This is a genomic window from Thermostichus sp. MS-CIW-40 (genome assembly GCF_054058315.1).
In genome coordinates this window covers 1-111319 of record NZ_JBSSAC010000002.1, presented here as the reverse complement: position 1 = coordinate 111319, position 111319 = coordinate 1, and the positions used below count along the sequence as shown (strand labels likewise).

At 57.6% G+C, this 111319-nt stretch carries 113 protein-coding genes, 2 tRNA genes and 1 pseudogene (1 of these 116 cut by a window edge); 52 read left to right on the top strand and 64 right to left on the bottom strand.

What is annotated here, in order from left to right; genetic code table 11:
- From ACVWXF_RS01645 to pflB, 6 genes are all read right to left on the bottom strand, one after another.
- Nucleotides 1-407, bottom strand: the 5' end (the start) of a protein-coding gene (locus ACVWXF_RS01645; RefSeq protein ID WP_457473460.1) for a bifunctional acetate--CoA ligase family protein/GNAT family N-acetyltransferase. The gene continues 2380 nt to the left of window position 1, outside the view; the window shows 407 of its 2787 coding nt (coding positions 1-407); the start codon lies at nucleotides 405-407; the stop codon falls past the left edge of the window.
- A 10-nt stretch (nucleotides 408-417) separates the two neighbouring features.
- Nucleotides 418-3048: a bifunctional acetaldehyde-CoA/alcohol dehydrogenase gene (adhE, locus tag ACVWXF_RS01640; RefSeq protein ID WP_457473459.1), complete on the bottom strand. Its 2631-nt coding sequence runs from the start codon at nucleotides 3046-3048 to the stop codon at nucleotides 418-420.
- A 92-nt stretch (nucleotides 3049-3140) separates the two neighbouring features.
- Nucleotides 3141-3551 (bottom strand): OsmC family protein, encoded by a 411-nt coding sequence (locus tag ACVWXF_RS01635; protein WP_414343934.1) that lies wholly within the window; start codon nucleotides 3549-3551, stop codon nucleotides 3141-3143.
- Nucleotides 3552-3733: 182 nt separating this feature from the next.
- A complete protein-coding gene (gene pflA / locus ACVWXF_RS01630) occupies nucleotides 3734-4483 on the bottom strand; it encodes a pyruvate formate-lyase-activating protein (protein ID WP_457473458.1) in 750 nt (249 codons plus the stop codon).
- 225 nt (nucleotides 4484-4708) lie between these two features.
- Nucleotides 4709-5119 carry a pentapeptide repeat-containing protein gene (locus tag ACVWXF_RS01625; protein ID WP_457473457.1) on the bottom strand — a complete coding sequence of 137 codons (411 nt, stop codon included), beginning with the start codon at nucleotides 5117-5119 and terminating at the stop codon, nucleotides 4709-4711.
- Between the two features lie 81 nt (nucleotides 5120-5200).
- On the bottom strand, nucleotides 5201-7507 hold the full coding sequence (pflB, locus tag ACVWXF_RS01620; protein ID WP_457473456.1) for a formate C-acetyltransferase: 2307 nt from the start codon (nucleotides 7505-7507) through the stop codon (nucleotides 5201-5203).
- A 434-nt stretch (nucleotides 7508-7941) separates the two neighbouring features.
- On the opposite strand from pflB, the gene ACVWXF_RS01615 reads away from it, so the two are divergent.
- Nucleotides 7942-9018, top strand: a complete 1077-nt coding sequence (locus tag ACVWXF_RS01615; protein WP_457473455.1) for a VOC family protein — start codon at nucleotides 7942-7944, stop codon at nucleotides 9016-9018.
- 91 nt (nucleotides 9019-9109) lie between these two features.
- Here the strand turns inward: ACVWXF_RS01615 and sufU are convergent, their stop codons facing one another.
- The 9 genes from sufU to ACVWXF_RS01570 form a co-directional block, all read right to left on the bottom strand.
- Nucleotides 9110-9592 carry a Fe-S cluster assembly sulfur transfer protein SufU gene (gene sufU, locus ACVWXF_RS01610; protein ID WP_011434254.1) on the bottom strand — a complete coding sequence of 161 codons (483 nt, stop codon included), beginning with the start codon at nucleotides 9590-9592 and terminating at the stop codon, nucleotides 9110-9112.
- A 167-nt stretch (nucleotides 9593-9759) separates the two neighbouring features.
- Complete coding sequence (locus tag ACVWXF_RS01605; RefSeq protein WP_457473454.1) at nucleotides 9760-10938, bottom strand: NAD(P)/FAD-dependent oxidoreductase; 1179 nt, start codon at nucleotides 10936-10938, stop codon at nucleotides 9760-9762.
- Nucleotides 10935-11762, bottom strand: a complete 828-nt coding sequence (locus ACVWXF_RS01600; RefSeq protein WP_457473453.1) for a sulfurtransferase — start codon at nucleotides 11760-11762, stop codon at nucleotides 10935-10937. Before ACVWXF_RS01600 ends, ACVWXF_RS01605 begins: the two co-directional genes overlap by 4 nt.
- Before the next feature lie 38 nt (nucleotides 11763-11800).
- Entirely contained in the window at nucleotides 11801-13885 is a 2085-nt protein-coding gene (locus tag ACVWXF_RS01595; RefSeq protein ID WP_457473452.1) for a tetratricopeptide repeat protein, read from the bottom strand.
- A gap of 188 nt (nucleotides 13886-14073) precedes the next feature.
- A complete protein-coding gene (gene cobM / locus ACVWXF_RS01590; RefSeq protein WP_011434250.1) occupies nucleotides 14074-14874 on the bottom strand; it encodes a precorrin-4 C(11)-methyltransferase in 801 nt (266 codons plus the stop codon).
- 850 nt (nucleotides 14875-15724) lie between these two features.
- The gene (ispD, locus tag ACVWXF_RS01585) at nucleotides 15725-16432 is read right to left on the bottom strand and encodes a 2-C-methyl-D-erythritol 4-phosphate cytidylyltransferase (RefSeq protein ID WP_414381026.1); all 708 of its coding nucleotides are present in this window, start codon (nucleotides 16430-16432) and stop codon (nucleotides 15725-15727) included.
- 149 nt (nucleotides 16433-16581) lie between these two features.
- Nucleotides 16582-17988 carry an ammonium transporter gene (locus ACVWXF_RS01580; RefSeq protein WP_457473451.1) on the bottom strand — a complete coding sequence of 469 codons (1407 nt, stop codon included), beginning with the start codon at nucleotides 17986-17988 and terminating at the stop codon, nucleotides 16582-16584.
- A gap of 154 nt (nucleotides 17989-18142) precedes the next feature.
- Entirely contained in the window at nucleotides 18143-18481 is a 339-nt protein-coding gene (locus ACVWXF_RS01575) for a P-II family nitrogen regulator (protein WP_011430352.1), read from the bottom strand.
- Between the two features lie 151 nt (nucleotides 18482-18632).
- Nucleotides 18633-20048, bottom strand: a complete 1416-nt coding sequence (locus ACVWXF_RS01570; RefSeq protein ID WP_457473450.1) for an IctB family putative bicarbonate transporter — start codon at nucleotides 20046-20048, stop codon at nucleotides 18633-18635.
- 935 nt (nucleotides 20049-20983) lie between these two features.
- Here ACVWXF_RS01570 and holA point away from each other — a divergent pair.
- Nucleotides 20984-21976, top strand: a complete 993-nt coding sequence (holA, locus tag ACVWXF_RS01565; protein WP_414341931.1) for a DNA polymerase III subunit delta — start codon at nucleotides 20984-20986, stop codon at nucleotides 21974-21976.
- Here the strand turns inward: holA and ACVWXF_RS01560 are convergent.
- The 3 genes from ACVWXF_RS01560 to ACVWXF_RS01550 form a co-directional block, all read right to left on the bottom strand.
- Nucleotides 21964-22575 carry a cytochrome c oxidase subunit 3 gene (locus tag ACVWXF_RS01560; protein ID WP_414341934.1) on the bottom strand — a complete coding sequence of 204 codons (612 nt, stop codon included), beginning with the start codon at nucleotides 22573-22575 and terminating at the stop codon, nucleotides 21964-21966. The two genes, holA and ACVWXF_RS01560, sit on opposite strands and share 13 nt — an antisense overlap.
- 118 nt (nucleotides 22576-22693) lie before the next feature.
- Nucleotides 22694-24400 carry a cytochrome c oxidase subunit I gene (ctaD, locus tag ACVWXF_RS01555; RefSeq protein ID WP_457473449.1) on the bottom strand — a complete coding sequence of 569 codons (1707 nt, stop codon included), beginning with the start codon at nucleotides 24398-24400 and terminating at the stop codon, nucleotides 22694-22696.
- Nucleotides 24401-24477: 77 nt separating this feature from the next.
- Nucleotides 24478-25482: a cytochrome c oxidase subunit II gene (locus ACVWXF_RS01550; RefSeq protein WP_457473448.1), complete on the bottom strand. Its 1005-nt coding sequence runs from the start codon at nucleotides 25480-25482 to the stop codon at nucleotides 24478-24480.
- Nucleotides 25483-26003: 521 nt separating this feature from the next.
- On the opposite strand from ACVWXF_RS01550, the gene ACVWXF_RS01545 reads away from it, so the two are divergent.
- The 4 genes from ACVWXF_RS01545 (at nucleotide 26004) to ACVWXF_RS01530 (ending at nucleotide 30031) form a co-directional block, all read left to right on the top strand.
- Complete coding sequence (locus ACVWXF_RS01545) at nucleotides 26004-27131, top strand: FAD-binding oxidoreductase (protein ID WP_457473447.1); 1128 nt, start codon at nucleotides 26004-26006, stop codon at nucleotides 27129-27131.
- Nucleotides 27132-27274: 143 nt separating this feature from the next.
- The gene (locus ACVWXF_RS01540; RefSeq protein WP_083757667.1) at nucleotides 27275-28087 is read left to right on the top strand and encodes a TPM domain-containing protein; all 813 of its coding nucleotides are present in this window, start codon (nucleotides 27275-27277) and stop codon (nucleotides 28085-28087) included.
- 83 nt (nucleotides 28088-28170) lie between these two features.
- Nucleotides 28171-28243: transfer RNA gene (locus ACVWXF_RS01535), tRNA-Thr, on the top strand.
- 189 nt (nucleotides 28244-28432) lie between these two features.
- Nucleotides 28433-30031, top strand: coding sequence for a DUF6930 domain-containing protein (locus tag ACVWXF_RS01530; protein WP_457473446.1), 1599 nt, complete (start codon nucleotides 28433-28435; stop codon nucleotides 30029-30031).
- Between the two features lie 284 nt (nucleotides 30032-30315).
- Here the strand turns inward: ACVWXF_RS01530 and fni are convergent, their stop codons facing one another.
- Nucleotides 30316-31374, bottom strand: a complete 1059-nt coding sequence (gene fni, locus ACVWXF_RS01525) for a type 2 isopentenyl-diphosphate Delta-isomerase (RefSeq protein WP_457473470.1) — start codon at nucleotides 31372-31374, stop codon at nucleotides 30316-30318.
- A gap of 278 nt (nucleotides 31375-31652) precedes the next feature.
- Between fni and ACVWXF_RS01520 the strand changes: the two genes are divergently transcribed.
- Nucleotides 31653-32462: a response regulator transcription factor gene (locus tag ACVWXF_RS01520; RefSeq protein WP_457473445.1), complete on the top strand. Its 810-nt coding sequence runs from the start codon at nucleotides 31653-31655 to the stop codon at nucleotides 32460-32462.
- Here ACVWXF_RS01520 and ACVWXF_RS01515 read toward each other — a convergent pair.
- Nucleotides 32459-33520, bottom strand: a complete 1062-nt coding sequence (locus tag ACVWXF_RS01515; RefSeq protein WP_457473444.1) for a tetratricopeptide repeat protein — start codon at nucleotides 33518-33520, stop codon at nucleotides 32459-32461. The genes ACVWXF_RS01520 and ACVWXF_RS01515 overlap by 4 nt on opposite strands.
- 715 nt (nucleotides 33521-34235) lie before the next feature.
- Entirely contained in the window at nucleotides 34236-36836 is a 2601-nt protein-coding gene (gene glgP / locus ACVWXF_RS01510; protein WP_457473443.1) for an alpha-glucan family phosphorylase, read from the bottom strand.
- Between the two features lie 150 nt (nucleotides 36837-36986).
- On the opposite strand from glgP, the gene mnmE reads away from it, so the two are divergent.
- The 4 genes from mnmE to gpmI all read left to right on the top strand — a co-directional run bounded on the left by mnmE (nucleotide 36987) and on the right by gpmI (nucleotide 41332).
- Entirely contained in the window at nucleotides 36987-38366 is a 1380-nt protein-coding gene (gene mnmE, locus ACVWXF_RS01505; protein WP_457473442.1) for a tRNA uridine-5-carboxymethylaminomethyl(34) synthesis GTPase MnmE, read from the top strand.
- Nucleotides 38367-38465: 99 nt separating this feature from the next.
- Nucleotides 38466-38966: a DNA starvation/stationary phase protection protein Dps gene (gene dps / locus ACVWXF_RS01500; protein WP_414416568.1), complete on the top strand. Its 501-nt coding sequence runs from the start codon at nucleotides 38466-38468 to the stop codon at nucleotides 38964-38966.
- Nucleotides 38967-39005: 39 nt separating this feature from the next.
- The gene (locus ACVWXF_RS01495; protein ID WP_011434229.1) at nucleotides 39006-39524 is read left to right on the top strand and encodes a tetratricopeptide repeat protein; all 519 of its coding nucleotides are present in this window, start codon (nucleotides 39006-39008) and stop codon (nucleotides 39522-39524) included.
- 215 nt (nucleotides 39525-39739) lie between these two features.
- A complete protein-coding gene (gene gpmI / locus ACVWXF_RS01490) occupies nucleotides 39740-41332 on the top strand; it encodes a 2,3-bisphosphoglycerate-independent phosphoglycerate mutase (protein WP_457473441.1) in 1593 nt (530 codons plus the stop codon).
- A gap of 14 nt (nucleotides 41333-41346) precedes the next feature.
- Here the strand turns inward: gpmI and ACVWXF_RS01485 are convergent, their stop codons facing one another.
- Entirely contained in the window at nucleotides 41347-41661 is a 315-nt protein-coding gene (locus ACVWXF_RS01485) for a DUF7734 family protein (protein WP_414330481.1), read from the bottom strand.
- Nucleotides 41658-42245 (bottom strand): DUF3177 family protein, encoded by a 588-nt coding sequence (locus ACVWXF_RS01480; RefSeq protein ID WP_457439747.1) that lies wholly within the window; start codon nucleotides 42243-42245, stop codon nucleotides 41658-41660. Before ACVWXF_RS01480 ends, ACVWXF_RS01485 begins: the two co-directional genes overlap by 4 nt.
- 820 nt (nucleotides 42246-43065) lie before the next feature.
- On the opposite strand from ACVWXF_RS01480, the gene ACVWXF_RS01475 reads away from it, so the two are divergent.
- The 8 genes from ACVWXF_RS01475 to ACVWXF_RS01440 all read left to right on the top strand — a co-directional run bounded on the left by ACVWXF_RS01475 (nucleotide 43066) and on the right by ACVWXF_RS01440 (nucleotide 49004).
- Nucleotides 43066-43470 carry a hypothetical protein gene (locus ACVWXF_RS01475; RefSeq protein WP_238376806.1) on the top strand — a complete coding sequence of 135 codons (405 nt, stop codon included), beginning with the start codon at nucleotides 43066-43068 and terminating at the stop codon, nucleotides 43468-43470.
- Nucleotides 43471-43475: 5 nt separating this feature from the next.
- Nucleotides 43476-44222 (top strand): F0F1 ATP synthase subunit A, encoded by a 747-nt coding sequence (gene atpB, locus ACVWXF_RS01470; RefSeq protein ID WP_414349847.1) that lies wholly within the window; start codon nucleotides 43476-43478, stop codon nucleotides 44220-44222.
- A 221-nt stretch (nucleotides 44223-44443) separates the two neighbouring features.
- A complete protein-coding gene (atpE, locus tag ACVWXF_RS01465) occupies nucleotides 44444-44689 on the top strand; it encodes an ATP synthase F0 subunit C (protein WP_235280127.1) in 246 nt (81 codons plus the stop codon).
- Nucleotides 44690-44791: 102 nt separating this feature from the next.
- Entirely contained in the window at nucleotides 44792-45265 is a 474-nt protein-coding gene (locus tag ACVWXF_RS01460) for a F0F1 ATP synthase subunit B' (protein WP_414349846.1), read from the top strand.
- 35 nt (nucleotides 45266-45300) lie between these two features.
- On the top strand, nucleotides 45301-45864 hold the full coding sequence (locus tag ACVWXF_RS01455) for a F0F1 ATP synthase subunit B (protein WP_457473440.1): 564 nt from the start codon (nucleotides 45301-45303) through the stop codon (nucleotides 45862-45864).
- 20 nt (nucleotides 45865-45884) lie between these two features.
- Nucleotides 45885-46433, top strand: a complete 549-nt coding sequence (gene atpH / locus ACVWXF_RS01450) for an ATP synthase F1 subunit delta (RefSeq protein WP_414330491.1) — start codon at nucleotides 45885-45887, stop codon at nucleotides 46431-46433.
- A gap of 44 nt (nucleotides 46434-46477) precedes the next feature.
- Complete coding sequence (atpA, locus tag ACVWXF_RS01445; protein ID WP_414357040.1) at nucleotides 46478-47998, top strand: F0F1 ATP synthase subunit alpha; 1521 nt, start codon at nucleotides 46478-46480, stop codon at nucleotides 47996-47998.
- 61 nt (nucleotides 47999-48059) lie between these two features.
- Nucleotides 48060-49004 (top strand): F0F1 ATP synthase subunit gamma, encoded by a 945-nt coding sequence (locus ACVWXF_RS01440; protein WP_414330493.1) that lies wholly within the window; start codon nucleotides 48060-48062, stop codon nucleotides 49002-49004.
- Between the two features lie 5 nt (nucleotides 49005-49009).
- Here ACVWXF_RS01440 and ACVWXF_RS01435 read toward each other — a convergent pair whose 3' ends face one another.
- From ACVWXF_RS01435 to ACVWXF_RS01425, 3 genes are all read right to left on the bottom strand, one after another.
- Nucleotides 49010-50710, bottom strand: a complete 1701-nt coding sequence (locus ACVWXF_RS01435; protein WP_457384611.1) for an ABC transporter permease — start codon at nucleotides 50708-50710, stop codon at nucleotides 49010-49012.
- 93 nt (nucleotides 50711-50803) lie between these two features.
- The gene (locus tag ACVWXF_RS01430) at nucleotides 50804-51169 is read right to left on the bottom strand and encodes a hypothetical protein (protein ID WP_457473439.1); all 366 of its coding nucleotides are present in this window, start codon (nucleotides 51167-51169) and stop codon (nucleotides 50804-50806) included.
- A gap of 173 nt (nucleotides 51170-51342) precedes the next feature.
- Nucleotides 51343-52389 carry a Fe(3+) ABC transporter substrate-binding protein gene (locus tag ACVWXF_RS01425; RefSeq protein ID WP_457443894.1) on the bottom strand — a complete coding sequence of 349 codons (1047 nt, stop codon included), beginning with the start codon at nucleotides 52387-52389 and terminating at the stop codon, nucleotides 51343-51345.
- Nucleotides 52390-53248: 859 nt separating this feature from the next.
- Here ACVWXF_RS01425 and ACVWXF_RS01420 point away from each other — a divergent pair.
- The gene (locus ACVWXF_RS01420) at nucleotides 53249-53719 is read left to right on the top strand and encodes a hypothetical protein (RefSeq protein ID WP_457473438.1); all 471 of its coding nucleotides are present in this window, start codon (nucleotides 53249-53251) and stop codon (nucleotides 53717-53719) included.
- Nucleotides 53720-53794: 75 nt separating this feature from the next.
- Here the strand turns inward: ACVWXF_RS01420 and ACVWXF_RS01415 are convergent, their stop codons facing one another.
- The 3 genes from ACVWXF_RS01415 to accD form a co-directional block, all read right to left on the bottom strand.
- Nucleotides 53795-54499, bottom strand: coding sequence for a class I SAM-dependent methyltransferase (locus ACVWXF_RS01415; RefSeq protein ID WP_457473437.1), 705 nt, complete (start codon nucleotides 54497-54499; stop codon nucleotides 53795-53797).
- A 101-nt stretch (nucleotides 54500-54600) separates the two neighbouring features.
- The gene (locus ACVWXF_RS01410) at nucleotides 54601-54996 is read right to left on the bottom strand and encodes an STAS domain-containing protein (protein ID WP_414374470.1); all 396 of its coding nucleotides are present in this window, start codon (nucleotides 54994-54996) and stop codon (nucleotides 54601-54603) included.
- 239 nt (nucleotides 54997-55235) lie between these two features.
- Nucleotides 55236-56180 (bottom strand): acetyl-CoA carboxylase, carboxyltransferase subunit beta, encoded by a 945-nt coding sequence (accD, locus tag ACVWXF_RS01405; protein WP_414344447.1) that lies wholly within the window; start codon nucleotides 56178-56180, stop codon nucleotides 55236-55238.
- 124 nt (nucleotides 56181-56304) lie between these two features.
- On the opposite strand from accD, the gene ACVWXF_RS01400 reads away from it, so the two are divergent.
- The 17 genes from ACVWXF_RS01400 (at nucleotide 56305) to ACVWXF_RS01320 (ending at nucleotide 71611) form a co-directional block, all read left to right on the top strand.
- Nucleotides 56305-57171 carry a tRNA (5-methylaminomethyl-2-thiouridine)(34)-methyltransferase MnmD gene (locus ACVWXF_RS01400; RefSeq protein WP_457473436.1) on the top strand — a complete coding sequence of 289 codons (867 nt, stop codon included), beginning with the start codon at nucleotides 56305-56307 and terminating at the stop codon, nucleotides 57169-57171.
- A gap of 153 nt (nucleotides 57172-57324) precedes the next feature.
- Entirely contained in the window at nucleotides 57325-57957 is a 633-nt protein-coding gene (locus ACVWXF_RS01395; protein ID WP_457473435.1) for a hemerythrin domain-containing protein, read from the top strand.
- Between the two features lie 71 nt (nucleotides 57958-58028).
- Nucleotides 58029-58217 (top strand): DUF4089 domain-containing protein, encoded by a 189-nt coding sequence (locus tag ACVWXF_RS01390; protein WP_011430915.1) that lies wholly within the window; start codon nucleotides 58029-58031, stop codon nucleotides 58215-58217.
- Complete coding sequence (locus ACVWXF_RS01385; RefSeq protein ID WP_414383519.1) at nucleotides 58214-59614, top strand: AtzE family amidohydrolase; 1401 nt, start codon at nucleotides 58214-58216, stop codon at nucleotides 59612-59614. Before ACVWXF_RS01390 ends, ACVWXF_RS01385 begins: the two co-directional genes overlap by 4 nt.
- Before the next feature lie 338 nt (nucleotides 59615-59952).
- Complete coding sequence (locus ACVWXF_RS01380; RefSeq protein ID WP_457473434.1) at nucleotides 59953-60867, top strand: hypothetical protein; 915 nt, start codon at nucleotides 59953-59955, stop codon at nucleotides 60865-60867.
- A gap of 144 nt (nucleotides 60868-61011) precedes the next feature.
- Nucleotides 61012-62205 carry an RNA-guided endonuclease InsQ/TnpB family protein gene (locus ACVWXF_RS01375; RefSeq protein WP_457473433.1) on the top strand — a complete coding sequence of 398 codons (1194 nt, stop codon included), beginning with the start codon at nucleotides 61012-61014 and terminating at the stop codon, nucleotides 62203-62205.
- Between the two features lie 349 nt (nucleotides 62206-62554).
- Entirely contained in the window at nucleotides 62555-63556 is a 1002-nt protein-coding gene (locus ACVWXF_RS01370; RefSeq protein WP_457473432.1) for a zinc-dependent alcohol dehydrogenase family protein, read from the top strand.
- 33 nt (nucleotides 63557-63589) lie between these two features.
- Nucleotides 63590-64159, top strand: a complete 570-nt coding sequence (locus ACVWXF_RS01365; protein ID WP_414332236.1) for a hypothetical protein — start codon at nucleotides 63590-63592, stop codon at nucleotides 64157-64159.
- A 75-nt stretch (nucleotides 64160-64234) separates the two neighbouring features.
- Nucleotides 64235-65830 (top strand): bifunctional aminoglycoside phosphotransferase/ATP-binding protein, encoded by a 1596-nt coding sequence (locus ACVWXF_RS01360; RefSeq protein ID WP_457473469.1) that lies wholly within the window; start codon nucleotides 64235-64237, stop codon nucleotides 65828-65830.
- A 318-nt stretch (nucleotides 65831-66148) separates the two neighbouring features.
- Entirely contained in the window at nucleotides 66149-66802 is a 654-nt protein-coding gene (locus tag ACVWXF_RS01355) for a Crp/Fnr family transcriptional regulator (protein WP_011434200.1), read from the top strand.
- A 59-nt stretch (nucleotides 66803-66861) separates the two neighbouring features.
- A tRNA-Phe gene (locus tag ACVWXF_RS01350) sits at nucleotides 66862-66934 on the top strand.
- A 204-nt stretch (nucleotides 66935-67138) separates the two neighbouring features.
- Nucleotides 67139-69673: a dynamin family protein gene (locus ACVWXF_RS01345; RefSeq protein WP_457384601.1), complete on the top strand. Its 2535-nt coding sequence runs from the start codon at nucleotides 67139-67141 to the stop codon at nucleotides 69671-69673.
- A 47-nt stretch (nucleotides 69674-69720) separates the two neighbouring features.
- A complete protein-coding gene (locus ACVWXF_RS01340; protein WP_414332234.1) occupies nucleotides 69721-70131 on the top strand; it encodes a KGK domain-containing protein in 411 nt (136 codons plus the stop codon).
- On the top strand, nucleotides 70106-70534 hold the full coding sequence (locus ACVWXF_RS01335) for a KGK domain-containing protein (RefSeq protein WP_041436828.1): 429 nt from the start codon (nucleotides 70106-70108) through the stop codon (nucleotides 70532-70534). The genes ACVWXF_RS01340 and ACVWXF_RS01335 overlap by 26 nt, the downstream gene beginning before the upstream one ends.
- A 27-nt stretch (nucleotides 70535-70561) precedes the next feature.
- On the top strand, nucleotides 70562-70927 hold the full coding sequence (locus ACVWXF_RS01330) for a KGK domain-containing protein (RefSeq protein ID WP_457473431.1): 366 nt from the start codon (nucleotides 70562-70564) through the stop codon (nucleotides 70925-70927).
- Nucleotides 70928-70937: 10 nt separating this feature from the next.
- A complete protein-coding gene (locus tag ACVWXF_RS01325) occupies nucleotides 70938-71354 on the top strand; it encodes a KGK domain-containing protein (RefSeq protein ID WP_457473430.1) in 417 nt (138 codons plus the stop codon).
- 2 nt (nucleotides 71355-71356) lie between these two features.
- Nucleotides 71357-71611: an HNH endonuclease gene (locus ACVWXF_RS01320; RefSeq protein ID WP_011430012.1), complete on the top strand. Its 255-nt coding sequence runs from the start codon at nucleotides 71357-71359 to the stop codon at nucleotides 71609-71611.
- Nucleotides 71612-71676: 65 nt separating this feature from the next.
- On the opposite strand, the gene ygfZ is transcribed toward ACVWXF_RS01320, so the two are convergent.
- Nucleotides 71677-72669, bottom strand: coding sequence for a CAF17-like 4Fe-4S cluster assembly/insertion protein YgfZ (gene ygfZ / locus ACVWXF_RS01315; protein ID WP_457473429.1), 993 nt, complete (start codon nucleotides 72667-72669; stop codon nucleotides 71677-71679).
- 94 nt (nucleotides 72670-72763) lie between these two features.
- On the opposite strand from ygfZ, the gene ACVWXF_RS01310 reads away from it, so the two are divergent.
- Both ACVWXF_RS01310 and ACVWXF_RS01305 read left to right on the top strand, forming a co-directional pair.
- Nucleotides 72764-74299: a hypothetical protein gene (locus ACVWXF_RS01310; protein WP_457473428.1), complete on the top strand. Its 1536-nt coding sequence runs from the start codon at nucleotides 72764-72766 to the stop codon at nucleotides 74297-74299.
- A gap of 301 nt (nucleotides 74300-74600) precedes the next feature.
- Nucleotides 74601-74795, top strand: coding sequence for a hypothetical protein (locus ACVWXF_RS01305; RefSeq protein ID WP_457473427.1), 195 nt, complete (start codon nucleotides 74601-74603; stop codon nucleotides 74793-74795).
- Here the strand turns inward: ACVWXF_RS01305 and ACVWXF_RS01300 are convergent.
- The 7 genes and pseudogenes from ACVWXF_RS01300 to glmU all read right to left on the bottom strand — a co-directional run.
- A complete protein-coding gene (locus ACVWXF_RS01300) occupies nucleotides 74792-75724 on the bottom strand; it encodes an AEC family transporter (protein ID WP_457393326.1) in 933 nt (310 codons plus the stop codon). The two genes, ACVWXF_RS01305 and ACVWXF_RS01300, sit on opposite strands and share 4 nt — an antisense overlap.
- Before the next feature lie 26 nt (nucleotides 75725-75750).
- Nucleotides 75751-77010: a 4-hydroxy-3-methylbut-2-enyl diphosphate reductase gene (locus tag ACVWXF_RS01295; protein ID WP_414388748.1), complete on the bottom strand. Its 1260-nt coding sequence runs from the start codon at nucleotides 77008-77010 to the stop codon at nucleotides 75751-75753.
- A gap of 217 nt (nucleotides 77011-77227) precedes the next feature.
- Nucleotides 77228-77503, bottom strand: coding sequence for a lipopolysaccharide assembly protein LapA domain-containing protein (locus tag ACVWXF_RS01290; RefSeq protein WP_011434193.1), 276 nt, complete (start codon nucleotides 77501-77503; stop codon nucleotides 77228-77230).
- Between the two features lie 51 nt (nucleotides 77504-77554).
- Nucleotides 77555-78001: a pentapeptide repeat-containing protein gene (locus ACVWXF_RS01285; RefSeq protein ID WP_457473426.1), complete on the bottom strand. Its 447-nt coding sequence runs from the start codon at nucleotides 77999-78001 to the stop codon at nucleotides 77555-77557.
- Nucleotides 78002-78090: 89 nt separating this feature from the next.
- Nucleotides 78091-79344, bottom strand: a complete 1254-nt coding sequence (locus ACVWXF_RS01280) for an RNA-guided endonuclease InsQ/TnpB family protein (protein ID WP_457473425.1) — start codon at nucleotides 79342-79344, stop codon at nucleotides 78091-78093.
- Between the two features lie 90 nt (nucleotides 79345-79434).
- Entirely contained in the window at nucleotides 79435-79941 is a 507-nt protein-coding gene (locus ACVWXF_RS01275) for a PPC domain-containing DNA-binding protein (protein ID WP_414328979.1), read from the bottom strand.
- 39 nt (nucleotides 79942-79980) lie between these two features.
- Nucleotides 79981-81333 (bottom strand): annotated as a pseudogene (gene glmU, locus ACVWXF_RS01270) (bifunctional UDP-N-acetylglucosamine diphosphorylase/glucosamine-1-phosphate N-acetyltransferase GlmU); the annotation flags it as partial.
- Nucleotides 81334-81471: 138 nt separating this feature from the next.
- On the opposite strand from glmU, the gene ACVWXF_RS01265 reads away from it, so the two are divergent.
- Entirely contained in the window at nucleotides 81472-81900 is a 429-nt protein-coding gene (locus tag ACVWXF_RS01265) for an SHOCT domain-containing protein (protein ID WP_414384099.1), read from the top strand.
- A gap of 18 nt (nucleotides 81901-81918) precedes the next feature.
- Here ACVWXF_RS01265 and ACVWXF_RS01260 read toward each other — a convergent pair whose 3' ends face one another.
- Nucleotides 81919-83112: an RNA-guided endonuclease InsQ/TnpB family protein gene (locus ACVWXF_RS01260; protein WP_457473424.1), complete on the bottom strand. Its 1194-nt coding sequence runs from the start codon at nucleotides 83110-83112 to the stop codon at nucleotides 81919-81921.
- Between the two features lie 218 nt (nucleotides 83113-83330).
- Between ACVWXF_RS01260 and ACVWXF_RS01255 the strand changes: the two genes are divergently transcribed.
- The 4 genes from ACVWXF_RS01255 to ACVWXF_RS01240 all read left to right on the top strand — a co-directional run bounded on the left by ACVWXF_RS01255 (nucleotide 83331) and on the right by ACVWXF_RS01240 (nucleotide 85397).
- Entirely contained in the window at nucleotides 83331-83789 is a 459-nt protein-coding gene (locus ACVWXF_RS01255) for an MAPEG family protein (protein WP_011434188.1), read from the top strand.
- Between the two features lie 151 nt (nucleotides 83790-83940).
- The gene (locus tag ACVWXF_RS01250; protein ID WP_414399798.1) at nucleotides 83941-84210 is read left to right on the top strand and encodes a hypothetical protein; all 270 of its coding nucleotides are present in this window, start codon (nucleotides 83941-83943) and stop codon (nucleotides 84208-84210) included.
- Between the two features lie 36 nt (nucleotides 84211-84246).
- Nucleotides 84247-84927: an energy-coupling factor ABC transporter ATP-binding protein gene (locus ACVWXF_RS01245; RefSeq protein ID WP_414417384.1), complete on the top strand. Its 681-nt coding sequence runs from the start codon at nucleotides 84247-84249 to the stop codon at nucleotides 84925-84927.
- A 257-nt stretch (nucleotides 84928-85184) separates the two neighbouring features.
- Nucleotides 85185-85397, top strand: coding sequence for a CP12 domain-containing protein (locus ACVWXF_RS01240; protein WP_457384595.1), 213 nt, complete (start codon nucleotides 85185-85187; stop codon nucleotides 85395-85397).
- Nucleotides 85398-85795: 398 nt separating this feature from the next.
- Here the strand turns inward: ACVWXF_RS01240 and ACVWXF_RS01235 are convergent, their stop codons facing one another.
- Nucleotides 85796-86599, bottom strand: a complete 804-nt coding sequence (locus ACVWXF_RS01235) for an FTR1 family iron permease (protein ID WP_414413170.1) — start codon at nucleotides 86597-86599, stop codon at nucleotides 85796-85798.
- 49 nt (nucleotides 86600-86648) lie between these two features.
- Nucleotides 86649-87140 carry a peptide-methionine (R)-S-oxide reductase MsrB gene (msrB, locus tag ACVWXF_RS01230; protein WP_457403004.1) on the bottom strand — a complete coding sequence of 164 codons (492 nt, stop codon included), beginning with the start codon at nucleotides 87138-87140 and terminating at the stop codon, nucleotides 86649-86651.
- Nucleotides 87141-87415: 275 nt separating this feature from the next.
- On the opposite strand from msrB, the gene ndhN reads away from it, so the two are divergent.
- The 7 genes from ndhN to ACVWXF_RS01195 all read left to right on the top strand — a co-directional run bounded on the left by ndhN (nucleotide 87416) and on the right by ACVWXF_RS01195 (nucleotide 94607).
- Nucleotides 87416-87859 (top strand): NAD(P)H-quinone oxidoreductase subunit N, encoded by a 444-nt coding sequence (ndhN, locus tag ACVWXF_RS01225; RefSeq protein WP_414344253.1) that lies wholly within the window; start codon nucleotides 87416-87418, stop codon nucleotides 87857-87859.
- Nucleotides 87860-87947: 88 nt separating this feature from the next.
- Nucleotides 87948-88988: a Light dependent period protein LdpA domain-containing protein gene (locus ACVWXF_RS01220; protein WP_457473423.1), complete on the top strand. Its 1041-nt coding sequence runs from the start codon at nucleotides 87948-87950 to the stop codon at nucleotides 88986-88988.
- 54 nt (nucleotides 88989-89042) lie between these two features.
- Nucleotides 89043-90926: a R3H domain-containing nucleic acid-binding protein gene (locus ACVWXF_RS01215; RefSeq protein ID WP_457473468.1), complete on the top strand. Its 1884-nt coding sequence runs from the start codon at nucleotides 89043-89045 to the stop codon at nucleotides 90924-90926.
- Nucleotides 90927-91163: 237 nt separating this feature from the next.
- Entirely contained in the window at nucleotides 91164-91733 is a 570-nt protein-coding gene (locus ACVWXF_RS01210) for a Uma2 family endonuclease (protein WP_457473422.1), read from the top strand.
- A gap of 213 nt (nucleotides 91734-91946) precedes the next feature.
- Nucleotides 91947-92399 carry a QcrA and Rieske domain-containing protein gene (locus tag ACVWXF_RS01205; RefSeq protein ID WP_414330183.1) on the top strand — a complete coding sequence of 151 codons (453 nt, stop codon included), beginning with the start codon at nucleotides 91947-91949 and terminating at the stop codon, nucleotides 92397-92399.
- 93 nt (nucleotides 92400-92492) lie between these two features.
- Nucleotides 92493-93641, top strand: coding sequence for a glycosyltransferase (locus ACVWXF_RS01200; protein ID WP_457473421.1), 1149 nt, complete (start codon nucleotides 92493-92495; stop codon nucleotides 93639-93641).
- A 108-nt stretch (nucleotides 93642-93749) separates the two neighbouring features.
- The gene (locus ACVWXF_RS01195; protein WP_238376801.1) at nucleotides 93750-94607 is read left to right on the top strand and encodes a PRC-barrel domain-containing protein; all 858 of its coding nucleotides are present in this window, start codon (nucleotides 93750-93752) and stop codon (nucleotides 94605-94607) included.
- A 157-nt stretch (nucleotides 94608-94764) separates the two neighbouring features.
- On the opposite strand, the gene ACVWXF_RS01190 is transcribed toward ACVWXF_RS01195, so the two are convergent.
- The 24 genes from ACVWXF_RS01190 to rplC form a co-directional block, all read right to left on the bottom strand.
- Nucleotides 94765-95073, bottom strand: a complete 309-nt coding sequence (locus ACVWXF_RS01190; protein WP_457473420.1) for an alpha/beta fold hydrolase — start codon at nucleotides 95071-95073, stop codon at nucleotides 94765-94767.
- Nucleotides 95074-95379: 306 nt separating this feature from the next.
- Nucleotides 95380-96024 (bottom strand): alpha/beta fold hydrolase, encoded by a 645-nt coding sequence (locus ACVWXF_RS01185; RefSeq protein WP_457473419.1) that lies wholly within the window; start codon nucleotides 96022-96024, stop codon nucleotides 95380-95382.
- Nucleotides 96025-96047: 23 nt separating this feature from the next.
- Nucleotides 96048-96272, bottom strand: a complete 225-nt coding sequence (gene infA / locus ACVWXF_RS01180; protein WP_011434173.1) for a translation initiation factor IF-1 — start codon at nucleotides 96270-96272, stop codon at nucleotides 96048-96050.
- A gap of 130 nt (nucleotides 96273-96402) precedes the next feature.
- Complete coding sequence (gene map / locus ACVWXF_RS01175) at nucleotides 96403-97176, bottom strand: type I methionyl aminopeptidase (RefSeq protein WP_457473467.1); 774 nt, start codon at nucleotides 97174-97176, stop codon at nucleotides 96403-96405.
- A gap of 38 nt (nucleotides 97177-97214) precedes the next feature.
- Nucleotides 97215-97796, bottom strand: a complete 582-nt coding sequence (locus tag ACVWXF_RS01170; protein ID WP_011434171.1) for an adenylate kinase — start codon at nucleotides 97794-97796, stop codon at nucleotides 97215-97217.
- Nucleotides 97796-99094 (bottom strand): preprotein translocase subunit SecY, encoded by a 1299-nt coding sequence (gene secY, locus ACVWXF_RS01165; RefSeq protein ID WP_457473418.1) that lies wholly within the window; start codon nucleotides 99092-99094, stop codon nucleotides 97796-97798. Before secY ends, ACVWXF_RS01170 begins: the two co-directional genes overlap by 1 nt.
- A 153-nt stretch (nucleotides 99095-99247) precedes the next feature.
- Nucleotides 99248-99700, bottom strand: coding sequence for a 50S ribosomal protein L15 (gene rplO, locus ACVWXF_RS01160; protein WP_414349592.1), 453 nt, complete (start codon nucleotides 99698-99700; stop codon nucleotides 99248-99250).
- Between the two features lie 38 nt (nucleotides 99701-99738).
- On the bottom strand, nucleotides 99739-100275 hold the full coding sequence (gene rpsE, locus ACVWXF_RS01155; protein WP_011434168.1) for a 30S ribosomal protein S5: 537 nt from the start codon (nucleotides 100273-100275) through the stop codon (nucleotides 99739-99741).
- 18 nt (nucleotides 100276-100293) lie between these two features.
- Nucleotides 100294-100662, bottom strand: coding sequence for a 50S ribosomal protein L18 (gene rplR, locus ACVWXF_RS01150; RefSeq protein WP_414349593.1), 369 nt, complete (start codon nucleotides 100660-100662; stop codon nucleotides 100294-100296).
- A 31-nt stretch (nucleotides 100663-100693) separates the two neighbouring features.
- Nucleotides 100694-101239: a 50S ribosomal protein L6 gene (gene rplF / locus ACVWXF_RS01145; protein ID WP_414355944.1), complete on the bottom strand. Its 546-nt coding sequence runs from the start codon at nucleotides 101237-101239 to the stop codon at nucleotides 100694-100696.
- Nucleotides 101240-101272: 33 nt separating this feature from the next.
- A complete protein-coding gene (gene rpsH / locus ACVWXF_RS01140; protein ID WP_011434165.1) occupies nucleotides 101273-101683 on the bottom strand; it encodes a 30S ribosomal protein S8 in 411 nt (136 codons plus the stop codon).
- A 46-nt stretch (nucleotides 101684-101729) separates the two neighbouring features.
- Nucleotides 101730-102272: a 50S ribosomal protein L5 gene (gene rplE, locus ACVWXF_RS01135; protein WP_414355946.1), complete on the bottom strand. Its 543-nt coding sequence runs from the start codon at nucleotides 102270-102272 to the stop codon at nucleotides 101730-101732.
- Nucleotides 102273-102340: 68 nt separating this feature from the next.
- On the bottom strand, nucleotides 102341-102739 hold the full coding sequence (rplX, locus tag ACVWXF_RS01130) for a 50S ribosomal protein L24 (RefSeq protein WP_414389715.1): 399 nt from the start codon (nucleotides 102737-102739) through the stop codon (nucleotides 102341-102343).
- Nucleotides 102739-103107 (bottom strand): 50S ribosomal protein L14, encoded by a 369-nt coding sequence (gene rplN, locus ACVWXF_RS01125; protein ID WP_011434162.1) that lies wholly within the window; start codon nucleotides 103105-103107, stop codon nucleotides 102739-102741. The genes rplX and rplN overlap by 1 nt, the downstream gene beginning before the upstream one ends.
- Entirely contained in the window at nucleotides 103104-103355 is a 252-nt protein-coding gene (rpsQ, locus tag ACVWXF_RS01120; protein ID WP_011434161.1) for a 30S ribosomal protein S17, read from the bottom strand. The genes rplN and rpsQ overlap by 4 nt, the downstream gene beginning before the upstream one ends.
- Nucleotides 103355-103576, bottom strand: a complete 222-nt coding sequence (gene rpmC / locus ACVWXF_RS01115) for a 50S ribosomal protein L29 (RefSeq protein ID WP_011434160.1) — start codon at nucleotides 103574-103576, stop codon at nucleotides 103355-103357. Before rpmC ends, rpsQ begins: the two co-directional genes overlap by 1 nt.
- 13 nt (nucleotides 103577-103589) lie before the next feature.
- Nucleotides 103590-104057: a 50S ribosomal protein L16 gene (gene rplP / locus ACVWXF_RS01110; protein WP_457473417.1), complete on the bottom strand. Its 468-nt coding sequence runs from the start codon at nucleotides 104055-104057 to the stop codon at nucleotides 103590-103592.
- 55 nt (nucleotides 104058-104112) lie between these two features.
- Entirely contained in the window at nucleotides 104113-104883 is a 771-nt protein-coding gene (rpsC, locus tag ACVWXF_RS01105) for a 30S ribosomal protein S3 (protein WP_011434158.1), read from the bottom strand.
- Nucleotides 104884-104925: 42 nt separating this feature from the next.
- Nucleotides 104926-105300: a 50S ribosomal protein L22 gene (gene rplV, locus ACVWXF_RS01100; protein ID WP_011434157.1), complete on the bottom strand. Its 375-nt coding sequence runs from the start codon at nucleotides 105298-105300 to the stop codon at nucleotides 104926-104928.
- A 44-nt stretch (nucleotides 105301-105344) separates the two neighbouring features.
- Nucleotides 105345-105626 carry a 30S ribosomal protein S19 gene (rpsS, locus tag ACVWXF_RS01095; protein WP_414331934.1) on the bottom strand — a complete coding sequence of 94 codons (282 nt, stop codon included), beginning with the start codon at nucleotides 105624-105626 and terminating at the stop codon, nucleotides 105345-105347.
- Between the two features lie 66 nt (nucleotides 105627-105692).
- Nucleotides 105693-106577: a 50S ribosomal protein L2 gene (gene rplB / locus ACVWXF_RS01090; protein WP_414389721.1), complete on the bottom strand. Its 885-nt coding sequence runs from the start codon at nucleotides 106575-106577 to the stop codon at nucleotides 105693-105695.
- Between the two features lie 49 nt (nucleotides 106578-106626).
- Nucleotides 106627-106926, bottom strand: a complete 300-nt coding sequence (locus tag ACVWXF_RS01085) for a 50S ribosomal protein L23 (protein ID WP_011434154.1) — start codon at nucleotides 106924-106926, stop codon at nucleotides 106627-106629.
- Nucleotides 106919-107911, bottom strand: a complete 993-nt coding sequence (rplD, locus tag ACVWXF_RS01080; protein WP_457473416.1) for a 50S ribosomal protein L4 — start codon at nucleotides 107909-107911, stop codon at nucleotides 106919-106921. The genes ACVWXF_RS01085 and rplD overlap by 8 nt, the downstream gene beginning before the upstream one ends.
- Before the next feature lie 15 nt (nucleotides 107912-107926).
- A complete protein-coding gene (gene rplC / locus ACVWXF_RS01075; protein ID WP_011434152.1) occupies nucleotides 107927-108571 on the bottom strand; it encodes a 50S ribosomal protein L3 in 645 nt (214 codons plus the stop codon).
- Between the two features lie 470 nt (nucleotides 108572-109041).
- Between rplC and ACVWXF_RS01070 the strand changes: the two genes are divergently transcribed.
- Entirely contained in the window at nucleotides 109042-111054 is a 2013-nt protein-coding gene (locus ACVWXF_RS01070) for a hypothetical protein (protein ID WP_457473415.1), read from the top strand.
- Nucleotides 111055-111319: the final 265 nt, after the last annotated feature.

Here is a 111319-nt window from a genome sequence, read left to right as displayed (position 1 = left end):
TGGATAGTCTGCTGAATTTGCTTCTCCAGCTCCCAGCCAGCAGGGCCCGTTTCCTTGAAGCCTGCTGAAAGAACAATGGCGCCCTTGACCCCGGCTTCTACGCACTCCTGCACCACCTTGGGCACCCCCGCTGCCGGAATGGCGATAATGGCCAGATCCACCGGCTCCGGCAGAGCGGACAGCCGCTCGTAGGCCCGGATCCCCAACACCTGGTGCCGCTTGGGATTGACCGGGTAAACCGTGCCGCCAAAGGGGTGGCTAATGAGGTTCCACAACACCGTCCGCCCCACGCTGCCCTCCCGCTCCGTGGCCCCCACCACCGCCACCGAACGGGGCAGAAAAATGGGATTCAGGGGATGGGATCGGGCCCTCCAGATATCCACACTGGGATCCAGTCGTTGCCACATACCCTACTCCTTAGGCCAACACTGGTTCCGGCTGGTGGTAGAGAGCAGAATCCACCCGGCAGCCCCGATAGGCCAAAACGTACAGCTCCTTCATGTCTTGAATGAGGGGATAGCGGGGGTTGGCGCCGGTGCATTGGTCGTCAAAGGCTTGCTCCGCCATGGTCTCCAGACGGTCGTAAAACTCCCGCTCTTTCTCCCCCAGGGCCTCGCGAATGGTGGCCGGGATCCCCAGTTTCCGCTTGAGTTCTTCGATGGCCTCGATGAGGCGCATGACCTTTTCATCGTCATCCGCCCCGCCCAACTGCAGGTAATCGGCAATTTCCGCGTAGCGGTGTTTGGCGTTGGGATAGCGGTATTGGGGAAAAATGGCCTGCTTAAAGGGGGCGTCGGTGGCGTTGTAGCGGATGACGTGGGTAATCATCAGGGCATTGGCCAGGCCGTGGGGCAGATGGAAGGTGGATCCCAGCTTGTGGGCCAGGGAGTGGCACACCCCCAAAAAGGCGTTGGCAAAGGCCATGCCGGCAATGGTGGCGGCGTAGTGGACTTTTTCCCGCGCTTCGGGATCCTCGGCGCCCTTCTCGTAGGCCCGCGGCAGGTAGGTCATCAGGAGCTTGATGGCCTGCAGGGCAAGCCCATCGGTAAAGTCGCTGGCCATCACCGACACATAGGCTTCCAGAGCATGGGTGAGGGCATCGATGCCGCCGTAAGCCGTTAGCTTCTTGGGCATCTTTAAGGTGAGATCCGGATCCACAATGGCCATGGTGGGGGTGAGGGCGTAGTCCGCCAGGGGGTATTTGATCCCCACCCGGTCATCGGTCACTACGGCAAAGGGCGTCACCTCGGATCCCGTGCCGGAAGTGGTGGGGATGCAGATGAGCTGAGCTTTTTGTCCCAGTGGGGGCAGCTCGTAAACCCGCTTGCGGATGTCCATAAAGCGCATCGCCAAGCCTTCAAACTCCACCTGGGGCTGCTCGTACATCAGCCACATCACCTTGGCCGCATCCATCGGGGATCCCCCACCGACCGCGATGATCACATCCGGTTGAAACTGGCGCAACTGCTCCAGACCGCGATTGACGTTGCTGAGGGTGGGATCCGGCTCTACATCGTGGTACACATCCCAGCTCACGCGAATCTCATCCAAAACCTGGGTGATGGGATGCAATATGCCCAACTCAAAGAGCGGCTTATCGGTCACCAAAAAGGCGCGTTTTTTGCCGGCCAATTCCCGCAGAGCAATGGGTAGACATCCGGGCTTGAAGTAAACCTTGGGCGGGATCCGAAACCAGAGCATGTTTTCCCGACGTTGGGTTACCGTTTTAATGTTGAGCAGGTGGCGCGGCCCCACATTCTCGGAGATCGAATTGCCTCCCCAAGTGCCACAGCCCAAAGTCAGAGAGGGATCCAGCTTGAAGTTGTAGAGATCCCCAATGGCCCCTTGTGAAGAGGGAGTGTTGATCAACACTCGCGCCGTTTGCAGGGCATTTTCAAAGTAGGCAATATCGTCCCGATTGGCGGGATCTGTATACAAAACAGAGGTGTGTCCCCGCCCGCCGAAATTGACCAGTTGGACAGCAACATCTACGGCGCTGTGAAAATCGTTGGCGCGGTAGAGGGCCAAGATGGGGGCCAATTTTTCGTAGGAGAAGGGCTCCTCCGGCCCCACCTTCTCCACTTCCCCAATCAGCAGTTTGGTGCCTTCGGGTACCTGGATACCGGCCAGGGCAGCGATGGTCTGCACCGACTGGCCCACAATGGCCGGATTTAGGCGACCGTCTTTGAGAAGGATGCGGCGCACTGCTTCGGTTTGTTCCAGATCCAAAATGTAGGCCCCCCGATGGCCGAACTCGGCCTTGACCTGCTCGTAGATGGCATCCACCACCACCACTGCCTGTTCTGAGGCACAGATCATGCCGTTGTCGAAGGTCTTGCTCAACAAAATCGAGCTGACAGCCATGGGAATATCGGCACTGGCATCGATCACTGCCGGGGTATTGCCCGCTCCCACCCCCAAAGACGGGTGGCCCGAAGAATAGGCCGCTTTAACCATGCCAGGCCCGCCGGTAGCCAAGATCAGCTTCACCTCAGGATGCTGCATCAAAGCCTGGGACAGCTCGATGGTGGGCTCGTCGATCCAGCCGATCAACCCCACAGGAGCGCCCGCTGCCTCGGCAGCTTCCTTAACCACTTTGGCTGCGGCAATAGTACATTTTTTGGCGCGGGGATGAGGGGAAAAGATAATGCCGTTGCGGGTTTTGAGGGTGATCAGAGCCTTGAAAATTGTCGTCGAGGTAGGGTTGGTTACCGGCACAATACCTGCCAAAAGCCCTACTGGTTCAGCAATGCGCTCGTAGCCAAAGCTCTCATCCCGCTCGATAACCCCGCAGGTTTTCTCGTGTTTGTATTTGTTGTAAATGTATTCCGAGGCAAAGTGATTTTTGATCACCTTGTCCTCCACAATACCCATGCCGGTTTCCTGTACCGCCAGCTTGGCCAACGGGATCCGTTCGTTGTTGGCAGCCAGAGCGGCTTTGTGAAAAATCCGGTCTACTTGTTCTTGGGTGAAAGTTGCATATTCAGCTTGGGCAGCCTTCACCTGCTGGATCAAGGTTTCCAGCTCGGCTAGATTGGTTACTGGCATCGGTGGATCCCTCCAAAACTCATCAAGACTTAGACGATAGGAACAATTGACAATCGGATAGTTGGAAATAGTCGAATAACCCGAATGGCAATCTAGGCGCCAACAGGAGCAGGAACTTGGATTTCGGTGGTCAGGGTGGGAGGATGGGTGAGCGTATTGTGAATGATGCAGGCATCAACTGCTTTTTCCAGCCCCTTTTGATGCCTTCCGTCCAGCGGGATCCCAGTTTTTACACGAATGTGAATGTTGTCTAGGCGAGCCGGATGCTCAACTTTCTCCGCCGTGACCACCACCTCTAGTCCACTGGGATCCAACTGCCGAGCTTCCAGATATTTGACGGCATAAAAACCAACACAGGCGCCCAGAGAAGCCAGAAACCATTCCGGCGGCGTCATTCCCTGATCTCGACCGTGATTGTCCAAAGGCTGGTCGCTGAGAATGCGGTGCCCTCGGCTTTCCGCTTGGAACTGAACACCATCGCGGTAGGTGACGCAAACTTCCATTGGGGATCCCTCCTCTTGGGGTATTCTTCAGTTCACATAGAGTCCGTAAAGTTAGCCTGGGGATCAACTTGGATTCCAGTCAGCTCAGGGCCAATCTGGAGACGGTGCAGAGATTAACTGTGAATCACTTCGGATCTAAGCGTGACCTGGCTATGCTGACCCAAGCCGCAACTGCAGAATTGTCAAATAGCCACCAGTCCTTGATCCCGAAAGATTTGTAAGGCGTGATTCACCTGTTCGGGTGTGGGTGGATCGACATCGGCAAGGGTGTAAGGCAATCCCAATTGCTGCCATTTGTATTCCCCCATCTTGTGAAAGGGCAAAACTTCCACTCGCTCCACGTTGGATAAGGTGGCCACAAACTCGGCCAGGCCCTTAATGTTTTCCTCGGGATCCGTCAAGCCGGGAACCAGCACAAAACGAATCCAGGTAGGCTTGTGGATCTGGTCTAAATAGCGGGCCAGATTAAGAGTGGGTTCTAGCGAAACGCCGGTAACCTTTCGATACAGCTCCGGCAGATAAGACTTGATATCCAGCAACACCAAATCTGTATGCTCCAACACAGGCTTGGCTGCTTCCAGTTGCCCATAGCCAGAAGTATCCAAAGCCGTGTGCAAGCCCAACTGATGACAGCGACGGAAGATCTCAGCTACAAAGGTGGGTTGCATTAAAGGCTCTCCCCCGGTAGCCGTAACTCCCCCCCCTCGCAAGTAATTCTTGTAACGTTGGATCTCGGCAATCAAAGACTCAACCGTAACAAGCTGTCCCGCCTGCGGATCCCGACAGTCAGGGTTGTGGCAATACAAACAGCGAAGTGGACAACCCTGTGTAAAAATTACGAAGCGGATTCCTGGCCCATCGACGGTGCCACAGGTTTCCACCGAGTGAATGCGCCCAGCAATTGGTGTCAGGGGGTTCATAACGGTATCCATACTTTTATCCTGGATGACTTTTGCAAAATATCAATCAATCTTGAGGTTTTCTTCCAGATTGCTAACTCAGGTTAAATAGAACACAGTTTCCATTTCTCTTTGGATTAGGTTGGGACTAGATTTTTTTAGATCCCTAGGGTCTTTTAGCTAGACCGCTGCTATCCTGGCTGGAAGGGAGAAAGGGGGATAAAAAGCCGAAAGGGCAGCTTGGGGATCCCACCCAGCTCAGACCGATGGGTCGTGTGGGCTAGGCACGGAGGTATCCACCGTGATGCCGTGCAGGCGGTGGGCCTTGGGATCGAAATCCTTCGGGAAATGGGTATAGGCATCGAAATCTGCGTGATCCAACAAGGCTCCTTCTAAGAGCGCCCCTCGAAAATCGCTGCCAAAGAGGAGACATCCCCGCAAATCGGCTCCCGATAGGTTAGCTCCGCTGAAGTCGGCAAAACTGAGATCGCACCCCCGCAAATTGGCCCCCGCCAAGTTGGCCCCACTGAAATCGGCATAGCTGAGATCGGCGCCAGCCAAATGGATCCCCTGCAGGTTAGCCCCCTGCAAATCGATCTCCCGAAAATCGCGCCGTCCTGAGGCATACTGGCTGACCAGATCCGCAGCGCTACAAACAGTCATGATCATCGGGCCTCCTCGGTTATCGATGGGGGATCCCTTCCATCGACCCCGGTATGGGCGGACTTCAGGGATCCCCAGGCTGGTCTTTTAGCAGTGTTGATGGAACGTGCGGTTAATGACATCCAGTTGCTGCTCGCGGGTGAGCTTGATGAAGTTCACCGCATAGCCGGAAACCCGGATGGTGAGCTGTGGGTAGAGCTCCGGGTGCTCCATGGCATGCAGCAGGGTCTCGCGGTTGAGAACATTGACGTTGAGGTGGAAACCGCCATCCCGCATGTAGCCATCCAGCAGCCCCACTAGATTGGCAACCCGCTCCTCCGCTGTGCGACCTAGGGCCGCCGGCACAATCGAGAAGGTGTTGGAGATCCCATCCAGAGCGTCGTCGTAGGGCAGCTTGGCCACCGAAGCCAGCGACGCCACCGCCCCCTTGGTGTCCCGGCCGTGCATGGGGTTGGCCCCTGGGGCAAAGGGTTCGCCCGCTCGCCGCCCATCGGGAGTATTGCCGGTTTTCTTGCCGTAGACCACGTTGGAGGTGATGGTGAGGATGGACTGGGTGGGGATGGCATTGCGGTAGGTCTTGTGCTTGCGCAGCTCGGCCATGAAGGTCTGCACCAGTTGCACCGCAATGGAGTCAACTCGGTCGTCGTTGTTGCCGTATTTGGGGAAGTCGCCCTCCACCGCGTAATCCACCACTAGGCCCCGCTCATCCCGGATGGCCCGTACCCGCGCGTATTTGATGGCGGATAGGGAGTCGGCTGTTACCGACAGGCCGGCCAACCCAAAGGCCATGGTGCGCAGCACGTCCCGGTCGTGGAGGGCCATCTCCAGGCGCTCGTAGCAGTACTTGTCGTGCATGTAGTGGATGATGTTCATGGTGTTGACGTAGGTTTTGGCCAGCCAGGCCATCATCTGCGCCATGCGCGGCCACACCTCGTCGTAGTCCAGGACATCGGCGGTGATGGGGGCGAAAGCAGGAGCCACCTGCTCGCCGGAGATCTCATCCCGACCGCCGTTGATGGCATAGAGCAGGCACTTGGCCAAGTTCACCCGCGCTCCAAAAAACTGCATCTGCTTGCCGATGCGCATGGCCGACACACAGCAGGCGATGCCGTAGTCATCCCCCCAGTAGGGGCGCATCAAGTCGTCGTTTTCGTACTGGATGGAGCTGGTTTCAATGGAGACCTTGGCGCAGTAGCGCTTGAAGGCTTCCGGCAGCCGCTCCGACCAGAGCACGGTCAAGTTGGGCTCGGGCGCTGGGCCAAGGTTGTAGAGGGTATGCAGCATGCGGAAGCTGGTTTTGGTAACCAAAGGCCGCCCATCCAGGCCCATGCCGCCGATGCACTCGGTAACCCAGGTGGGATCCCCGCTGAATAGCTCGTTGTACTCGGGCGTGCGCAAAAACCTGACCATGCGCAGCTTCATAACAAAGTGGTCAATGAGCTCCTGGGCCTCTTCCTCGGTGAGGATCCCGGCCTGCAGATCCCGCTCGATGTAGATGTCCAGGAAGGTGGACACCCGCCCCAAGGACATGGCCGCCCCGTTTTGCTCCTTGACGGCTGCCAGGTAGGCCAGGTACAGCCATTGGATGGCTTCGCGGGCGTTGGCTGCCGGACGGCCCAGGTCAAACCCGTAGCGGGATCCCATCTCTTTCAGCTCTTGTAGGGCCTTAATCTGCTCGGAGAGCTCCTCCCGCAGGCGGATGGTCTCTTCGTCCATCGTGTCCAGGTCTAGACTGGCTTTTTGGGCCTGCTTGTCTTCGATGAGCCGATCCACCCCGTAGAGGGCCACCCGCCGGTAGTCCCCAATGATGCGACCCCGACCGTAGGCATCGGGCAGGCCGGTGATGATCCCGGAGCGGCGGCAGCGGCGCATCTCTTCGGTATAGGCGTCAAAAACGCCGTCGTTGTGGGTTTTGCGGTACTGGGTAAAAATTTCCTTGGTGCGGGGATCCAGCTCGTAGCCATAGGCTTTGAGGGAAGACTCCACCACGCGGATGCCGCCAAAGGGCATGATGGCCCGCTTCAGGGGTTTGTCCGTCTGCAGCCCCACAATTTGTTCCAGCTCTGGGTCGATATAGCCAGGGGCGTGGCTGGTGATGGTAGAGGGAACAGCGGTATCGGCATCTAGGATCCCTCGCTCTCGCTCCAGAGCCATCAAATCCTTGACCTTGGCCCACAGCCGCTGGGTGCGCTCGGTGGCTGCAGCTAAGAAGGTTTCATCACCGGTGTAGGGGGTGTAATTGCGCTGAATAAAGTCTCTGACGTCGATGGAGCGCTGCCAGGCTCCCGGCGCAAAATCGCTCAAAACTTTTTGACCGGCTGCGTTGGATCCTGTCCTTGGTTCCGCCTTCAATTCTGTAGGTGATGCTACAGAACGCTGCACACTGGCAACCATAACAATCCTCCCGGCTATTACGCCTGATAATCTATCGACAGGGCGAGGCAGCACCCCGGCCTTTGCCCCACGCAGGCTCTAAAAGAGAGCTAAAGAACCAATAGATCTCTGCAAGTAGATCTCTGCAAGGCTTATAGAGATCCAGAGATCCTACGAAGGGCTTTTAGCAACTCTTCTGTTTCTTTTTTAGGCGTTCTAAATACACCTCGCCTGATTTAATTTTAGTCCCTTGCGCTCTGGGATATTTTCGGTTGCGTGATTTTTTAATCTTATTTTCATCCTATTTTTTAATGCTGTTTTAATATCTTCTTAACGTTGTTTTACGCTTTTCCATCGGCAAATGGCGGGCCTATGCTGAGGTAGGACGGCCCAGGTCGTCTGTTGCCGTGAGAACGTCAGGATACTCGGCCTTTGCCTTAGCAGTGCCTTGCTCTATGAACCAGTCCAATCGAATCGTCCAAGGGATCCATCACCTGCACTTCTATCTTTGGGATCTGCCCCGTTGGCAGGAACACTTTTGTCAAGTTTGGGGCTTCCGAATGGAAGGACAGCTCGGCAGTACCCTCTGTCTGCGTCAGGGATCCCTGCGCTTGCGCCTGTCTCAGCCTGCTTGCCCTGGGGATGAGGTGGATCGCTATTTGCAGCAACATTCGCCTGGGGTGGTGGATGTGGCCTTGGCGGTGGAGGAGCAAGAGCTGTTGGGCTTGGCAGAGCTTTTGCAGAGGCGAGGAGCCCAAGTGGAGTGGATCCCGGCAGAAGACGAAGGCTGCCCTGCTCTGTGCCTGCGCACTCCTTATGGACTCAGGCATTCTTTGATCCCCAGCTCAGGGATCCCCGATTCAGCCCCTGCTGAGGAGAACCTGTTTTCCCACTGGGATCATGTGGTGTTGAATGTGGAGCGGGGATCCCTGCAGGCAGCGGCGGATTGGTATGAGCAGGTGCTGGGTTGGCGGTCTCTGTATCGCTATAGCATCCGCACCAACACCTCTGGCCTAGAAAGTGTGGTGGTGGGAGATCCTGAAGCCGGGATCCAGTTGGCCATCAACGAGCCCACCTGTGCCGCTTCCCAGATCCAGGAGTTTTTGGATGCCCATCATGGCCCTGGCCTGCAACATGCGGCGTTGCACAGCTCAGATGTCTTCGCCAGTGTGCGCCGGCTGCGACAGGGAGGCGTAAACTTTCTGCAGGTGCCACCGGAGTACTACACAAACCTGGCAAGGGAGCTGGCCTCTGGAGCAGTACTCCCTTCTGGTGGGTTGCCCACCATCTCCTGGCACGACTTGGTGGAGCAGCAGCTCCTTTTGGATACCACCTTGCCTGCCTCTGATTCCCGACACCCCCCCCTGTTGTTGCAAACCTTCACTCAGCCTCTGTTTGGCCGGCCCACGTTTTTTTTCGAGGTCATCCAACGGTTGGGTGGAGCCACAGGCTTTGGCGAAGCCAACTTTCAAGCCCTGTTTGAAGCTCTAGAACGCCAACAGCGACAACGGCAGCAAGCCCTGGTCTGCTAACACCCTTGAGCACCAGGGGAATGTCTCCAGTTAATCAACACGATTGATTGCCCCTGAGTTTCCAGCCGATATTCGGGTATGCGGAAGGCGGTCAGTCGGTGTTTTCGTTGCTCACAAAGGCCGACCCATTGGCCTGGGGTTCGGGCGATTCCAGCGCGTATTTGAGCGCATGCCAGGCCAGGTTGGCGCATTTGATGCGCACTGGAAATTGGGCTACCCCTTTCATGGCGTTCAAAGCCCGTTGCTCCCGCGGGAACTCTTCGCCACCGCGCATCATGGCTTGGAAGCGCTCCACCAACTGCAGAGCTTCGGGGATGGTGCGCCCCCGCACCGCATCCGCCATGAGATCGGCAGAAGCCAGGGCAATGGCACAGCCTGCCCCCTCGAATTTGATATCGACAATCCGCTCCTGGCTGGGATCCAGTTGTAAGGTGAGGTCGATGGTGTCGCCACAGGAGGGGTTGTGGCCACGTTGGTGGCGGTGGACGGGATCCACTCTGCCGAAGTTGTGGGGCTTTTTGTACCGCTCCAGAATGACTTGCTGATAGAGTCCGCGCAGGTTATCTAGAGGCATTGTTGCTCCTGGTTGGTCGCTGCTCTGGCCGGTCGGCAAAAGTCGATCCGCTCATAGCCCATTGCCGCCGGGAATAGCCATAGTTCTCAGATATTCAGGATTTGGGAAGCGAGCCCGACCTGGCCCATCTGGTTTTGATCTTAACCCCGTTCTTGGTAGAGCTTGAGTCAGTAGAAAAACTCCTGCCAGCGCAGGGGCTTAAGTTTGCGCATGTACAGCCAATCAAAAAAGTTCTTCAGCACCGTGGCTGAATAGCCGCGCCAGACCAGCCTGCCTTTCTCGGCAACGGCAACGCGGTTCCCCACCGTTACACAAACAAAAACCGTGGCCTGCGGTCGGTAGGGGATCAGAGGTTGGCCGCGGATGAGCCGCAGCAGGTTTTGGGCTGCAATTGGCCCCTGGCGCACCGCGTACACGCCGATCTTGGGCAAGAGGCGGGATCCCCAAACAAAGTCAGCGCAGTCCCCCACCGCCAAGATGTGCTCTGAGCCTTGCACCCGCAGGTATTTGTCCACGAGCAGGGCTCCCGTCGGCCCTGTTGGCAAGCCGCAGGTGCTCAACCAGCTCGGCACCTGGAAGCCACCTGCCCACAGGCGGGTCTGAGCTATCAACTCGGTGCCATCCGAGAGCCACACCTGCTCCGGCCCAAAGGCTTTCACCTGACATTCGGCCCAGATTTCCACCCCCAGATGGCGGATTTCCCTTTCCACCGCCCGGCGGAAGGGTTCCGAGAAGCCCTCGACCAGATGGGCCTGGCGATGGATCAAGATCAGCCGGGCTTGAGCCAAGGGGATCCCTGTTTTTGCGCTCATCTGCCGGCAAAGATCGTAGAGTTCCCCCATCAGCTCTGTGCCGGTACAGCCTCCTCCCGCCACCACAAAGGTCAGCAGGCCCGGCGTCCGATCCCCCTGGGCAGCCCGTTGCCAGCACTGCCGGATCCAAGTTCGGGCGGCCACCAATTGTTCTGCCGGTCGAATGGTGAAGGCATGTTGGATCCCATCAATGGTGCGCAACTCCCGGCCCACATTCACCAACAGATAGTCGTAGGCCAGAGTTTGCATCCCGGCTTCGCTCTCCAGGGTCAGGGTTCGGGCTTCGGGTTGGATGTGGGTGACTCGCCCCGGCAAAAACTGGGCGCCGTTGGCTTGAATATGCTCCAGCAAAGGGATCCGCACCAGCTCTAGAGAAAACCGACCGCTCAGCAGCCGTGTGGACATGCCCGAATTGACACTGTAGGGATAGGGGTTGATGGCGATCACCCGTGCCTGCCCTTGGAGGGCCCGCAAGGCGTCGATGGCTCCATAGCCACATCCGGCCAAGATCACAGTGGGCAGGGATCCCCTCATGGCTGGAGCGGGAACTCCTGGGGATCCCCGGCCGCCCATTCCAGGATGGAACCGGAATAGCTTTTGGCCTGCCGGCCCACGTGGGTTAAAACCACCGTGACCCAAGCGGAGCGAACCCCAGCTGTGCAGTAGGCAATGATCTCGGCTTCCGGAGGGATCCCGGCTTTTTGCAGGCGGGCGTGAATTGCAGCGGGCGGCAACAGGGATCCCGCCGCATCCATCAGCTCTTTGTAGTAGAGATGCACAGCGCCGGGGATGTGTCCGCCACGTGCCTCACCATAGGGGGTGGCTCCCTCGTATTCTTGGGCTTCGCGACTGTCGAGGATGGCCACACGGTCGGAGCCAAGGCTGGCCCGCAGAGTGTCCCGGTCGATCTCCCACCGGTCGGTTCGCTGCACTACAAAGTCGCCCCGTTGCGGTTCGTCGGCGCTTTGTCGGGTTGTGGTCAGCACTCCCTCCTTCACCAGGGCCGGATAGCCCCCGTCCACCATGACTGCCTGGGGATGACCCAAGCTGCGCAACATCCAAACGATCCAGCCATCTTCTCCCCAGCCCCGCAGCGGATCGGCCACCACCACCACCGGACGCTCCCGAAACACGCCAATGCCCTGTAGCTTTTCGGTGAGAAGGGCATCATCTGCCAACAGCTTGCCGCTGTTTGCAGCCTCTGGTTGAGTAAACTCCGTCCAGTTCACCGGAATTGAACCCTTCAGGATCCCGTCGGCTTGCAATTCCGCACTGCGTGCATCCAGAAGCGTTGCCCCTTGTTGGATGAGCTGGATGGCGGTTGCAGGGCTGGCCACCCAACCTGGCGTTGGTGTCATGGGTTGAGAGAACCTTAACTGGAAGATCCTATCCCACCTTACGGGACGAGTAGGCCGGTATGGGCCTCTTCCATCTGTTTGGAGAGAAGCCGTTGCAGGCTCACTCTGGCTTCGGAGAAGTTGGGAGCGATTTCCAAAGCCGAGCGAAAGTGTTCAATGGCCTGCTCCAGCTTGCCTTGGCGGGCAAGGATGGATCCCAGACGATAGTGAGCTGCTCCATAGCTGCCATTGCTGCGAATGGCCCGTCGATAGCTGGCCTCCGCCGAGGTTAGATCCCCCTTGATGCGCGACGCCTCGCCCAGGCCAAAGTGAGCTTCCGGCAACTCTGAATCTCCTTGGAGGGCCTGTTCAAACTGCTGCATAGCCTGCTGCAACTGTTGGGGCTGGATGAACTTGCGCCCAGAGGCATCCCGTTGTTTGGGCCCCAAGTAGGCTAGGCCAGTGGCGGCCATCGCTGCGTGCAGATCGGGGGCCAGCTCCAAAGCCCGCCGGTAGTTCTTGATGGCTTCGCTGTATTGCTCTTGGCCTGCCAACACCAGACCCAAACCGTAGTAGGCGCGAGCCTGCTGTCTTTTGAACTGGCCATTGAAGATCACCTGGCTGAACTCCTGGCTGGCTTGAGCCAGATGGCCTGCATGTACCATTGCCAAACCCAGATCCACCCGCACAGCGGCTGCCAACTCAGGAGCGAGATCCAGGTTGAGAGCAGTTCGGAAGGCTGCGATTGCCGCTTTTAGCTGTCCTTTGCGCATCAGCGCTTGTCCCATCACAGCGTGGGCCAGGCCCAGGCGATCATTCAACTCCAAAGCAGCCCAGCAGGAGTCGATGGCCTCGTCCCATTGCCCCAGCTTGAGGCGAACTTGAGCAATGCAGAGATGAGCCTCGCTGAAGTGGGGATCCAACCCCAGGGCCTTTTGTTGCTGGGCCAACGCTTCTGCCCAGTTGCCCTTCTCTGCCCAGGCTTGGCCGAGCAGGCTATAGATCTCAGCTTGGGCGGATCCCTGGGTGAGGGGGAATGCTTCGGGTAAGTGGGCCAGAACTTCATCCGGCTGATGCTGGGCCAGCCACTGCCGCGCCAGGGCCTTCAGGGTTTCCACCAGGTGGGTGTTGATGCCGCTCAAGTTCGGGTTCAGGCGTTTGGCCTGTTGGTAGTGGCTCAATGCCTCCTGCAGTCGGTTGGTTTTCGCCAACAGATGGGCCAGCTCAACGTGGGCCTCGACATGATTCGGCTGTTGCCGCACGGCCTCCTGAAACCGCTCCACTGCCTCAGGAATTGGATTGGCCTGTAAAAAGGACAGCCCTTCTGTAAAGGGATCCTGGGATCCCTCTTCTCGCTCAAGGGTGTCATCGACACGCCGACCTTTCCACCCCAGCCAGCCCCCCCCTGCGGCCAAGATCAACAGCGGGATCCCCAGCCCCAGCGATCTGGCTCGGGCAGGAACATCGGCTTGCCCAAAAGAGCGCACCACCAACCCAGCCCCCAGCAGGAGAGACAAAGCCAGAGCTCCCCCCAAGAAGGGCCTTAGAGCAGGCCTGTGCAACCATTGATCAAGTGTCGGAAAGTTGGCCAGAACGTCGATAGGAGAACTGGGGCGAGCAGTTGTAGGCAGAGGGGTCGGGATCCCGTCTTGGGAAGGGGCATGGCCAACCGAGGCCTGGCTTGGAGCCGCTTCTGGCCAGCGCTCTTTCTGAATTTTGGGAACCGGTGCCCCCAGAGTTTTAACTTTGCGAAAATCGGAGTTGTGGTCGGGATCCACAACAGGTTTTTGGGCCTCCAGCACCTTGATCTCAGAAATCTTGGTGCCCGGTAATACAATCTGCGTGGCATCGGCACTGCTTTCCCCAGAGGACAAGTAGAAGACTTTTTTCCACTGCGGCTGTGTTTCCCCCTGAAGCCGACCGTACACCACCAGTTGGCTAACTCCCTGCACAGGCAAGCCCCCCAATTGGCTGGCAACTCGATGCAACACCATAGAGCGGCTAAACATCCCCTGCCGTGGGAGATCCACCATGAGGTAAAGGACATCTTGCTTCAGGGCCGAACGGGTTGGCAGGGGGGCCAGGGACTTCTGCAGAGCCTTGATCAGGGTTTCCACGCTGCGAGCAGCAGATGAGCCAGCCATAAAGTTAGAGTTCGCAAAGTTAAGTTAGAGAGTGAAAAAATGGTCTTGTAACAACTCCAATCCAAGAGGGATCCACTTCTCTCGGCAAAAACGAGTACCCCCTCGCCAGAAGTCAAGGCCTCTGACCTCATCTTGCTGCCTCATTGTGCTCAATCTGCCGGAGTCCGTCAATATACTGAAAGAGCCTGTTACAAACGGGGCTGCCGGCCCATTCTGGGACGGAAGAGGTGGGTGTGGTCAGGGCTGTAGAGCCGCGAGCGGGCAGATCTGGAGCTTGACAAGCCTTTCAAGGCAGGGCTGACGAGATAGAGCACTGTGCGTTCTAAGCCGGCTTGCCGGGTGAGGGCGGCCATCTCGGCCAGGGATCCCAGCCAGATCTGTTCGTCCGGCCAACCCAAGCGATAACAAACGGCAACCGGGGTATCGGCGGGGTAGTGAGCCAGCAGATCTGCCTGCGCTTGTTCTACGTGGCGGGCGCTCAGATATAGACACAAAGAGGCGCGGTGGGCTGCCAGACTGGCCAGGGCTTCTGCTTCTGGTACCTGGGTGCGACCGCTGGCGCGGGTGAGGATAATCGTCTGTACCAACTTGGGTATGGTCAACTCCACCTGCAAACGGGCGGCTGCCAATTGAAAGGCGCTTACTCCCGGCACGATCTCAAAAGGGATCCCTGCCTCCGCCAGCCGGATCAGCAGCTCGTGCAGAGCGCCGTAAAGGCAGGGATCCCCATCCTGCAGCCGCACCACCCGCCGCCCCGCCTTGACCCGTTCCACAATTTGCGGCAGCAGCGTTTCCAGCGTGAAGGAACGGGTGTCAATGGCCTCAACCCCAGGGCGACAATGGGCCAGCACTCCCTCTGGCACCAAAGAACCTGTGTAGAACACTACATCGGCTTCCGCCAGCAGTCTTTGCCCCCGCAGGGTAATCAGCTCCGGATCCCCGGGGCCAGCCCCGACAATGTAGACAGGCCACGACGTCGGTTCGCGCATTTGCTTGCTTCCTACCCCTTCAAGGGCCTCTTTGAAGATCCCTTTTCCAAAGTCTTTTCAAACTGGATTCCAAGGGAACTTATCTGGAGGCTCAAGCATGCAAGATCACGACAGGCACTCGCATCCCATCTTAAGGTACGTTCGGGAAGACTATTATCCCTACGTTGTTTTACCCCAGCCGATTGCTCTCCTCTTGAGGGGGCCAGATCTCCCACCTTGCCCGCCGGAGCCTGAGCCGCCACAGATGCCTGCCCGTCCGCTGGAGCCGGAGCTGCCACAGATGCCGGAGCGCCCAACGGAACCTGAACTACCTCGAATGCCGGAACGCCCTGTTAGGCCAAATCTACCCGAGCTACCCCAGCCTTTGATGGGCAAGCTGCAATCGGCATGGGCAACTGGTGCTGGTGCATAGAGCAGTCTAGTGTCCGGTGCTATACCCCTGATATCGCAATGCAGGTATCTAGAGATGGAAAAAGATCACTCGTTTTACTCATTGACATTGAAATTGATGAGCCATGGTTTCTTGAAGGTAATCTGTGTAGGCCAGCCCGTACTGTGAATGATCCTAAGCAAAGTAAGCGTGATGCTTATCTAGCGGATAGAGGCTGGGTTGTAGTTCGGTTCTCAGAACGGCAAGTTTATGAAGAAAGTGAAAAGTGCATTAATCTCATCTTTTGCTTGGTTTCAGGTGTCTTGGGTGCATTAGATTCTAAACAGCCAGACTTATCATTTTCATTTCCAACGGACCACAAGAGATGGGGTGATCAAAGTGCTCTTAGTGAACCTAGATTTCCTCCTTCCTACTTTTAATTCCCAAGGTTGAGACTGGCCCTACCGGGATTGAATTGAGCTAACGCGCTGGTCCGAGGCGCTGCTGCAAGATTTGTGCGGCCAGCAACACATCCAGGGGGGTGGTTAGCTTCAGATTGGATTCCTCCCCTTCGACGATGTAGACTGGCCAACCCAGCTTCTCGAATAGGGCTGCATCATCGGTTACCTGCCAACCCTGGGCCAGAGCCTCCCGATGGGCTTGCCATAGCATCGACAGGCGAAACCCCTGCGGCGTTTGCGCTGCCCACAGCCGGCTGCGTTCTGGGGTTGACTGAATTTGGATCCCTTTTGGGCCTGCCTCAGCGACTTTAATCGTGTCCTTGACAGGGATCCCCGCGATGAGACCATCCACCTGCTGCAAAGCAGCACTACAGCGATCGAACAACTTAGGGGTAGCTAGGCAGCGGGCCCCATCGTGGATCAACACCCGCTCTACTGTTCCCAGGTTATAGAGATACTCAACCCCCCTGTAAACCGACTCCTGCCGCGTCGCCCCCCCTTGTAAAAGCTGCACCGGCGTGGACAGATCCATTGCCGCCAGGATCTGCTCGATGGCTGGCCAATCGCCGGGTTGGGAGAGAATGCCGATCCACTCGATGGAGCTGGCTCGATCCGCAGCCTGCAACGTCCAAGCCAAAATCGGCTGACCCAAGAGCGGCAGCAACAGCTTATTGACAGCAGCTCCCATTCGCTTGCCGCTGCCAGCCGCCGGGATCAGAAGGTGCATGGGATCCAAAAGTGCATCCAACCGGATCCCAGTGTACTGCTTGAGGTCAACAAGCCACAAAAGAGAGGGCCAGACCTGACCCCCTCTCTTGATTTTCAGTCCCGTGTCGCTCAGATCCGACAGCCTCCCGTCGAACCGAGCGCAACAGCTCAAGCTCCCTCCACCTCGGTGGCAGCAGTAACGAAGTCAGGGTAGGCTATGTTGCCGTGCTCGCCCACATCCAAACCGGCAATCTCTTCCTCGGCGCTGACGCGCAAGCCAACAGTTACCTTGAGGATTAAAAACAGGATTAGACAGGTGATGAAGGGCCAGAAGAAGAGAGCGAGAGCGCCTACCACCTGCACGCCGAACTGTGCCCAGGTAACCTCTGAATTGGCGTGAGCAAACCAAGGGATCCCTGCTGCCAACACCCCCCAGATACCACAGGTGCCATGCACGGAAACCGCGCCCACTGGGTCATCAATTTTCAGCGCCGTATCCAAAATCACCGCGGAGAGCACCACGAGGATTCCGGCCACCGAGCCAATGATCAAGGCCCCCAGCGGATGAACTGTATTGCAAGGGGCAGTGATGCCCACCAAGCCCGCCAGCACCCCGTTGGCGGCAAAGGTCATATCCGGCTTGCCAAAATGAACCCAAGAGGTGAACATCGCCCCAATTGCTCCAGCCGAAGCTGCCAGCAGCGTATTCATGGCAATCCAGCCAATATCGACAGAGGCTGCAGTGGTGGAACCGGCATTAAACCCGATCCAGCCCAAGGCGAGGATAAACACCCCCAACATCCCCAGCGGCAGGTTGTGGCCAGGGATCGCCCGCGGCTCTCCATTAGGGCCGTACTTGCCAATGCGAGGGCCAAGCGCGATCGCACCTGCCAAGGCCGCAGCGCCCCCTACCAAATGCACCACCCCCGATCCAGCGAAATCAATGTAGCCCAGATTTTCCAGCCAGCCGGCTGTGCCGCCGTTGTAGTCGCCGAACAGCCCGTTCCAGGCCCAACCCCCAGAGATGGGGTAGATTAGCCCAGAAATAACGATGGAGTAGATCAAGTAGGCCAAGAACTTAGTGCGCTCTGCCATCGCTCCGGAAACAATGGTGGCGGCGGTAGCGGCAAACACCATCTGGAAGACAAAGAAAGTAAAGGGCCAGCCATCTGCCTCGTAAGCCTGCTGCCAGCCAAAAGCAAACCAGTCAGTGCCGAAGAAGCCAGCACTTTTGCCGAACATGAGGCCAAACCCGATGAACCAGAAGGCGCAACAGCCCATGCAGAAGTCCATCAAGTTCTTCATCATGATGTTGGCGGCATTCTTGGCGCGGGTAAAGCCCGTCTCCACCATGGCGAACCCTGCCTGCATGAAGAACACCAAGGCCGCCGACACGATCGTCCAAACAACGTCAGCGTGTTTCTGAACTTCCTCGGCCTCTTGAGCAAAGGCAGTTCCCTGGCCGAATAGAAAAACCAGCGCAGCCATTAGAGCGGCAGTCAGACTCCACTTGGCCGGTCGCCAAAGCCACTGGGGCACCTGGCTCTTGAGCTTTTGGATCATTGTCGTACTCATGCTTTTCGACTCACCTAAAGTGACAGTACTTCTCGCAACACATTACCCGAAAAGTAGGGCAAGAACACCTCATCAGATATACAGCAAAAGAGACATGAAGCAAACTCACACGAGGCTCAGGCCGGGCAACCCAAACCCTGAACGTGATCCCTTCTCATAGGGCATCTTGGTTGAGCTCGCCAGTTCGGATGCGGATGGTTTTTTCGACGGGGCTGATGAAAATCTTGCCGTCCCCAATTTCGCCGGTGCGAGCCGCTGCAATCAGCTTCTCCACCACCGTATCCACCAGGTCATCTTCGACCACGATCTCCACTTTCAGCTTTTGTAGGAACTCTACCGTGTACTCGGATCCCCGGTAACGCTCGGTTTGTCCCTTTTGCCGGCCAAAACCCCGTACTTCACTTACGGTCATGCCGACAATCCCGGCATTGACCAAAGCAATTTTGACCTCATCCAACTTAAATGGCCGGATCACGGCCTCGATTTTTTTCATCTGCCTCCTGCACCCTGAACAGTTCCGCTAATTTCTAACACTACCAACACCTGTGAATTGTAAAAACGGATACATTTTTTATCTCCTACTGAAGATGCTTACCACTCTGGGTTGGCTCCCGTCAAGACTGGAAGGTCAAGCTTAAGCTACCTTAACGGGAGGAAGCCTCCGATGGGGTCTCACCAACATCCACGGGCGGCTGAGGGCTAAGAGAGGCCAAGCTGGCTGTAATGAGCGCTACCGCAAGCCACCACAGCATTTGTACCTGTGGACGATACCAGATGGTATCCACCAAGCCGTGGACCATCATGCCGGTGCAAGCGGCCAAGCCCGCTGCCACCCACAGACCCTGGGGATCCCGCAAGTTGAGCAAAGTTTTCCAGCATCTCCAGCCGTGATCCCAGAGCACCAAGAGGAACCAGGCGAAAGTTAAAGATCCGATGAAGCCAGTCTCTACGGTGAGCTGCAGCGGCACTGAATAGGCTCCAAGGGCGCTGAAGTTGCCTCGTTGGTAGAGGGGATAGACGCGGTTAAAGGCGACATTGCCGGGGCCGATCCCCAAGATGGGAAAGTCGCGGATCATGTCCAAGACCGCCGCCCAGACGTTGATCCGAAAGTTGTTGCTGGTGTCTAGCCGCCCCCAAAAAAGGCTCTGCACCCGCAGCCGCAGAGGGCGTACCGTCAGGATTCCGAGCAACAAAGCGGCCCCCCCTCCACTCAACAGAACCGGCAAGGCCCAACGCCGCCAACGAGCCGGCAAATCGATAGAGTGCCACTGCGCCAACAACACGGCCATCAGGGTCAGCATAGCCAGCCCCCCAATCCAGGCACCGCGACTGTAGGTGAGCAACAGGCAAATCAGGTTCACCGCCGTCGTAAACCCGGCCAGGAGTTTCGCCCCCCAACTGGGCCAAATCCAAGTGGCGGCCAGCCCCAGGGGAATGACCGGGATCAAGTAGCCCCCGTACAGATTTGGGTTGCGCAGATAGCTGTACACCCGCGTCAGACCTGCCAAGCCCGACTCCGGATCCACCCAGGTGGCCAGTTCCGCTGCCCCATATAAGTATTGCCGCAGGCCATGGATCCCCATCACCAAGCTGACCAAAAGCAGGGATCCAACGATCCCATCTCGGAATTGGGGTTTGCGCAGCAGACGATGCAACAACAGATAACCAGCCAGGTAGAGAGTCAACTTCAGCCAGCCATCCCGTGCTGCGTAGGCAACCGGAGAGAGAATCGTTGCCAAGGTGGCAATTCCCCAGAAAAGGCCCAGGGGCAGATGCAGCGGCAGCCCAATCGGCATTTCCACCAAAGCGCACAGGCCCACCAGAGCAGCCATAGCCAGCAAAATCAGGCCCAGGATGCCGGTGGAGCTTTGTGCAGAGAAAATCCAGTAGAGCAGCACTAGCCCCAGGCCAATCCGGTCGGAAGTTTGAACCAATATGCTGCTCTTCCCCCAACTTTGCAGGGATCCCAACAGGCGGCCCAAAAGGCTCCCCTGCTGCCAAGCTTTGATGGGAAAGTCGCGCAGCAGAAAACCCTGCCACAGTTGCGTTGCTCGTTCCATAATCCTCTGGGGCGTGTTGGGCCCAAATCCCCACACCTCAAGTCATCCTACTGGTTTCACCAGCGGGACAAAGCTTTAGTCTATATCCCCAGAGGCAAAGAGACAATGAAGAAGAGCGCAACTTCTTATCGCGCCAGCCGGACAAAGTACCCCTCAACAAAAACAAAGAACCGGCTGACTCACAAGACTCTACAAGACAAAAGGCATCGAAGAGTTATCAAAGTTGGGTTTTCAATCTTAAGAACAAGTCTCTGTAAAAAGCAAAGAAGAACAGCAGGAAAAACTACAAAAAGCTCTATCTCAATCTTCAATCAAATGTTGGATTGCCGCAATCGAAGATCTCCTGACCTACCACAGACCGATTCTCAAAAGATTCTTCAGGCAACACAGGCTAACACTTGACCTTGAGATCCTCTTTCACCTTCGGCATTAGGAGAAGGGATTTGATCGCCTAAGCGGGATCCAGACCAACCTTCCTTGGCTCTAACTGCGTTCTGGGAATTGGAGTTGGAATAGTGAATCTGAATACGAGTAGGACGGCCCAGACCCAGGGCGGATCCCATGCAACGGGCTAAGATTTGCACCTTAAACTCAAACTCGCCAATGCCATCCATACTCTTCAGACCTGCATTCTTTACCCCCAATCTATTGAGCGTAGGAGAAGATCCACGAAATCTCTTCAGTGGGAATACAGAATTTTTTGGGCTGCGGAGACTTCTGGATTATGAAGTTTGTGTAAAGATGCCTTTGTTCTCCCCAGATGAGGGGGAGTGCTTGACCTATTCTTAAATAACTTGAGTCAAGCTAGGGGCGAGACTGACTCCCTCCACCAAGCTGAGCAGGGATCCCAGCCAAACCGCTTAGACAAGGGGAACTGACCTACGCAAAATGGAGGAAGTAGGGGAAAAGCATCTCGTAAATCACTCGGTCGAAGCGTGCCCGTTTACCTGTACTGGGGGGATGATACCTATCGCCTGATGCAGGCGGTGCAGCAGTTGCGCGACCAAGTGCTGGATCCCCACTGGGCTGCTTTTAACTACGATCGCCTGCCGCCGGAATCCACGATTGCCGGGCTCAACCAAGCCATGACCCCGCCGCTGGGATCCAACGCCCGCTTGGTTTGGCTAGAAGAGACGACGCTCACCCAACATTGCCCGGAAGATCTGTGGGAAGAAGTGGAGCGCACACTGGCCCAGTTACCCCCTACCACCCATCTGCTCTTGACCACCAGCAATAAACCCGATGGGCGCCTGAAATCCACCAAAATCCTCAAGAAAACGGCCATTGTCCGCGAGTTTTCCCAACTGGCCCCTTGGGATGAGGAGGGCATTCTCCAGCAGGTGCAGCGGGAAGCTGAACAACGGGATCTGGCCCTCAGCCCGGCAGCCGCCCAGAAATTGGCCGAGGCGGTGGGCAATGACTCCCGTCGCTTGGCGATGGAATTGGAAAAGCTGGCCCTGTTTACGGCAGGTCAACAGGATCCCATTTCTCCTGAACAAGTCGAGGCGTTAGTTCCCGCCAGCGCCTACAACAGCTTTCAGTTGGCGGGATCCCTGCGCAAAGGGAATCTGGAACAAGCCCTACGCATCTTGACCCATCTGCTGGATCACAACGAGCCGGCCCTGAGGATTCTGGCGGTGTTGGTAGGCCAATTTCGCACCTGGCTATGGGTGCGGCTGCTGCTGGATCAGGGAGAACGGGATCCCAAAGTCATCGCCCAGAAAGCAGAAATCGGGAATCCCAATCGGGTTTACTTTCTGCAAAAAGAGGTGGGATCCCTGAAGACCACAGCTTTACTGAAAGCAATGCAGCAGCTTTTGCAATTGGAATACAACCTCAAGCAAGGACAGCCGGAACGAGATGCCTTTCAAGAAGCGCTGATCCAAATCGTGGCTATATTGGGTGAAGGCCGAGCTCAGAGCAAGTAGAGCAGAATAAACAGCACAACCCAAACCCCATCCACAAAGTGCCAGTAGATCTCAGCAGCTTCGACGCCAAAATGATGTTGAGCGCTGTAGTGGCCGGGTTTAAAGGAGCGCCAGAGCACTGCCAGAATAAACAGCAACCCTGCCAGCACGTGAAGACCATGAAACCCCGTTAAAACATAGAAGGTGCTGGCAAACAAATTGGTGGTGAGGCCAAACTCCAGGTTGCTGTACTCATAGAGTTGCCCTGCCAGGAAAACCGCCCCCATCAGCGCTGTGAGGGCAAACCACAGCCGCAGACCCCTGACATCATCGGCCTTGATGGCCGACCCAGCTTTGTGAATGACGAAGCTGCTGGAGAGCAAGATCACCGTGTTGATCCCAGGCAAAAGCAATTCCCGCTCTGGGGTTCCCTCCGGCGGCCACACCGGGGCGGTGAGGCTATAGGCCAGGTAGGCCATGAACAGCCCTAGGAAAAGACAGCCTTCTGCCACCAAAAACATCAAGATGCCAAAGACGCGATGATCCGGGTGCTCAGCATGGGCAGTGTGGGCCCTTGAGTGGCCAACCATCAGCGTTTCAGAGGCAAGGGATCCTTGCATATTCCTTTCCACCTAAATTCCTGAATTCCTGAGACTTCTTGAGGCTGTACAAGCAGCCCAGCCAAGACTGGAATACCCAGTGAGCAGGGGATCAGCCGCCCACCGGGCATCCGGCCTGCTAAGAAGAAGTAGGCTCCGCTTCCGCCAGTGCCAGCTCCCGCAAGGTTTGCAACTGAGCAGCAAAGTAGTCCAGCGTCTCCTTGCTGTGCAAGCCGTAGTCGTAGGGGCCAGTTAGCAGAATGGGATCCCCATAGAAGTTGTGGGCAGGCGGCGGCGAAGCAGTCGTCCACTCCAGGGTGAGAGCCTGCCAGGGGTTGTCTCCCGCCTTGGGCCCGGCCACCCAGGAGTAGATGGCGTTAACCAAAAAGGGCAGGGTGGAAATGGCCAGAACAAAGGCCCCCACCGAGCTGATCCAGTTGAGGTCGGCAAATTGGGGATCGTACTGGGCCACCCGGCGGGGCATCCCCATCAGGCCCAGCTTGTGCATCGGCAAGAAGCACATGTTAAGGCCGACAAAGGTCAACACAAAGTGCACCCGCCCCCAAAACTCGTTCAGCAGCCGCCCCGTCATCTTGGGGAACCAGTGGTAGATGCCGGCATAGATCCCAAAGACGCTGCCGCCAAACAACACGTAGTGTAGGTGGGCCACCACAAAGTAGGTGTCGTGAACGTGGATATCCAGAGGCACCGAGGCGAGGATAATCCCGCTCAAGCCGCCGATCACGAACATCGAGACAAAACCCATGCCAAACAGCATGGCCGAGCGGAAGTGGATTTTGCCGCCCCACAAAGTGGCCAGCCAGCTAAACACCTTGATCCCAGTGGGAACGGCAATGGCCATGGTGGCGATCATGAAGAACACCCGCATCCAGTCAGGGGTGCCACTGGTGAACATGTGGTGAGCCCAGACGATCAACCCCAAAAAGCAGATGGCCAAGCTGGAATAGGCAATGGCTTTGTAAGCAAAGATGGGCTTGCGGGCATGCACCGGCAAAATCTCGGAGATCATGCCAAAGACCGGCAAGATCATGATGTACACCGCCGGGTGGGAGTAGAACCAGAACATGTGCTGGTACACCACCGGATCCCCGCCGCCGCTGGGGTTGAAAAAGGCCGTGCCCGCCAAGAGGTCAAAGCTAAGCAAAATCAATGCACCGGCCAAAACTGGCGTTGCAATGAGGGTAAGAATAGATGCTGCCAGCATGGCCCAACAAAACAGCGGCATGTTTTCCATCTTCATGCCGGGCATGCGCATCTTCAGGATGGTGGTGATGAAGTTCACGGCTGCCAGGATGGAGGAGGTTCCTGCCAGCAAAATGCTCAGGATCCAGAGTTCTTCCCCCACCTTGCCGCTGATCAAGCTGAGGGGGGGGTAGGAAGTCCAGCCGGCAGCCGGAGCCTCTATGAACAGGCTGGCCAAAAGCAGGATCCCTGTGGGCGGAACCAGCCAAAAGGCCACTGCATTCAGCTTGGGGAAGGCCATATCCCGCGCCCCGATCATCAGCGGTACCAGGTAGTTGCCAAAGCCCCCCACCAAAGCAGGCACGATCCACAAAAAGATCATGATCGTGGCGTGCAGGGTAAAGGCACCGTTGTACCGCTCAAAGCCGAGAAAGTCGGCCTCTGGAGTAGCCAGCTCTGCCCGTACTGCCGTCGCCAGCGCCCCTCCCACCAAGTAGAAGAAAAAGGTGGTCACCAAGTACTGGATCCCGATGACCTTGTGATCGGTGGAGAAGGTAAAGAAGCGCCACCAAGGCTCAGCAGGAAGTTCCAGCTCAACCTTCGGTGCAGCAACAAGTCTTGAGCTGTCTTGCAGCTGGGTCATTGCACAAAAGCTCCTATATCGCGTTGGCAGAATGTTGTTCCCACAAGCGCAGGCCAAAGGGGCGTCAGGGATCCCGGCTAGCCTGCGGAAGGAAGGGATCCAGAATGGGACTGGAGAGACTTCAAATCTGAGGGGGAGACGCCCAAACGCTGGTGGTGGACATGGGCAAAGGCAGACTCGGCCTCAGGGGAGCCTGGCCGAGGAGAGGGATGGACTGGCGAGAAATCTGAAACGAGGGCCAAGGTGCTGCCCTCGCCACGGGCGGCCAAAACTTGCTCCTGCTGCCAGCGCTCGAAGTCTTCCGGCGTATCCACAAACAATTGCCCTGCCATCACCCCATGATAGGGGCCGCACAGCTCTGCGCAGATGATGGGGTACTGCCCCAGTTGAGTGGGCACAAACTCCAGGTGGGTCTCTCGGCCCGGGATCACATCCTGCTTGAGGCGAAACTGCGGCACCCAGAAGGCATGGTTCACATCCAGAGCCGTCATATCCAAGCGCACCCGCTTGTTTAGAGGAAGGTGCAGCTCGCTGGCCACCAGGCCGGAATCCGGGTAGGTGAACATCCAAGCATATTGCATGCCCTGCACTTGGACGACCAGATCCGGCTGGCCCATTTCCTTCCCGGGTAGCACTACAGGGGTATAAGCGTAGCCGGGATCCCCCGCCTCAGCTTCGTGGGAAGACTCCATCGCCATGGCCGTGTGGATATGGCCGCCCACATCGGTGCCCCCGTAAACAGCCTGATAGACATCTATACTGGCCAAGCCCAACCAAAGAATGATCACCGCCGGCACCGCCGTCCACACGATCTCCAACAGCACATTGCCGTGATTGGGATCCCCGTCGCCTTTGTCGCCTCGCCGCTTGCGGTAGCGGACAATACAGTAGAGAAGTACACCCTGTACCACCAAAAAGATCCCTGTGGCAATGGTTATGGTGCTGTTAAAGAGGCTGTCGAACAAGGGGGCTGATTCGGCAGCAGATTCGGGAAGCAGATGGTGGTTTTGCCCGTACCAAAGGCTGGCAAGGGTCAGGAGGATCCCCATACCCACCAAGATGATGTTGCTAATCGCACTCACGACTGCTTTTCCCCAATACAGAGAGCATCTACCCTAGCAGACAATCCGCCCACAGCGTTTGCAGACTACGTTTTCTACTGTTGCCGTTTTTTGTTTTTGTTTACATTGCTTACAGGGCTTACAAAATTTTTGCCTATGGAGCCCGATCCGCTGTGCACGGACTTCCCACCGCTATCAAATACTAGTTCGCGGGGGAAAGAAAGTTGTGTAGACTTATGGATCTCTTCAGGATTGTGTAGACTTATGGATCTCTTCAGGATCTTTCAGGGTGAGCAGTGACGAGGCGGAGCTTTGGTTCCGAGATTTTCGGCAGACCTGTGTAAGGGCGGTACCACATTGAAGGCTGGCTCTGGTTGAGGGTCATCTCTCCAAACAGAGGTTCTTGTTGCCCGCAGACTGAGGTAGGGTGGGATAACCCTGGAAATTGGGGTGGTTTGGACAGGTTTTCTCTCTTTAATCTCTGCTTCTGTTTAATCTCTGCTTCGCTTTCCCCAATGTCTTCTCCCCATTCACTGGCGACCTTGCTATCTGATCCAGGGGATCCCTTGCCGATCCAGACTCCATCAACGGTCTCGGAATTGGCCGGAATCTTAAAGGAGTGCCAAGGGCGGAAAGTGCTGCCGCTGGGGCAGGGGAGCAAGTGGGGCTGGGCCCACTCTGTGGAGCCGGTGGATTTGGTTCTCAGCACGCGCGGCTTACGCCGGCTCATCGACCATGCGGCTGCTGATCTCACCGTCACGGTGGAAGCTGGCATGACTTTGGCGGAACTGCAACACATCTTGGCCGAGCGGGGGCAATGGTGGCCGGTGGATCCCCTCTATCCGGAGCGGGCTACCCTGGGGGGCATTATCGCCACTGCCGATACGGGTTCTCTGCGCTGGCGTTACGGCGGGATCCGCGACTTGCTGCTGGGCATAGCCTGGGTGCGGGCGGATGGGGAAGTGGCCAAAGCGGGCGGGCGGGTTGTCAAGAATGTTGCCGGCTATGACCTGATGAAGCTGTTCACCGGATCCTTGGGCAGCCTAGGAATTTTGACCCAGGTGAGCCTACGGCTTTACCCGTTGCCGGCAGCTCAGTCTGCTTTGCTGGCTACAGGATCCCTGCCGGAGCTGGAGGTCCTGTGTCAGCAGGTGCTGACCGGCCCCGTTAACCCTGTGGGGGTGGATCTCTGGCTAAGGGCAGAGGGATCCCAAGTTTGGCTCAGCTTTCACGGCTCGGAGCGGGCGATTGCCCAGCAGATGGCCCAAACGCGGCGGCTGGCCCCTGCAGGGCTGACTTTGCAGGAAGTGAATCCCGGCTCTCTGTCCCTGCCTCAACCCGGCTCAGGGGCGGTGCTGGCCAAGTTCGGGTGCCTGCCCAATCAGAGCCTGGCAACATTGGAGCAGTTTCAAACTCTATTCCCTGGGGCTCAGGTGCAACTGCACCGAGGCTGTGGGCTAGGGCGGGCTTGGCTGGTTCAGCCAGAAGTGGGATCCCTAATGCAACTGCAACGCTACCTCAAGTCTGCGGGCGGATTTCTCCTGCTTCTGGAGGCGCCGCCAGCTCTGAAGAGGGCTCTTGCCCATGACTTTGGCCCGGTTGCAAGTCTGATGCGCAAGCTGAAGCAGCACTTCGACCCTGCCGGCACCTTCAGCCCCAGCTTGATATAAACATCGCCCTCGCCACCGCTGCTTCCTCGGGATCCCTCTGGCCAAACGTCTTGTTCCGGTGCATGATAGATCTATAAGAAATTGAAACATTTCTTAACATCACTTCTCAGTATCTCAGCGTCAAAGCTAAGAGAGGGATCAGCATGAGCATCGAGTGGCAACGGATACTCCGCGTTGGGGTGGGCTTTTGCCTTGGGCTGTTGATTGCGGTGGGTGGGGGATCCCTGACCTGGGCGCAACCTGCCCTGCCGGTGGTGCCGATGGAGCTGCCTCAGCCGCCCGTGCCGGTCTTGGACTTGGCGGATCAGTTGACCAGCAATCAGGAAGCTCAACTGGCCCAGCATCTGAACAAGTTAGAGCAAGACACCGGCTGGAAGCTGCGGGTGCTGACTCAGTTCGACCAAACACCGGGTCGTCAGGTGAAGGAATACTGGGGCTTGAATGAGCGCAGCGTTCTGATGGTGGCGGATCCCAGGGGGGGCAACTTACTGGCGTTTAATGTGGGGGATGCTGTGCGCGAGATCTTGCCACGTACCTTTTGGATTGAGCTGCAATCTCGCTTTGGCAACCAATTCTATGTGCGGGAGCACGGCACCCAACGCGCCATCCTGGAGACCGTTGATGTCTTGGATCGCTGCTTTCATCAGGGGGGCTGCCGTGTGGTGCCCGGCCTGCCTCAAGAGCAGTGGATCCTAACGCTGGTGACCTCGATTTTGGGCGGGATTGTCTTCGGGTTTGCCGGCAAGCCCCGCCATGCGGAGGAGCTGTTTAACTGGCGTTGGGCCTTGCTCATTTCTCCCCTGTGGTTCATTTTGTTCGGGGCTTTCGGTATCGGCCCGGTGGTCACACGCACGCAGGATTGGATCCCGGTGTTGCGCAACGTCTTGGGGTTTCTGGCAGGGGCTTTGGTGATCTACCTGGCTCCCATTGCTCGCCCGGCAGTGGATCAGCAGTAGCTGACTCGTGAAGTCGGCTGGGCGTCCTTCCCTGCGAGCCCCAGTTCGCAGGGGACAAATGCTAGAATCGGTGAGCAGAAATTGCTGATGTAGCTCAGTTGGTAGAGCACTCGACTTGTAATCGAGCGGTCGTCAGTTCGAATCTGACCATCAGCTTCTGGTGCCATGGAACTTGGCTCTGCTGTCTCCTCTCGCTGAAGCCGAACTCAGCTTCTACACTGGTGGTTAGATTGGCATTAGCGGGATCCCTGAGCCTTACCGGCAAAAGGCCAAGGCCGTTCCCTGCTCAGTTTGGCATACCTACTCAGCCGATTGGGTTGTTCTCCTGATTCTTCTTGGATGTCTATGTCCGGTCTCCCAGCCGCTACGGTTCGTCGATTGCAAAAGCTGCCCCAGGTGCCCTCGGTGTGGGAAGGGGATCGCCACAAGCTCTCAGGATCGCCACCCATGGGATCCCAAACGGAAGGGGAGTGCATTCTTTGGGTAGATGGCGTTCAGGGCGTGGTACGGGCCATGGAAGTGGTGCCCGCCGATTCTGGCTTTGAGCCGATGGTGCGAACCTTGATTGTGGCCATGGAGCGGCCCCATGCTGCCTCACCTGCTCGCCCCCAGAAGATCATCGTGCGGGATCGAGAGGTGCAATTTTTCTTGCGCGGCATCCTGCACGAGCTGGACATTAAGGTGGAATGCCAGCCGGAATTGCCTCTAATCGATGAGATCCTTCAGAGCTTTGAAGAGGCCAACGAACGGATCCCTCCCCCTCTGCCGGAACACTATGTTGAGTTGCTGGCCGGCAAAGCCCTTACCCTCTGGCGAGATGCTCCCTGGGATTACCTAGAGGATCACCAAATCCTGGCGATCGACCTAAATCACTGGGATATCCAAACCCTTTATGTCTCGGTGATGGGGCGGTTGGGCATGGAGTATGGGGTGCTTTTTTATCGCTCGCTGCCCTCTCTTAAACAGTTTCGCCAGGATGCGGGCCAGCCGGATACTCCCGAAGAGATGGAGGAAGCCTTCCTCAGACAAGATTGTCTCTATCTCACATTCCAAGCTCGCAATCCTGAACTTAACGAACTGCCGGATCTGGACTTGGCAGAGTTGGATCCCGAGGAAATTGAGCCGAACTTTGGCACCATTCACCCCCTGGAAGGCTTGCGCGTGACTTTGCAGGAGGACGAGGCAGCGGTCTTATCGGTGGCCCTGGAAGCCTTGCATCGCTTCTTCAAGCAGTACCACCGCAAGCTGGAAGATGACTTTCGCTCCTATCAAGGTCGGTACCGCATTCCCAACCCCCAAGAGAAGGGAGCAACCCTTTCGGTGCAGGTGCGCACTCTGCCGGACGTGGCTGAAGAGCTGCTGGAGCTGGAAGGGGAGGAGGAAGAACCTGCCCAAACCCTGCTGCGGGATGATTTGGTGCCGGAAGGGGCGCAGATAGGTCTGGGGGTCTTGCCGTGGACAACGGTGGAAATGCTGCGGCGCACGGGGCAATGGCATCCCCTCCCCCAAAGCAAGCTGGTGAAAAATGGAGAAGGGCTGCCGGTGGTGATTGTGCGCACCTCTCGATCAAAAGCAAAGCAGCTCATCGAGAATTTGCGTGGGGAAGGCGGGCCCCAGGGCGTTTGTTTCAACACAGGGGTGGATCCCTTCGATGGCGATCGCTACGACTTGGAAATTGTGCAAACGGGCAATCGCGATCTGCACCTGTTTGGAGAGTTTCCCGAAGATGATCCCGTTCACTCCATGGCTCGCAAGCGCTGGGAGCGGCGTTGCCGGGATACGGGTGGCTATTGCGGCTTGGTGGTGGCGATGGGGGTGAATTCTACGCGCCCAGAGCTGCAAGTGCGCCACATTCTGGCCTTGTTTGAGATGCAGGCTTTGAACCCAACGGGACTGGGACTGGGGCCGATGGTGCGAATTAGCCGAGAATTGCCTTTGCCTTGACCGTCCGGACGGAGGCAGGCCAGGTGCTACCGGTAACCTGGGCAACTTTCTCCCAGCCGGGATCCCTTCTTTCTATCTCTGGCAGGTTTACCGGGCGGTGATCCGGTTTCTCCAGGGATCCACGCTATCTTGGCTCTGGTTCTCTCCTGGGTGCTGACCGGCAAAATAGCTCGACAAAGCATCTCGACAAAGCATCTCGACAAAGCATCTCGACAAAGCATACAGTGGCCCTATCATCTGGGGGCTCTGGTATTGACCCTCAGTTTGTGGCAAGTGCTTGGAGTTTAGGGCAAGGGATCCCAAGTATCCTGCCGCCGCAGGGTAGCTTGTCGCAGCCGAGCCAAGTTGGCCGATCCAGTGCAAAAGGCAGCAATGCGCAGCTCCTCGATCACGGCGCGAAAGGTGTCCACCACTGCCTGCATCTGTCCTTGGGAGACGGCGTGTAAAGCGGGGGCGGCCATACCCACCACATCGGCTCCCAGACGGATAGCTTTGGCCGCGTCGATGCCATTGCGGATGCCGCCGCTGGCCACCAGGGGTAAGTCCGGCAGCAGGCGACGAATTTCCAGCAGGGACAAAGCCGTTGGGATCCCCCAGTCCCTGAAGCTGTGGGCAATGCGTTTTTTGAGAGCATCTGTTTGGCGATGGGCCTCCACCTCGCTCCAACTGGTGCCGCCCGCCCCCGCCACATCCAGGGCCGCCACACCGCATTCGGCCAGCCGCTGGGCTACCTTAGCACTGAGGCCATTGCCCACTTCCTTCACCACCACCGGCACCGGCAACTGCGCCACCAACTGTTCGATGCGGCCATACAATCCACGCCAGTCGGGATCCCCTTGGGGCTGAACCGCCTCCTGGAGAGGATTGAGGTGCAGAATCAGCGCATCCGCCTCGATCATCTCCACCGCCCGTCGCGCCTGCTCCAACCCATAGCCGTAGTTGAGCTGAACGGCACCCAGGTTGGCCAGCAGCAGAATATTCGGGGCCACTTGGCGCACCTGGTAAGTCCGGGCCAGCTCTGGATGTTCCAAGGCTGCCCGCTGGGATCCCACCCCCATGGCAATGCCCAACTGTTGGGCAGCGGCGGCCAGTTGTCGGTTTAGCTCATGGGCAGCCTCTGTTCCCCCCGTCATGCTGCTGATGAGCAGGGGTGCCTGTAGGCGTTTTCCCAAGAATTCGCAGCTTAGGTCGATCTCCGGCAACAGCAGCTCCGGCAGCGCCACATGCTCAAAGAAAAACCGCTCAAATCCGGTGCGGATCCCTTTGGCAGCCACATCCTGCTGCAGAACAATGTCCAGGTGATCCTGTTTGCGCTCGGAAATGGGGGGGAGAGAATCGGCCATCATGTCAGCAGTGCGGAGCACCTTGGTCTTGGTAGAGATTGTCAGTCTATAACGCCGCGCGCTGCCAAAAGCGAACAGCATTGCCCGTTCGCGCTAGCGGGACGGAGTCTAAGGTGACTCGCTATCTACTGGGACAGCAGTGCGGTTCCCGGTAGGGTGCCGGAGGCATAGCACTGTCGCGTCAGCGGTGCGGTTCCCGGTAGGGTGCCGGAGGCATAGCACTGTCGCGTCAGCGGTGCGGAGCACTATGATGTGGGCGGGATCCCAACCGAACAGCCATGCAACCCTTGCACATCTTGCTGGCAGAAGGCAACCCTCATCTGCGCAGCTTGCTGTGTTGGCATTTGCAACAGGCCGGACACCAAGTTTGGGAAGCAGAGACCCTTCGCCAAGCAAAGACTCTGCTGCAACACCAGCCCATTCACCTGCTGATTTTGGATGCGGAGCTGTCCAACCGCGGCGGGCTGCAACTGTGCCAGTGGGCCCATCGCCAGTACGATCTGCTGATTTTGCTACTCTCCCACCGGGGATCCGAAGCGGACATTATCGCCGGCCTAGAAGCAGGAGCGGACGATTACCTCACCAAGCCCTTCAGTATGCAACTGCTGGATGCCCACCTTCTAGCCTTGGCTCGGCGACGACAGCGGCATATTCCTCCCACCTTTCTGCAGTATGGGGATCTCAAAATTGACCTGGTGCAACGGCGCGTTGCCCTGGCCGGGGAAGGGATCGACCTCACGCCTCAGGAGTTTAGCCTGCTGATGGTGCTGGTGCAGGCGGATGGGGATCCCGTCTCTCGTCTAGAGCTGCTGGAGCGAGCGTGGCCGGATTCCACCGATAACCCTCGCACCGTCGATACCCACATCCTCTCGTTGCGCAAAAAGCTGGAACGGGATCCGCGCCAGCCCAGCTTGATCCACACAGTGCGCAATGTCGGCTACTGCTTCGGTCTCAACCCCCCGCTGCCTCAGGAACAGAAAACCGTTTCAGTGGCTGCAGGCGTTTCGGGATCTGGGCCTCAGCGGCAGCGTCGTGGAGTTGCAGCGTCAGGGGAGGCACCTGCAAATCAATCAATCAAATCCCGCTAGGCAGATTGCGCAGGATCCCAGTCGGGATCGCTCAGTTGCAGCAGAGACCGGCGCACCCGCTGCTCCAGAGCCAGGTTGTGATGTTGGCGGCTGACCTGCAGAGCTGCTTGCAAATCCGAAAAAGCTGTCGCTTTATCCCCCATATTCCAGTAGGCCAGCCCTCGTCCGTACAACCCATACTCGTCGGAGAGGTCAATCCGGTTCATGTCCGCTTCCAGGCGAAAGGCCCGCTCGTAGTCATCTAAAGCCGCTTTGATCTCCCCCAGCGCATAGAGAAGGTTGCCCCTGCTGTAGAGGACGTTGGGCTGTTGGGGTTCTATTTCTAGGCTGCGGCTGAGGTCGGCAATGGCCTCGTCAAAGTGATCACCACAGGCATAAGCCACACCTCGCTGGTAGTAATGGGCCGGGCTGGGATCCCAGTCAATAGCCTGCGACCAATCGGCCAAAGCCGCCTCCCAGGTGCCCAGGTAGCTGTGCAAACGGGCTCGCTGGGAATAGGCAAGTGCTGAGGTGGGATCCAGGCGGATGGCTTCATCCAGGTGGGCTAGGGCCAAAGGCAGGGATCCCTGTTGCATGAGCAGGTTGGCCAAGCTGAGGTGGTGGGGGACATTGGGGTGTAGGCGCACCAGCTCAGCAAACTCCGCCGTTGCTCCCTGGAGATCCCCCTGAGATTGACGAATCAGCCCGCGATAAAAATAGGGTTCTGGTCGCCGCGGGGCCAACCGGATCGCCTGGCCGAAATCCTCCAGGGCCTGGGGAACTTGGCCGAGGGCAAAGTAGGCTTCTCCCCGCAAAATGTAGGCGTTGGCCAGGCAGGGATCCCGTTGCAGAGCCAAGCTGAGCTGTTCAATAGCCCCCAGCAAATCCCGGTTCAGCCACCGTTCTCGACCACGGTTGTAGGCCAAGATGGCCGGACGGGTAAAGGCAGAGATGGCGGCTGCACCCACCAGGCCCATCACTGCCAAAAGACGATCCTGCCGCCAGCTGGCCATGCTCCCCAGCAACAGGGCAACCGCAATCAAAAGGCGCAAACCGGCAGAGTCGTGGGCTCTGAACATACTGCTCTGCACCGCTGTTACGAGCGTATCCTGTTTTTTTAATCTGCTCGCGAGCTTCTGATACATTTACGCTGAACACTGCTGAACATCACTGTTCAACTATGCAGCGATAGCATTCTGTTTGTTTCCATTCGCGTCAGCGGGACGGAGTCCGAACAGAATGGCGGTATCCCGCAAAGCTTTGAGTAGAATACCCAAAGCGCAGTTTCCGTGTCGTCTTACTACCAATTTTCTGCTTTGCTTTGGCTACCATGTTGGCAGACTCGAAAGTAAACAGAAAGATCAACTGGTAGTAATCCGTACTGAACATATTATACATTATTTTCAGTATAGTTGAGCTTATTATTGACTAGAGTCATGCTCTCTGATTCTGCCCGATTTGGCAGCGAAAAACGCCGAACAGCTCAAGCCCAAAAAGCTCCCGTAGCTCACTTGGATCAAGAGTAGAAAGGGGATCCCCGTGCTCCTCCCAACCCTTTAGCTTGTGGGGGTGTGGGGGTAGCTAAGCCCCGCACTGTACCCGTAGCGTCAGTGTCGGGATACAGATACCCCCACATGGTGTATGATGAGAGTAGTTGCACAAAACGGCTTTGCCGGAATCTGGTGCAGCTACGCGGTGGGACATCCCGTGTCTGCTCGCAGAGGGTTCTTGCGTAGGCTCCCCGATGAAGCGAGAAGCCCACACTGTACCCGTAGGGTCAGTGATGGGAGTATGTCACGCCCAGAGCATCAACCGCAGCTCATAGGGATCGTGCATATCGGGGTGAAAGGGCAGCAAGCGGATGGCTAACCCTTGCAAGCCGCTGGCCTCATAGCAAATCTGGCCGGAGAAGATGGCCCGATCCTCCACCGTCTCCACATAGCGCAGGGAGATTGCCTGTCCTTTCTGAATCTGGCCCTCATCATTGACCGGCCCCTGGTAAGCTTGCACGATCACATCCTGAGGTCGCAGGGATCCCAGCCGCACTTCCACCGTCACGGTGAGGGGATCCCTGGCCATCACCACTTGGTCATCCTGTGCCAAGGCAAGGCCGGCAGCGGCAGCTTTCTTCGGGGTTTCGATCTGGACGTTGAGAACCTGGATGTTGTACCAATGCTCCTGCAGGTGGTTTTGCCAACGAACGAACTGGCGGGCCGACTCGAAGTGGTCACGGCGCATGCGGTCGAAGTAGTTGCTGAGAGGAATGTAGGCTCGCTGGACGTACTCCAACACCATGCGCTGCGTGCTGAACTGGGGGCAATTGAGGCGAATCGCCTGCTTCATGCGCTGGATCCACTGATGGGGTAGGCCATCGCTGCCGCGCTGGTAGAAGAGAGGGGCAACCTCTTGTTCCAGCAGGTCGTAGAGGGCATTCGACTCCACCTCATCTTGATAGGCGCGATCCTCATACTCCTCACCGCGGCCAATGGGCCAGCCGGTCTGGTAATAGTCAGCCTCGTCCCACCAGCCGTCCAAAATACTGAGGTTCTGTCCACCGTTGGCTGCCGCCTTCATGCCACTGGTGCCGCTGGCCTCCCGGGGGCGCAAGGGGTTGTTCAGCCACACATCCACCCCGGCCACCATCAAGCTGGTGACATACATGTCGTAGTCCTCAATGAAAACCAAGCGCTGGCGAAACTCCGGCTGCCGCGACACCTGCACGATCTGGCGGATCAGCTCTTTGCCGGGTATGTCGCGGGGGTGGGCCTTGCCGGCAAAGATAAACTGCATCGGGTACTGAGGATGGTTGAGCAAAGCCTTGAGCCGTTCCAGGTTGTGGAACAAAAGGGTGGCCCGCTTGTAGGTGGCAAAGCGGCGGGCAAACCCAATGGTAAGCACCTCCGGGTTGAGGGCCTCAGAGGCCCGTTGGATCTCAGCCGCTGAGGCAGCCCGTTTCTGGAGCTGTTCCATCAAGCGCTCGCGGGTAAAGTTAATCAGGCGGGAGCGGCTGCGCTCGTGGGCCCGCCACAATTCCCCATCCGGAATCCGATCCACCTTTTGCCAGAGGGGATCCGAAGGAGGAGCCTCTGCCCAATCCGGCCCCAGGTAGCGGTCGTAGAGGGCTTGGTTCTCCTCCCCCACCCAGGTGCGGACATGTACCCCGTTGGTGATGGAAGTAATCGGCACTTCTTCCAGCGGGATCCCAGGCCACAGCCGGCTGAACATCTTGCGGGAAACCGCCCCATGCAGCTTGCTCACACCGTTGACAAAAGAGGCCATGTTGATGGCCAGCACTGCCATGCTGAAGGGAGATTGGAAGTCGCCAGTATTTTCCCGTCCCAAAGCCAAAAAGCGCTCCCGGCTCAGGCCCATCTGGCTGTAGTAGAAGCCGAGGTAGTAATCGATCTTGTCGGGCGGGAATAGGTCGATCCCGGCGGGCACTGACGTGTGGGTGGTAAACATCTGGCTGGACTTGGCCACCTGCCAGGCCTCTTCAAAGCTCAGCCCCTGCTCCACCATCAACAGGCGAATCCGCTCTACTGCCAAAAAGGCCGAGTGCCCTTCGTTCATGTGGTAGACGGTGGGATGGATGCCAAGGGCCCGCAAAGCCCGCACGCCGCCGATCCCCAGCATGATCTCCTGGTGGATGCGCAGATCTTGGTCGCCGCCGTACAGCTCATCGGTGATGTCTTGGTCGTACTGGCTGTTGGGCTCGATGTTGGTGTCCAGAAGATACAGGGGCACCCTCCCCACCATCACCTTCCAGATGCGGGCGAACACCTTGCGGTTGGGATAATCCACCTCAATGCGAATTTCGCGGTCCTCCGCATCTCTCTGCAGCTCCAGGGGCATGTTAAAGAAATCGTTAACTGGGTAGCGTTCCTGCTGCCAGCCGTCGGGGTTGAGGTACTGGCGAAAATAGCCCTTTTGGTAGAGCAAGCCCACGCCCACCAAGGGCAAGCCCAGATCGCTGGCCGCCTTGAGGTGATCCCCGGCCAAAACCCCCAAGCCGCCTGAGTAGAGGGGCAGACAATCGGCCAAACCAAACTCGGCCGAAAAATAGGCATAGCATTCCCCCTCCACCGCTTGGGCCGAACGATACTTGCGGTACCAAGTGTCTTCCTGCAGATAGCTCTGCAGTTGTTGGCTGGCCCGTTCCAACTGGGCCAAAAAGCCGGGATCCTCCGCCAATTCATCCAGCCGTTCCTGCCGGATCCGACCCAGAAGAGCCACCGGGTTGTGGGCACAGGCATCCCACAGATCGGGATCCATGCGCCGGAATAGGCTGCGGGTTTCTACGTTCCAACTAAAATGCAGGTTGTAAGCCAACAAGCGCAGACTTTCCAGCGGAGTAGGCAGGTAGGGAGTGACCTTAAACGTGCGTAGCGGCTTCATAAAGACTGGGAGGAGCGTTGTTTCCACTGTCAGGCTACCTTGCCCTCAGGCTGAGGGCGTGGCTTTTTAACTTGAATGTCGATTTGTAATCCAGTGGATGCCGAGCTGTAATCCAACGGCTGCTCGAACTCCCTCAGGGCTTCATTCAAGATGGATCCGACTGCCCCACTGGCCGATACGATCGCTGCCATTGCCACTGCGGTGGTGCCTGAACAGGGCAGCGTGGGGATTGTGCGCCTTTCCGGGTCACGAGCCCTTCCCATTGTCCAAGCCATCTTCACCCCTGCCCGCCGCAACGCAGTCTGGGAGAGCCATCGGCTCCTCTACGGCTGGATCCGCGACGAGAAAGGCCAAATCCTAGACGAAGCGCTGGCCGTTTGGATGCAGGCCCCCCGTTCTTACACCCGCGAAGATGTGGCAGAGCTGCATTGCCACGGTGGCATCATGGTGGTTCAGGCCACGTTGCAACAATGCCTGCGGCAGGGGGCGCGGTTGGCTCAGCCGGGGGAGTTTAGCCTGCGCGCTTTTCTGAATGGCCGCATTGACCTCACCCAGGCCGAGAGTGTGGCCGATCTGGTGGCGGCCCGCTCCCCTCAGGCGGCCCGGATGGCCCTAGCAGGCTTGCAGGGTAAGTTAGGGGGATCCATTCGCGCCCTGCGCCAGGAGCTGCTGAGTTTGTTGGCAGAAATTGAGGCTCGCCTCGACTTTGAAGAGGATCTGCCCCCCTTGGATGTTGCCGCTTGGCAGGCCCGGCTCCAAGCTATTCAAGCCCAGATCCAAGCCCTGCTGGCCACGGCAGAACGGGGACAACTGCTGCGCACCGGGGTGAAGGTGGCCATTGTCGGGAGGCCCAATGTGGGCAAGTCCAGCCTGCTCAATGCTTGGTCAGGACAGGATCGGGCCATCGTCACCGATCTGCCCGGCACCACCCGCGACGTGGTGGAATCCCACCTGGTGGTGAAAGGGATCCCCGTCCAGCTCCTGGACACTGCCGGCATCCGCGCCACCGAAGATCCGGTGGAACGGCTGGGGGTGGAGCGCTCCCAACGCCTAGCTCAGGCTGCCGATGTGCTGGTACTGGTCATCGATGCCCAAGCGGGCTGGACGGCTGCCGACGCCGCCATCTACGAGTCGATCCGCCATCGCCCCCTCATCCTGGTGATCAACAAAACCGACCTCGCCCCGCCAGAGGGGATCCCTCTCCCCCCCGAGATTGCCCACCGCGTCCCCACGGTTGCCGCCCAAGGGAAAGGGATCCCGGAGCTGGAAGAAGCCCTGGAGCAGCTTGTCACCCAGGGACGTCCCCAGCCCAATCTGGAGATAAGCCTGAACCAGCGGCAGGCCGCTGCCCTCCGACAAGCCCAAGCCAGCCTGGAACAGGTGGGGCAGGCCATCCAAGCTCAGCTCCCCCTGGACTTTTGGAGCATCGACCTACGGGGCGCCCTGCATGCCCTTGGCCAGATCACCGGCGAGGAGATCTCGGAATCGGTGCTGGATCAGATCTTCAGCCGCTTCTGCATCGGTAAGTAGCCCCCTAACTCATACTCATTTTGAGTTTGTGTTACTATGGGCTCAGTTGGGAAGCCGAAGCGGATCCCCGATAATGGAAACACAGTTAGGAGGTTGGCCATGGTTACCGCCGAGAAAACCCGTCTCTACCCCACCCAGATCGATTTGCCAGCAGAGGCTCGCGCGCAACTGGTGGAGCTGCTCAACCAGTCCTTGGCAGACACGTTGGATCTGAAGACGCAGGTGAAACAGGCCCACTGGAACGTTAAAGGCATGCACTTCATCGCCTTGCACGAGATGTTCGACACCTTCGCCGGCACCTTGGAAAACTACGTGGACATGCTGGCCGAACGGGTTACGGCTTTGGGGGGCATCGCCCGCGGCACGGCTCGCATCGTTGCCCAAACCTCCACCTTGCCGGAGTACGATCTGGCCGCTGAAGAGGGTCGGGATCACCTGCAGGCTTTGGCAGCCCGTTACGCTCAATATGCAGCTTCCGTCCGCCGCAACATTGACCGCACCACCGAACTGGGGGATGCCGACACAGCAGACCTGTTCACCGAGATCTCGCGCCAGATTGACAAAGATCTTTGGTTTATCGAGGCTCACCTGCAGGCGTGACGCCAGCGAGGCCAGTCACAGGCAAGTGGATCAAGCAAAATGGGCGTTAACGTTCCCCTCCTGTATTTGGTGGCTCTGGCCAGTATCCTCGGCGTGGCGGGCTTCTTTGTCCTGCGGGAGGTGCTGCGGGTACGGGCCCAGGAAAAGGTCATCCGTGAGCTGCAGCCCCGCCTGAGCAAAGGCAAGGGATCCCCGCAGGAGCACTACGAGTTGGGCAGCGTCTATTTGCAAAAAGGCCTCTACGACCAGGCGGTTGCCCAGCTTAAAAAAGCCCTAGAAGTGGCCGGGGAGAACATTCCCCCCGTCTGCAACGCCCTCGGTTTTGCCTACTTCAGCCAGGGGCAATACGACTTGGCCATCCGTTACTACAAGGATGCCGTGGCTGCGGATCCCGGTTATGTAACTGCTTGGAACAATCTGGCCCATGCCTATGAGAAGAAAAATCTCTATGGCCCAAGCCTGGAAGCTTACGAAACTGCCCTGAAGTTGGATCCCCGAAATGCCATTGCTAAGCGGCGCTCGGAGTCTCTGCGCAAACGGTTGCAGCCCAGCCCCTGAGGATCCCATCTGCAATTCCATCCGCAGAAATACTCTTGACCGCAGCACAGTTGTCCATAGGAGTTGGCTCTAAAGACTCCATCCTGCCTGTGCAGGCACTTCCTTATCCTCTCAAAAGAAGATTGATAATATTGAAATCTTGAGCGCAAATGTAAGATCCGGTATCGTGTTGCCTGGGCTGGTATTATGTCTTAAATAAAACGAGAGGCCATTTCATGGATTCGCAATCGGTAGCACCTGTGGTTTTGGTGATCCTGGATGGCTGGGGTTATCGGGATGCTCTCGATGGCAACGCGGTGCTGGCTGCGGAAACCCCTGTCCTGGATAGCCTTTGGGCTGCCTATCCCCACACCCTGCTGCAAGCTTCGGGTCGGGCCGTGGGCCTGCCGGCAGGACAGATGGGCAACTCTGAAGTCGGGCACCTGACCTTGGGGGCAGGGCGGGTGGTGCCGCAGGAATTGGTGCGCATCAGCGACGCGATAGAGACAGGATCCCTCTTCCAGGATCCCTTGTTGATGCAAGTTTGTCGCCAGCTCAGAGAGCGAGGGGGCCGTTTTCACTTCGTTGGCCTTTGCTCCGAGGGGGGGGTTCACTCCCACATCGACCATCTCTATGGGTTGCTCAAGCTGGCGGCCCAGGCTGAGATTCCGGCCTATGTCCACGCCATCACCGATGGCCGCGACACCTTGCCCCGCGATGGTGCCAGGGTTCTGGCCGCCCTGGAAAAAGAGCTGCAATGGCTGGGCAATGGCGTCATCGCCACCCTGAGCGGACGCTACTACGCCATGGATCGGGATCGCCGTTGGGAGCGCACCCAGAAGGCCTACGAGATCATGACCCAAGACGGCCCTGGCTGTGGACAAAGCGCCGCGGAGGTGATGGAAGCTTTCTATGCCCAGGATCTCACAGACGAGTTCATCCCGCCCACCCGCCTGGCTCCGGGGGCTGTGCAGCCGGGAGATGCGGTGCTTTTCTTCAACTTCCGCCCAGATCGCGCCCGCCAACTTACCCAAGCCTTTGTCTGCCCAGACTTTTCGGGTTTTCAACGCCCCTTGCTGCCGGATCTCACCTTCATCACCATGACTCAGTACGAGGCGGATCTGCCGGTGCAGGTGCTGTTCAAGCCGCAGAACCTGAATCACCTGCTGGGCCAAGTGGTGAGCGAGGCCGGCCTCAAGCAATTGCGCATTGCCGAGACGGAAAAATACGCCCATGTCACCTACTTCTTCAACGGCGGCATCGAGCAGCCCTTCCCCGGCGAAGATCGCATCCTGGTGCAAAGCCCGCTGGTGACCACCTACGACCAGGTGCCAGAGATGTCGGCAGTGGAAGTGACCGACAAAGCGATAGAGGCCATCGCCCGCCGCGAATACAGCCTGGTGGTGCTCAACTATGCCAATCCCGACATGGTGGGCCACACCGGCAACTACGAAGCCACCATCCGCGCTTTGGAGACGGTAGATCGCTGTTTGGGCAGGTTGCTGGCGGCAGTGGTAGATGCGGGAGGCACTACTTTGATCCTGGCGGATCATGGCAATGCAGAGCTGATGTGGGATGAGAACGGCAACCCCTGGACGGCCCACACCACCAACCCCGTTCCCTGCATTCTGGTGGAGGGGGAAAGGCGCAAAATCCCCGGCTGTGGCGGCGATGTCAAGTTGCGCTCCAACGGCACTTTGGCTGATGTGGCCCCCACCCTGCTGGAGATCTTGGGCCTGCCTCAGCCCCCCGAAATGACAGGACGTTCGCTTTTGCAGCCGGCAGAATACACCATCCTCCAGCGGCAACCCAGTCCTGTGGGGCGGTAGGTGCCAGGGATCCCTTACTCCGTCACTGGGATCCCTTCTTGGGCCAGCCATGCTGTTAGCTCTCCCCAGTTGCGATAGACAGCCAGAACCCGTGAGCGATCGGGGTGATAGGGGGCAGCCAAGCGCTCCAACTGCAAAAAGCGGGCCTGGGGAGGGATCACCGCCGCTTCGGGATCGGGGGGAGTGGGTCGGCGCAAGGAGCTGCTGTAGCCGCGGTAGATCAGCACCAGATCAGACTCTCCCTCGCTTTCCACCTCCACCCGCAGCACCTCTTGCGGGTGGTCTTGGCTATAGCGCTCCAAGGCCAAGGGCCAAGGCAGGGCCCTCATGCTTCCAGTTCCCCCTTATCAGTTCCGGGTCGCAGCCGCCAGACAAAGTAGAGGCTGTAGAGCAGGTAGGCCACCAGCCCCCAGGCCCCCACGCTCCCCAGCAGCTCCGGCGATACATTGGGATGGAAGATCTCCCGAAACCCCAGCGGTGGCCCAAACCAAGCCCGGCACTCCTCTGGCAGAGAAGTGCGGAAAGCACAGGGCACAAAGGCCCCCGAAAAGAGGATCCCGGCCCCCATATAACCAGTCAGGCCCCACCGCCAGAGCAAAAAGGCTCGCGCCGCCCAGCTTCTCGACTGCTCGAGAGCAGCACTCCAGTCCCGCCAAAACCAAAGACAAACCAAGATCAACAGCCGCGCCATTGCTCCACTGAGAAAGCTGACGGGCAGGCCCCCAATCATCAGGTACACCGTCACCGCCAAGAGGCTCGATACCCGCCAATAAACGATCAATAGCTGAATCAAGGGCCGCAACCCCACCGCAAAAGCCCAAATCAGCAGCAGCAATGGCATCACCACCGTCAGCGCCACTGCCAAGCGGTAGTCCAGCCAGATTGCATCCACCAGCCAACTCTGGGGAGTCATCCTCACCCTCTGCCACTCCTGCCCCTTAGTATATGAAACCTGGGGGATCCAGGACGGGACACAGAGAGTTACGGAATGTTAACGCCTGCTGACCATCCCCAGCAAAACTTTACACCAGACAGCTTTCAGAAAGTTTTCCATTTTGCCGCTACCGATCCCCGAAAGTGGTAGATTCTTAGCTAGCTCCTCAGAGGAGCATGACTCTAGTCAATAATAAGCTCAACTATACTGAAAATAATGTATAATATGTTCAGTACGGATTACTACCAGTTGATCTTTCTGTTTACTTTCGAGTCTGCCAACATGGTAGCCAAAGCAAAGCAGAAAATTGGTAGTAAGACGACACGGAAACTGCGCTTTGGGTATTCTACTCAAAGCTTTGCGGGATACCGCCATTCTGTTTGGACTCCGTCCCGCTAACGCGAATGGAAACAAACAGAATGCTATCGCTGCATAGTTGAACAGTGATGTTCAGCAGTGTTCAGCGTAAATGTATCAGTATCCCTGTCGTTCGGAAGGCCAGCTGCCTGTCTGAGCGACCAGCGGAGTCTCCTTCAGACCTTGGCCCAACTTAATCTCATTAAGTATTGTTACTTAATCGTGTTATCTTGGGTTAAGGTCAAACCTTGAGAGGCATGACCTCAAAACCATGGCCCGTTCTTCCAGACTCCTCTCTCACAGTTCTACCCGTTGGAAGGCGACCCAGTGGAAGCCCAGACCACTGCCTCCCTTGGAGAATGCACCTCCTTCTCCGAAGCGGGAGGAAGAGACAGGGGATCCAGTTGCGTCAGAGCCACCCCTTGCCCTGGGGAAGCCCGATTTGGCGAGGAAGGTGAAGGGTGGAGCTAGGGGGGCAGCAGTTGCTGGCAGCGGGAGCTATGAAGCGCTGCAGCTGTGGCTGGTGCTGGTTACCTTGGGGGTAAGTCTGGCCATTGCCGTGGGAGTGGCCCTGGTTTACTCTCTGGGGGTAGCTGCCAACTACTTGCTGGGGGCGGTTGTTGGCGTGGTTTATCTGCGCATGCTGGGCCGCGGCGTAGCGGAGCTGGGCAAAAGCCGCAACCGTTTGGGGGTGACGCGTTTGGCTCTGTTTGTCGGGCTGATCGTTTTAGCCACTCAGGTGAAGTCTTTACAGATATTGCCCATTTTCCTGGGGTTCATGACCTACAAGGTCACCCTGCTCATTCATCTTGTCCAGACCTTGACCCGTTCATCTTCTTCTGTGTGATGCCCATGAACCTGTCCTTCTCCTCTCCTCCTCTTTTGGCAGAACTCGAGGTCGGCCATCACCTTTACTGGCACCTGGGCAAATTCACGGTTCACGGGCAGGTTTTGATCGCCAGCTGGATCGCCATTGCCCTGATCTTGACGGTGGTTATCTTGGGCACCCGTCAACTGCAGCGGGAGCCGGCTGGTCTGCAAAACTTTGTCGAGTATGCCCTGGAATTTGTGCAGAGCATTGCCCGTGCCCAGATTGGCGAGAAAAACTTCCGGCCCTGGGTACCCTATGTCGGCACCTTGTTCCTGTTCATCTTCGTCTCCAACTGGATGGGCAACCTCTTCCCCTGGAAGTTAATTCCCCTGCCGGAAGGGGAGTTGGCCTCCCCCACCAACGACATCAACACCACTGCCGGGTTGGCGCTGCTCACCAGCATCATGTATTTCGTGGCCGGCATCAGCAAGCGGGGGCTGTCTTACTTCAAAAAATACATTGAGCCTACCCCGATTCTGCTGCCCATCAATGTTTTGGAAGATTTCACCAAGCCCCTCTCCCTGAGTTTCCGTCTGTTCGGCAACATCCTGGCCGAAGAGCTGGTGATAGCGGTGCTGGTGCTGCTGGTGCCCCTGTTTATCCCAGTGCCGGTGATGGTTCTGTTCCTGTTTACAGGGGCGATTCAGGCTTTGATCTTCTCAACCCTCTCGGCAGCTTACATTGGAGAGGCGCTGGAAGGTCATGGAGGAGGGGATCACCACGATTGATCCCGCTGGTCGGTCGATCCATCTTGAACCTTTTCGGGAGGATCATCTCAAATGGGTCAGCGCAAGGGATCCCTTCTTTTGGTAAGGTTTGTTGGGGCTGACAGATTGGTTCTGAAAGCCGCCGACAAGGGAGTGATTTGAGGCTGTAGTGTATCAGACCCGATCACCTCTGAAGCTCAAGAGACGTTGTTGTTGTGTCAATCACCAAGGAGCATCTCACTATGGATCCGTTAACCTCTGCTGCTTCTGTTCTGGCTGCTGCTCTGGCCATTGGTCTGGGATCCCTGGGTCCTGGGATCGGACAGGGGAACGCCGCTGCTGCTGCGATGGAAGGGGTGGCCCGCCAACCGGAGGCGGAAGACAAGATCCGCGGCAACCTGCTGGTTAGCCTGGCCTTCATGGAAGCTCTGACCATCTACGGCTTGGTGGTGGCTTTGGTGCTCTTGTTTGCCAACCCCTTCGCCTAGTGTCCTACGGGGGCGGGCCGCAGCGATGGCCGAGGTGAGCCATATCCGCCCCCCAACTCGGCCTGACGGTAGACCTAAGTTTCTGTTGGGGTCATAACACCCATGCTCTTCCAAACTCTATTGGCTGTTGAAGCGGCTGAAAAAGGTGGTCTTTTCGATCTGGATGCCACCCTGCCCCTGATTGCCATTCAGTTTTTGCTGTTGGTGGCAGTGCTCAACTCTCTCTTCTATGAGCCGGTTACGCGGGCTATCGACAGCCGCAGCGACTACATCCGCACCACTCAAGCGGAAGCCCAAGAGCGGTTGGACAAGGCGGTGTCGTTGACCCGACAGTATGAGTCTGAGATCAGCCAGGCCCGCTTGCAAGCCCAGCAGGTGATCGCTGAGGCAGAGGCTGCAGCTGCTCGCATTCGTTCCGAGAAACTGGCTGCTGTGCAGGCAGAGATCCAGCAGAAGCTGGAGGCGGCGCGGCTACAGGTCGAGCAAGAGAAGCAGGCAGCCCTCGAACAGCTGCAGCAGCAGGTGGATGCCATTGCCGCCCAGATTACCCAGAAACTGTTGGGCAGTGCTCGTTAGATCGCTGGTTGGAAGTACTTTTGGAGGAGCTTGCGATGCCTGTGTGGAGTTGGGTGGCCGGTTGGATCTTGGCTGTGGCCGAGACCACGGAGCTACTCCCAGAAGCCAAGGCAGGAGAGGGGGATCTCTTGGCCAAGATTCTCGAGAGCAACCTGATCAACATCGCGATCATTCTCACCTTGCTGTTTATCTTGGGTCGCAAAGTGGTGGGAGAAGCCCTGGCCAAGCGGCGGGAGGGGATCCTAGAAGAACTGCGGCAGGCGGAGCAGCGCAAACAGGAAGCCATCGAGAAGCTGGCGGAGGAGCAGCAAAAGCTGGCCCAGGCTCAGCAGGAGGCTGAACGTATCCGCAAGCAGGCGGAAGCCAACGCCGAAGCCCGTCGGCAAGAGTTGTTGGAGCAGGCGGAGCGGGAAGTGGAGCGGCTGCGGGCCAATGCCGAGAAAGAGTTGTCCAGCGAGCAGGAGCGGATTCTTCAAGAGTTGCGTCGGCAGATCGTTCGCCAAGCCCTGAGCAAGGTGGAGCAGGAGTTGCCGCAGCACCTCAACGAAGAGGTTCACCGCAGCTTGATCGAGAGAGGGATCCAAATGATTGCCCGCTAACTCTCAAGGAGGAGAAAGGTATGATCAGCAGCACAATGGCCGAGAAGGTGGTGGATCCCTATGCCGAGGCTCTCATTGCTCTTGGGTCAGGCCAGGGATTGCTGGACACTTTTGCTGCCGATATGCGCTTTATTGCCGAGGTTTTGCGGGCTACGCCGGAGCTGGGCCAGTTTCTCGCCAACCCGGTGATCAAGGCCGAGGCCAAAAAGAACCTGCTGCAGCAAGTATTTGCCGATCAGATCCACCCTCTGCTGCTGAATGCGCTGAAGTTGTTGACCGACCGCCGCCGTATCATGTTTCTCGGGGCCGTCTGCCGGCGCTTTTTGGATCTGCAACGGAAGCTCCAGAACATTGTCCTGGCCGAGGTGACGACGGCGATACCCTTGACGGAAGCTCAGCAGCAGTCAATTCGCGAGCGGGTGATGGACTTCACCCAGGCCAGCGGTGTGGAGTTGCAAGCCACTCAGGATCCGGAGCTGCTGGGAGGGGTGGTCATCAAGATTGGATCCCAGGTGATCGACCTCAGCTTGCGTGGACAGTTGCGCCGGCTGGCCTTGCAGTTGGCCTAAGTTGGTTTTTGAGGATCCCTTCCCGTTACCTTGAGAGGACTGCTATGCCTACCATTCGCCCAGACGAGATTAGCACCATCATCAAACAGCAGATTGAGCAGTACAACCAGGAGATGCAGGTCTCCAATGTGGGGACAGTTCTGCAGGTGGGGGATGGCATTGCCCGCATCTACGGTTTGGATAAGGTGATGGCCAGCGAGCTGCTGGAATTTGAGGATGGCACCACCGGTATTGCCCTCAACCTGGAAGAAGACAACATCGGTGCCGTGCTGATCGGCTCCGGGCGGAATATCCAAGAGGGATCCACCGTCAAATCCACGGGCAAGATTGCCAGCATCCCGGTGGGGGAAGCCCTCTTGGGCCGCGTGGTGGATCCCCTGTGCAACCCCCTCGACGGCAAAGGCCCGATCCAGTGTACGGAGTCTCGCCTGATCGAATCTCCGGCACCTGGCATTGTCGATCGCCGCTCTGTGTACGAGCCCCTGCAAACCGGCATTACCGCCATCGATGCCCTGATCCCCATCGGGCGGGGGCAGCGGGAACTGATCATCGGCGACCGCCAAACCGGCAAGACCACCGTTGCTGTGGACACAATCCTGAACCAAAAAGGGCAGGATGTGATCTGCATTTACGTGGCCATTGGTCAGAAGCAGAGCACCATCGCCCAGGTGGTGGGCATCCTGACCGAGCGAGGGGCTATGGACTACAGCATTGTGGTGGCTGCCGGCGCCGATAGCCCGGCCCCGTTGCAGTGGCTGGCCCCCTACTGTGGCGCCACCATTGCTGAATACTTCATGTACCAGGGCAAACACACCCTGGTGGTCTATGACGACCTCTCCAAGCAGGCGGTGGCTTATCGGCAAATGTCGCTGCTGCTGCGCCGTCCACCCGGTCGGGAAGCTTATCCTGGGGATGTGTTCTACCTGCACTCGCGGCTATTGGAGCGAGCCGCCAAGCTGAGCAGCCAACTGGGAGAGGGATCCATGACGGCGCTGCCGATCGTGGAAACCCAGGCCAATGACGTGTCGGCCTACATTCCCACCAATGTTATCTCCATCACCGATGGGCAGATCTTCTTGGAATCGGATCTGTTCAACGCTGGCATCCGCCCGGCCATCAACGTCGGGATTTCCGTCAGCCGCGTCGGCTCGGCAGCTCAGACCAAGGCGATGAAAAAGGTGGCTGGCTCCATCAAGGTGGAACTGGCCCAATTTCGGGATCTGGAAGCCTTTGCCCAATTTGCCTCTGACCTGGATGAGGCCACCCAAAAGCAGTTGGCCCGCGGCCAACGGCTGCAGGAGTTGCTGAAACAGCCGCAATACTCTCCCCTGTCTCTGGATCAGCAGGTGGCCATTATCTATGCGGGGACGCGAGGCTATTTGGATGACATTCCGGTGGAGAAGGTCTCCAGCTTCAAACAGGGCCTTTTGGCTTACCTGGGCACCACCCATCCCAAGTATGGCGAGATCGTCCTCTCCACCAAGCAACTCACCGACGAGGCAGAAGAAATCTTGAAAACGGCCATCACAGAGTTCAAGCAGAGCTTCGTGGCCAAGGCGGCCTAGGGTGACGCGGATCTCTCCTGGCCCGGATCCCTGTCGACCACCAAAATAGAGGGAGTAGGTTATGGCAAACCTCAAGCGCATCCGCGATCGCATCAAGGCGGTGAAAAACACCCGCAAAATTACCGAGGCCATGCGGCTGGTGGCAGCAGCTCGGGTGCGGCGCGCCCAAGAGCAAGTGATGGCCACCCGTCCCTTCGCCGACCGGCTGGCCCAGGTTTTCTATCGACTGCAGACGCGGCTGCGACTGGAGGATGTCAACTTGCCTCTGCTGAAGCAGCGGCCCATCCAGACGGTGGGGCTGTTGGTGGTGGCCGGGGATCGGGGCTTGTGCGGAGCCTACAACGCCAACGTGATTAAGCGCACCGAGGAGCGGGTTCGCGAGCTGCAGGAGACAGGGCAGCAGGTGCAGCTTTACCTGGTGGGCCGCAAGGCGGTGCAGTATTTCCAGCGGCGCTCCGCTCCCATCGCCAAGACCTACGTGAATTTGTCGCAGATCCCCACGGCGGCTGAGGCTGCCCAGATTGGGGATCAGCTCCTCTCGGCCTTCTTGTCGGAGAAGGTGGACAAGGTAGAGCTGCTCTATACCCGCTTTGTCTCTTTGATCAGCTCCCGTCCGGTGGTGCAATCCCTGTTGCCCCTCGATCCGTCGCGGTTGGCCACTCAAGACGATGAAATTTTTCGTCTTTTGGTGCGGGGTGGGGAGTTTACCGTCGAGCGCAGCAAAGTCATTGCAGCGGTCTCGGCCCCACCTCAGGACATGATCTTTGAGCAGGATCCCGTGCAGATTTTGGATGCACTGCTGCCGCTGTACCTGAACAACCAGTTGCTACGGGCCTTGCAGGAGGCGGCGGCCAGCGAATTGGCAGCTCGCATGACGGCCATGAACAACGCCAGCGACAATGCCAGCGAGCTCATTCGCACGCTGGGTCTTGCCTACAACAAAGCTCGCCAGGCGGCTATTACCCAGGAGATCCTGGAGGTGGTGGCCGGAGCGGAGGCCTTGTAGGGTTCTCAAAGGAGATCCCCTGAGGAGCCGAGGTTGCGTTGCCGCGCCATCTGGGAGTTGAGCAGAACCACCGGCAAAATCCCCACTAAGACAATGGCCAAAGCCGGTGCCCCTGCTTCCGCAAGACGCTCATCGGCTGCCAAGCGGTAGGTTTGCACCGCCAAGGTGTCGAAGTTGAAGGGCCGCAGCACCATCGTGGCCGGCAGCTCCTTCATCACATCCACAAATACCAGCAGCATAGCCCCCAAGAGGCCACCCCTCATCAAGGGCAAATGCACCTGCCACAGGGTGCCCAGGGATCCCTGTCCCAGGCTGCGGGCCGCTTCATCCAAACTGGGGGGAATGCGCAGCAGCGTGGCCTCGACGGTGGCCAAAGCCACGGCCAAAAACCGCACCAGGTAGCCGAACACCAAAGCCGTGAGGGTGCCACTGATCACCAGGCCAGGTGGCTGTTGCAGCACCACCTGCCGCAGGTAGCTCAGCAGTTGATCCAACCACCCTAGGGGAATCAGAACCCCCACTGCAATCACCACCCCAGGCAGCGCATAGCCCAGAGAAGACAACTGCACTGCCAGCCGCAGGCCCCACGGGGATCCCGCCCGTCCTAGCCCCTGCATGCGCAGCCCGTAAAGCACCACCACCGACACGGAAACAGCAATGATAGCCGTGATGGTGGATAGCAGAAAGCTGTTCTGGGCGTAGCTCCAAAAGCGGCGACCCAACTCCCCCTGCCGCAGGGTCATGTGGAGCAGGATCAAGGCCGGCACGACGAAGCCCAGCCCAATCGGGATCCCACAGGCTAGCCAAGCCCCCACCGCCCGGATCCCTTGTAGGCGGTAACGGGTTGGGGTGGGTTTGAACCCTTGGCGATAGTAGCGCGCCCGCCGGCGGGAGACCTGCTCCATCGTTATCAGCAGCAACACCAGCAGCAACAGCAGCGCCGAAAGCTGAGCCGCCGCCACCGGATTGCCCAGGGCCGTCCAGGTGCGGTAGATGCCGGTTGTAAAGGTATCTACCCCGAAATAGCTGACCGTACCGAAATCGTTGAGGGTCTCCATCAAGGCCAGCAGACAGCCGGCCACGATCCCCGGTCGGGCCAGCGGCAAAGCCACCTTGAAAAAGCTGGCCCAAGGCCCGTAGCCCAAGGAGCGGCTTACCTCTAAGCAGGCCACCGATTGCTCCTGAAAGGCCAGCCGGGCCGAGAGGTAAACATAGGGATAGAGGGTGAGGATCAGCAGCAGGATCGCCCCCCACAACGAGCGAATGTTAGGGAACCAGTAGTCGCCGATCCCCCAACCTGTTACCCGCCGCAGCCAGATCTGGAAACCGCCGGTTACCTGCAAAAAATCGGTGTAGGCGTAGGCCAACACATAGGTGGGGGCCGCCAGGGGCAGCACCAACATCCACTCCAGCCAGGCCCGCCCCCAAAACTGACACATGGTCACCAGCCAGGCAGTGCCACTGCCCACCAGGATGACCCCCGCCGCCACCCCTGCCATCATCACCAGGCTATTGCGCACATAAAGCCCCAAGACCGTATCGGCCAGGTGCTCCCAAACCTGCCGCTCGTCCGCAAAAAGGCTGAGCAACACCGTAAGGACAGGAACGAGAATGAGACCGCTGAGGGTCAGAGTCAGAAGCGCCCAGCCGTTCAGAGGAAAGAAGCCACTTCCCGGCAGAGATTTGCTCAACAACTTCAACCTCATCTCTTTGTCCATCTCAACAGGCGGGAGCTACCTCTTGAGCAACTCCTGGGGAAGAAAAGGGGATCCTCCAGGGATCCCCAACCAAGTTTTCTCTCAAAACAAGCTCTTGGGCAGCTTAACGAAATAAACGATGTTCTCGTCTTGCTTGTTACCAAGGTAAGGCATAGTTTTTTCTTGAACCGCGCCCTTTTCCAAGACGATGCCAAAGTCGTCGTCGTTAACTATCGCTAGGGTAGTTGAGTTGAGAATGGCCAACCCCTCGGGCTTGTCGTGGGGATAATTGGGGATCGACATAATGTCAAATACTTCTTCTTTGTTTTCTGTGGTCAAAAGCAGATCCCGCTTTGGAACAGGAGCCTTTTCGGGAAGGTTTTCAATTGCCTTTGCCGGGCTATTGGTGTAGAAAGAAGTTAAAGAAAGCAGGAGCAAGAACAAGCCTGCTGTTCGCAGTTGTTTCATTTGGCAAACCTCCAGAAGCTTTTGAAAAAGAAAGACAGGACGCCTGAGCGGCCTCGAACGGAAGCAACGCCGTCCTAGAGTATCGACGCTTGGCCAAGAACCGTCAAGCTGCTTAACGTTCACGGCGTCAAGCAATGAAAGGCTGCACTCAGGGCCTGTCCTGGAGGCCTGATCTACTTCCAACCGGCCCGATCCATTACCTTTAGGGCATCAGGGGTGACGCGGCCAATGCTGGCGGCGTTGATCGTATCTTCCTTAAAGGTGCCAAAGCTAGCCACCAACGAGTCGATCTCAGCCCCGGGCAGTACCGGGTACTCATTGTTGCTCTGGGCAAAAATGGCCTGCGCCTCTGGCCCGGAGAGAAACTCCAAAAATTGGATGGCCGCGTCTTTGTTGGGAGCTGTTTTCAGAATGCCGGCCCCGCTGATGTTGACGTGGGTGCCACGATCCTGCTGGTTGGGGAAGAAGACGCCGATTTTCTCGGCTACGGCGCGCTCTTCTGGATTGTCGGATTTGATCAAACGCGGCAAATAGTAGGTGTTGGCCAAAGCCACGTCTCCCACCCCGGCGGCCACGGCCTTGATCTGATCTATGTCTCCCCCTTCCGGCGGACGAGCAAAATTGGCTACTAAACCCCGTGCCCATTGCTCTGTTTCCGGGATCCCGTGGGCCAAGATGATCGAGGCCGTCAAGGATTGGCTGTAGACGTTGCTGGAGGAGCGGGTGAGCACCTTGCCCCGCCATTTGGGGTTTGCCAAGTCCTCATAGGTGGACAACTCCTTGGGATCCACCTTGTCTTTGTTGTACATGATCACCCGCGCCCGCTTGGTGAGGCCAAACCAGTACCCCTCTGGATCCCGCAGAGACTCGGGAATATTTTTGGAGAGCGTCTCCGACTGGATGGGTTGAAACCAGCCCTCGTTCTGAGCCCGCCACAACCGGGCAACATCCACCGTCATGAAGATGTCGGCGGGGCTGTTGGATCCCTCGCTGCGGATGCGCTCGATGATCTCATCGGCTTTGCCCTGCACCCAATTCACGGTAATGCCCGTTTTCTGCTGGAAAAGTTCGTACAATTTCTCGTCTGTGCTGTAGTGTCGCGAGGTGTAGAGGTTCACTTCCCGATTGGCGCCATGGGCCGGACGCAGAAGAGACCCTGCTGCCAGAGCCGCAGAACCTAGCGTGGCTCCACTGACAAATTGCCGTCGCGATAAGCGCATACCCAACTCCTAAGTTCAAAAACATCTCAAGAGACACAGCTCCACCGGCCAGGCTCTCTCTGAGAAAGCACCGGAAAGCCAAGCCCAAAGGACAAAGACAGTCCCCGCAAGCCTCACTCTGTTGGCTCTTATCTTGGGCCAACCTTATTGAGACTTTTATTCAAGAACTTTGCCTTGAGGCAATGATAGGAGATCTCAAGTACCAGGTCAAGCTCTTGGGAGTTGTTCTCACTTCTCACCCTTTGGGATGAAACTGGGTGGCTTCCCCTTGTCCTCGACAGCGCCTGAGATGGCCAGCAACGCAGCCGGTCTTGTTGAGCAACGGGTCTCTACCCAGGGCTTTGCGGTCAGCGGTATTGACAGCACTCGCGAAAGCTGAAGAGGCTTCGGGTATAAAGGGAGCAGGGTAGATGACAGAGCTATGGTGAGCTCCCTTTCGAGATCGCCTCATGCACAGGTGCAAGAGAATAGCAGGGATCCAGGTGTCTCTATCCTGGTCTGCGGCTACAACGATTTGGTGGAGCATGACTCTAGTCAATAATAAGCTCAACTATACTGAAAATAATGTATAATATGTTCAGTACGGATTACTACCGGTTGATCTTTCTGTTTACTTTCGAGTCTGCCAACATGGTAGCCAAAGCAAAGCAGAAAATTGGTAGTAAGACGACACGGAAACTGCGCTTTGGGTATTCTACTCAAAGCTTTGCGGGATACCGCCATTCTGTTTGGACTCCGTCCCGCTAACGCGAATGGAAACAAACAGAATGCTATCGCTGCATAGTTGAACAGTGATGTTCAGCAGTGTTCAGCGTAAATGTATCAGGTCTCGGCCGATTGCCACTAACTGGGGCTATCCTTGCGCCAACTGGCCCAGGACTATGACCTGGTGATCTTGCTGCATCGCTCCCGACCGGGGAAACCCTGTGTTTTTCCCAAGATCTGGCAAAAAGAGGGCAAGACCCTGTTGAAAGAAGGCGATCAACTCTATGTGATGGGAACGGTGGGATCCCTGATTCGCTTAACCCAAGGACGGCCTCTTCCCCCAGAGCTGTATCAGGTGCGCCTCCTAGAGTATCGCAACCCCTATTTTGAAGAGGAGATCCTCTCGGCTTTATCGTTCTACGCACGCCTGCCCAAAACGGCCCTGAAACCCCTATTGGGCTGTCTGCCGGCGGTGGTGAGCCCACCCCTTCCCCGCGACAAGGCAATCAAGTTAGCCCGCCAACTGCGCAAAATGAGCACTGAAGTGCAGGTGTTTGCCCAGGCGCAGCCTGCCCATTGGATCCCTGCAGCCATGAACGAAAACAGCGAGAGTAATCTGAATTGATTTGGACACTGTTCTGTTTATTGGTCTATTCTGCACTCCGTAGTCCAAAACATCTCGTTATGGGCAGTTGGACATTTAGGAGATAGGCTTTTCGGCTGCAAGTCGCACAAAGCGATTTTGGTTGTAGAGCTGCTGAGCCACCACCGCGAAACCCACCTTCTCCAACAACCACACCAGGTCTTCGGCGCTGAAGCGATTGTGCTCGTAGAAGTGGGTAAACTGATCCAGCAGCGTTTCCAAAGGCGTGTCCGACTGGAAGAGTTGGGCCTCTGTATCGGCATCGAAGTAGAGGCTGAGCGGGGCGCGCACCCAATCCACCAGCAAAAATCGCCCCCCCGGCTTGAGTAGACGCAACACCTCCTGCAACAAGCGCAAGGGCTGCACCATCTCGTGCAACACCACCACTGCCTGAGCTGCATCGATGCTGTTGGCCTCAAGCGGCAAGTGAGGGTCGTGCAGGTCGGCCTGCAGCAGCTGGATTCCAGGGATCCCTTTCAAATCTGCCGCCGCTCGCTCCAACATGTAGGGCATCACATCCACCCCGATGAAGTGCCCTCCGGGATAGCGTTGCGCCCACTGACCCAGAGCAAACCCCGGCCCGGTTCCCAGATCCAACAAGCGCGGTGCAGGAGGCAGACAGGGCTCGATGTGCATCTGCCAGAACTGCCAAAACGCCTCGTTAAAGCGCCCCGGAGCTGTTGCCAGCATGCGCTCGCAGAAGCTGGGGCCACGGTGGTGCTGGTAGAGAAGCTGAAAGGTATCGAGGCCGGTCTGGGGCATGGCTGAAGATTGTTGAGAAAATTGCTAGAGGGATCACCAGAATTCGCTGATGGGCTGAAAAGAGCATCGGGGGATCCCCAAAAGTAAGGCCTAATGTCGGCCTAACGAGCAGTGGGAGCGCTGGAAAAGTTGGCAATGCCGGTCTCCAGGTCGCTAAAGCAGGTCAGTACCTTTTCCATGGAGGTGAGGTTGAGGACGAGGGCCACACTTTCCGGCACGCAACAAAGGCTAATGTTGCCCCCGGCAGCACGGCACTTGCGCAAAGCCGAGATCAACACCCCCAGCCCAGAGCTGTCCATAAAAGTGACCGACGACATGTCGATCAACATATTGGGATAACCGAAATCTAAAACCTGCTGGAGCAATTGCCGAACTTCTGAGGCGGCCTTGGCGTCAAAACGACCTTCCAGGGGCACAATTGCCAGTTTTTGCCCTTGCGGAGTTTCAGCAGTACGGATGCGCAGCTTGAAATCCATCGTTTCCAGTGAAGACCTCATGCCCCACCTTAACACCATCCGCTACCGCCCACCAGGAAATCTTGTGAAGATCCCCAGGGACAGCGCGGCTCCCTCCAAAAACATCTGCCCTCTCGCCCCCAGCTCCTCTCCCAACAAGCCAGAGGGAAGCCGTGTAAACCTATGAAGTAAGAGCCGCCCCAGAGCTTAGCAGGAACTCCATCCCCCGCAGGGAAGGGATCCCGCCTCGGCCACCCATCTCAGGTTCCAGCCAGATCTACCTACAGCATGGGCTGCAGGGTTAAAGCCTCCGAGTCTATGGAGGGAAGGGACATGTGCAAACGGGGACGGTGCATAGAGAGCAACTGGGCCAGCCGCTTGCGCAGCTCAGTACGGGGCACAATCGCGTCGATGAGCCCTTGGGCCAGCAGGTACTCGGCGGTTTGGAAGCCTTCTGGCAGCTTGCCCTTGCCGATGGTTTGCTCGATTACGTTGGGCCCGGCAAACCCCACCTGCGCGCCCGGCTCGGCCAGGATCAAATCTCCCAGCATGGCAAAGCTGGCAGTTACCCCGCCATAGGTGGGATGGGTGAGCACGGAGATGAACAATTGTCTGGCGTCGCGGTGCCTTTGTAGGGCGGCTGAGGTTTTGGCCATCTGCATGAGGCTGAGGATCCCTTCCTGCATGCGGGCTCCCCCCGAAGCCGAAAACAGGATCAAAGGCAGGTGATCGCAGGTGGCCCGTTCCGTGAGGCGGGCGATCTTCTCGCCTACCACCGAGCCCATGCTGCCGCCCATAAAGCGAAAGTCCATCACCCCAATCGCCACCGGGATCCCTTCCAGGCTTCCCAACCCTGTCAGGACGGCATCCTTGAGCTGGGTGCGCTCCTGGTAGGTGGCCAAGCGCTCGGAGTAGGGCTTTTGGTCGAAAAAGTGCAGGGGATCCGTGGGAGCCAGGTGTTCGTCCAGGGGCTGCCAGGATCCGGGATCCAAAAGCTGTTCCAGACGCTCTGGGGCTGTAATGCGGTGGTGATGCCCACAGCTGGGGCAAACTTGCCAGTTTTGCTGCAGATCCTTGGTGTAGGTCAGGGTGTCACAGGCAGGACACTTTTGCCAGAGGCCATCGGCAATTTCTCTCACCTGACGCTCTTTGTCGAAGGGGCTGCTACCTGTCAGGTTCAGAGAGGTTTGTCTGCGCCGTTCCGCAAACCAATCCAGTAGAGACATAGCTGTTGAAATATCCTCCCTACTCAGGGATGTCGAGAGCCCTGCCGGTGAGCTGCGAAACACATCTCAACGTTCTCAAGCTATCAAAGAATCGCCCGACTGAAAATAGAGACAACAGCAAGCGATGGAGACTCGGTGGCAGGTGCTGACCACAGGGGATGGATCCCTGACCTTTTTCTCGGAAGAGTTTGGACAGGCTTTTCACAACGTCAGTGGTGCCGCCCAGGAGGCTTTGGAGAAGTTTGTCCGCCCTTGCCGGCTGGATCGGCTGCCTTTGGAGCGGGATCCCGCCCAGCCCATTTGCCTTTTGGATATTTGCTTTGGCTTGGGCTACAACTCCGGCCTTGCCCTAGAAACCATTTGGCAAATCCGGCCCCACTGTTCTGTAGAAGTAATCGGCCTAGAGCGATCCCCGGAAGTGCCTCGCCAGGCTTGGCAGGCGGGGGTGGGATCCACCTGGAGCTTTGGGCAAGAATGGCAACACTGGATTGAACAGGGATCCTGGCAATCGGAGCGCTGGCGCGGAACGCTGCTGTGGGGCGATGCCCGGCAAACGGTGTTGCAGGTGCCGCTGGGGTGGGCAGATGCGGTGTTTTTGGATCCCTTCTCGCCTTCTGTTTGCCCAGAGCTGTGGACGGTGGATTTCCTGCGGGCCGTGGCTGAACGGATGCGACCAACCGGCATTTTGGCCACCTATTCCTGTGCAGCGGCGGTGCGAGCGGCTCTGTTGGAAGCAGGGCTTTTCATCGGCTCTACCCCCCCGGTAGGTCGTCCTTGGCCGGGGACAGTGGCCTCGCCCCAACCTGACCACCTGCCGCCCCTTTCCCCCATGGAGTGGGAGCACCTGAAAACTCGCGCTGCCGTGCCCTACCGGGATCCCACCTTGAAAGGAGATAGAGCGCAAATCCGTCTGCAACGCCAACGGGAACAGCAGGGATCCCCTTTGGAGCCCACTTCTGCTTGGAAACGCCGCTGGCCTGTGCAAGCCTAGAGAGTGGCGTTGCCGGAGTTCAGATCTGGACAACTTTTCCCAGGATTGCTGCCCGAGTGTATCCAAGACACCTGCGCTATTCCCGTACCCTTACGCAAGCCACCATTTCTTGACAAAGTTAAGCTAGGATGAAACTTTTCTGCTGTGAATGCCATGTCCTCTGAGGAGTCCCTCCCGCTGACGCGAGCAGCCTCTGCCGGTACGCTGGTTGCCCTTTGTGCTGAACAGCACCGCGTCATCCTGCAGTTTTTGACTCGCCTGTCTCGAGCGCCGGAGTTGGATCTGGAGCAGCGACGCCTCTGTGTACAAAGGTTGCGACAGCGCCTCTCCCGCCACATTCAACTGGAGCGCCATGTTCTCTACCCCCTGCTCAGGTCGGCTCTCCAGGCGGATCCCCACCTCAGCGCCCAAATTGAGCGGCTGGAGCAACATCTGCGGGATCAGATCCCGGAGCTGACGCGCTTTTTGCACCAATCAGAGCGCACCCCGCAGCAGGTGGATCCTTCTGCTGCCCTTCACTTCTATCGGCAATTGCGGGCTCAGTTTGATCAGGAGGAGAAAATCTTGCATCCCCTCTTTGCCCAGCATGTTTCTCCCGAAGCAGAGCAGCAGCAGTTGCGTCTGTTCCGCAAACGCCTACAGGCCAGCGCTGCTTCCAATCGCTCTGCACATAGCCGTCGCGTTGCTTTGAATGAGCTGGAACGGCAGGCGATAACCCGCCCTGTCTTGCCCAACGAGCGTCTCTGGTCGCTGCAGGGCAACACTGTGCAAATGTCCGCTCCCTAGTCGACGACGGTCTTGTTGTTGGAGGCTAGTGGTGGTATTTTTGCTGCAATCGGCTCCCTGACCCCAAAACCATGCAGCCCTGGGATCCCGAAACCTACGTCGATCAAATGGCCCAACTGCTGCAACTGCCCCTGCATCCTGAACACCGAGCAGGGGTGATCGAAAATTTTGCCCGCTTTCTGCCCATTGCTCAACAGGTGCTGGAGTTCCCGTTGCCGCCGATAGTTGAGCCAGATCCCACCTTTGACCCTCAGCCATGACCGGGGATCCCCATCTTCTCGGCAGCGCCGACGCGGTCTCCATTGCCAGGGCTGTCCGCCAGGGATCCGTGAGTGCCCAAGCGGTGGTGGCCGCCTGTCTGGAGCGGATTCGCCGGCGGGATCCCCAGCTCAATGCCTTTACAGCTGTCTTGGAGGAATCGGCCTTACAAGCGGCGGAGCAGGTGGATCGACAGGTGGCTCAAGGGATCCCTGTAGGCCCGTTGGCAGGGGTGCCTTTTGCCGTCAAGAACTTATTTGACGTGGCCGGCCTCACCACCCTGGCTGGCTCGGCGATCAACCGCGAGAATCCCCCGGCCATCCAAGATGCAACGGTGGTGGCTCGTCTCAAGCAGGCAGGGGCAATCTTGGTGGGCACCCTCAACATGGACGAGTACGCCTACGGCTTCGTCACCGAAAACAGCCACTACGGCCCCACCCACAACCCCCACGATCTCAGCCGCAGTGCGGGGGGATCCTCCGGCGGCTCGGCAGCTGCAGTAGCAGGAGGTTTGGTGCCTCTCGCCCTGGGCAGCGACACCAACGGCTCGATTCGGGTACCGGCCTCTTTGTGTGGCGTCTACGGCCTCAAGCCCACCTATGGCCGTCTATCGCGGGCAGGAGCGGCTCTGTTTGCCGCCAGCTTTGACCACGTGGGCCCCTTGGCCCGTTCGGTGGCCGATATTGCCCTCAGCTTCGATGTCATGCAAGGGCCGGATCCCCAAGATCCCGTCTGTACCCGGCGTCCTGTAGATCCCACCTTTGGGCAATTGGGGCAGGGGATCGAGGGCTTGCGCATCGCGGTGGCGGATGATTACTTTGCCCGAGGGGCAGAGCCCCCCATCTTGGCCGGGGTAGAAAAGGTGGCCCAAGCCTTGGGGGTCGGCCAGACTGTGCGGATCCCGGAAGCCCAGCGCGCCCGTGCCGCCGCCTTCCTGATCACGGCTGCTGAGGGAGCCAACCTGCACTTGCCCAACCTGCGAACTCGCCCCCACGACTTTGACCCGGCCACCCGGGATCGCTTTTTGGCCGGAGCCCTGTTGCCTGCCAGTTGGATCTTGCAGGCGCAGCGCTTTCGCCGCTGGTATCGCCAGCAGGTGCAGGCCATTTTTCAGGAGATCGATCTGTTCATCGCCCCCACCACCCCCTGCTTTGCCCCCTTGCTCGGCCAAGAGAAGATGGTGATCGATGGGGTAGAGGTTCTCACTCGGCCCAACCTCGGCCTCTACACTCAGCCCCTCTCGTTTATCGGCCTGCCGGTGCTTTCAGTGCCGTTGCGCGAGAGCGGATCCCTGCCCTTTGGCGTACAACTGGTGGCCGCCCCCTATCAAGAAGCCAAACTGCTGCGGGCAGCCGCCTATTTGGAGAAGCTAGGGATCCCCAATGCCCAGCCGGTCTGAGCCATGAAGAGCCCTACTTTTGCAGCACATCTAGCGCTAGAGCTCGTGGGCATCTTCTCATGAACACTAAATATGTAGATGAACCGGTTGTTTGGTCAAGACAAGATTTCAATTGCTTTTGAGGAGCCGCTTTAGTCTCTGTGTAGCCTGTGGGTAACGTCTGAAGCTGTATTTGGGCAGACTCTTTGGCCTTGGCTCGCAAGAGAGATCGAGGCACTGGATATTAAAGTAAAATTAAGCCCCCAGTTGTTGTATCGAATGCCTCCTTTTCCGGGCTTGGCCAATAGAATGAACAGCATAAAATAGACACGGCACCCCCACCTGGACTCTATAACCCTATGGATCATCCTGATTCTGTGGCTCGGCGCTACATGAAACTGTGCGAGGCCTATCTCTCTCTCAACGAAGCCTTCGACAGATTGGATCAGTCCCACAGCCACCTACAGCGCCACTTCAAACGACTCCTTGGCTATTTCAGTGCTGCCCAACAAGCTCTGGTTCAACTGCCGCTCTTGCAACAGCGGATTGAGCAGAGCGACCGCTGGATGAACTCCTTGCGAGAAGAACTGCAAGCCAAAGAAGCCCGGCTTGGCGAGCTAATCGCCAACTACAACCAAGTCTGCGGCGAGCTGGACTCCACCAAAGCAGAACTGTTGGGCGCTCAAGCACTGATTGAGAAACTGGAAGCCGAAAATGCTCAGGTTTTGGAACGCTTGAGTCGGCTCGCCAACATGGAAGAGGAAATGGCAAACTTGGCGGAACAGCTAGCCCAAGCGAACGAAGCTCGTCAGCAGATGGAGGCTCGAAATCGCGAGCTGGAGCGAGCTTTGGGAGACCGGGATCAGCACATTTACAGCCTGCAAGAGCGATTGGCACAATTGGAGCAAGAGATGGCCTTCCTGAAAGCTCAGCGGGATGAGGCCCAGCAAGCTGCACAACTGGCTATGTCTCGCGCTGAGCAGGCGGAAGCTAGGCTGAAGGTGCAAACCGAACAAGTTCAGACTTTGCAAAATAAGCTCCATCAAGCCGAGGAGCAGCTGGCCATGGTAACCCTGAACGAGCTGGAGCTCCTGCTCAGCCATAACTCGATGAACCTCTTGCAAGAAGCGGAGCAGGCTGCAGAAGTAGATGCCCAGGTGCTGGCAAGCGTACCGGCCTCTCTGGCCGAGGCGGAACACATTCTGCTGGAGATCGACCAGTTCATTCAGTTCATTTTGGCCTACTCGGAGCCCATGAAGTCGCAGGCTGCGTGACATACTCCCGACGCTGTAGCTAGCTTCCCGCAGGGTTGCTACGCACACAGCGCGGGCTTCTCAGCTAGAAATTGCAGGAGCCCCGCACTGTACCCGTAGGGTCAGTGCCGGGAGGAATGCGCTTTGATGAAGTACAATGGACTTATGAGCCAAGTCCTGACCGTCTCCTGTAAGCTCAAGGTGTTCCCGTCACAAGCCGCCAAATTGGACGCGACGATGGATGTCTTTGTGCAGGCATTGAACTGGGTCAACCAGAACACGCCGGAGAAGATCGTCAACGCGGTCAAACTGCAATCCCTTTGCTACTACGAGATTCGAGCCCGGTTCGGCTTGTCCAGTAACTTGGCTCAACAGGTGTGCAGACGGGTGGCAGGCGCTCGCAAAGTGGCGAGACAGCGCAACCGTCCGGTTAAAGAGTTCAAGCGTAGGTTCGTTACCTACGACGCACGTATCTTTTCATTCCGCGAGAAAGACTGGACGGTGTCGCTGACCACGGTTGATGGAAGAGAACGCTTTGAGCTAGCCATTGGCAACTACCAGAGGGGAATGCTGGCTGGCTCTAGCCCCAAATCGGCCACCCTAGTCCAGCGGAAGGACGGCTCCTACTCCATCCAGATTTGCGTAGAGAAAAAACCACCCAAGCAACAAGATACCGACAAGGTGATCGGGGTGGACTTGGGGAGGACAGATATTGCCCATACGTCAGAGGGGGACAATTGGAATGGACAGCAGTTGAACAGAGTCCGCGACCACTACTCCAAGCTGAGGGCGGCACTCCAACGCAAAGCCAGTAAGGGCACCCGCAGTTCGCGGCGCAGATGCCGTCAACTGTTGCAACGGCTGTCTGGCAAGGAGAGACGCTTTCAGGCGTGGGTCAATCATCGCATCTCCAAAGCTATTGTCTCTAGGGCAAAAGCCACAAACAGCGCTCTTGCTCTGGAAGACTTGACAGGGATTCGGGAAAGGGTCAATCAACAGCCACGCAGCAAGACAGAGCGTAGGCGGGCAAATAGTTGGGCGTTTTATCAACTCCGTCAATTTTTGGAGTACAAGGCTCTGCGTGCGGGGGTTGCTCTGATTCTTGTTCCGCCTGCCTACACGTCGCAGACCTGCCACCGGTGTTTGCACATTCATCCCGACCCTGCGCAATCCTATCGCAGTGGAAAGAAGTTTAAGTGTGGACACTGTGGATGGGAAGGGGATGCGGATTTGAATGGTGCGAATGTGATTGCGCTCTTGGGGGCTGCTGTAAACCAGCCTAGAGGTTCGTGGTTGGCTTGCCAACTGCAGGGCTACCGAAAGCCTGCTCTGTACTGCGAAGCAGTCAGGGTCGGGTAGTTTACACATTTCCTGAGCTTAAGGACTACGTCCCGCTGACGCGAAAAGGACGGGATGCCCCACCGCCCTGTAGAGTAGTGTGTAGTGACTAGTCACTAGCCACTAGCCTTTTTATTGCTTCATGGAGTGGGGTGACGGCTTCGGTTTTGCGTGGGTATGTTGACCCTGCGCATACAGCGCGGGGCTTCTCGGCGGTTTAGCTAAAATAGGCTAGAGAGCAGCTGCAAGACTCCGCAGGGTTGCAAAGCAACACCCCAATGGGGAGATGCCCATCTTCTCATCACCAGAACAAACTCTACCCTGCATCCTTTGAGCGGGCCAACCCAACTGAAGCTGACAACTTGAGCGCATGAAAGCCGTAGTCATGAGTGTGCCCGGCGGGCCAGAGGTTCTGCAGCTCCGAGAAGTACCTGAGCCCCAAATTCGCGGCGAGCGGGAGCTGCGCATCCGTCTGAGGGCAGCCGGCGTCAACCCCATCGACACCAAACTGCGGCAACGGGGCACCTTCTATCCAGAGGAGATGCCCGCCATTTTGGGGTGTGACGGTGCCGGCGTTGTGGAAGCCGTGGGATCCGGAGTTAGGCACTTTACAGTGGGAGACGAGGTGTACTTCTGCCACGGGGGTCTGGGCAGGCAGGCGGGGAATTACGCCGAGCTGATCGTGGTGGACGAGCGTTTTGTGGCTCCCAAGCCCAGAACTCTGAGCTTTGCGGAGGCTGCTGCTGCCCCGCTGGTGCTGATCACCGCCTGGGAAGCGCTTTACGACCGGGGGCGTCTCCAGGCCGGCCAAAGTGTGCTCATCCACGGGGGAGCGGGTGGAGTTGGCCATGTGGCCATTCAACTGGCCCGTCTACGGGGATCCAAAGTGGCCACCACCGTGAGCACCCCGGAAAAGGCGGAGTTTGTCCATTCCCTAGGCGCCGGCTTGCCCATCTTCTACCGGCAGACAGACTTTGTGCGCGCCGTTTTGGACTGGACAGGGGGAGAGGGGGTGGATCTTGCCCTAGATACCTTGGGCGGCAAGCTATTGGAGCAGACCTTCCCCGCAGTGCGCGTGTACGGAGATATCGTCACCCTGCTGGCTCCGGCTCCGGAGACGGACTGGCGGGTGGCCCGCGACCGCAACCTGCGGGTGGGATTTGAGCTGATGCTCACCCCGATGCTGAAAAGCCTGACCAACGCCCAACAAAATCAGGCGGAAATCCTCAGGCAATGTGCCCGCCTCATCGACCAAGGCCAACTGCGGATCCAGCTCAGCCACACCTTTCCTCTGGCCGAAGCGGCTGCCGCCCACCGGTTGCTGGAGCAGGGATCCGTTCTGGGCAAAATTGCCTTAACCATCCCCGAGTAGGCATTCTGGAGAAAGCCCGTTGAGGATCTGCCCATGGTTGCTCCTCTCACCCCCCACCTGCTGGAGAACGAGAGCTTCTACGAAAATGCCCTCTGCTGGCTAGGGCGACCCCAGACGGCCTATCGACTGTTGAGCGAAGCAGTTTTTCCTGCCATCTCCTCTTGGGTGCGGGGGGAGGTAGATAGCCACTCTTTTAACCACTGGCAACTGGAGGATGTGCGCACCTTTCTGTATCCGGTGGTGGCTCTGGGGGATCAAGAAACCCTTGTTCTCTCCAGTGAAGCCCTGCTCCTCTGCGGCATCGGCAACTATTACAACCCCTGTGACTTGGCCATTGTGGTGTTTGTACAGCAGCCCCAAGAGCTGTTCAGCCAACTGATGCAGCGCATTCGCCGGGCCGAAGCCACTATCAGCCGCGGGCCAGACGTGCGCATGCTCTCGGAACAGGTGAACCTGGCCAAGCGCGGACAAGACTACATCAACACCAAATATCTGGTCTGGCCCTACGCTCTTTCCGGTGCTGCTCAAGATACGCTAATTCAGCAGGGGATCAGCCTCATCCGTCTTTCCCCCCAAGAAGCCGCCTTGCCCTTTAAGGAATAGGTGGAGGACAATCTGCTCTGTCGGCGGAAGATAGGGATTCCCGTCCAAGCCCTTTTTCCATCTCTATCGTTTTTCATGGTCGATACCCACCTGCCCCCCTTGATCCAAGCGATGCTGGATCCCGCCTTCTACCCTCATCCGGTACAGGATCCCATTCGGCTTATTCAAACCCACATTTCCTATATTCTGCTGACAGGCGACTATGCCTATAAAGTGAAAAAGCCTTTGGACTTTGGCTTTTTGAACTTCACCACCCTGGAGAGGCGGCGCCACTTTTGCCAAGAAGAGCTGCGCATGAACCAGCGCGGTGCTCCCGGCCTTTATCTGCAAGTGTTGCCCATTGTCCAGACCGATGGCCGATTTCAGTTCAACAGCAGCGGCGAGCCCATAGAATACGCTCTGCAAATGCGGCAATTTCCCCAAGAGCAACTGTTCAGCAACCTGTTTGAGCGGGGAGAGCTAACGCCGTCCTTGATGGAGGAGCTGGGGCGGGTGGTGGCGACGTTTCATGCCCAAACCGAGACCAACGACTACATCCGCAGCTTTGGCCGGCCAGAACGGGTGCGAGAAGCCTTTGACGAGAATTACGCCCAAACCCAGCGCTACGTCGGCGGCCCACAAACAGCTCAGCAATATCGAGAAACCCAAGCCTACACCGATCGCTTTTTTGCTGAGCGGCAGGAGCTGTTTCAACAAAGAATAGAACAAAACCGCATTCGTGAATGCCACGGAGACCTGCACCTAGGCAACATCTGTTTTTGGGAAGGGAAGATCCTGCTTTTTGATTGCATCGAGTTTAATGAAGCCTTCCGCTTTGTGGATGTCATGTACGACATATCCTATGGGGTGATGGATTTGGATGCCCGCCATCGCCCCGATCTGGGAAACGCCTATTTGAACACTTACCTGGAAGAAACCGGAGATTGGGAAGGGCTGAAGATCTTGCCTATTTACCTCAATCGGCAGGCCTACGTGCGGGCCAAGGTCACCTCTTTTTTGCTGGAGGATCCCACGGCAACAGAGGAAGCTAAGGCCACGGCCTTCAGTACCGCCGCCCGCTATTACCGTCTTGCCTGGGAATACACCCTCCCCAAGCGGGGGCAGTTGTTCCTGATGTCGGGATTGTCGGGATCCGGCAAAAGCACGGTAGCCCGCCACTTGGCCCGTCAGCGGGGAGCCATTCACATTCGCTCCGATGCGGTGCGCAAGCATTTGGCCGGGATCCCTCTGCGGCAACGGGGGGGGCCGGAGGTTTATACCCCGGAGATGACCGATAAAACCTACCGCCGCTTGGTGCAGTTGGGAGTAGAGCTGGCCCAGGAAGGCTACACCGTGATTCTGGACGCCAAGTTTGACCGGCAAGCCCTGCGGGGGATGGCCATTGATCAGGCCCAACGCCAAGGGATCCCACTGCGCATCCTCCACTGCTACGCCCCTGAACCTGTTTTGCGGGAGCGCCTGCAACGCCGCAGCCCAGCTCCTCAACCCCTCTTGGCCCCAGCCGGCTGCATCGATGGGGATCAGCAGCCCTCTGCCGACATTGCCGATGCCACCGCCGAGATGCTCTCCCAACAGCAGGCCCACTGGCAGGATTTTTCCGAGTCGGAACGGCCTTTTTTAAAGGTTTTGGATACCAGCCAAGATTGGCCATCTCAACTTCAGCAGGTCTAGATCTCGACTCAAACTGCACAAAGTCGAGAGAATTAACATCAGCAAGATGGATTTTGCCGTTTCTGGGCTAGAGGATGACAGCAGCTTTTGTTGTGCAGGGATCCCTTTCCAAAGTAGCGGTAAAAATTGGGTCTAAAGCCCTGCCCTATCGCTACGCAGTTCGCCTCGGCGGGCCATAGACCTGAGAGAGACGGTAGGCTGAGGGGCATGTTGACGTGTCTGTGCAGGCCCACCCTTTTCCCATCCCACTCGACCAGAACTGACCACGTGCAGGAGGATCCCACGGTGAGCGATGTAACTCCAGATGACCTACGCCTGATGCTCCTGTTTGAGGGCTTTCCTCCTGAGAGGCTAGAGCCTCTGGCCGGGCAAATGTCGTTGCGCTCCCACCCGGTCAACCAGGCCATCTTGTTACAAAATGACTGGGGTAACGCCGTTTATTTCATCCTGGAAGGGTGGGTCAAGATTCGCACCCATGATCTCGAAGGCCGGGAGATCACCCTCACCATTCTTGGTCCAGGGGAAATCTTCGGGGAAATGGCTGCTTTGGACGAAGCGCCTCGTTCCACCGACGTTGTAGCCCTAACAGCCACCAAAGTCAGTTGTCTGTCGGCCCAACACTTCCTGGCTTTTTTGGCTTCTGATCCTCAGGCCGGCATCCGCCTTGCTCAGCTCATGTCGCGCCGCTTACGGCAGATCAACCGTCGTCTGCAGTTGCGCGAGGCCAGTAGTACGGCCCGTGTTGCCGATATCCTGCTGTTTTTGGCCGAATCTCGTGGCCGGGTTAGCCGGAGTGGTGTAGAGATCCCCAACTTGCCCCATCGGGAGCTGAGCAGCCTAAGTGGCCTAGCCCGGGAAACGGTCACTCGCGTCCTGTCCAAGCTGGAGCAAGAGGAGCTGATCCGCCGGGATCGCAACCGAGATGTTCTCTGCATCCCCCAGATGGAGGCTTTGGAGAAATTGATTGGCTAAATTGGGGGCGCCACCAGTTGTCAAAACCCCCCTCGACATCGTAAGATAGTAGGTCCAAAGCCGGGATAGCTCAGTTGGTAGAGCAGAGGACTGAAAATCCTCGTGTCACCAGTTCAAGTCTGGTTCCTGGCATCTGGTATGAGTATGCTGAGGCGGGCTTGGGTCAACGACCTAAGCCTTTTTGCTATGTCGGTCTGGGGAGTTCTGCTCTTCTCTCTTCACGTGTATGCACATATAGCCACACAGCTCCGGGACTGAAGAAAATTGTTGTAGGAATCCTCACCTCAAGCATAGGCAAGTTATAATCCCGGCAGCCTCTGTGGAGATTGCTCTCTTATGTCTGTAAAGCTCCTGCCTCAGTGTGAGAACTTGAAAGAGCAGGTTGAAGCTATCCTGCAACTCTGGCATCAGGATTCCACTTTTTCAGGCAAGCAAGATACCACTCGGATTCAAGCTTCCCTCAGCAAAGCTATTTCTCCAACCTTCGAGATTGTCTTTGCCGGTGCTTTCAGTGCTGGCAAGTCTATGCTAATCAATGCCCTCTTAGAAAGAGAGCTTCTCTACAGCGCCGAAGGGCACGCCACAGGGACAGAGTGCTACATTGGCTACGCAGAGCCAAATGCTGAGAGAGTGGTGCTCACTTTTCTCAGCGAGCAGGAAGTGCAAGAACAGATGACCGCCTTCTGCGCTTTCCTAAACTTGGCTCCGTCACTCAGCAGGCTGGAAGACACTGCACTGAATCCCCTGAAGGAGCGTGCTGAGGCTATTATTCAACAGGAGGGAGGTAAAAGCAAGTCAGAGCGGGCAAAGCAGGCAGATGCCCTCCGCTTGTTGATTACAGGTTTCCAGCAGAACCGGGACAAAATTCACCCTACCGAGAACAAAGTTTTCTCAATGGAGCAGCTCAACTTCGGCAACCTAAGGGAAGCTGCGGGTTTTGCCCGGCGCGGCGCCAATAGCGCAGTTTTGCGAAAGGTGGAATACTATTGCCACCACCCCTTGCTGGAAGATGGAAACGTTATTGTCGATACTCCTGGGATCGATGCTCCAGTCAAAGCGGATGCAGAGCGTACTTATCGAAAAATTGCCGATCCGGATACGTCCGCAGTTGTTTGCGTTCTCAAGTGTGCTGCAACGGGTGAGCTGACCAAGGAAGAGACAGAGCTTATTGAGCATATTCAAAGTAATGATAGCATCAGGGATCGGGTCTTCTATGTATTTAACCGGATTGACGAGACTTGGTACAACGCACAACTAAAGCAGAGACTAGAAAACATTATCGACCAGCAGTTTCGTCAACTCCGCGTATTTAAGACAAGCGGCCTTCTCGGCTTCTATGGTTCCCAGATCAAGGCAACTACCCCCGAGGATCGATTTGGACTGGATACGATTTTTTCAGAAAGCATCAAAGAATTGGGTGGTGAGGAAGAAACGCCCCAGTTTGTCAGCGAGTTTAATAAGTACTGCACGTCGGGTAGGCTAGTTGGATCCCCGTTCCGCCCTTCTGTACATGGGTACGACACACCCATAAATAACTACGTTCGGATTCTGAGGGAGTGGGGAAAACCTTTGATTGAGTATATGATTAAAGATAGCGGTATTGAAGACTTTCGGGCTGGGATCACTCGTTATTTAACGGAAGAAAAGCGGCCACAGCTATTTTCCGCGCTGGCCGATGATTTGCAACCTCTCTGCATCGAGATGAGGAAGTCCTATCTAGATCTCTACCGAGACATTGATAGCCAGCCCAAAGAGATTGACAGCATGATTTCCTATGAGCTGACGCTGATCAATCAGCAGCTAGCCAGTATTGGCCGAGAGTTTGACGAGCATATCCAGACAGTAGTCAATAAAGTTATTAACGGAGAAAACAAAGAATTTGAGAACGATTTCCGTAAATTGCAGGCTAGGATGGTACGGAGGCTAGATGAGCTTTTGGATACTTTTTCGTTGGACAATGTTTACAGTCAAGCCGTTCGCATTCGTCCCCGCAACTCCACAGCTCCATTTTTAGCTGTATTGGTCGAAGCCTTTTACTATTTATCCAACCATCTAGAAGACATCCTGGTAGAATCAGCCAGCACGCTTGTAGAGAACTTCTTTCGTCGCCTTGTTGATGAAGTTCGCAGCTCGAGCTACTACAGGCAGTTGTTTCGCCTACTGGGATCCGATGGGGACTTGGAGAAAAAGCTTCTTTTGGTTAAGGAGGTAACTTTGAGTTCTCTTGTCAATGGTGCCCGAAAAGAGTGCGACCGCTACCTCAGAGAAAGTCCCCGCTTCTACGACGAAGGAACATTCTCGATCTACCAGTTTCGAGAAGTCCTAAAGCAAACCAGCCAATCTTATGACATCTCTGCTATTCGCGACGCAGAGCCTGGAATCCGACAATTACTTAAGCTTGACTTCGAGCCGAAAATTAACCAGACAGTGCGTTCTAGCTTCCGACAAGAGACCAACAATACTCTGAAAACTCAGCTATTGCCGGTTGCCAAGCAAGTAGCCGATGAGATTTTGCAAAAGTACCCAGAAGCAAAGCAGTTCATGGAAGCAACTCTCAGAAAAGAGGCTGAAGAGAAAATTGCGCTTAACCAACAGCGGCTGAAAGAACTGGAGGCAAGCATAGACAAGTACAACCAAGCTGTTTCTGGGATCAACCTCTGCCTGCAGGCTTTGGGCCTCAATCGCGAGATGCTGCCCTTGATTACTCGTCCTGAGCCTTCCTCTGTTGGTGAGTCAGTTCAGATTTTGGCAAGTCTTCCTGAACAGCAAGTAGGTGACAGCAATGCAAGCGAAGCAGTCGCTCTTGGTCGTTCTACACCCATAGACGAGAGTTTTCCAGAGTTGGATAGCATTCTCGATGATTTGAGATAGAGCGGCTTGTCTTTGTTTTTGGCCTTTCACTTGATCCAGATAAAGTCATGGGATCCAAATCGATACCTCTGCAGCAGCACCCAGAAGGGATCCTCTCTGTAAGGGAGAAAACTTTCAAGGTTGCCAACTTGGTCAAAGCAGCCCAAGAGGACTTGACCAAGAAAGAAGAGCTGCATCGCTTGTTCATTGCGGCCTTGAGATCCTCAGGGATCCTGCCGCCGGAAGACTTGCTCAACATTGCCAGTAGCCTTCTTGCTCCCAAGCCAGAAGAAAAATTGTTGCAAGAAGCGAAGTGGTTTGGGCAGGGACTTGCTTGTCAGCTCTTGGTGCCAGGCAAGAAGGATTGGGAAAAAGGCAGAGTCAGATTGCGGATCACTGTAGAGTTTGAGCCAGAGGATACAGGCTCAGAGAGCAGCAGCGGATCCCCTCTGGATGACCTTCGCGAAAGTGAGAGCTAGCCTAAGCCAGAGAGACATAGAGGGGGTTGGGCAAGTGTCAAGTAATGATCAATCTCAGGAGTGCTTTGTTGAGCTAGATATTTTCCAAAATACTGTCATTGATATAGGAGGACGCCTAATCTACTCGCAAGAGTTTGCTCAGGTGTACTCAGAGATTGTTTATGAGAGTATCAGATCCTACTTATCCAGCAAACTTAGCGAAAAGGGAGTCTCGATTCTATGGAGCAACTTGAACGGAATAACTAACGTGAAAGGAATTCCTGCTAAACTCTTACGTCCTGGCTCACCGTGGATTGCTGGTAGAGTTAGGATGAGACTAGTGGTTGAGTTTGAGCCAGAAGAAACGGGATCAGGGAGCAGTAGATCGCCTTTGGATGACATTCGGGGAGATGTCAGTCAGTAAAGTCTGTTAGCAATAGGAGACAATGCCGTGGTCGATCCGATAGTTTTTAGGTCAGATGATAGGGAAACTGTCGTTGGAATTGGTGATCAAGTCTACCTTCCAAGTAGCTTGCATAGTGCAATTATTAATTACCTTCTTTCAGATACTTTACGGACAAACGGTTACCTTAAATCAAGAAAGGTTTATGCGGACATTAAAATGCTCGTGGATGGAATAGAATCTAGAGTCTTACAGCCCAGAAAGTCGTGGATCTCTGGCAAGATATCAGTCAAAGTTTATCTCGAGTTTGTTCCTGATGACCCATATAGAGATTCTGGAGATAGCGCTCCCAGAAAACTAGAGGATTCTATACTGGATGATTTACGGGCTGTTCAAGTTGTCTCTATGTCTTGAGGTCGATAAGATGACAAAAACATCCATTAATCTTAGCCAACTGGGAGACGGAGTTATCACTTTTATCAACAAGAACAATAAGCAGAAAGTCTACATGATTTCCAAGCTTTGCGATTCTATCAATTCTTATTTCCTGAAGTTTGACCAAATGGGAAGAGAACTAAACAGTCACTTGAGTTCGTCTGAGATACAAACAGGTATTCCCTATGAAGATCAGGTTCATTTTTTCCATAAAGGAGTTCCATGCTCGATTCTTTCTCCTAAAACTAACGGTTGGCAGACCGGTAGAGTAAAAGTAAGAGTAGAAGTTACGATTGACTTTTATCCTGACAATCCTGAATTTCTGATAAAAGAACCCGACCAAGAGATATTAGAACCTCTAGATGAAAAGTCTCCACTGGACGATCTTCGCAGTATGGATGAATAACGATGAAAGAAAGAAAATCCGGCGAAAGGATTCTAATTCCAGCAGCCGTGCGGGAGTATGTTTTCCAAAGAGACGGCTTCCGTTGTCGCGGTTGCGGAAAGTCGCCCCCAGAGGTTCAGCTTCAGATCGATCACATCATCCCCATTGCCCAAGGGGGCAGTAACGATATCAGCAATCTGCAAACGTTGTGCAAAACCTGCAACCGACGCAAAAAGGATCGACGGGATCCCCGCTTTCGCCGCCACTTTGACTGGTGAGCTGCGGTGTTTCGCCTACGCTTCTCCCTCTAGAAAAGAGAGGAGAGAGGTCTGCAAAAACAACCTCAGACAATAGGCGGAAAGCTCAAAAACGGCATTCGAGTCAGGACTCCCGGCGCTGAGCCGACTTCTACTTCCAGCCCCTCGGCAGGATTGAATTTGGTGCGCACGTATCCCAATCCCAGGTACCCTTGGGAAGTTAGGCCTGCGCTGGTCAGCAGCCCAATCTTTTCCCCCTGCCGCAAAATCTCTGTGCCGGGCTGAGCGTCTCCTTGAAGGCGGATCCCCCACAAAGTTTGCCGAATGCGCCGGTAGGTTACCTGCTTGGCCAAGACTTCCTGGCCAACGTAGCAACCTTTGTCAAGGGAAACAGCTCGCCACAGGCCGGCTTCTAGGGGGTTGTAGTCTGAGGTCAGCTCTCGGTCGGCGGCGGGGCGACCCGCTTCTAGGCGGAGGACTTCCCACAGCTCAGGTGGGGCCAGCTTGGCTCCGGCTTGGAGCAAGCATTCTTCAAGAGCGACTTTCTGGTCAATGGTGCCCCAGAGGGTAAACCCCGGCTGGGCAAGACCCGTGCCACAAGCCAGATGGACAGGGATCCCCTGGATCTCCACGGGGCGGTGCTCATGAGGCCCGGTCGGGATCCTTTCTGAGCCCACCACCTTCTCCAGGAGAGCCTGACTCTGGGATCCGAGCAATCCAAAACCAAAGGTCTGATCTGTCTCATCTTTCAACTGTGCTCCCCGCACCAAAGGCAGCATGCGCCCCAAACTCTGCATCAGCAGGCTGCGCCGCTGGGGTGAAGTCCAGATCCAGCAGTCTTCTTCTCCCACGTACACCGTTGCCAAATCCAGGATGCCGGCGGTGGGGGTCACGAAAACCGTGTCGGCCCCCTGCCCTGGCTTGAGGGCCTTCAGATTTTGGGTGCTTTGGTTGTGCAGATAGTCCAAGCCTGGGGATCCCTTCATGCGCAAACGGCCCCACCCGGAGCGGTCTAGAAGCAGGGATCCCGTCTGTGCAACGGGTTGGCCCTCTGTGGAAACAGCAGCTAGAAGAGACATCGCTCACCCCAGAGATGGGCTTTGGTTTTCTTCTCTACCCTAGAATAGGCTAGTTCACCCTACCGTCTGTGGCAGACCCCCGGCGTACTGAACTGTGATTGAGGTTGAAGTCCACCAACAGTTGCGGCAGCTTTTGCGGCAGTCTCCCGAAGCCCTGTGGCCCCACCAGTTGACGATGGCTCGCATGGTGGCGCGAGGGTTGCGGTTGGGTCGCAGCACCTTGATCCAGGTGCCTGCTGGGGGTCAGCACCGCCTCAGTTATCTGCTGCCGGCCCTGATGTGGCCCAACCCCACCTTGCTCTGCGCTACAGCTCCTGTGCAGGCGCAAATTTTGGGGGAAGAGATCCCCTGGCTACAGCACACCCTGCAGTTGCATAAGCCCGTCCTGCAAAAAGACCGTTGGCCGGATCCCGATTTCCAGGGGTTGCTGTTGGTGGATCCCCTGGATTGGCTGCAAGCTCGCTTGAGAAAGGGATCCTCGCAAGTGCCGACAGGGATCCCTTTGATCCTGGATGGAGCCGAAGACCTGGAAGATTGGGCCTACCAGGCGCTAACGGTGACCCTGGAAGCCAGCCATTGGCAACAGCTCCGGCAAATCTTCCCTGCCGAGGCGGAGCAGCTCTCCCAGGTTCAGGTCAATTTGTCCCTTCAGCTTTTGCGGCGGCCTCTTTCCCGCTGTCTGCTTCATGCGGATGAACAGGTTCACCTGGATGCTGTGCTGTCTTTGGTGACAGACTACCCCGGCTGGCTGCCGGATCCCTGGGATCAAATCCGCCGGCGGCTCAGCTCTGAGGGGGATCCCGTCTCCAAATGGATTTGGTGGGCCGAAACCGACCGAGAAACCGGTCGCCTCACCCTTCACCACAGCCCGACGGCTCTGCAGGATTGGTTGGCCCCCATTTGGGCCACACAGCCGGTGGTGATTATTGGGGAAGCGCTGGATCTGGATCGCCAGGCGGAAACCTATCGGCGACGGTTGGGCTTGCCGGATCTGACGCCGCTGCGGTTTGCCTCAGGCGAGGGTTGGCCACGTTCTGGCGGGGCGGAGCTTTCCCTTTACTTGCCGCGCCTCCCCCTGCCCAACAGCCCTCTATTTCGGGATCACCTGCTGCAAGAGCTGAAAAACTTGATCCCTCAAGCGCAAGGCTTTGTGGTGGTGTTGGTGTCGGATCAACCTCTGCAGGCACAGGTGGGGGCGGCTTTGGCTGCCGAATTCGGCTCACGGGTGCGGGTAAACAGCCCGTTCCCCGGCGAAAAGGGCATTTTGGTCTGCGACTGGCCCTACTGGCTGCACCACAAGGCTGGCTTGCCGCGCCCTGAGCTGATGGTGATCGCCACTTTGCCCTTCCCTTCTGTGGAAGACCCGAGGGTGGCCGGACGGGTGCAATATCTGCAACGCACCCAGCAGGACTGGTTCCGTCAGTACCTTTTGCCGGTGGCCGCTGCCCAGTTGCAACGGGCTGTTGCGCCTCTGCGGCAAAGCTCTGATTCGGGAGAAGATTCCAGCTCATCCACCCGATGGGTGGCCATTTTGGATAGCCGCATTATCGTCCGCAGCTACGGCGTCTCTCTTCTCAATGCCTTGGGGCCAACTTTGCGGGTCGAGCAGCGCAGCCAATTGTTCGTTTAGGGATCCCTGGGCCTCTTGCTCGAGTTGATGGGATGTATGGTCATTTTAAACAGGAATGAAACATTTCTGTCCAGCTCCTCTCTCCCTCTGGGAGAAGGTCTGGGGGTGGCCGCGGAAGCAGCGCGGAACGCCTGGGGAGTGTCTCAATCTAGTTTGGAATGACTATATTGAGGATTTTTTGGCTTGAGCGACTGAGAGAAGGCTTGCTCAGCATAGAGGGGAGATTTGTATCCTAGAGAGCCAAAGTCAACTGGGATCCAAGCTATTCTGAGGGTGAATCACTCCTACTCACCTTCTTCTCATGACCAATCCTGCTCTCAGCTCCGATACAGCACTGCGCACGCAAGCAGTTTGGAAGCCATTGCGGCAGGCCATTGTGGAAAGCTCGGGTTTTCGGGGATGGCTCCAGGGCCGGGAGTTGCCCACTCAGGAAGCAGAGCTGGATCAACTGGTGCATAGCTACCTCGAGCAAACCTTGTCTCACCTGGCCTATTAGGATCCCCAGAGTCCCAGCCAGAGGGGCAAGGTCAGCAAGGCGGCCAAGTACCCCACGGCCAAGGCGGTGACGGTAATTTCCCGATCCAAGTCGTACTCTTCCGTGAGCACCAGGGTGGCGATGGCGGGGGGCATACCGCTCTGCAGGACCAGCACCAGCTTGGCCAGAGGCGGGTAGGGGGTGAAGGCAAGGCCGATTCCCACCAAGAGCGGCACAATCACAATTTTGATCAAGAGGGCCACTCCGGCGGCAAGAAAGGATCCCCAGCGCTTCACCTGGGCCAGCCGCATCCCCAAAATCATCAAACTGAGCGGGATCATGCTCCAGGCAAAAGCCGCCAACCCTTGAGAGAGCCAACCCGGCAGGGGTTCGCGGGTCAGCAGTAGGCCCATCGCAAACGACCAGAGGGCAGGGGTGCGCAGAATGTGGAGGCCCACCTGCCAAGGTTGGGCATGGGAACTGCCGTGGCGGCTGGCCACCCACACGCCAAACCCGTAGGCCATGAACAGAGTGCCCAGCAGATCGTAGAACAGGGCCCAGCCAAAGTAAGCCCTTCCGGCCACAGCCAGACAGATGGGATAGCCCAAATACCCGGTGTTCCCCAGGGTGGCGGTTAGGTGAAAGCTGCCCTGCTGGGCACTGCTCCAACAGTTGTGGCGCTGCCACCACAGCCAAGCGCTGGTCAAGGCAAACCCCAGCCCCACCGACAGCCAACAGATCAGAGGGGCGACCCAGATTTGGCCCGACAGATCCACCCCCTGCATAAACCCAACAATGCTGAGGGGCACTCCCACCCAAAACATGAATCGCCCCAAGGCGTGGGGATCCAGCCAACGCTTCCAGCCGCCGGGCAGCCCCTTCTGGAGAAAAAAACCCAGCAGCGTCCAGCCCAGCAAGGGAGGATAAACCTGAAAAAGGGTGTTGAGCACGCTCAAGAGGGAGAGGGAAGGGATCCCTAGGCAGGGATCCGCCGGGGTTCTTCACGTAGAGCGAAGATGCGTTGAATCACCTCTTCAACAACGCGGTCTGGGGTAGAGGCACCGGAGGTAATGCCGATTTGCACCGGCCCATCGGGTAGCCACCCTTCGGTAACCGTCGGGTCTTGGTGAAGTGGCTTGTGACGGATGCGGTTGTTGGGTTGGATGCAGTCGGGGCCATCGATATGGAAGGAGGGCAGGCCTTTGGCCAGGGCAATTTCCTGCAAGTGGGTGGTATTCGAGGAATTAAACCCCCCAATCACCACCACCACATCCAAAGGCTGCTCCAGCAGCTCGAACATGGCGTCCTGCCGCTCTTGGGTGGCATTGCAGATGGTGTTAAAGCTCATGAAGTGGTTGTCTAACTCCTGGGGGCCATATTTGCGCAGCATGGTGGTCTCAAACAGCTTGGCAATGGCGCGGGTCTCCCCTTCCAGCATCGTGGTTTGGTTGGCGATGCCGATCCGCTCCAGATCGCGATCCGGATCAAAACCGGGGGAAGTGGCCTTGCCGAAGCGCCGCCGAAATTCTGCCGCATCTCCGCCCTGCAAAATGTAGCGGGCGACCCATTCCGCTTCTTCCAGGTTCAGCACCACCAGGTACTTTTCGGCAAAGGAGCTGGTGGCTACGGTTTCTTCGTGGTTGTACTTGCCGTGGATGACAGAGGTAAATTGGGCCGCGCGGTGCTTGTCCACTTGGTTCCACACGCGGGAAACCCAGGGGCAGGTGGTATCGACAATCTCATTGCCCTGCGACCGAAAAAACGCCATTTCCGATGCACTCGCCCCAAAAGCAGGCCAAATCACCACATCTTGGGGCCGGATCTGAGAAAAGTCCTTCTTGCCGTCCGGGCCTTTCTCCACAAAGCGGATCCCCATCTCCTTCAGGTGCTGGTTTACCAGAGGGTTGTGGATGATCTCGTTGGTGATCCACAGTTGCCGATCCGGAAAGCGTCGCCGCGCTTCATAAGCATATTCCACCGCCCGTTCCACGCCCCAGCAAAAGCCAAAGGCCCTGGCCAGGTGAATGGTAATGTCGCCCCGCTGATAGCGGTAGGACTGGGCACGGATTTGCTCCACAAGGGGGCTTTTGTAGGTGGTTTGCAGCTCCAGTTGAGCCTGATCCTTGTGTTCTTCAAATCCCTTGGCGAAGTAGGTGCTGGATCCGCGCAGGGCTTTGCGCAGGGCCCGTGGGTCTTGGGGAGAGCTATCCGGGGAAGTAGGTTGGAAATAAGCCATGGTCACGGTTGGAGATACGCACTGCTCAAGCAGACGGCGAAGGGATCCTGATCTCAGCTTACGCCCAGTCTCGCATCGGTGGGCCATTCCAGCATGCTTTCCCTAGGGCCAGCGACAAGATTGTCAAGTCAACTATAGAATTGCAGGTAGAATTGCAGGGGATCGAAGCTGTTGAGCCAAAGCCAGAAAGCAGAGGGATCCCTTTGGCAATTGGCCGTTATTGGGGCGGTTGATCCTGCATTTCCAGTTGGCGCACCCGTTCCTGTAATTGGCGGGCGGTGGCAGAAAAGCTGCGCCCAGGCCAGAGGAGAGAGCCCAGCCCCACCGTCAACAGGCCCAAGCCGACAGCCGCGGCAATGAGAAATCCCAAAGGCAGCTCCACCGAGCGCCACATCAAGAAGTGTACGGTCAGGGTGGTGGGGTTTTGTCCGGCCAGGACTGCCACTCCCAAAGCCAGCAGCAGTGTCAAGACCAAGTTGAACAGCAGCAACATCAGGGATCCCGTCGCAACAGTTCCATTCTGCCTTGTCTGCTGGGGGGTGGCTCAAGCCAGCACACTCCCGTCGGGTAGGATGGCTCCGCTGAGGTCAGCGCCGGTCAGCACTGCTCCGCCGATTTTTGCCCCGCTCAGATCGGATCCCTGCAGTTGTGCACGGGTTAGTTTGGCTTCCCAAAGGTAGGCACCGTGCAAGTTGGCTTCCCGCAAGTCGGCAAAGCTGAGATCCGCGCCGATCAAGTTGGCTTCCCAAAGATTGGCCCCGCGGAGGTTGGCCCCCATCAAGTTGGCCGAGCTGAGATCGGCGCCGCGCAAATCGGCTTCCTGCAGGTTAATGCCACTCAGCTTGCCAAAGGAGAGGTTGGCCCCTCTCAGATTCACCCCTTGCAAGTTGGAGCGCACCAAGTCCACCCCCACCAGGTTGGATTCTTGAAAGTTGCGCTCGCCAGAGGCATATTCTGTCAGCAGCTCGTCAGCAGTTGTCACTCGGGGCATGGCCGGATACTGCCATCCGTGCGTTAAGCTTAACAATTTCTGGCTGCTCAACGGGGTACTGATGACCGCTCCGAAAGACCTACGAAACGCTAACAAACACTTCCAGAGTGTTCAGTGCCTGTCGCGCTTCTGCTTCCTTCCTGCTTCAGCGACCCATGACTAGCGGCAGAGTTCACCCCCACCACCCCGCCAGAGGAGTCTCCACAGGCGTCACTTCCCCCAGAGCTTGGGGTAGTTCTGTACCACCGCAACAGGTTTAGGGCTGCATTCAAGTCGCGGTCTAGCTCCAGACCACAACACGGGCAGCAAAACACCCTTTCCTGCAGTGGCATCTTCTGTCGGTGCCCACACCCTGAACACAGTTGGCTGGACGGATAAAACTTATCCGCCACCACCACCTGACAGCCGTAGAGCCGGGCCTTGTACTCTAGCTGTCGCCGTTCGCGATAGCGGGACGGAGTCCTCAACTCGTAGAACCCACAGTCTGACAGCGCTCCTGCCAGTTTGCGGTTCTTGAGCAGGTTCCTCACCTGCAAGTCCTCTATCACCACCACTCGGTATCTCTTGGCCAGGTAAGTCGTCAGCTTGTGCAGATTGTCTTGCCGATCGCGTAAGCGGGACGGAGTCCTTATGTCTGCCACCCGCTTGTGAGCTTTGCCCAACTGCACCACCGCCTTCTTGCGGTTGGCAGAGCCTTTCTGCTTACGGCTCAGCCGCCGTTGCAGCCTGACCAAACGCCGCTGGGCCTTGCGGTAGGGCTTGGGATTGGGAAACACTTCCCCGCCGGAGCAGGTGGCCAGGTGATGGATACCTAAGTCCACTCCCACCACCTCTCCGGTCTTCTCCACCTGGGGTGTTGGAGCTTCGTACTTGAAGGAGATGTACCAATGTCCGGCTCTCAAGCTAACAACCACGTTCTTGGGTGTGGTCACCGGGAGCAGCTCTGCACAGCGCAGCCAACCGAAGATAGGTACCTTGATGCGGTTGCCAGAAGTGCGAATACTCCCTTCCAGGTAAAAGCTGTCTCGCACTCCCTTGCGTTTGAAGCGGGGAAACTTCCCCAACCCACCCCGCCAGCGCTTAAGGGCTTGCTCCAAGTTGCGTAATGCCTGCTGAGGGGCGCATTTGGAGACCTGGTAGTACCAGCGATGTTCTTTCTTCACCTCGGCCACTAGGCGCTTGTGCAGGTCAATGGCGGTGGGAAGTTTTTGCTGGTTCTCCAGGGCTTGCCGACAGACTTCTAAGCCCCAGTTATGGGCGTGGCGGGCTACCCCAGCGTGTTGGGCGGCTAGAGTTGTTTGCTTGCGGTTAAGAATGAGTTGCGTCCGAAAACCCAGTAACATGCCCGCCACACCGCAAAGCGTCCATGAGTTCCGTGAAGCTTTCGGCTTGGCGCTCACAAGCCCCCTTTAGCTTTAGGTAACTCATGTTGACTACTGTAAGCTTTTCGGCCTGCTGTTGTCAGCCTCTGGTTTTGTCTGCTGGTTTTGCTGGGGTTGGGGGGGTGGGGACGGCCAGCAGGGATCCCCTGCCACGGGTTGGATGTGCAACTCCAGGTAGCCGGTGGCCGGATCCGGTTGACGGGAGAAGCGGTACTCCGGGCTGTCGGCGAGGACAATTTCGGCGGTGGTGTAGATGAGGCAGCCGGGGCGCAGGTGTCCCCCCCAGGTTTGGCCTCGGGCATCGGCAACGGTGAGATGGAGATGGACTCCGTCAGGGCACAGGGATCCACTCAGGGCCAGGATCTCCAGGCGTTCCGACAACAGGTGATCCCCCGTTTGGTCGGCCAGGCGCAGGGTGGCTTGGCTAAGGCTGCCGACGGCGCTGAGGACAAACCCCGCTTGCAAGGGCTGCTGCCGGGCCACTCGCTCCAGTTCCTGCTTGAGATCTTGGCCGGGGAAGAGGCGCAAGGGATAAATCTTGAGGGATCCCGGCGGCATGGGCTGGAGCTCCTGGGGGCGGGAAGAGCGGATCCCAAGTCGCCAGCCGGGCTTAACCACCGGGCGGGAGCGAGCGATCACCAAGCAGTCATCCGGCAGGGGGTAGCGGGCAGGGATGGTGGAGCCGGCAGCAATGGTGACATCGGATCCCACCTGCAAAGGAGCCACCAACACCGAGTTGGCGCCTGTTTTGCTGCGATCCCCAATTTCGGTAAAGTGCTTTTGCTGGCCGTCGTAGTTGGCGATGATGGTGCCCGCCCCGATGTTGACCTGGGATCCCAGCTTGGCATCTCCCAGGTAGGCCAAGTGGGCGGCATTGCTGTGGGATCCAATCTGGGTATTTTTGGTTTCCACAAAGTTGCCGATGCGGCAATGATCCCCAATCTGGCTGTGGGGGCGCACGTGGGCGTAGGGGCCTATCCAGACGTGGTTGCCGATGCGGCTGTGGCTGACCACCGAGTAGAGAATGTGACACCCAGATCCAATCTCGCTGGACTCGATCCAACTGCCCGGCCCCAGGCGGGTTCCCGAGCCAATGCGGCACACCCCTCGCAGATGGGTTTGGGGCTCGATGATCACATCGGGGGCCAATTCCACCGTTTCCTCGAGGCTGCTGCTGTCGGGATCCACAAAGGTGACCCCGGCTTCCATCCAGGCTTCTTTGAGGCGATCCTGCAAAATCTGGTACGCCTGGGCCAGTTGGCGGCGGTCGTTGATGCCCACAATTTCTTGCGGATCGGCAACATCCAGAGCGATGGCTTTGCCCACCCGCTTGACGGCATCCGTTAGGTAGTACTCCTGCTGTGCGTTGTTGCTGTTGAGATGGGGCAAAACCTGGGCCAGAGCCGGCCAGTGGAAACAATACACCCCACTGTTGATGCGGCGATTTTGCCGTTGGGCCGGGGTGCAGTCTCGCTCTTCCACCAGTTCCAGCACCCGCTGTTGGGCATCGCAAAATACCCGCCCATAGCCATAGGGATCCGCCACCTGAGCCGAGAGCAAGGTTACCTCTGGGTTCATCTGGCGGTGGCGCTCCACCAGAGCTTGCAGGGTTTCCGCCCGCAGCAGGGGCACATCCCCGTTGATCACCAGCAGATCCCCCTGAAAACCGCCCAGGACGGGCAACAGCTGTTGAACGGCGTGTCCGGTGCCCAATTGCTGGGCCTGCTCCACAAATTCAACCGGGTACTCCCGCAGGGCTTGGCGCACCTGCTCCTGTTCATAACCCACAATCACCAGACAGCGGTGGGGTTTCAAGGTTAGCACCGTGCGCAGCAGCCGCTCGATCAAAGACAGGGATCCCAGTTTGTGCAGCACCTTGGGCAACTGCGACCGCATCCGGGTGCCCTTGCCCGCTGCCAAGATCGCTACCGATAGCTCCCGCTCTGCCATGTTCCTTCCCCGAACTGCCCCCATCAAGTATAGGCGGCAGGATTCTGCTCAAAAATCTTCTGAGGTTGGATCCAAGTTCCTGAGCCCTGTGCGGCCAAAACTGAGCTAGCTTAATGGCACATCTAGCTGGTGCAGTCTATGGCCGAGAGCAGGGGCCCTGATATGCCCCCACAGGAACGTCGGCGGTTGGTCCGCGAGGTGGCCGGCTGGCTGGCGATGCTGGGGGTGTTCATTCCAGGGTTGCAGCGCTTCTATATGGGGCACCAACGCTGGGGCTGGGGCTACTTGGTGGTGGGGCTGATGGTGTTCGTTCCCTCCATCCCGCTGCAGATTCTCAGCTACGGGGTACGCGCCCTTTGTTTGCTGGAAGGGCTGTGGATCCTGACCATGAGCAATGCCGATTTCGATTTTCGATTCAACCGAGAGTTGATCGAGCTGGAATGGACCAGTGTGGAAGGGCGAGAAGCTCGGGATCCCGAACAGCAGTTGGAAAGCCAGTTGAAACAGGGCTTGATCACCCGCGCTGAATATGAGGAGCGCCGCCGGCAAATCCGCAAGATTTCGTAAACTACCCGACTCCGACCGCTAAGCGGTACGGAGCGGGCTTTCAGTAGCCCTGAGCCTGCTCTGCTCTACCAGAGAACAAAACAGGCCCGAACCTCTAGGCTGGTTTACGGCAGCCCCCAAGAGCGCAATTACGTTTGCACCATTCAAATCCGCATCCCCTTCCCATCCACAGTGCCCACACTTGAACGACTTGCCACTGCGGTAGGATTGCGCAGGATCGGGATGGATGTGTAAACACTTGTGACAGGTCTGCGACGTGTAAGCAGGCGGCACAAGAACCAGAGAAACCCCTGCAACCCTCGCCTTGTATTCCAGAAACTGGCGTAGTTGGTAGAACGCCCAACTGTTGGCCCTGCGCCGCTCGGCTTTGCTGCGGGGTTGTTGATTGACTCTTTTCCGGATCCCTGTCAGGTCTTCCAGAGCGATAGCACTGTTGGTAGCTTTTGCCCTAGAGACAATAGCTTTGGAGATGCGATGATTGACCCACGCCTGAAAACGTCTCTCCTTGCCAGACAGCCGTTGCAGCAGTTCTCTGCATCTGCGCCGCGAACTGCGGGTGCCCTTACTGGCTTTGCGTTGGAGTGCCGCCCTCAGCTTGGAGTAGTGGTCTCGGATTCGGTTCAACTGCTGTCCATTCCAGTTATCCCCTTCTGACGTATGAGCAATATCCGTCCTCCCCAAGTCCACCCCCAGCACTCTGCCCGTGCGTTGCGGTGGGGATGGCTCCGCTTCTACACAGATCTGAATGGAGTAGGAGCCGTCTTTACGCTTGACCAGAGTGGCAGATTTGGGATTGGAGCCCGCCAGCCGTTCTCTCTGGTAGCGGCCAATCGCCAGCTCAAAGCGCTCCCGACCCTCCACCGTGGTCAGCGACACCGCCCAGTCTTTCTCGCGGAATGAAAAGATACGTGCATCGTAGGTAGCGAAGCCCCCTTTGAACGCTTTGACGGGGCGGTTTTTCTGTCGGGCAACTTTACGGGCGCCGGCCAGCCGCCTGCAGACCTGCTGAGCCAAGTTACTGGATAAGCCGAACCGGGCACGGATTTCGCGGTAGCACAGAGACTGGAGCTTAACGGCGTTGGCGACTTTCTCCGGCGTGTTCTGGTTGACCCAGTTCAAGGCTTGGCCAAAAGCCTCCAAAGTCGCGTCCAATTTGGCGGCTTGCGACTGGGACACCTTGAGCTTGCAGGATACGGTCAGGACTTGGCTCATAAGTTCATTGTACTTCATCAAAGCGCATTCCTCCCGGCACTGACCCTACGGGTACAGTGCGGGGCTCCTGCGATTTCTAGCTGACGCAAGCATCTGCCTGGATAGACAGCCCGATAGATGGATAATGGTTCTGGTGTTGATCTTCCCGGCAATAGCTCCTGCCCAAGCTGGGCTCTTTTCTCTCCTCTGTCATTGTGCACCGCCCTTTTGCCTATCTTATGTTGCCAAATCCTCCTCTCGTAGCCATCCCCCTGTTCTCCATCGCGGCAGCCATGCTCTTGGTCTATCTGCCCATGGGGGTGGTGGGCTATGCCCGTGCCCGCGTTGGCTACGACCTGCATGCTCCTCGGGCTATGTTTGATAGGCTACCTCCCTACGGGCAACGGGCCACCTGGGCCCACGCCAACGGGTTTGAGACCTTTGGGATGTTTGCGGCAGCAGCGTTGATCGCCTACATCACCGGCCCTCACTCGGATCCCTGGTATTTTGGCCTCAGCGGAGATGAAGGGGTAGCTGTGCTGTGTGGGGTGTTTCTGCTGGCGCGGCTGCTCTACAACTTTTTCTACATTGCCGATATTCCCATTGGGCGATCCCTCTCCTTCTTGGCGGGATCCCTGGCCACGTTGGGCCTGTTGCTGATTAGCCTGCTGCCTTTTCTCGGCACCGGCCTGGCCTAATCTGGCGAGAGAAACTCCCCTGTCATTTGTTGAGCCTGCCGGTACCCTGGCCCAACCTGCGATACTGGAAAAGGACTTCGTCCTGCTGTCGCCAACGGCGTCCTCTGGGTGCCTCTCTTTTGTCCCACGGCCCACTACGCAACGGTCAGCCATGTACACTCTGGAACTGCTCCTGAAAGGGAACCCTGCCCCCATCGTTGTCCACCAAAAAGAGGAAGAAGCGGCCAACCGGGCCTACCAAAGCATCGTCAATGCTCTGCAGAGTGGATCCCCTCAGAGTTTGGAGCTGACCTGTGACCGCACCGGCAAAAAGGTGTTTCTGCTCACCGGTGAGTTGTGTGGCGTGCAAATGACTTCCAAGTCGGGCGGCGCCAGCCCCATGGGAACCCGTCCCGGTTTTTTGGCCCAGTTGCAAAGCTGAGGACAGCTCTTTATCCCTCTGCCGCAAGGGATCCCCATGTCTGAGGTGGCCATTCGGGTGGAGAGCCTGACCTTTGCTTGGCCGGAACGTCCGCCGGTTTTGCAGGCGTGCAGTTTTGTCATTCCCAAGGGCCAGTTGTGGATGCTCTTGGGGCCCAATGGCAGCGGCAAGTCCACTTTGTTGCAACTGTTGTCCGGATCCCTGACCCATCCTCGGCCCCTTTCGGGCCACCTGGAGATTCGCGGTCGGCTGGGCTATGTGTTTCAAAACCCGGATCACCAACTGTTCATGCCCACGGTGGGAGCCGATGTGGCCTTTGGCTTGGGAGCAGAGGCTCTGACCTTGGCGGAAATTCACCAGCGGGTGGAAACAGCCTTGGAGCAAGTCGGATTAAAGCACCTGATCCGTCGGCCCATCCACGGCCTCAGCGGCGGACAGAAGCAACGAGTGGCAGTGGCAGGGGCTTTGGCCCGGCGCAGCGAGGTGCTGCTTTTGGACGAGCCGACAGCCCTGTTGGATCCCGACAGCCAGGCGGATTTGCTGCGGTGCATCCGGCAACTGGTGGATCAAGAAGGCATCACCGCCCTTTGGGTAACCCATCGGCTGGCGGAACTGGAATGGGCAGATGGGGCGATTTTGCTCTCGGAAGGCCAAGTGCGTCAACAGGGATCCCCAGAGCAGGTGCGGCAACGGATTGAACAACTGTTTGGGGCCTGAGGGATCCCTGCGCATCCTGATCCCAAAGAGATCGCGAAAGCGTAGCTGCACCCCCCGGGTGTCCCTGTTTAGAATAGGTAATGTATCCGGTTGATCAATTCGGTTGGCACAAGGTCATTATCCTGGACTCATTCCTCATCTGGATCGGCTGGTTTTTACCTGTTGATCCTCGGTTACACCGAATCCCTACAGGTTCTGCGTCAACCGGTTATATCAGCGGGCCACCGGCCCCATCTAGTCTAAAGGAGCTTGAGAACATGGGACTGTCTGAAGTGATCGCCAAAGAGCTGGAAAATGCTCGCAACGTCTGCTCTGAGTACGGCGAAGGGGATCCCCACTGCCGTGCGGCCTGGGATGCGGTTGAAGAAGTGCTGGCAGCTCGCAGCCACCAGCCGAGGACTCCCAGCAGCCTAGAGAAGCACTGCGCTGAAAACCCAGATGCTGTTGAATGCCGGGTCTACGATACCTGATTCTCGGGAACCCCACAGAGTGGATGCTCTCTGTCGATTCCGTAGCGATCGACAGGGTTTCCTACTGGGGATCTCCGACAAAATCCAGCGGCCTGCCGGATCCCTGCCGGTAGGCTTTGCTTTCTTGGACTGGAAGGCTTGACTAGGTGCGGTTTCAGGCGCGACGTACAGAGCGCTTTCTTTTTAGGGTCATTTTGATTCAAACCAGGACACTGCACCCGCACTTAAAACGTTAGATGCACAGGGCCAGAAGGCTTTTCCCAGTACCTCGGTCGCCTTGTCCCAACCTGAAACGACTATGAAATTGTGACCTGCATCATTGCCATCCATCAAAACCAGGACAGGGATTCATCAAACTTATGGCTTATGGGATCCCCAGTGCCGGTGGAGAGCGTTTTTCACGAAGAAAGCCTCTGAGCAGAATCAGCCCGCAGCCATTGCCTCACCCACAAGGCGAAGGCTATTCCCAGCAGCACCAGTTGGGGAAGCAGCGTCTGCCAAGTGGGATATATGCCCAGCCAGCGCAGCTTTGGGATCCCAACAAGAGGAGTGATGGGCAGCCAGTCCGCCACCTGTAGAGCGTGCAAGCCACTGCCCAAAAACTTAAAGCCCAAGTAGAAAATCAGCAGACTTAGACCCCGGAAAAAAACTCCCAGCGGCAATTTCAGCCCCACCTGCAGCAGCAAGATCGCCAGTGCCACCAACACCAGGGATCCCAGGCCGATCCCCAGCCAAAAATCTTTTGCCGAGAGGGAAGGGGCCAACCCCACATAAAACAGCACCGTTTCCGCCCCCTCGCGAAACACCGCCACAAAGGCCAGAAAAGCCAAGGAAAACACTTGACCGGTGGCCAGTGCCGCCTGCGCCTGTTCCCGCACAAAGGTTTGCCAAGAAGCCACTGCAGCCCGGCGGTGCAACCAAAGGCTGACCGAGAACAACAAACCTGCTGCCACCAGCCCGGTGATCCCTTCCAGCACCTCTTGCCGCGTGTGGGTGAGCATCTGCTGGAAAAACAGCTTCACCAGCAGACCGAGCATCACCGCTGCCAGCAAGCCCGCGGATCCCCCTATCCACACCCAGCGCTTCTGAGCCGATTGCCCGCTCTTGCTCATAAGGGCCAGCAGCGCCACCAACACCAAGAGAGCCTCTAGGCCCTCCCGCAGCAAAATCGAAGCAGCATCCAAGAAGGTATAGTCTGACATGGGCTCACCCAAACAGGCGGCTCAATTCTGATCGAAGCCAAGAGGATTTCTAGGCGGTGGCTGGGATGAACTTGAGGGCAGCAGAATTGATGCAGTAGCGCAAGCCCGTGGGCGGGGGGCCATCCCGAAACACGTGCCCCAGATGCCCACCGCAGTTAGAGCAGTGGACTTCTGTGCGGGGCACAAACAATTTCCAGTCCGTCTTGGTACCGATCACATGGGGAGCAATCGGCTCCCAAAAGCTGGGCCAACCGGTGCCACTGTCGTACTTGGCCGCCGAGGAAAACAGCTCCTGACCACAGCCAGCACAGACATAGATACCTGGGGCTTTGTTGTCGTAGTAAGCGTTGCGGAAGGGGGGCTCAGTGCCCTCTTGGCGCAGCACATAGTATTGCTCTTCGGTGAGCAGTTGCCGCCACTCAGCGTCGGTTTTGGTGAAGGGATAAGTCTGTTGGGCCATTGCTCTTTGCTCTCCTGCTAAGCTGAGGGGTGCTGTAATCAACCCGGCCACCGCCAAGGTCAACAGCTCGCGTCGTCGCATGATGAGGTTCATCTGTTGTCGCTGTGTAAGTGGCGGGGAGGCCATCCCTACTAGGGGGATCCATCCGCCTTTGTCCGCCACCTGTGGGTTGAGACCTGCAAGCAGGTTACCCGTATCTTAACCCTTCTTTACGCTCTCTTCTGCAAAACAGGGAGATAGCCAGTATTCTATGGGTTCCATTGGCAGCTTCTATCCCCAGCTTCAGGCGCCATCCCGTTACAATGAGCGCAGGTGGGCTGCTTGTCCAACCCTAGACGAGTCATGGAGTTCTTCCTATGCTGCTGGTCGGCTCAGGTGCAAAGTTTGTGCAGCAACTGGAGCAATCTGGGGCTTTGGCCATCTTTGTAACCCCAGAGGGGGGATCCGAAGGGCACTACCTGCGGCGGCTGCGCGGAGCCGGGTATGAGGTGGTCACCCTCTCCAGCAAGGGAATCGGGGATCTGGCCAGCTATTTGACGCGCATTCATGGGGTACGGCCTGCCACGCTGGGCAAATCGGAGCGGCGCACTTATTTCTTTCCCGCGTTGATCGAGCAGTATCGGGCCACCTTGCCCCCGAAAGCAAAGGGGTTGGTGTTTTGGTTTTACGAGGGGCATGTGTTCAGCCAACAGGAACTCTCCTACCTGGTAAAGCTGAGCCGGGAAGACAAGGGAGTGAAGTTTGTGGTGGAGCTGGGTCGAGAACGGTCAATTCGTTGGCAACCTCTGCAGAGCGCCTGAACCTCTCTTCAGGATCCTGGAAATTTCTTTGCTACCATCTCAAGTAGATGGCCTGCGGCTCAGATCCCCATCCTGCTAGCGGTTTCTCGTGCCTGTGACCTTGCCAACCGCCTCGCTGCAACAGGGTACTTGGTTTAAGCTGATCTGCGGCGCAAGTTTCCACCACTTGCCCTCGGTTCGGGAGCTGGCTTTCCTTTACACGCTGGCCGGGGCAGATTGCATTGATGTTGCTGCCGATCCGGCCATTGTGCGGGCCGCTCAAGAAGGGATCCAACGGGCACAAGCCGAAGATCCCCAGGCGGGATCCCCTTGGTTGATGGTCAGCGTCAATGACGGCGAAGACGTGCATTTCCGCAAGGCGGTGCTGACGGCTCCCGTCTGTCCTGCCGACTGTCCTCAGCCTTGTTTGGCAGTCTGTCCTCCCCATGCCTTGACACAGGCAGCCCTTCCTGCTCAAGTCCACATCCAGACAGAGCTGTGCTACGGCTGTGGGCGCTGCGAGCCGGTTTGCCCCCACCGGCGCATTGCTACCTTCGGCTACCAAGTGGCTCTGTCAGAAGTTTTGCCGCCTTTGGTCGAGCTGGGCATTCAGGCGGTGGAGATCCACACCTGCATTGGTCGCCAGAGGTCATTCGAGCAATTGTGGGGATCCCTGAAGCCCTGGCTACCTCAGCTCCAGGCCATCTCGATTAGCTTTAACGATGGCCCAGGCCTAGAGGCTTACTTAAGGGATTTGCTGGCTCTTATGGCTCCCTTGCCGGAAGTGTTGATCTGGCAGGTGGATGGCCGGCCTATGAGTGGCGATATTGGAGCTGGCACCGGCAAAGCCACCCTGAAATTGGCCGAGAAGGTGCTGAACATGGGCCTGCCGGGCTATGTGCAATTGGCGGGAGGAACCAATGCCCAAACGCTGCCGCTGTTGGATCCCCGATGGCCGGTGGCGGGGGTAGCCTTCGGCAGCTACGCGCGACAGTTGGTGTCAGCCTATCTGGAAGGGCCAGCCCACAGCTCATCGGAGTCAGGATGGAATCCCGGATTGGTGGCAGGGATCCCGTTGGCCAAGCAGTTGGTGCAGCAAGTAAAGCGGCGATCCGTTGCTTTTAGGCAAACCTGTTTTTCCTGCGTTTAACGACGTTGCTCAGCCATGAGTTTCCCCGTACAGCCCTCAACCCCAAGTCCGTCGATGGATCCGGAAAGTGCTCCGCACCGCTTACGTGAACGTACCGGCTTTCCCGGCCAGGTTCAATACAGCGACGACCTGAGTAAGCTTTTGGATATCCTGCCGGCTCCAATTCGCGAGCGCCTAGAACAGCATCCTCACCTGGATCGATTGGTGGAGGTGGTGCTGGATTTGGGCCGCCGTCCCGAAGCCCGCTTCCCCGGCTTTGCCGATTACCTCTCCGAGGACGTGATCACCCGGGCCGACTTGGATCAGGTGATCAGCCGGGTTGGAGAGTTCAGCAGTGACAACCGCGCAGGCATTGCCTCTACCCTGCACCGGATCAGTGCCATCCGCAACCGCCAAGGCACAATCATTGGCCTCACCTGCCGGGTGGGTCGCTGCGTTATCGGCGTGATCAGCATGATCCGCGACTTGGTGGAACAGGGGCGCTCTATGCTGTTGCTGGGCCGACCGGGGGTGGGCAAAACCACGGCCCTGCGGGAGATTGCCCGTGTGCTGGCCGATGAGCTGGGCAAACGAGTGGTCATTATCGACACTTCCAACGAGATCGCCGGCGATGGAGACGTGCCCCACCCGGGCATTGGCCGGGCCAGACGGATGCAGGTGGCCAGCCCAGAGCTGCAGCACAAGGTGATGATCGAGGCGGTGGAGAACCACATGCCCGAAGTGGTAGTTATCGACGAGATCGGCACCGAACTGGAAGCTTTGGCCTCTCGTACCATTGCCGAACGGGGGGTACAACTGGTGGCCACCGCCCATGGCAACCGCATCGACAACCTGATCAAAAATCCCACCCTCTCAGACTTGGTGGGCGGGATCCAATCGGTCACCCTGGGAGATGAAGAGGCGCGGCGACGGGGCTCTCAGAAGAGTGTGTTGGAGCGCAAAGCTCCCCCTACGTTTGAGATTGCCATAGAGATGCTGGAGCGATCCCGCTGGGTCATCCACGAAGATGTGGCCGCCACTGTGGATCGTCTCTTGCGCAACCGCGAGCCGCTGACCCAAACCCGCAGTTTAGACGAACACGGCCAGGTGGTGATAGTGCGGAGCACCGCTGGCGCAAACGGGCGCCCGGCTCTATCTGGCCCCCAATGGCCCCCTGCCGGCAGCACAATCTCCGCAGCACGGGAGCGGGGAGGATGGCAACGCTCTGGACGGATGGAAGCTCTGCCTTCAGAGCCGCTTGAAAGTCGCTCGCAGCAGCAAGGAGAATCGGGTTTGCTCCTGGAGAGGCGAGAGGACTCCGTCCCGCTAACGCCGGCGGGATCCCGTCCTGCCGCTCAGGTGGTGGCCGAATCCAAAGCGGAATCCGGCTCTGATGAAGAAGATTTGGACTGGGAGGGATCCGCCCTAGCCCCGACAGGACGGCAGCAGAATCCGGATGGGCCGCTGATGATCTACCCCTACGGAGTGAGCCGCTTCTACCTGGAGCAGGTGATCCAAACCCTGAAACTGTCGGCGGATGTCACCAAAGATCTAGACGAGGCAGACATTGTCTTGGCCTTGCGATCCCAGGTGCGCAGCCGTTCCAAGATCCAGCAGATGGCCCACTCCCGCCAGATCCCGATTCACACCGTCAAGGCCAATACTCTGATTGCCCTGGCTCGCGCCCTGCGCCATATTCTCAACATCGAAAGCGAAGAGGGATCCGATTCCGACCTGGAGCTGTTCATTCGCGCCAGCTCAGGCGATGAAACCGAAGCTCTGGAAGAAGCCCGCCTGGCGGTGGAGCAAATCGTCATTCCCAAGTCTCAGCCGGTGGAACTTTTGCCCCGTTCGCCTCTGATCCGCAAGCTCCAACACCAGTTGGTGGAACATTACCACCTGCGGGCCCAAAGCTTTGGGGAAGAGCCCAACCGCCGCTTGCGCATCTATCCCAACTAGCCCCACACGATAGCGCAGCCAATAGTCCAGCTCTAGAGAACCTCTATCCATTGAGCCGTCGTGGCCAGAGAGGGAGGACTCCGTCCCGCTTCTGTGAACGGGATCCTGGGCTAAGATTTGGCTACGCCAAGTGCGGTTCCCGCTGTTGCGACAGCGTTGCAGTTGTCGGCCCAGTGTCGTAGGTACAGCAGCAGGGTGCCCTGGGCATAGCACCATTTATTGCTATAGGGATAGCTAATGACTGCTACAGAAGTACGCTGGACCACTCGGGATATCGAGGCTCTTCCAGAGAATGAATGGATCCGCTACGAGATCATCGACGGAGAACTGCTGGTGACTCGCTCTCCTCATCACAAACATCAGCACATTATCGGGTGTTTGTTCTCCGCACTGCATCGGTGGTCGCTAGAAACAGGATTGGGAGAACCCTCAATCATGCCAGGGATCCTCTTTTCCGAATTTGATAATGTGTCTCCCGATGTTGTTTGGGTTAGTTATGAGCGGCTGTCCCAGATTCAAGATGAAGCAGGACATTTTCGGGGTGCCCCTGAGCTGGTGGTTGAAGTCCTATCACCTGGAAAAGTTCATGAGGATCGAGACCGCTTGGCAAAACGGAAACTCTACTCTGTGTATGGGGTGCAAGAGTACTGGATCGTCGATCGGCTGGCTCAGAGGGTAGAGGTGTATCGCAGACAACAGGCCCAGTTGGTCTTGGTAGAAACGCTGTTGGCTCAGGATGCGTTGTCTTCTCCCCTGTTGCCCGGCTTTGTCTGCACGGTTGCTGAGCTGTTTACCTCTCGATCCTAAGCTCCAGCAGTGCAAGAGCCCATCCCCGGTACTCAAGCAACGAAGAGGGCTACTGCGTACTCTAGCCGGAAAAAGTGCGGCTTGGCCCTGGCCGAAACTGTTCCGGTGTAACAAAATGTTAAGGGCAGCATTTGTACGGGGATCCCTTCTGAAGGGGCCGGGCTTTCGCTGGCTCATGACCTACATTTCGCACACCTCCAAGGACACATAGCCATGTACAACAATCGTCGTGGTTTTCTTCGCTGGCTGGCTCTCGGTTTTGGCTCGTTGGTGGGTTGGTTACCTGGGTTTACCCGGCGCCGTTTTGCCCTGGCCCAGGGAACTGCTTCTGGCTCTAAGGCTTCTGAGCCGGAGTTTGTGAAAGTTGCCACTCTGGCCGATCTCAAAGATGGCCCCTTCAAGGTGGAAAACGCCTTTGGGAAAAACACCGCCACCCTCTGGCTGGTCGGGGATCCGCAAAAAGAAGATTCTCTGCTGGCTCTGGATGCCGCCTGTCCCCATGCGGGGTGTGATGTGAACTGGCGGGGGGAGAACTTTGTCTGCCCCTGTCATGGCTCGGCTTTTGCTGCCGATGGCAGCCGTACCCGTGGCCCGGCCAAGGCAGACCTGGCCATCTACAAGGTCAAGGTGGAGAAGGGAGAAATTTTTGTAGCCAAAGCCTCGTAAAGTTCTGGGTAGGCTGTGGGCTTTGAGGCCAGGCAAAAGGAGTCGGGTATCCGGATTGAGAAGACAATGGGCTGAGCTACCGAGGCTCTCCCTATGGCTCGTCCCTACCGCTATCTGTTCCTCTCCACCCCTGTTGGACCTCTGGGATCCGGGGCCGGTGGTGGTGTGGAGCTCAATCTTGCCAACCTGACGCGTGTCTTACTCCAGATGGGATCCCAAGTGCGGGTGTTGGCCCCTGTGGGATCCCGAATGGCGGAGTTGCCGGAGGAGGTGATCGAGCCGGTGGCGGGCCTTCCCCCGGCCTATGCGCAAACCCAGCGCCGCGATCAGCCGGTTCTGATCCACACCCCCTCTCTGCTGGCCAACCTGTGGCAGCGGGCTGCCCACCTGCAAGATCAGTTCGATCTAATCGTGAACTGGAGCTACGATTGGCTCTCGTTTTATTTGACGGATTTTTTCCGCACCCCGGTGGCCCACATTGTTAGCATGGGATCCCTCAGCGATGCCGTCGATCAGGCTCTAGAGCACATTGCCCATCGCTACCCTGGTCGGCTGGCGTTGCATTCGCGGGCGCAAGCCCAGACCTTTGCCTTTGCCCGAGCCGAGATGGCGGCAGGTCGGGATCCCTTTGTCTATCTGCCCTGCGGGGTGGATCTGCGCCTCTACGACTTTGTGCCCCAAGGGAATGGATCCCTGTGTTGGATTGGGCGCATTGCCTCCGAAAAGGGCCTGGAAGACTGTGCTGCCCTAGCCGAGAAGACGGGAAGGCCGGTGGTGATCCTAGGCCACCTGCAAGAGCCAGGCTACTGGCAGCAGATCCAAGCGCAGTACCCGCATGCCCAATTGGATTACCGAGGGTTTTTGCCCACCCCGCAAATGCAGCGGATCTTGGGGCAATGCTCAGCCTTGATCATGACCCCCAAGTGGGTGGAGGCCTTTGGCTTGGTGGCGGTGGAAGCTTTGGCCTGTGGCGTGCCGGTGATTACCTACCGCCGGGGTGGGCCCGCGGAAATTGTCAGCGATGGAGAAACCGGCTGGATCGTCGAGCCGGACAACGTGGCAGCTTTGGCAGAGGCTGTAGAGCGCCTAGATCACATCGACAGGAGCCGCTGTCGGCAACGGGCAGAAGAGCACTATTCCCTGGGCGCGATGGCAGAGCAGTTTCTGGCCTGGAGCAGGCAGATTGGCCGGGATCCCACCTGGGCAGCCCGCGAGGGAGGAGACAGGCAGTGGTACTATTAACTTACTTAATTCTGGCGAACTGTGTCAGACACGCAGCCCAACAACGGGAACGTTTTGACTTACGACGGGGAAACCATCATGACGACTGGGAAAGGATCTGTTGCGCTGGTGCGATCAGAGGTTCGTCGGCGGTCACAGGTTCTGGGAACGCAGGTGATCAGCCAGGGCAACGCAGCCCGGCTTGGGGTAGTCAGCGAAGTTTGGGCGGATCTGGAAGCCAAGCAGGTTCTGGTGCTGGGGGTGCTGGAAAAAGCCCTTGCCGGATCCCCCCGTTTGATGGAGCTGCGGCAAGTAACAGCGTTGGGTCAGGATGCAGTTCTTGTCCCCAGCGAAGAAGTTTTCGATAACTTGGATTTGGAGGGCCTGAGTCGCGTGGTTGGCAGCGAGGTGGTAACCGAAGAAGGGATCCGCCTTGGCAAAGTTAAGGATTTTGAGTTCAACTCCGTCTCCGGCATCATCACGGGTTTGGTGCTCTCCAACCTCGGCCTCACCTTTTTACCCGGCTTCATCCTCAGCACCTATCTGCTCTCCACCGATGAGATTGTCTCTGTGGGCGGGGATCGCCTTATTGTTGCCGATGGCGCTGAGACCCGCCTAACCCAACTGGCCAAGGGGATTTTGGAAACCCTGGGAATCGGCAAGCCCCCTTGGGAAGCCGGAGTTAGCCCTGCTCCTGCCCTGCCCAGTGCTGTCGAGAGTTCCGCCGTCGAGGAAGATTACGAAGAAGAATACGACGAGGAATACGAAGCCGAAGAAGAAGACGTTTACGCAGAAGAAGAGCCTGAACCTGAGCCGCAGCCTGTGCGTCCTCGTCCACCTGAGCCCGCACCCGCCCCCGAACAACCGGCTTGGGAACAGGAGTATGCCAAAGAAGAGGCCCCTCCTTCTGAGCCTGCCCCTCCTCCTTCCAGCTCCACTCCTGTGGATGGTGATCCCTGGGAAGATAAGGCCGGGGAGCCCACTTAAGTTGCCGGGCTTGTATCAACTCCCCTTTCCCCTCAGGGAAGTGGCTGGGGGTGGTCGCGTCAGCCGAGAGTACGGTCGTTCCCCCTGATGTCAGGGCTGCTTCTTGCGTCAATCCCCAGCTGTTTTCTTCCAAGGGGTGAAGGGATCCCCCATCTGTCTATCCCGGCAGGGCAGGATCGGCTTCGGCCAAGAAGCGCAAAGCCACCGACAAAAAGGTCTGCGGCGCTTCAATGTGCGGAAAAGCAGCCCCTGGCAACCGGTATATCGGCACCTCCGGGCGCAAGGTGCGATATCGCTCTGCCTGTTCTGGACCGGTGAGGCGGTTCTGTTCTCCCCAGACCAGAACCATGGGCTTGGCCACCACGCGAAAGTCGTCTTCGATGGGCAAGTTGAGCTTGCCGGTGAGAAAAGAACGGGGGGCAAATTGAGCCCCCGCTTGGTGAGCTGCCCGGTAATAGTAGTCCACCACCGCCTCATCCAGGGCGTAGCTGGGGGAGCATGACTCTAGTCAATAATAAGCTCAACTATACTGAAAATAATGTATAATATGTTCAGTACGGATTACTACCAGTTGATCTTTCTGTTTACTTTCGAGTCTGCCAACATGGTAGCCAAAGCAAAGCAGAAAATTGGTAGTAAGACGACACGGAAACTGCGCTTTGGGTATTCTACTCAAAGCTTTGCGGGATACCGCCATTCTGTTTGGAAACAAACAGAATGCTATCGCTGCATAGTTGAACAGTGATGTTCAGCAGTGTTCAGCGTAAATGTATCAGAACAAGCTCTGCTCTGTAAACAAGCGTACACTCCAGGGGGCGGTGATGCCGTTGTAGAAAGCCAACCCCAGAACGGGCAGGCTGAGGAATCCATAGGCAATCTGGGCCAAAGGGATCCCGAGGGCATCGGGGATGAGGCTGTTGTCTCCCAGAGGGGCGATGAGCAACAGCTTCTGCCAATAGTGGGGTTGTAGACGGGCCGAGCGCAGCACAAACCCTGCCGAGAGGGAATTGGCAATGACGTGACACGGTCGCCCGATCACCTGCTGGACAAAATCCCCGATCATCTCGGCATAGAGGCTGCCGGTGTACTTCAAATCTGGACGTTCTGAGTTGCCCCACCCCAACAAATCCAGAGCATAGACTTGATGGTGCTGCCCCAGCTCCGCCATAATGGCACGAAACTCATAGCTGGAGGAGCCTGCCCCAATGCCGTGCACCAGCAACAACGGCTGGCCGGATCCCATGACCTTGTAAAACAGGCGATGACCCCGCCAGAAGTGATGCCTTTCCTCTCCCGGCAGCAGGCTCTGCAGAGGCTGAGTTTGGGAAGAGATCCAAGCGTTGAAAACGGCTAGAGCACCCAACCCGCCGACAGTAGTCCAGAGCCTGATCTTGAGAACTTGGCTCAGCTCTTTCATCCTCAGCAGCCCAGCTAGGGAACCTACTTTTTCTTAAGGCGGTAGGTGATGCGCCCTTTGTTGAGGTCATAGGGGCTCAGCTCCACCTTGACCCGGTCGCCGGGCAAGATCTTGATGTAGTTGCGGCGAATTTTGCCGGAGATATGAGCGAGCACGTTGAAGCCGTTGTCCAGATCCACTCGGAACATGGCGTTGGGCAGGGATTCGGTAACAACCCCCTCCATTTCAATGGCATCTTCCTTAGACAATGAGCCCTCCCAAAAACGACATAACAAACAACAGAACAATCCACAGCCGCGACGACACGCGCTGTTAAGAAATGAAAATATACTCCGTCTCTTCTATCCTAACCGTTGCAGTCCTTCATCAGGGGATCCCTTAGGACTGAAAAGGCGTGCGATCGGTCAAAATTTCTGCTCCAGACTCGGTGACCAAGACCGTGTGCTCAAACTGAGCCGACCAAGAGCCATCTACTGTGACCACCGTCCATTGGTCTGGCAACACTCGGGTTGCCTCTCCCCCCGCATTCACCATCGGCTCAATGGCCACTGTCATGCCGGAGCGCAGCTTGGGATTGGGCAGATCGCGGGTGCGATAGTTGGGAAACTGCGGCTCCTCGTGCAGGTTGCGCCCCACCCCGTGGCCGACATACTGCTTCACCACCGAGTAGCCCCGCCCCTCGATGTAATCTTCAATGGCGCCTGAGACATCCTGAAGCCAAACGCCGTGGCGCACGTGGTCGATGCCCGTCTGCAGGGCCTTGGCCGCTGTATCGATCAGATCCCGAGCTGCGTCGCTCAGGGGTTCCAGGCCGATGGTGATACAGGAATCCGCATGCCAGCCCTCGACGATGGCACCAAAATCCACTTTGACCACATCTCCCGGCTGCAACACTTTACGGGGACTGGGGATCCCGTGCACCACCTCATGGTTGACACTGACACAAACGCAGGCGGGAAAGCCGTAGTAGCCCTTGAAACTGGGCAAAGCATTGAGTTGGGCCACCCGTCTCTCAGCATAGGTATCGATATCTGCCGTAGTCCAGCCCGGCTCTAGGCGCTCCGCGATCTCCTGCAATACTTGGGCCACCACCCGACCGGCCCGGCGCATTTTCTCCACTTCGCGGCGAGATTTGATCTCAATAAGCTGCATGCCCCGCCGCTGGGAGGGATTTCCAGCTCCTGCTCTGATCACGCCGTCCTCCTGAAGCCTTCCAAAAGAGCCTGCAGATGTTCCTGTACGGATTCCATCGGCTGGTTGCCGTTGACCCGTTGCAAGCGCCCCTTGGCCTCATAAAAATCGATCAGGGGAGCCGTCTGCTGCCGATAGACCTCCAGACGCTTGAGAATCACCGACCGATCCGCATCATCGCTGCGCCCCTGTTCCTTGCCCCGGGCCAGCAGCCGGGCCACCACCACCTCATCCGGCACCTCCAAGTTGAGGACGTAGTCATAATCTTGGCCCAGCTCTTGCAGCAGCTCTTCCAAGGCCTCTGCCTGGGCTAAGGTGCGAGGAAATCCATCTAGGATCCAGCCCTGCTCTGGAGATTGCTGCAACTGCCCCTTCACCATTCCGATCAGCACCTCGTCGGGCACCAGCTCTCCCGCATCCATGTAAACCTTGGCCTGGCACCCCAAGGGCGTTTGGGCTTTCACCTCGGCCCGCAACAGATCGCCTGTGGAAATTTTGGGCGTGTGGTAGATGGCCGCCAGCCGCTCCGCCTGTGTACCTTTGCCCGCCCCCGGCGGCCCCAGAAAGATCAACCTCGGCACTACTGTTTGACCATCCCTTCGTAGCGTTGTGAGATGACATAAGTCTGGATCTGCTTGGAGGTCTCGATCGCCACCCCCACCAAAATCAGTAGCGAGGTCGCCCCCAAACCTTGGAAAGTGGTGATGCCGGTTGCCCGTTCCACCGTCGTCGGGATGATGGCCACCGCGCATAGGAACAAAGCCCCCAGCAGCGTCAGGCGGTTGAGGATCCCTTCGACATACTCGGCAGTGGCCTTGCCCGGGCGTATTCCCGGAATGCTGGCCCCCATCTTCTTCAAGTTTTGAGCCAGATCCACCGGGTTGATGAGCAAAGAGGCGTAGAAGTAGCTGAAGAAGAGGATCAGCACGAAGTAAAAAGGAATGTAGAACCAGGAGGTGGGGGATAGGAAGTTGGCCACTTGCACCAAAGTCAGGTTTTGGGTGTACTGGGCCAGGGCCAGAGGCAGGGACATCACCGAGTAGGCAAAGATGATCGGCATCACCCCCCCTTGGTTTAGCCTCAGGGGCAGATAGCTTTTCTGCTCGCGGAACAGCTTGTTGCCCACCTGGCGCTTGGCGTAGACGATAGGGATCTTGCGGCTGCCTTCTTGGACAAAGACAATGCCGACAATGGTGACCAAAAAGATTGCCAGCAACAGCAAGATGCCACCGATGGTGCTGCTATCGGCACGGGCCAGGCTAATAGTCTGTCCGAGGGCACGGGGCAGAGTGGCAACAATGTTGACGAAGATCAAGAGCGAAGGGCCACTTCCCACCCCTTTCTCCGTGATCATCTCTCCCAGCCACATCACAAACAGGGATCCCGCCGCCAGAGCCAGGGTGGTGGAGGCCATGAAGGCCAACTCATTGGTGGTACTGGCAAACTCCCGCACCCAAAAGGAAATGCCAATGCCCTGGATGATGGCCCAAACCAAGGTGACATAGCGGGTGTACTGAGAAATCTGCCGCCGCCCCTGTTCTCCCTCGTTTTTCTGCAGGTTCTCCAAGGCTGGAATGGCCGAGACCAGCAACTGCATGATAATTGAGGCATTGATGAAGGGCAGGATCCCAAGGGCGAAAATTCCTAAAGCAGAAATCCCCCCGCCGGAGAAGACATCCAGCAAGCCAAACACAGGGCTGTTGGCAGCTTCGGCAGCAAAGCGGGCCCGATCGATACCGGGAATGGGGATGTAAATGCCCAGTCTGACCAACAGCAGCAAGCCCAAGGTGAGAAACAGACGGCTGCGCAGGCCAGAGGCCATAGCCATCTGCATAAAGGTCTCTTGGGCAGAGGGGGCGGAACCTCGTGTGTCAACCATAGGGAAGAGAATCTCGCGGGAGCAAAGGGCAAGGTTAGCTATCTACCACTCTACGCTGCCGGTGGTGCAGTCGGCAAAATCAAAGTAAATCCAGAGAAAGTGCAACTCAGCAACTTCCCACAGAAGCCGGCCAGAGCAGCGGGAAGGGGCGGTCTAGGATCCCAAGATTTCCACCCGACCTCCGGCTGCCTCGATCTTGGCTTTGGCTGAAGCGGTAATAGCCGCCGCCCTGATCGTCAGGGGCACGCTGACTTCCCCATCCCCCAAGATCTTCAGCGGGCCATCGTTGGTGGTGACGATCCCTCGTTCCATCAGGCTTTCCAGGCTGACCTCGCTGCCGGCAGGCAGATCCGCCAAGGCGCGCAGGTTGACCAGGGTGTATTCCAGACGCCGCGTGTAGCGGGGGAAATGCTTAAGCTTGGGCAAACGCCGGTAGAGGGGAGTCTGCCCCCCTTCAAAGCCGGGTCGTGTACCACCCCCCTTGCGGGCCTTTTGCCCCCGCATCCCCTTGCCACAGGAGGCCCCCTGCCCGGCAGAAACGCCACGACCTAGCCGCCGCCGCCGCCGCGTCGAACCTGCTTGAGGCCGAATGTCTTCCAGTCGCATGGCTACCTCTGGCTCACTTGCTCAATATCACCTGTCCATCACTTGCCCAATAGGCGGCGCACATCGATGTCTCGGTCTTGGGCCACCTGCTTAAAGGTACGCATCCGCCGCAGCGCATCGATGGTAGCACGGGCATTGTTGAGGGGGTTGCTGGATCCCAGTTGCTTGGCCAAGCTGTTGCGTACTCCTGCCAGCTCCAGAACGGTGCGGACTGCCCCCCCTGCGATGACGCCTGTGCCGGGAGCTGCTGGCATGACCAAGACGGTGGCACCGCCGCCTGCTCCCTGCATGGGATGGGGTACGGACAAACCTTTGGTGAGGGGCACCTCAATGAGGTGCTTTTTACCGTCCACAACCCCCTTGCGCACTGCTCCGATCACATCGTTGGCTTTGCCCACGCCAACCCCGACTTGGCCCCGCTCGTTGCCGACCACCACCACAGCGCGGAAGCTCAACTTCTTGCCGCCCTTGACCACCTTGGTGACGCGGCGAATCTGGATGACCCGCTCTTGCCACTCGGTGGGTTGCTCTTCGCGGTTTTTTTTGCTTCTGCGACGTTCCCTCTGCTCAGCCATGTGCTATGTCCTCAGTAGCTAGAACTGTAACCCTGCTTCTCGGGCAGCTTCTGCCAAAGCCTGAACGCGCCCGTGATAGAGCTTGCCCCCCCGATCGAAAACCACGCGGGAAATGCCCATCTGTAAGGCTCGTTCAGCAACTGAGCGGCCCACCAAGGCAGCCGCTTCTTGAGTGGCTGTCCCGGTTTCTTTGAATTTTTCGCGCAGCTCCGTGTCCAAGGTGGAGGCGGAGGTTAAGGTATGCTGGGCTACATCGTCGATCACCTGGGCGTAGATGTGTCGATGGGAGCGAAACACGGCCAGGCGAGGCCGCTCGGCAGTGCCAAAGACCTTGCGGCGAATGCGTCGATGACGACGTTGGGTGGTGATTTTGCGGCTGGTTTTCATAGGACTCCGTCCCGCTTTCGCAATGGGCTATTTACTTCTTCGCTTTCCCGGATTTACCCGCCTTGCGGCGAACTTGTTCCCCTAGATAACGGATCCCTTTCCCCTTGTAGGGCTCTGGGGGCCGGACGGCTCGGATACGGGCGGCAGTATTGCCCACCAGTTCTTTATCTGTGCCTGAGACAACAATGATGTTGTTTCCCTCAACGGCAATTTGGATGCCGGGGGGAAAGGGGATCTCCACAGGATGGCTGTAGCCGACGTTCAAAACCAACTTGCTGCCTTGGATGGCAGCCCGGTAGCCCACGCCCACCAATTCCAGCCGCCGCTCAAATCCCTTGGATACTCCATCGACCATGTTGGCGACCAAGGTGCGGCAAAGGCCGTGGAGTTGGCGGGCAGGCCGAGAATCGTTGAGACGGCTGACTGTGAGCGTCTGAGCGTTTTGCTGGACTGTGATCAAGGGCGGTAAACTGCGGGACAGTTGACCTTTCGGGCCTTTCACTGCAATGTGTTGGCCGTCGATCTGGATCTCCACCTTGGCAGGAAGGGCGATGGGGCGTCTACCGATACGGGACATGGGAAAAACTCCTGACCAGAGAAAACTTAAGGTCTAGTAGACAAGACAGAGGACTTCACCACCAATGCCCTGCTTACGAGCCTCCCGGTCGGTCATGATGCCGTTGGAGGTGGAGATGATGGCGATCCCAATTCCTCCCAGCACTCGGGGCAGCTCTTTGTGGTTGCGGTAAACCCGCAGGCCGGGTCGGCTCACCCGCTTTAAGCCATTGATGATGGGCCTGCAGTTGCGGCCTTTGCCCTTGTACTTCAATCGCAACACCACCCGGGCTTGGATCCCTTCTCCCTCCTCCTTCCATTCGCTGACGAACCCTTCCTCATGAAGAACGCGAGCGATGCTGCGGGTCATGCGGGTGGCCGGAACTGCCACCGACTCGTGCCGAGCCATGGTGGCATTGCGAATGCGGGTGAGCATATCGGCGATCGTGTCGTTGGTGTGGGCCATCAGTGCTCCTCGGAAGATCAATCAAGGAAACTCAGGGTGGGCAAAGCTAAGAGGCAAAGGGCATGCCAAAGGCTTTGAGCAGGGCACGGCCCTCTTCATCGGTTTTAGCAGTGGTCACAATGGAGATATCCATACCTCGCAACTGATCTACAGAGTCATAGTTGATTTCGGGAAAAATCAGTTGTTCGCGGATGCCGAGGGTGTAGTTGCCTCGTCCATCAAAGGCCTTGGGGCTGACACCGCGGAAGTCACGGATACGGGGCAGAGCAATGTTGATCAGGCGATCCAAAAACGCATACATGCGCTCCCGCCGTAGGGTCACCATCAGGCCGACAGGCATGCCCTTGCGAATCTTGAAGCTGGCAATTGCCTTTTTGGCGCGGGTGATCACCGGACGCTGACCGGTGATGGCGCTGATCTCGGCAATGGAAGATTCCAGAGCCTTGGCATTTTGGGAAGCTTCCCCCAAGCCGCGGTTGATCACGATCTTCTCCAGGCGGGGCACCTGATGGATGTTGGTGTAGCCCAACTCCTTTTGCAGCTTGGGGACGATGACGGTGTTGTAGAGGATTTGCAGACGCTGGGGCATGGTGGCTTCTCCTTGTGGCTCTGGGCTGGGTCAGAGCCAAACCAATGATGGAAAAAAGAATGTAATGCCTAGTCGAGAATCTCACCCGTTTTCTTAAGGACGCGAACCTTGCGACCATCGGCGGTGATTTGATAGCCGATACGGCTGGCCACCTCCTGCTTCTTGGAATAGGCCATCACTTTGCAGACGGGAATGGGAGCTTCCTTGGTCTCAATTCGGCCACTTTCCCCTTCTCGCTGGGGTTTACGGTGGTAGGTAACAATGTTAACCCCTTCCACCAAAACCATGTTGCGTTCGGGAAAGACCCGCAGCACCTCGCCGATTTTGCCCTTATCATCGCCAGAGATCACCTGCACGGTATCCCCTTGCTTGATACGCATTTTGTAGCGCAGGCTGTTGCGGTGCTTGCGAATGCCGGGGCGCCGAACTAGGCGCTGAATTTGGCTGGGTTTGAGGGGGCGAACCATCAGAGTACCTCCGGGGCCAGGGAGATGATCTTGGTGAAGTTTTTCTCCCGCAGCTCGCGGGCTACAGGGCCGAAAACACGAGTTCCACGGGGGTTGCCGTCGTTGTTGATGATCACGGCGGCGTTGTCGTCGAAGCGGATGCACATGCCGTCAGGGCGACGTACCGTATCGACGGTGCGGATAACAACGGCCTTGACAACATCGGATTTTTTGACGGGCATGTTGGGCAGGGCATCCTTGACGACACCAATGATCACATCGCCCAAGCTGGCGTAGCGACGGCCACTGCTGCCCAGCACGCGAATGCACATCATCTTGCGAGCACCGGTGTTGTCGGCCACCGTCAGCATAGTTTGCTGCTGAATCATAGTTTCTTCACCTCCCTCAGGATTTCGGCAACTTGCCAACGCTTGGTGCGGCTAAGGGGACGGGTTTCCGTGATGCGCACCAGATCCCCTTCTTGACAGCGGTTTTCCTCGTCGTGGGCCTTAAACTTCTTGGTCTTGACGACGATCTTGCCGTACTTCGGGTGAGCAACTCGATTTTCCACAGCAACAACCACCGTTTTTTGCATCTTGTTGCTGACAACAATGCCAATCTTCTCCCGAACAGCCATTACTCCTCCTTGGTTGGGCGTTTGCCCCGCTTACGCTCTCCCTCCACAGTTAGTAGTTGCGCCAGCTTGTGTTTGCGCAGCCGGATGAGATGGGGCTGGTTCAACTGCCGCGTGGCCTGCTGCAAACGCAGCTCAAACAGCTCTTTCTTGACGGCGTAGATTTCGTTGCTCAGCTCTTCGTCCGATAAAGCACGGGCATCAGCAATTTTGGGCATGGGCATGGCTGAACTCTCCTCATACACTGCTGGTGGCCACCTCTGAAGCCGTTGCCTGGGCGGGCTCTGGCTTTTCAAAGTCGGCTTTGGTTACAAACTTGACCTTAATGGGCAGCTTCTGGGCGGCAAGGCGCATGGCCTCGCGGGCGATGGGCTCTGCCACTCCCCCCATTTCGAAGAGGATACGGCCCGGCTTGACGACACAAACCCAGTACTCAGGGTTGCCTTTGCCGGATCCCATGCGGGTTTCAGCAGCTCGCTGAGTAACGGGCTTGTCGGGAAAGATGCGAATCCAGATTTGGCCACCCCGCCGAACATAGCGGGTCATGGCTCGACGGCTGGCCTCGATCTGTCGAGCTGTAATCCAGGCGGGTTCTAGGGCCACAAGGCCGTATTCCCCAAAGCTGATGCGGTTGCCACGGGTCGCTTTGCCTTTCATGCGCCCGCGCTGTTGCTTGCGGTACTTGGTGCGTTTGGGGCTTAACATGGCCGTTCCTTAAGTCAACTGCGATAGGGATCCCTGGACGTTCCGGTGTTGGCCCTCAGGCCTCCTGAGCCGAGCGATCTTCAAAGGTGGGCCGCCGCCGCTGCTGCCGACGTTTGGGCTGTTGCAGGGGAAACTTTTGTTCGTGACGTTCCTGCCCGGGCAGAACTTCCCCTTTGAAGACCCAAACTTTGACTCCGATGATGCCGAAGGTGGTATGGGCGAGGTGCTCGGCGTAGTCGATGTCGGCCCGCAAGGTGTGCAAAGGGATCCGCCCCTCCCGCGTCCATTCGGTGCGGGCGATCTCGGCCCCGTTGAGACGACCGGCAATTTGGATTTTGATCCCTTGTACACCTGCCCGCTGGGCCCGTTGGATCACCTGGCGCACGATGCGGCGAAAGGCAATCCGCCGTTCCAACTGTTGGGCAATGTTTTCCGCCAACAAGGTCGCCTCGGCATCGGCACGGGTGACCTCTACTACATTGATGCGAATGGTTCGCTCGCCACCACCTCGTGAACCAGGGCTTTGTCCCGCTAGCGCGGACAGCTCTTTCTGTAGACCTTGGCGCAAAGTCTCTAGGCTGGATCCGCCCCGACCCACAACTACCCCAGGGCGAGCAGCCCGGATCTCCAGGTCAATTTGATCCGCTTTGCGCTCGATTTGGATATCGGCCAAACCAGCACTGCTCAGTTGCTTGGTCAGGTAGGTGCGAATCTGGTCGTCCTCCTGTAACAAGGCTGGGTAGCGGGCTGGATCGGCAAACCAGCGGCTGCGATGTTCTTTAATCACGCCGAGGCGGAAACCGGTGGGGTGGATCTTCTGTCCCATGGTGGTGTCGGTTGAAGGGTAAAGGGCTAGAAATACAGGAGGTTAAGAGGCCGTCGCCGCTTCAGCTTCCTCTATGGGCCGGACGGCGATGGTGATGTGACAGGTGCGCTTGCGAATGGGGTAGGCCCGCCCTTGGGCGCGGGGGCGAAACCGTTTCAGGACGGGCCCCTGATCAGCATAGGCCTGGCTGATCACCAGATCCCGGGGATCCAAGCCGTTGTTGTGCTCTGCGTTGGCCACCGCCGAGCGCAGCACCTTACGAACCGGCTCACAGGCAGCGTAGGGCATGAACTCCAGCAGGATGAGGGCATCGGCATAGGTGCGCCCGCGGATCTGATCCAGCACCCGCCGCACTTTGAAGGGGGACATGCGGATGTAGCGGGCTACCGCTTTAACCTCAGGGGATGAATCAGCCATGGCGCTCTCCCTCCTGCTCAATACTGTCCTACTCGTTGTTTATCTCAACGGCGGGCGGCTTTTTTGTCGCTACCCGCGTGGCCACGGAAGGTACGGGTGGGGACAAATTCCCCCAGCTTGTGACCCACCATCTGGTCAGTGATGTAGATGGGCACATGTTGCTTGCCGTTGTGAACGGCGATGGTGTGGCCGATCATGACCGGCAAGATGGTGCTGGCCCGCGACCAGGTCTTGATCATGTGCTTCTCGTTGCGCTCGTTCATCTTCTCCACCTTGAGAAGCAGCTTGGCATCCACAAAGGGGCCTTTTTTCAGCGAACGTCCCATAAGAACCTCAACCGTTTGATAAGCAATTCACTGTCGAAAAAGCTTCGGGGAGCGAATGGCCAGCGGCTACTGAGCAGCCCTTCCGCCCTTGTCCCGGCGGCCTCCGCGACGGCGACCGCGCACGATGAATTTGTTGCTGGGCTTGTTGCGTTTGCGGGTCTTGTACCCCAGGGTGGGCTTGCCCCAAGGGGTGACAGGGGTACTGCGGCCTATGGGGGCTCGCCCTTCCCCGCCGCCATGGGGATGATCCACAGGGTTCATCACCGAGCCACGCACCTTGGGACGGCGCCCCAACCAACGGCTACGACCCGCCTTGCCCAGGCTGATGTTGTTGTGGTCAACGTTGCCCAGTTGGCCGATGGTGGCGTAGCACTCGCCGCGGATCATGCGGACTTCGCCGGAGGGCAGCTTGAGGGAGACATATTTGCCTTCTCTGGCCACCACTTGAGCGCCAGCCCCAGCGGCGCGAACCATCTGCCCGCCGCGACCGGGATACAGCTCCACATTGTGAACCACCGTTCCCAAGGGGATCCGCTCCAGGGGCATGGCATTGCCGATCTCAAAGGGGGCCTCTGGCCCGGCCATGATGGTGGATCCCACCTGTAGGTTGCGGGGAGCGAGGATGTAGCGTTTCTCGCCGTCTTCGTATTCCACCAGGCAGATGTGGGCGCTACGGTTGGGATCGTACTCCACAGTTTTGACGGTCGCCGGGATCCCCCGCTTGTCGCGACGGAAGTCGATGATGCGGTAAAGCCGCTTGTGGCCACCACCGCGGTGCCGGCAGGTGATGACGCCACGGTTGTTGCGCCCTTTCTTGCGGTGAATAAATTGCAGCAGCGACTTTTCCGGTCTGGGCCGCTTGCCGTTCTCGTCACGGGACAGCTCCTCGAAGTCAGAGACCGTCATGTGACGGGTGCTGGGGGTGTAGGGTCGGAGAGTACGAATGCCCATAGCTCAGGTAGGGGTGGGGGATGGGATGACAACAACTCAAAAAGGGGGGTTAGGTGTCCGGGAAGAGGGTGATGGAATCTCCCTCGGCCAAGGTCACAATGGCTCGCTTGGGACGGGTGCGATAGCCAACGAAGCGGCCCACCCGCCGCTGCTTGCGCGGGGGCTTCAGGGTGTTGACGGAAGTGACTCGCACGCGGAACATTTCTTCGACAGCAGCTCGGATGAGCGGCTTGGTGGCAGTGGGCAGCACTTCAAAGACATATTTGCGCTGCTCCATCAAGGCGGTTGCCTTTTCGGTGATGACGGGGCGCAACAGGACGTCGGCCAGGATCCGCTTGCTCTCAGTCATCGCTTTCCTCCTCTGCTGGGGCTGCTTCGGCCTCTTCTACCGTTGACGGCTCTGCTCCTTGAGCCAGTTCTTCTGCTGGATCTTGGGGCTCTTCGGTTTGCTCTTCTGGCCCCTGCGGATCTGCTGGACGTCCTTGGAGGGCAGCTTGGTTTTCCTGGGCCTCAGGTTGGGCTGGGGTTTGCTCTGCTTCCTCGTGTTCGCTTTCTGGAACGGCCTGATCTTCCGGCCCATCTCCGGGCAGGGCCTGATCTTCGGCTAGGTCGGCCTGAGGTGCATCCTCAGAGGGAGTCTCCAGAACTGCCGGCGCAGCGTCGGATCCCCAACGGGCCTTGAGTTGCTCTAGGGCAGAAACGGTGATCAGCACCCAATCGACGTTGAGCAGATCGAAAACGTTGATCTGATCCAGGCCGATCAGCTTAACGCGGGCGATGTTGCGCACGGCCCGCTCTACGGCTTCCGAGCGTTCGGCAACGATGAGCAGAGCCGATTGATCTTCCATCACCCCCCAGCGCAGCAAAGCCTGGGCCACAGCACGGGTTTTGGGCGGGTTGAGCTGCTCCTGGAAATCCTCCACGACGATCAGGTCTTCCACCCGACTTTGCAGAGCGGTGCGCAGGGCCAGTTGCCGTTCTTTGCGGTTCATGGCCAGGTTGTATTCCCGCTTGCGGGGGCCGAAGATCACCCCCCCTTTGCGCCAAAGTGGGGAGCGGATGGAGCCGGCACGGGCCCGACCGGTGCCTTTCTGCTTCCAAGGCTTGCGACCGCCGCCGCGCACCTCAGCTCGGGTCTTGGTGTGGGCGTTGCCCTGACGAGCATTGGTCATCTGCCGGCGCAGTGCCAGATAGAGGATGTGGGCGGCTGTTTCGGGACGAGCAACTTTAAGGCTCAGCTCCGCGCTGCCCACCGTTTCCCCTTGCCAATTTTTCACCACACAACTTGCCATGGTTCCCTCGTCTTTGCGGATGCCGGTCAACCTTGGTTTCACCCAGGGATCCCTCCCCTAACGCTTGTTGCCCACCTGCTTGGCAGGGGTGATCTCCAGCAGCCCTCCTTCTACCCCGGGCACGCAACCCTTGATCACCAGCAGATCCCGCTCTGGATCCACCTGCACCAACTGCAATTTGCGGGTGGTGACTCGGCCACCTCCCAACCGCCCCGCCATGCGCATCCCCGGAAACACGCGGCCTGGGGTTGTGCCGGCGCCAATGGAGCCCGGTCGGCGGTGGTTTTTGGAGCCGTGGGACATGGGGCCACGACCAAAGTGGTGGCGCTTTTGATAGCCGGCAAACCCTCGCCCGATGGAGGTACCGGCCACATCCACCAATTGGCCAGGGGAGAACATCTCGACGGTAATTTTCTGCCCCAACTGGTAGGCTTCTGGCTGGTCAACCCGGAACTCCCGCAGGTGGCGCAGCAGCTCTGTCACCCCCGCTTTGGTGAGGTGGCCCCGCTGCGCCCGCGTGAGATGCTTTTCGGCAGTGGGCAAGTAGCCCAACTGAATGGCGTTGTAGCCATCTGTGGCTTGGGTTTTGATCTGGGTCACGGTGCAAGGCCCCGCCTGCACGACGGTAACCGGAATGGCCAGCCCCTCTGGTGAGAAGATCTGGGTCATGCCGACTTTTCTTCCGAGGATGCCAAGTGCCACAAGAACCTCCAATCGAGCCTGCACGACTCGTTTTCATCAACTGAGAGCCAGCTCACTCCGACAATCGGCTAGCCGTCCGCGAAGCGGGCCGTAGGCCAATGGCTCAGTTAGCCGGATGGATAGGCATACAGCAATAGCGTGGCAGCAGGAAGCTCAAGACAAAGCTGAATCTGCCGGCTGAGGCGAAAGAGCAAGGTAGGGATCCCCCGAGGCCAAGTTCAGCGCCGGCAACGCTGAGCCTTTTGCTTAGTTCACCCCCAAAGCTGCACGCCAAACTGCTTTTGTTGAGAGCTGCTCAGACTTACCTGCTAAAGAGGCAGTATCTGGTGTAGCAGCGCGCCGGGTCGCCAAAGCGGATGGACTCAGTTGGCAACGGAAAACAATCATAATGAAGCGAAGGCCCGTTTGTCCAGACTTTTGCTGAGAAAATGGGTTGGTTGGAGAGGCCGGAGAGGGTAAGGGCAGCTCAAGTGGAAGAAAAGAGCCATTGGCCAGGGAAGCCATCTCCCTTCCAAAGTGTAATGGGCTGGGCAGGCAGTGGGCTGACCCAGGCTTGTGTAGATCACTATCGGAGATTGTTGCAGGCAGGAGCCGATCCAGGCCGGGTCTTGTTTTTGGTGCGGAGTCAACGGCAAGCGGATGAGGTGCTGCGGCGCTTGCAGCAGTCCAGTTCGGGCTTGGTGGGGCCGTGGCGGATCGAAACGTTCTTGCAGCGGGTGGGACGCTCGTTGGCCGATCATTGGCCACAGGTGTGTGAGCGTGTCCCCCAGTTGCCACGCTCGTTGGAGCCGATCCCCTTGGCCAAAGATCTCACTCAATTTCTCTGCGAACGAGCCTGCGCTTTGTGCCCTCGGCATGGGGAAGCCTTTGCCGGCGTCGGGCTCAAGGAGTTCCAGATCTGGGATCAGATTAGCAGTGCTGCTTACATTGCGGGGGCTTCGGGTTTGTCGGCAGAAGTGGTGGGATCCCGGCTGGCCCGGGCTTGGCCCGAGGAGGCAGATCCGCGGCGGGCAGAGGCTTTGCAGGCAATGGGCTGCTGTGTGGGTCGGCTGTGGGAGGCAGCGCTTCGGTTGGGATCCCTGGATTTTGGCCTGCAAATTCGGCTGTTTGGCGAGCACATCCTGCCGCTGGCGGAGTTTTGGCAAGAGTGGGATCACCTGATTGTGGATCAGGCGGAAGACAGTTGTGCCGTGGCGCTGGAGTTTTACCGGCAGGGGCAATCCCATCTGCAAAGTCAATTTTTCAGCTACACCCTTAGTGGTGGGGTTTCCTTGACCGGGATCCCGGAAGCTGTGGCCGACTTCTTGATGGAAAAAACGCAGGTTCAGTTTCTGGAGGGGAGCCATCGCGCTTCAGCAGGCATGATCCGCTTAGGGGTGCAGATTGCGCGGGTGTTGGATCCCCAGTTTTCTCATCCGCTGCCCGAGCCGCAGGGGGGAGGACTGCCGCTGGTGCAAACGCTGGAGGAAGAGACCCAGTTTGCGGCAGTGGAGGTGATGGTTGCTCAAATTCGCCGGCTTTTGGGGGCCGGGATCCCGGCCCATCGCATTGCTGTTTTGCTGCCCCGTATGGATGTGGGGGTGAGCCTGAGCTTGCAGGAGCAGTTGTCGGAAGTGCCGGTTTTGTCGATTGCCCCCTTCCCGGCGTTGATCCGCTATCCCTTGGTGCGGGCGGTGCTGACGGCAGCAGAATTGGCCCATCCCGAGTGGGGTGCTTTTCCCACTTTGCCGGCTTGGCGGCTGATGTTGAGCTGGGTGCTGGGGCTGGATCCCATCCGGGCAGCTCTGTTGGCCGAAGATACCTGGGATCCGGTGGGGCGTTCTCTGCGTCCCCGAACGGCAGTACGGCAGCCAGAGCGAGTAGGGTTTGCCAACCTGGAGCGCTACCAGCGACTGTTCGATTGGCTGCGCGGCTATCATCCCGGCCCTTCATTGGCCGCTTTCTTCCAGCAGTTTTTTGCCGATCACTTAGCCCCGGCGATTGCTTCCCCTCAGGATCAAGAGCTGCTGCGCGTGTTGATGGAAGCGGCACGGCGGTTTCGCCAGGCCTTCCCCGCCGAAGGGGATCCCGCCTTTTTGGCCATGATCCGCTCGGGACAGACCCCCAGCAGCAGCCGCTTCGAGCCCGACTATTCCCGTTACTTGGTAGTTGCAACTCCGGGGGCCTACATCACTCGGGGTTTGGAGGCGGATTACCAATTTTGGTTTGATATCACCAACCCCAGCTGGTCCCGCTCCCTCTGGCATGTGCTCTACAACAGCCGTGTGCTGACGCCGGAATGGGACGGGGAGGTTTTCGATGCGGCGCGGGATTTACAGGCGCGTCAACAGATTTTGGCCCGCACGCTGCTGAACCTCTGTTGCCGCACTCAGAAGGGGCTGTGGCTGGTGCGCTCCAATTTTAATTATCGCGGCGAGGAGAACACCAGTATTCTGGACTACCTGATTTTGAAGGGGTTGAAGGCCATGGCAACCGCCGGCTAAGGGAGAGCCTATCCTGAAAGGGTGCTGGCAACTCAGGCCTCCAAGAAATCGGGGGATGCACTGCAGGAATGGTCAAAGGCAAGGGTTTTAGAAGAGCGGCGCAGCCGCCCCTCTTAATTGTGGGGGTAGGAGTCGGCGGCAAAGTGTCTTAATCTTGTTTGAAACAACGATACAGCCTGTTAAGGGCTCAAGGGGTACAATAGCAGCACTTAGCAAACCAACTTCGGAAGGAGGATGGATTGATCAGTAGTAAAGAAGTCTTCAC

Excerpts from the sequence above, each read along its gene's own strand:
- rpsQ (WP_011434161.1), bottom strand. The coding sequence starts at position 103,355 with ATGGCTGTTCGGGAGAAGATTGGCATTGTTGTCAGCAACAAGATGCAA.
- ACVWXF_RS01320 (WP_011430012.1), top strand. The coding sequence starts at position 71,357 with ATGAAAGAAAGAAAATCCGGCGAAAGGATTCTAATTCCAGCAGCCGTG.
- ACVWXF_RS01625 (WP_457473457.1), bottom strand. The coding sequence starts at position 5,119 with ATGATCATGACTGTTTGTAGCGCTGCGGATCTGGTCAGCCAGTATGCC.
- ygfZ (WP_457473429.1), bottom strand. The coding sequence starts at position 72,669 with ATGTCTCTTCTAGCTGCTGTTTCCACAGAGGGCCAACCCGTTGCACAG.
- rplV (WP_011434157.1), bottom strand. The coding sequence starts at position 105,300 with ATGGCTGATTCATCCCCTGAGGTTAAAGCGGTAGCCCGCTACATCCGC.
- rplP (WP_457473417.1), bottom strand. The coding sequence starts at position 104,057 with ATGTTAAGCCCCAAACGCACCAAGTACCGCAAGCAACAGCGCGGGCGC.
- ACVWXF_RS01400 (WP_457473436.1), top strand. The coding sequence starts at position 56,305 with ATGGAGACTCGGTGGCAGGTGCTGACCACAGGGGATGGATCCCTGACC.
- ACVWXF_RS01570 (WP_457473450.1), bottom strand. The coding sequence starts at position 20,048 with ATGGAACGAGCAACGCAACTGTGGCAGGGTTTTCTGCTGCGCGACTTT.
- ACVWXF_RS01575 (WP_011430352.1), bottom strand. The coding sequence starts at position 18,481 with ATGAAAAAAATCGAGGCCGTGATCCGGCCATTTAAGTTGGATGAGGTC.
- ACVWXF_RS01340 (WP_414332234.1), top strand. The coding sequence starts at position 69,721 with ATGGGATCCAAATCGATACCTCTGCAGCAGCACCCAGAAGGGATCCTC.
- ACVWXF_RS01395 (WP_457473435.1), top strand. The coding sequence starts at position 57,325 with ATGTCCTCTGAGGAGTCCCTCCCGCTGACGCGAGCAGCCTCTGCCGGT.
- ACVWXF_RS01345 (WP_457384601.1), top strand. The coding sequence starts at position 67,139 with ATGTCTGTAAAGCTCCTGCCTCAGTGTGAGAACTTGAAAGAGCAGGTT.
- ACVWXF_RS01440 (WP_414330493.1), top strand. The coding sequence starts at position 48,060 with ATGGCAAACCTCAAGCGCATCCGCGATCGCATCAAGGCGGTGAAAAAC.
- ACVWXF_RS01260 (WP_457473424.1), bottom strand. The coding sequence starts at position 83,112 with ATGAGCCAAGTCCTGACCGTATCCTGCAAGCTCAAGGTGTCCCAGTCG.
- rplN (WP_011434162.1), bottom strand. The coding sequence starts at position 103,107 with ATGATTCAGCAGCAAACTATGCTGACGGTGGCCGACAACACCGGTGCT.
- atpB (WP_414349847.1), top strand. The coding sequence starts at position 43,476 with ATGAACCTGTCCTTCTCCTCTCCTCCTCTTTTGGCAGAACTCGAGGTC.
- ACVWXF_RS01435 (WP_457384611.1), bottom strand. The coding sequence starts at position 50,710 with ATGAGGTTGAAGTTGTTGAGCAAATCTCTGCCGGGAAGTGGCTTCTTT.
- ACVWXF_RS01430 (WP_457473439.1), bottom strand. The coding sequence starts at position 51,169 with ATGAAACAACTGCGAACAGCAGGCTTGTTCTTGCTCCTGCTTTCTTTA.
- ACVWXF_RS01515 (WP_457473444.1), bottom strand. The coding sequence starts at position 33,520 with ATGTTCAGAGCCCACGACTCTGCCGGTTTGCGCCTTTTGATTGCGGTT.
- ACVWXF_RS01520 (WP_457473445.1), top strand. The coding sequence starts at position 31,653 with ATGCAACCCTTGCACATCTTGCTGGCAGAAGGCAACCCTCATCTGCGC.
- ACVWXF_RS01415 (WP_457473437.1), bottom strand. The coding sequence starts at position 54,499 with ATGCCCCAGACCGGCCTCGATACCTTTCAGCTTCTCTACCAGCACCAC.
- ACVWXF_RS01560 (WP_414341934.1), bottom strand. The coding sequence starts at position 22,575 with ATGCAAGGATCCCTTGCCTCTGAAACGCTGATGGTTGGCCACTCAAGG.
- ACVWXF_RS01460 (WP_414349846.1), top strand. The coding sequence starts at position 44,792 with ATGCTCTTCCAAACTCTATTGGCTGTTGAAGCGGCTGAAAAAGGTGGT.
- ACVWXF_RS01485 (WP_414330481.1), bottom strand. The coding sequence starts at position 41,661 with ATGAGGGCCCTGCCTTGGCCCTTGGCCTTGGAGCGCTATAGCCAAGAC.
- ACVWXF_RS01325 (WP_457473430.1), top strand. The coding sequence starts at position 70,938 with ATGACAAAAACATCCATTAATCTTAGCCAACTGGGAGACGGAGTTATC.
- ACVWXF_RS01540 (WP_083757667.1), top strand. The coding sequence starts at position 27,275 with ATGAGCATCGAGTGGCAACGGATACTCCGCGTTGGGGTGGGCTTTTGC.
- ACVWXF_RS01245 (WP_414417384.1), top strand. The coding sequence starts at position 84,247 with ATGTCTGAGGTGGCCATTCGGGTGGAGAGCCTGACCTTTGCTTGGCCG.
- ACVWXF_RS01205 (WP_414330183.1), top strand. The coding sequence starts at position 91,947 with ATGTACAACAATCGTCGTGGTTTTCTTCGCTGGCTGGCTCTCGGTTTT.
- cobM (WP_011434250.1), bottom strand. The coding sequence starts at position 14,874 with ATGCGCGAACCGACGTCGTGGCCTGTCTACATTGTCGGGGCTGGCCCC.
- ACVWXF_RS01200 (WP_457473421.1), top strand. The coding sequence starts at position 92,493 with ATGGCTCGTCCCTACCGCTATCTGTTCCTCTCCACCCCTGTTGGACCT.
- accD (WP_414344447.1), bottom strand. The coding sequence starts at position 56,180 with ATGTCTCTACTGGATTGGTTTGCGGAACGGCGCAGACAAACCTCTCTG.
- atpA (WP_414357040.1), top strand. The coding sequence starts at position 46,478 with ATGCCTACCATTCGCCCAGACGAGATTAGCACCATCATCAAACAGCAG.
- rplE (WP_414355946.1), bottom strand. The coding sequence starts at position 102,272 with ATGCCCCAGCGTCTGCAAATCCTCTACAACACCGTCATCGTCCCCAAG.
- rplF (WP_414355944.1), bottom strand. The coding sequence starts at position 101,239 with ATGTCCCGTATCGGTAGACGCCCCATCGCCCTTCCTGCCAAGGTGGAG.
- ACVWXF_RS01280 (WP_457473425.1), bottom strand. The coding sequence starts at position 79,344 with ATGTTACTGGGTTTTCGGACGCAACTCATTCTTAACCGCAAGCAAACA.
- map (WP_457473467.1), bottom strand. The coding sequence starts at position 97,176 with ATGCAGCTTATTGAGATCAAATCTCGCCGCGAAGTGGAGAAAATGCGC.
- ACVWXF_RS01215 (WP_457473468.1), top strand. The coding sequence starts at position 89,043 with ATGGATCCGGAAAGTGCTCCGCACCGCTTACGTGAACGTACCGGCTTT.
- ACVWXF_RS01295 (WP_414388748.1), bottom strand. The coding sequence starts at position 77,010 with ATGGCTTATTTCCAACCTACTTCCCCGGATAGCTCTCCCCAAGACCCA.
- ACVWXF_RS01210 (WP_457473422.1), top strand. The coding sequence starts at position 91,164 with ATGACTGCTACAGAAGTACGCTGGACCACTCGGGATATCGAGGCTCTT.
- ACVWXF_RS01240 (WP_457384595.1), top strand. The coding sequence starts at position 85,185 with ATGGGACTGTCTGAAGTGATCGCCAAAGAGCTGGAAAATGCTCGCAAC.
- ACVWXF_RS01425 (WP_457443894.1), bottom strand. The coding sequence starts at position 52,389 with ATGCGCTTATCGCGACGGCAATTTGTCAGTGGAGCCACGCTAGGTTCT.
- pflB (WP_457473456.1), bottom strand. The coding sequence starts at position 7,507 with ATGGTTGCCAGTGTGCAGCGTTCTGTAGCATCACCTACAGAATTGAAG.
- ACVWXF_RS01285 (WP_457473426.1), bottom strand. The coding sequence starts at position 78,001 with ATGCCCCGAGTGACAACTGCTGACGAGCTGCTGACAGAATATGCCTCT.
- sufU (WP_011434254.1), bottom strand. The coding sequence starts at position 9,592 with ATGCCTCTAGATAACCTGCGCGGACTCTATCAGCAAGTCATTCTGGAG.
- rpsS (WP_414331934.1), bottom strand. The coding sequence starts at position 105,626 with ATGGGACGTTCGCTGAAAAAAGGCCCCTTTGTGGATGCCAAGCTGCTT.
- ACVWXF_RS01615 (WP_457473455.1), top strand. The coding sequence starts at position 7,942 with ATGAACCAGTCCAATCGAATCGTCCAAGGGATCCATCACCTGCACTTC.
- ACVWXF_RS01385 (WP_414383519.1), top strand. The coding sequence starts at position 58,214 with ATGACCGGGGATCCCCATCTTCTCGGCAGCGCCGACGCGGTCTCCATT.
- secY (WP_457473418.1), bottom strand. The coding sequence starts at position 99,094 with ATGGTTGACACACGAGGTTCCGCCCCCTCTGCCCAAGAGACCTTTATG.
- ACVWXF_RS01600 (WP_457473453.1), bottom strand. The coding sequence starts at position 11,762 with ATGACACCAACGCCAGGTTGGGTGGCCAGCCCTGCAACCGCCATCCAG.
- msrB (WP_457403004.1), bottom strand. The coding sequence starts at position 87,140 with ATGCGACGACGCGAGCTGTTGACCTTGGCGGTGGCCGGGTTGATTACA.
- atpH (WP_414330491.1), top strand. The coding sequence starts at position 45,885 with ATGATCAGCAGCACAATGGCCGAGAAGGTGGTGGATCCCTATGCCGAG.
- rplR (WP_414349593.1), bottom strand. The coding sequence starts at position 100,662 with ATGAAAACCAGCCGCAAAATCACCACCCAACGTCGTCATCGACGCATT.
- ACVWXF_RS01390 (WP_011430915.1), top strand. The coding sequence starts at position 58,029 with ATGCAGCCCTGGGATCCCGAAACCTACGTCGATCAAATGGCCCAACTG.
- rplX (WP_414389715.1), bottom strand. The coding sequence starts at position 102,739 with ATGGTTCGCCCCCTCAAACCCAGCCAAATTCAGCGCCTAGTTCGGCGC.
- ACVWXF_RS01455 (WP_457473440.1), top strand. The coding sequence starts at position 45,301 with ATGCCTGTGTGGAGTTGGGTGGCCGGTTGGATCTTGGCTGTGGCCGAG.
- rplO (WP_414349592.1), bottom strand. The coding sequence starts at position 99,700 with ATGCGACTGGAAGACATTCGGCCTCAAGCAGGTTCGACGCGGCGGCGG.
- rpsH (WP_011434165.1), bottom strand. The coding sequence starts at position 101,683 with ATGGCCCACACCAACGACACGATCGCCGATATGCTCACCCGCATTCGC.
- mnmE (WP_457473442.1), top strand. The coding sequence starts at position 36,987 with ATGGATCCGACTGCCCCACTGGCCGATACGATCGCTGCCATTGCCACT.
- rpsE (WP_011434168.1), bottom strand. The coding sequence starts at position 100,275 with ATGGCTGAGCAGAGGGAACGTCGCAGAAGCAAAAAAAACCGCGAAGAG.
- ACVWXF_RS01365 (WP_414332236.1), top strand. The coding sequence starts at position 63,590 with ATGGTTGCTCCTCTCACCCCCCACCTGCTGGAGAACGAGAGCTTCTAC.
- fni (WP_457473470.1), bottom strand. The coding sequence starts at position 31,374 with ATGGCCGATTCTCTCCCCCCCATTTCCGAGCGCAAACAGGATCACCTG.
- ACVWXF_RS01370 (WP_457473432.1), top strand. The coding sequence starts at position 62,555 with ATGAAAGCCGTAGTCATGAGTGTGCCCGGCGGGCCAGAGGTTCTGCAG.
- ACVWXF_RS01185 (WP_457473419.1), bottom strand. The coding sequence starts at position 96,024 with ATGAAAGAGCTGAGCCAAGTTCTCAAGATCAGGCTCTGGACTACTGTC.
- dps (WP_414416568.1), top strand. The coding sequence starts at position 38,466 with ATGGTTACCGCCGAGAAAACCCGTCTCTACCCCACCCAGATCGATTTG.
- ACVWXF_RS01275 (WP_414328979.1), bottom strand. The coding sequence starts at position 79,941 with ATGCCGCCGGGATCCCTCAAGATTTATCCCTTGCGCCTCTTCCCCGGC.
- ACVWXF_RS01085 (WP_011434154.1), bottom strand. The coding sequence starts at position 106,926 with ATGACTGAGAGCAAGCGGATCCTGGCCGACGTCCTGTTGCGCCCCGTC.
- ctaD (WP_457473449.1), bottom strand. The coding sequence starts at position 24,400 with ATGACCCAGCTGCAAGACAGCTCAAGACTTGTTGCTGCACCGAAGGTT.
- ACVWXF_RS01605 (WP_457473454.1), bottom strand. The coding sequence starts at position 10,938 with ATGAGGGGATCCCTGCCCACTGTGATCTTGGCCGGATGTGGCTATGGA.
- ACVWXF_RS01265 (WP_414384099.1), top strand. The coding sequence starts at position 81,472 with ATGGCCGAGAGCAGGGGCCCTGATATGCCCCCACAGGAACGTCGGCGG.
- ACVWXF_RS01495 (WP_011434229.1), top strand. The coding sequence starts at position 39,006 with ATGGGCGTTAACGTTCCCCTCCTGTATTTGGTGGCTCTGGCCAGTATC.
- ndhN (WP_414344253.1), top strand. The coding sequence starts at position 87,416 with ATGCTGCTGGTCGGCTCAGGTGCAAAGTTTGTGCAGCAACTGGAGCAA.
- ACVWXF_RS01635 (WP_414343934.1), bottom strand. The coding sequence starts at position 3,551 with ATGGAAGTTTGCGTCACCTACCGCGATGGTGTTCAGTTCCAAGCGGAA.
- ACVWXF_RS01255 (WP_011434188.1), top strand. The coding sequence starts at position 83,331 with ATGTTGCCAAATCCTCCTCTCGTAGCCATCCCCCTGTTCTCCATCGCG.
- ACVWXF_RS01380 (WP_457473434.1), top strand. The coding sequence starts at position 59,953 with ATGGATCATCCTGATTCTGTGGCTCGGCGCTACATGAAACTGTGCGAG.
- ACVWXF_RS01305 (WP_457473427.1), top strand. The coding sequence starts at position 74,601 with ATGACCAATCCTGCTCTCAGCTCCGATACAGCACTGCGCACGCAAGCA.
- ACVWXF_RS01355 (WP_011434200.1), top strand. The coding sequence starts at position 66,149 with ATGCTCCTGTTTGAGGGCTTTCCTCCTGAGAGGCTAGAGCCTCTGGCC.
- gpmI (WP_457473441.1), top strand. The coding sequence starts at position 39,740 with ATGGATTCGCAATCGGTAGCACCTGTGGTTTTGGTGATCCTGGATGGC.
- adhE (WP_457473459.1), bottom strand. The coding sequence starts at position 3,048 with ATGCCAGTAACCAATCTAGCCGAGCTGGAAACCTTGATCCAGCAGGTG.
- atpE (WP_235280127.1), top strand. The coding sequence starts at position 44,444 with ATGGATCCGTTAACCTCTGCTGCTTCTGTTCTGGCTGCTGCTCTGGCC.
- rpmC (WP_011434160.1), bottom strand. The coding sequence starts at position 103,576 with ATGCCCATGCCCAAAATTGCTGATGCCCGTGCTTTATCGGACGAAGAG.
- ACVWXF_RS01375 (WP_457473433.1), top strand. The coding sequence starts at position 61,012 with ATGAGCCAAGTCCTGACCGTCTCCTGTAAGCTCAAGGTGTTCCCGTCA.
- rplB (WP_414389721.1), bottom strand. The coding sequence starts at position 106,577 with ATGGGCATTCGTACTCTCCGACCCTACACCCCCAGCACCCGTCACATG.
- ACVWXF_RS01410 (WP_414374470.1), bottom strand. The coding sequence starts at position 54,996 with ATGAGGTCTTCACTGGAAACGATGGATTTCAAGCTGCGCATCCGTACT.
- ACVWXF_RS01290 (WP_011434193.1), bottom strand. The coding sequence starts at position 77,503 with ATGTTGCTGCTGTTCAACTTGGTCTTGACACTGCTGCTGGCTTTGGGA.
- glgP (WP_457473443.1), bottom strand. The coding sequence starts at position 36,836 with ATGAAGCCGCTACGCACGTTTAAGGTCACTCCCTACCTGCCTACTCCG.
- ACVWXF_RS01250 (WP_414399798.1), top strand. The coding sequence starts at position 83,941 with ATGTACACTCTGGAACTGCTCCTGAAAGGGAACCCTGCCCCCATCGTT.
- ACVWXF_RS01480 (WP_457439747.1), bottom strand. The coding sequence starts at position 42,245 with ATGACTCCCCAGAGTTGGCTGGTGGATGCAATCTGGCTGGACTACCGC.
- ACVWXF_RS01580 (WP_457473451.1), bottom strand. The coding sequence starts at position 17,988 with ATGAGTACGACAATGATCCAAAAGCTCAAGAGCCAGGTGCCCCAGTGG.
- ACVWXF_RS01530 (WP_457473446.1), top strand. The coding sequence starts at position 28,433 with ATGTCCGGTCTCCCAGCCGCTACGGTTCGTCGATTGCAAAAGCTGCCC.
- ACVWXF_RS01360 (WP_457473469.1), top strand. The coding sequence starts at position 64,235 with ATGGTCGATACCCACCTGCCCCCCTTGATCCAAGCGATGCTGGATCCC.
- ACVWXF_RS01235 (WP_414413170.1), bottom strand. The coding sequence starts at position 86,599 with ATGTCAGACTATACCTTCTTGGATGCTGCTTCGATTTTGCTGCGGGAG.
- ACVWXF_RS01595 (WP_457473452.1), bottom strand. The coding sequence starts at position 13,885 with ATGGCTGGCTCATCTGCTGCTCGCAGCGTGGAAACCCTGATCAAGGCT.
- ACVWXF_RS01335 (WP_041436828.1), top strand. The coding sequence starts at position 70,106 with ATGACCTTCGCGAAAGTGAGAGCTAGCCTAAGCCAGAGAGACATAGAG.
- rpsC (WP_011434158.1), bottom strand. The coding sequence starts at position 104,883 with ATGGGACAGAAGATCCACCCCACCGGTTTCCGCCTCGGCGTGATTAAA.
- ispD (WP_414381026.1), bottom strand. The coding sequence starts at position 16,432 with ATGCACCTTCTGATCCCGGCGGCTGGCAGCGGCAAGCGAATGGGAGCT.
- pflA (WP_457473458.1), bottom strand. The coding sequence starts at position 4,483 with ATGGATACCGTTATGAACCCCCTGACACCAATTGCTGGGCGCATTCAC.